Below are 114,863 nucleotides of genomic sequence, written 5' to 3'. Positions count from 1 at the left end.
GAGGAGCGGGAACTGCTGGTGGTCCTGGAGGACCGGGAGCGGATCGCCCGGGACCTGCACGACGTGGTGATCCAGCGGCTCTTCGCGATGGGACTCCAGTTGCAGACCGTGGCGCCGCTGGCCGCCCGGGCGGACGTACGGCAGCGGCTCAACGCCACCGTCGACGACCTCGACTCCACCATCCGGGACATCCGGCGGGCGATCTTCGAGCTGCGTACCCCGATGAGCGCGGCGCTGCGTACCGAGATCCGGGACCTGGTCGCCGGCACCGCCGAGGCGCTCGGATTCCGGCCTGGGCTGGAGATGATCGGCCCGGTGGACAGCGCCGTGCCGGACCAGATCCGTCCCGACCTGCTCGCGGTGCTCGGCGAGGCGCTCTCGAACACCGTCCGGCACGCCCGGGCGAGCCGGGTCACGGTCACCGTGGAGGTGCGCGACGGTGAACTGTGCGTGAGCGTCGCCGACGACGGGGTGGGTACGGACCCGGCACAGGCCCGGGGCGGCCTGGTCAACCTGCGCGAACGCGCCGAGCGCTACGACGGCAGCTTCGAGGTCGCCCGGACCGAGCCGACCGGTACCACCCTGCTGTGGCGGGTGCCGCTGCGCGACTGAGCGCGATGTTTGCCGCGTCGCCCCGGCACCGGGAGCAGATGCCTCCGCCGCGTCGGGGTCAGTGGCGTTCGCCGAGCAGCCGGGTGGCGAGCACCGCAGCCTGGGTGCGCCGTTCCAGACCGAGCTTGGCCAGCAGGCTGGAGACGTAGTTCTTCACGGTCTTCTCGGCCAGGAACATCTTGCCGGCGATCTCGCGGTTGGTCAGCCCCTCCGCGACGTACTCCAGGATCCGGCGCTCCTGCTCGGTAAGCGACTGGAACTCCCGAGGCTGTTCGACCCCGGTGCGGATCCTGTCGAGTACCCGGGCGGTGACCGCCGGGTCCAGCAGCGACTGGCCGGTGGCCACCCGGCGGACCGCGTCGACCAGGTCGGTGCCGCGGATCTGCTTCAGGACGTACCCGGCGGCGCCGGCCATGATCGCCGCGAAGAGTGCCTCGTCGTCCTCGTACGAGGTCAGGATCAGGCCCTTGATCGTGGAGTCGACGGCCCGGATGTCCCGGCACACGTCGATGCCGTTGCCGTCCGGCAACCGCGCGTCCAGGATCGCCACGTCCGGGCGGAGTGCCGGGATGCGGCGCGCCGCCTCCTGTGCCGAGCCGGACTCGCCGACCACCTCGATATCGCCGTCGCTCTGCAACAGCTCGGCAAGGCCGCGCCGTACCACCTCGTGGTCGTCGAGCAGGAAGACCCTAATCACCACTCCTTCCTACCCGGCGGACGCCGTGAGTGACAGGGCCGAAGGTCCTTAACCGCCGGGGGCGGAAGCGGGAACAGGGTCCCGGGGGCAGGGGACCTGCGGCCCTGCCGGCGCGCCCAGGTCGCGGCGCACGGTGGGGGAGAGCGCGAACGAGAGGAACTGCGATGAGCCCCAACCGGAGCGACGTGGTGACGTCCGCCGACGGAACAGCCGTACCCGCCGCCGAGGTCCGCGCCGCGTTCGCTGCGGCCGCCGGGTACGCGCTGCTGGCGCCCTCGGTCTTCAACACCCAGCCGTGGCGCTGGCGGATCGGCCCCAGCGCCGTACTGACGCTGCGGGCGGACCGCTCCCGGCAGGTGCACAGCGTCGACGAGGCACGACGGCTGCTGCTGGTCAGTTGCGGCGCCGCGCTGCACCACGCGCGGCTGGCGCTCGCCGTGGCCGGTTACCGCGCCGAGGTCGTGCGGTTCCCCGACGGTGCCGACCCGGACGTGCTGGCCAGGATCACGGTGACCGGGCGGCAGGAGCCGGATCCGGAGCTTTCCCGGCTGCACGCGGCCGGGGAGCGGCGCCGTACCGACCGTAGGGCCTTCGACGACCGCGTCGTGCCCGAGCCGACCCTGGGCCGGCTCCGCGAGTCCGTCGAGGCCGAGGGGGCATACCTGCATCTGGTCCGGGAGGACCAGATGCCGATGCTCTCCGTGGCGACCGCCAACGCGGCAGCCGCCGAACTCGACGATCCGGCGTACCGGGTCGAGTTGCGGCGCTGGACGAACCGCCCGGCGGGGAGCCGGGACGGCGTACCGGCCGCCTCGGCGGTCCACCCCGCTCCGCGCCGGGTGCCGATCCGGGAGCACGCGTTGGGTGGTACGCCCGGACTGGAGGCCGGTGGCGACCTGGACCGGGGCGCCGCCTACGTGATCCTGTTCGGCCGGAGCGACGCCGCTGGCGACCTGCTCACCGGCGGCGAGGCGCTCTCCGCCCTGTTGCTGACCGCCGTGGCGGAAGGGCTGGCCACGGCACCACTGAGCGACCCGATCGAGCTGGAATGGCCCCGCTGGCTGATGCGCAACCTGCTGGCCGAGGTCGGTGAGCCGTACGTGGTGGTCCGGCTGGGCTTCGTCGCCGACCCGAGCCCGCTGCCACCGGTGCTCCGGCGGGACCCGACCGACGTGATCGAGTACGCCGACTGAGGTCGGGTGGCACGGGCGAGGAGGAAGCAGGATGAGTCCGACGGACTACACACGCAGGGAACTGGACCTGGCTGTCGCCGCCGCTGCCCAGGCACCCGCGCCGGAGCGGAGCCAGCCGTGGCTGCGGCTGCACGACGGCGCCATCGACGTGCTGGTCACTCGACCCAGGGCGAGCGCACCCGGTGACCATGCCGGCTGGGCGGCGCGGATCGGCGGTGGGGCCGGGCTGTTCAACGTACGGCTGGCGTTGCGTTGGCTCGGGCGGCCCGCGCTCGTCCGGCTGCGTCCGTACCGTGACGAGCCGGATCTGCTGGCGCGGCTGCACCCCGGGCCGGCGCAGCCAGCCGATCCCATCGAGCGGGAGCTGTTCGCGGCGATGCCGTACTGCCGGGTCGACGCCGGACCGGTCGAACCGACGCCGGTACCGCCGGAGGTCCGGCGCCGGCTGATCGACGCCGCCCGGAGTGAACATGGCTGGCTGGAACTGATCGTCGGCCATGCCGCCGTGGCCGCGTTCACCGAGATCGAGGCGAGTGCCGGCCGGGTGCTGGACCGTGCTCGAACCGATACGGTCCGCTGGCGCAGCAGCGAGCCACCGGGCGACCTGCCTGGCGATCTGTCTGGTGATCTGACGGGCGAGGTCCCGGGTGACATCCCGGGCGGTTGGAACGGTCGATCCGGGGCGGGCGCGGGGCTGGGTCGGTCGGGCGCGGAGCCGGGCCAGGCGGGCGGGGAGCCGGGTCAGGAGCCGATGGTCGCCGTGTTGGGCGGTCCGGCGGACGGCCCTGGTGACCAGGTGCGGGCCGGGCAGGCGTTGCAGCGGGTCCTGCTGACCGCCGCGTCCGCCGGGCTGACGACCTGCCTACATACCCAGGTGATCGCGGTACCGGCCGCCCGCGAGCAGCTCCGGCTGGCGCTCGGGCGGTTCGGCAGACCGCAGATGGTGTTGCGGATCGGACACCGGCCGGTGCACAGGGTGCCGGTGGCGGTGGCGGCCCCGAACCGGACGGCCTGGGATTAAGGGTCCAAGGTCCCGGCGACGAACGGCCCGTCGGCCCTGCCCCTCCCGATGGTCGAGGGCGTCGAATAGAGGTAGCCGCGAGGGACAGCGCGGAAGACACGAGAGGACGTGACGACGATGACGGCGACCAGCAACCAGCCCGTCGCCCGCCAGACCGCTGCGGCGGCCAACCCGGTGGGTGCGGAGACCGGCGCCCAGCGGGCGGCCCGGTACGTTTTCGCCGGCATCCGGCTGGCCCTGGGCTGGATCTTCCTGTGGGCGTTCCTGGACAAGTTGTTCGGCTTCGGCTTCGCGACCGAGAGCAAGGCCGCCTGGGTCAACGGCGGCAGCCCCACCAAGGGCTTCCTGGCCTTCGGCGCGGAAGGACCGTTCAAGGGGTTCTACCAGGGCATCGCCGGCGCGGCCTGGGCCGACGCGCTGTTCATGGTCGGTCTGCTCGCCATCGGCGTCGCCCTGCTGGCCGGGATCGGCCTCCGGGTCGCCGCGGTGGCCGGCGGTCTGCTCTACGTGCTGATGTGGACGGTCGTGCTGCCTCCCGCGAACAACCCCTTCCTGGACGACCACCTGGTCAACGCCGCGCTGCTGGCCGGCCTGGCCCTGGTCAACGCCGGTGACACCTGGGGACTCGGCCGGGCCTGGGGGCGACTGCCGATCGTGCAGCAGCAGCCCTGGCTCAAGTGACACCAGCTCACCCCGCGGCGGGCATCACCTTCGGGTGGTGCCCGCCGCACTTTCGTACGGGTACGCCTCCTTGCCTGGCTGGCGGGGCCTGGCCAGCCAGGCTGCCCAGCAGCCGACAATATTTTTGTTCTTGACATATTGAGCTGTCGGTGTGAAGGTTGTCGGCAGGAGCAAGAGTGCGGACGGAGAGGACACCGACAATGCGCAGGCTGGTCGTGAGCACATTCCTGACCCTCGACGGGGTCATGCAGGCCCCGGGCGGCCCGGGCGAGGACGAGGACAACGGCTTCGCCCACGGTGGCTGGATGGTCAACTACTGGGACGACCAGGTGGCCGAGGCCATGACGGAACTGATGGACAAGCCGTTCGACCTCGTACTCGGGCGCAGGACCTACGACATCTTCGCCTCGTACTGGCCGCACGCCACCGAGGAGGAGGGTGCGGGGCCGCTCAACCGCGCCACCAAGTACGTCGCCTCCCGAGGCCGCCCGACGCTGAGCTGGGACAGGTCCGTGCTGATCGAGGGCGATCCGGCCGAGGGTGTCGCGGCACTCAAGCGGGAGGACGGACCCGAGTTGCAGGTGCACGGCAGCGGCGACCTGATCCAGACGCTGTTGCGGCACAACCTGGTCGACGAGTTCCGGCTCCTGGTCTTTCCGGTCGTCCTCGGCTCCGGCAAGCGGCTGTTCGCCGACGGCACAGTCCCGGCCGGGCTGAAGCTGGTGCGGAGCACCGTCTCGTCGAACGGGGTGGTGATCGGCAGGTACGAGCCGGCCGGCGAGGTCGTCGTCGGTTCGTTCGGGTCGGAGTGACCGGCAGGACTCACCGGTCGGGCCAGCTGTCCGGCCGTTGACTGACGCACGGGGGATGCACCGGCCGCTGCACGCTTCGAGCGGTCGGTGCGGGGAGGTGGCTGGCCGCCTCCCGGCGGTGGCCTACCCGGTGTGCCGGCGCACTATCCGGGTAGGCGGGCCCGGAAGCGGTACCGGCAGAGGGAGCGACCAATGAACCTGTCCCATCTTCCGCTGCGCGTCGCGATCGGCGCGTTCGTCCTGAACTCGGGCGTCTCCAAGTGGAATCTCGAGGGGGAGGGGGCGGCGGGCATGCACGGGATGGCATCCGGGGCGATCCCGCCGGTCAAGAAGGTCCCGCCGGACCAGTTCGCCCGGCTGCTGGCCGGCACCGAGGTGGCGCTCGGCGCCGCCCTGCTCCTTCCGGTCATCCCGTCCGCGCTGGTCGGGCTCGGCCTGCTCGGCTTCGGCGGCGGCCTGATGCGGCTCTACTGGGCCACGCCCGGCATGCACGAGCCCGGCAATCCCCGGCCGACCCAGCAGGGCGTGGCGATCGCCAAGGACAGTTGGCTGGTCGGGGCCGGTCTCACCCTGCTCCTCGACGACCTGCTCGGCCGGGCGGCCGGCAAGCGGCGCGGAGTGGGTCGACAGATTGCACGCCGGTGCGGCAGGCGTCGCGGCTGACCGCGCGACGGGTCGGGCCGGCGGCTGTTTCGCCCGGCCCACCCCGGGTAGGCCCGGAAGAAGACGATCGGCACCACCGGCGTCGTCACCCGGTGGCGTCCGGAAAAGTCCCGAAGCGGAGGAGGGCGACGCCATGGCCGGGATCATGATGCGCAGCCGCGCCTTCAACGACCACGACCGACTGCCGGACCGGTTCTCCCGGGACGGCGGCAACATCTCGCCACCGCTGGAGTGGTCCGTCGTGCCGGAGGAGGCGACCGAACTCGTCCTGCTGGTCGAGGACCGGGACGCCGGACGTACGCCGTTCCTGCACTGGCTGGTGACCGGGATCGAGGCCGCCTCCGGCGGTGTCGAGGAGGGCCAGACCCCGCCCGGCGGCCGGGCCTGGCGCAACGACTTCGGCACGGCCGGCTGGGGCGGCCCGCATCCGCCGGCTGACGACGACCCGCACCGGTACTTCTTCCGGCTCTACGCGGTGAACCGGCCGCTGGAACTGCCCGGCTCGCCACAGGTGTCGGACGTGCACGCCGCGGTGCGGAAACTGGAACTGGCCAGCGGCAACATGGTCGGCACCTTCGCCCGCTGACCGTCGGACGCCCGGCCAACCGCTCGGGTAGGCCGATCAGGCCGTGCCCGCTGACCGTCGGAAAACCGGCGGCGGTGCACCGGCGGCCGGGGTTGAATGCTCGACATGCCCCTGCCGCCCGGCTGGTCGGTGCGCCGGCCCCGCCTCGCCGACGTACCGGCGATCCTGGCCGTCGTGCACGCCAGCGACATCGCCGCGCTCGGCCATCCCGACTTCAGCGCCGACGACGTACGCGAGGTGTTGACCGCACCCGACCTCGACCCCGAGCGGGACAGTTGGCTCGCCATCGACCCGGAGGGCGAGGTGCGCGGCTGGTCCTATCTGGAGGATTCCCACCGGGGTCCACGGGCGACGGTCGAGGTCTACGTGCACCCGGAGCGAGGGCTGCCGGCCCAAATGCCGCTGCTGGAGATGCAACTTGCCCGCGCCGCCGAGCGCGCCGTCGAGTTCGGCCTCGCCGCGATGACGGTACGGGTGGTCGCGCTGCCCACCGAGGAACGCTGGATCGGGGTACTCCGGGACGCCGGCTTCGGGTTCGTCAAGCGGTACGCCCGGATGCGCCGGTCGCTGGCCGGGGTGGCCGCCGAGCCGCCGCCCCCACCCCCGGGTGTGCTGGTCCGGCCGGTCCGGTCCACCGACGACGCCGAGCTGCGCACCTTCCACCGGATCCTCGACTCGGCCTTCCGGGACACCCCTGACCACCAGCCGACCAGCTATGAGCAGTGGCGGGCTCAGGTGGCTGCCCTGCCCAGCGTCGCCTGGGACGAGTGGTTCGTCGCCGAGCTGGCCGGTGCGCCGGTCGGCGTCCTCCAGTCCGCCGACCAGGCCCTCGACCAGAACGAGGGCTGGGTGAAACAGCTGGCGGTGCTGCGGGAACACCGGCGGCGGGGCGTCGGGGCGGCGCTGCTCGCCCGGGCCTTCGCCTGCTACGCCGGCAAGGGCCGGGAGTACGCCGGGCTCGGCGTCGACCTGGCCAACCCGATCGGGCCGGTCCGGCTCTACCGGTCGGTGGGGATGACAGTGCTCTACGAGGGGGTCGTCTTCGAGCGGACCGTCCCGGCCAACGGGAAGTCGCTGCCAGCGGGAAGTTGACGCCAGCGGGAGGTTGATGCCGGCGGGAGGTTGATGCCGGCGGGGGATGGTCGGGTCGCTCAGGCGTCGACCAGATCGTCGTCGACCACCTCGGACCGGTCCAGCGAGCCGAGGACCCGGTAGTCGTACCAGTCGATCCCGATGGCGTCGACGCTCGCGTAGCAGCCGATCACCCGACCGGTGAAGCCGCCGGCCACCTCGGTGGAGAGGTAGCGCCCGTCGAGTTCGGCGAGGAGGATGAACTCGCCACCGGGCACCTCGTAGCCGAGCCGTACCACGTCCGGCTCCTGCCGGGGATGGTCCATGCCCGGCCCGGAGGACCAGGTCTCGACGCGCAGCACCACCGGGCCGGTCACCGGTCGGCTGCCGAGCCGCTGGCAGAGCGGTCCGATCCGGGCTCGCACCGAAACCTCGCCGTCGCCCAGCTCCACCGCGTAGTGGTGGGCCTCGTCGAGGCGTACCGCCAGGCCGCCCCGGCCCACCCCGGGGTCGACCAGGGCGCGCACCCTGACGTCGTGCTGCTCCTGCCGACGGCCCACGAAGGTCACCGTCGGCTCGTCCAGCGAACTGCCCCGGGACCGCAGGGTCAGCCAGCCGGGGCGCTCGATCAGCGAGACGTCCTCCGGCGGCCGGGTGCGGACGGAGATCCACCGGGGATGCAGCTCGGTGGTGTCGAAGTCGTCCCGCACCGGCGCGGCACCCACCGGCGCGGGGGACAGGGTGCGGGTACGCGGCACCGCGCCGACCGGCCCGACCACCGGCCAGCCGTCGGACCAGGTGACCGGGGCGAGGAAGGTCTCCCGGCCGAGTACGTGCCAGCCGGGTGTGCCGCCCCGGGCGCGTACCCCGAGGAAGACCAACCACCAGGAGCCGTCCGGGGCCTGCACCAGGTCACCGTGTCCGGTGTTCTGGATCGGGTGGTCGGTGCTGCGGTGGCTGAGGATCGGGTTGGCCGGGCAGGGTTCGAAGGGTCCGTCCGGAGCCGGCGCCCGGGCCACCGAGATGCCGTGCCCGCGTTCGGTGCCGCCCTCGGCGATCAGCAGATACCAGGTGCCGTCGACCTGGTAGAGGTGCGGCGCCTCCGGGGCCTGCGCGCCAGGGGTGCCGGACCAGATCCGTTTCGGCCGGCTCAGCACCGTGCCCCGGACCGGGTCGATCCGCAGTTGGTCGATGCCGGCGACCGTGCACCAACAGGTGCCGTCGTCGTCCCAGGCCAGGTCGGGGTCGATGCCGAGGACGTCGGGCAGGTGCACCGGCTCCGACCAGCGGCCGGCCGGATCCTCGGCGGTGACCAGCAGCGTCCCGCCGTGCGGGACGTTCGAGGTGATCAGCCAGAACCTGCCGTCGTGATGCCGCAGGGTGGGCGCGTAGACCCCGCCGGAGGAGGGGGTGCCGGGCGGCAGCACGAGTTGGCTGGGCCGGTCGAGGACGTTGCCGAGCTGGGTCCAGCTCACCAGGTCCCGGCTGTGGAAGATCGGCACGCCCGGGAAGTATTCGAAGCTCGAGCAGGCCAGGTAGTAGTCGTCGCCGACCCGGCAGATGCTCGGGTCCGGATGGAAGCCGGGGATCACCGGCTCGCCGGAGGTCGCCATCAGGACTCGATCCCGGCCAGGTCACCGGTCACCCGAGCCGGAGGGACCGTGGACGCGGCGAGACGGGGCATTGACGATCCTCTCCGGCGTAAACTTTCCGGAATTGTTCCGTAACTCGATCGGAACGTTATGGCCCACCGTGCGGTCAGTCAACCCCGGAACCTGCGGCAAAATACTGGGAGGGCGCGTGACCGACGCCGGTGCACCCTCGAAAGTGTTTCGGTCGTAGGCTGAACCCTCAACGAAGGAGCTGCCTCGTGACGGTCGACGAAGGACGCAGGATCACGATCACCGCCATCGCACAGGAGGCGGGCGTGTCGGTGCCGACGGTTTCCCGGGTGCTCAACGGCCGCAACGACGTGGCGCCGCAGACCCGGGAACGGGTGGAGGAACTCCTCCGCCGGCACGGCTACCGCCGACGGGCCACCCGACCGAGGGCCGGAGCGAGCCTGATCGACCTCATCTTCAACGACCTGGACAGCCCCTGGGCGGTCGAGATCATCCGTGGGGTGGAGGACGTCGCGCACGCCTCCGGCGTCGGCACGGTGGTCTCGGCGATCCACCGCCGCTCCACCTCGACCCGGCAGTGGCTGCAGAACCTGCGCACCCGGGCCACCGACGGGGTGATCCTGGTGGCCAGCGACCTCGCCCCGCCGGTGCACGCCGAGCTGCGCCGGCTCAACGTGCCGATGGTGCTCGTCGACCCCGCAGGTGTGCCCAACCTCGACATCCCCACCATCGGCGCCACGAACTGGGCCGGCGGGCTGCGCGCCACCGAGCACCTGCTCTCGCTCGGCCACCGCCGGATCGGCTTCATCGCCGGCCCGCCGCGCCTGCTCTGTAGCCGGGCCCGACTCGACGGCTACCGGGCCGCCCTGGACGCCGCCGGCATCCCGCTGCGCGACGAGCTGGTCATGCCGGGCGACTTCTACCACGAGTCCGGCTACTCAGGCGGTGCCGCGCTGCTCGACCTCGACGAGCCACCGACGGCGATCTTCGCCTCCAGCGACCAGATGGCGTTCGGGGCGTACGAGGCGGTCCGGCGGCGGGGCCTGCGGGTGCCCGACGACGTGAGCGTGGTCGGCTTCGACGACCTGCCCGAGGCGCGCTGGGCGTCGCCGCCGCTCACCACCGTGCGCCAGCCGCTGGCCGAGATGGGGTTGCTGGCGGCCAGGACGGTGCTCCGGCTGGCCGGCGGCGAGCCGCTGGACACGCCCAGGGTCGAACTCTCCACCGACCTGGTGGTACGGGACAGTTCGGCGCCGTACGCCCGCCGCTGACCCCGGCCCCGTCTCCGGAGCCGTCCACCTGACTTCCGGGAGATTTCCGGTAGCGGTGGAGGCGGTTCGGCCAGCTTTCCGGGCCGGTGTGGCACGTCTTCCGGGCCGGTGTGGCACGTCTTCCGGGCCGGTGTGGCACGTCTTCCGGGCCTGTGTGGCACGCCCTCCGGCCGTCCGGGGTCCCCTCGCGGGCGACCACGCGTTTTGCCCCGAACCGTGCCGCCTGCCGTACCGGCTGACCACCACCGCTGCGCTGGGTCGCGAGTCACTCCCGCACGGGAGCGGACCGGTTTGCCGGGTTAGAGATGATCCGGTGCGGGGTACCACCACCGCCGTAGCGACGCCCGGCCGGCGCGGCGGGGCGCTGACCCGAGGGAGCAACCCGATGAGACTCGACGACGACGACATCCGGACCACGGGCGGCGGCGGTGGGGAGGGTCCGGCCGACGGCGGAGCCAACCCGCTGGGCCGGGACGGTGGCGCGGACGGTGCCGCCGAAGGACCGGCCGACTCCGGAGCCACCCCCGGGCAGCACGACGGCGGCGCCGACGGCAGTGCCGAAGGTCCGGCCGACGGCGGCGCGACCCCGGGGCAGCACGACGGCGGCGCCGACGGCAGTGCCGAAGGTCCGGCCGACGGCGGCGCGACCCCGGGGCAGCACGACGGCGGGGCGGACGGTGCCGCCGAGGGGCCGGCCGACGCGGGCGCGACCCCCGGGCAGGACGACGGCGGCGCCGACAGCTCCGCCCGGTAGCACAGGACGATGACCGAGTACGACGGCTCGACCAGCACGGTCGCGGCACGGCGCCGGCCGACGGCTTCCCCGGTGGAGCCGCCCGACGCGCCGCCGGCGGGGACACCCCGACCAGCGGTGGTGACAGTCGCAGGGCCCGATTCGGCGACCGGGGCGGGCGGCGACGGTCGCCCGGCCCGGTCCACGGGCGCGGCGGCGCTCACCCACCCGGCCAGCGGATCGGCGCTCACCCGCTGCGTGTCGGTCGAGCCGGCGAAGTTCGCCGCCGCGTACTGGGGACGGGCCGCGCTGCTGTCCCGGGCCACCGAACTCGGCAACCCGGACGGCTTCCGGGACCTGCTCAGCCCGTACGACGCCGACGAGCTGCTCAGCCGGCGCGGACTGCGTACCCCGTTCCTGCGGGTGGCGAAGAACGGCCAGGTGCTGCCCAGCGGGCAGTACACCGGCGGTGGTGGTGCCGGGGCCGAGATCACCGACCAGGTGCTCGACGAACGGGTACTCGCGCTCTACGCCGACGGCGCCACCCTGGTACTCCAGGGACTGCACCGGACCTGGCCACCACTTATCGACTTCACCCGCGAGCTGAGCCGGGAACTCGGCCAGCCACTCCAGGTGAACGCCTACCTGACACCGCCGGGCAACCAGGGCTTCGCCACCCACTACGACACGCACGACGTCTTCGTGCTGCAGGTCGACGGGCACAAGCACTGGCAGATCCACGAGCCGGTCCTGCCCGACCCGCTGGAGCGGCAGCCGTGGGGCGGCCGGGCCGACGAGGTCGCGGCGGTCGCCGACGGCCCACCCGCGCTGGACGTGGTGCTGGGTCCCGGTGACGCGCTCTACCTGCCCCGGGGCTGGCTGCACAGCGCCCGGGCCCAGGACGAGAGCAGCCTGCACCTGACCGTCGGCGTCCGGGCACTCACCCGGTACGCGATGGTCGAGGCGCTGCTGGAACTCGCCGCCGAGGATCCGCGACTGCGCGCCACGCTGCCGTTCGGGATGGACGTGGCCGAGCCCGACCAGGTCGAGCCGGAGCTGACCGAGACCGTCGAGGCGCTGCGGGACTGGCTGCTGCGGGCCGACCCGGGCGACGTCGCCGCCCGGCTACGCGCCCGGGCCTGGCCGGCGGCCCGACCGGCGCCGATCCGGCCACTGGCCCAGGCGGCGGCGATCGCCGCGGTGGACGCCGGGACCCGGCTGCTGCCCCGGGGCGGCCTGCACTGGCGGTTGACGAGCCGGCCGGGCGACGGGGACGGCAACCCCGGTCGGGTCACGCTGTCCCTCTTCGACCGCACGGTGACCTTCCCCGCCCAGTGCGAGCCGGCACTGCGGGCGTTCCTCTCCGGCGAGGTGGAGCGGGTCGGCGACCTGCCGGGACTCGACGACGACGCCGACCGGATCGTGCTGGCCCGGCGGCTGCTCCGCGAGGCAGTCGCGGTACCGGTGTAAGGAAGGGCCCCCGCTTATCGCTTTTTGTATAAGCGGGGGCCCTTCCTTACACGTCAGCGGAGCAGGGCGAAGAGGGCGCCAGTGGTGATCAGGCCGGCGACCACGACCACCAGCGCGGAGCGTACGTCCAGGCCGGCGTGCCGCCGGTCGGCGAGTACCCGGGCCGGCGCCAGCCCGACGACCGGGCCGAGCAGCGTCACCAGCAGCCCGAGTACCGGCATGGCCACCGCCAGGTCGCCGCCGTACCGGTCGCCGACGGTCCGGGCGGCCAGCCCGAGGACGTACGCGGCGGTGGCGCCGAGCACCCCGAAGAGCGCCAGCAGTGGCCGGGTGGCGCTCGGCAGCTCGCCCGGTTTCCGGGCCCGGTCCAGCAACTCCCGGACCCCGTCGAGCAGCGCGTCGACGTCGGCAGGTACGCCGAGCCCGTTGCGCGGCACCGGTGGCTCGCCGACCCGCCGGTCCGCCGCCCCGAACTGCCCGCGCAGGATGCTCCACAGGTGGATCGACTCGGCCTCGGTGCGGTCCACCTCCTGCTGGGCGGCGGCCACCTCCGCCTCGGCCCGGCGTACCGCCTGCTCCGCGTCGCGTACCGCCCGCTCGGCGGCGGCGCACTGGCGCTCGTACCAGGCGTCGGCCTCGGCGCGCTCCGCCTCGGCCCGGCCGGTCAGCTCGGCGAGCCGCCGGATCGCCTGCGGGTAGCCGGCCTCCCGTTCCAGGTCGCCGCTCATCGGGACGGTCCGTAGGGGATGATCACTTGACCGGTCCGGTGCACCGAGCGGTCGAAGAAGAGCCCGCGCCACGGCCGGGGGTACCAGTCCGGGCCACCGCCCGCCCCGGGATAGAGCGAAGAGGTCAGCTCCCCGCCCTGTACGTCGAGCGCGACCCAGGCGCCGATCTGGTCGGTACGCGACGCCGGGCCGCCGAGATCCGCCCGCAGTCGGGCCACCCCCCGCCACCAGGCCAGCACGTGGGTACGCCGCTCCGGCCCGTTGTGCAGCACGTGCCGCAGGTGGTCCAGTCCGGAGCGCCGCCCGATGGTGGTGCCGAGCTGCCCGGCCGCCGCGTCGACGGCGTAGAGCAGCAGGTAGTGCGGCTCGCCCGGCGCACCCCCGGAGCCCAGCCCGTCGGCGGTTTCGGCCATCAGCTCGCCGATGTCCTCCTCGGAGTACCAGGCGGCGTCGGCGCCGAGCGCCTCGTAGAGCGACCGGGCGGCGGTGTCGGCGTCCGGGTCCAGGCAGGCGATGGAGAACCGCGCCGTACCGGGGCGGTGCTGGCGGCGCAGTGACCGGGCCGCCGCGTCCAGCACCGCACAGGCCTCGTCCACTCCGGTGCCCAGCACCGCCAGGTTCCGCCCGGGTGCCCGGGGCAGCCGCATCCCGGCCGAGCGCGACTGCACGTCGATGATCTCGCCGAGCAGCGCCACCGGTCCCCGGGCCCCGCCACCGGTCCGTTCCGGGCCACCGGGCCGGTCCGCACCGGCCGGCGCCGGTGTGCCGCCGTTCGGCGCTCCGCCCCGCTCCGGCCCGATCCCGTCGGGCCAGATCGCACCGCCGGCCGCCCGGTCCCGGACGGCTCCGACCGGGGTCGGTTCGCCCGGCGGCCGCAGCGCCACGAAATCCGGTGCCTCGTCGAGCCGGGGGATCGCGTCGCCGTCGAAGAGCCGGGCCGGTGCCGCGTCGGGCGGGCGCATCCGCCAGAGCCGGTGCTGTAGGTCGCTCCAGGTGCCCCAGTCGCTGGCCGCCGGGATCCGGGCCACCTGGTTGCCCTCGGACATCCCGGACTCGGCGTTGACGATCGCGTGGTGCCGGGGCAGCACCTGGGCGGCGTCGTTGCGCTCGGCCAGGATGCGCAGCGCCTTGGGCAGCGCGATCCGCAGGGTGAACTGGGCGACGAGCGCGGGCCGGCCCCAGAGCGCCTCGATGCCCCGGACGTCCTGCGAGGCCAGCACCAGGTGGATGCCCTGGGATCGGCCCCGCCGGGCCAGGTCCTCCAGCAGGTCGGCGGCCTCCCGGGCCACCGCGTCCCGACCGGCCAGCAGCATCTGGAACTCGTCCACCACCGCGACGATCCTCGGCCAGCGGCCGGTCGGGTCGACCGCGCGCAGCTCGGCCAGCTTGGTCACCTCGTGCCGCTTGGCGGCGTCCGCCCGGCGGCGCAGCTCCTCGGCGAGGAACCGCAGCAGGGCCAGCCCGAACTCCCGGTCGGTGTTGACGTTGATCCCGACCAGTCGCATGTGCGGCAGCCAACTCGGGTCGCGCCGGCCCTGGGCGAACCGGGCGAACGACACCCCCTCCTTGAAGTCGAGCAGATAGAACTCCAGCTCGTTGGGGGAGTACCGGGCGGCGAGCGAGCCGATCCAGGCGAAGATCAGGTTGGTCTTGCCGGTGCCGGAAGGGCCGCCGATCAGCGCGTGCGGCGGATAGTCGCCAAGGGTCAGCGTCACCGGCCGGCCCTGCGGACCGTCCCCGATCGGCGCGACCAGGCCGGCGGCCGAGTCCTCCCGCCACATCTGGTCGGCCGGCGGCAGCAGGTCGGTGAAGGGCGTCGGCGGCGGGCCGGCGTTGACCCGGGTCGCCACCTCCCGGCAGGTCTCGGTGACCAGGGCGGCCGGCGGAGCCGGGTCGGGGAGCACCGGCAGGTCGGGACAGGCGTCCAGCCAGGCGGTGCCGTCGTCGACCACCACCCGGTGCACGTCCGGCTCGCCGGGCAGCTCGATGCCGCGTACCACCAGGTGCACGCCGCAGGCGGCGCCGGTCCGGGCCACCCGGTCGAGTTGGCCCCGCTCGTGCCGGGAGAGTTCGTCGCCGCCGAGCAGCACCGCGACCCGCCACGGCTCGGGGCGCCGGCCGGTCGCCGCCGCCAGCTCGCGCAGTGAGGAGTACTCGCCGGCCAGCACCGTCTCGTTGATCCGGCGGATCTGATCGACGAGGTCGTCGAGAAGCCGGGCCAGGCCGCCCGGCCCGACGAAGGTGAGCAGCCCGGCGGTGGAGAGCGGGGCGAAGCCGGCCAGCCCGCCGCCGAGATGTTCCGGGTCGTAGCCGACCAGCCGGAGCGCGCCGGGATCGGCCCGCCCCAGGGCCCGGAGCAGCAGCGCCGCCACCACCGCGTCGCAGCCGTGCCGGTCGGTTCCGGAGAGGTGTACGTGACCGGCGTCGAGCAGCGGCACCAGTGCCGGTACGGGCACGCCGCCGTCGACCCGCACGGTGCCGATCCGCAGCGGTCCGGGTGCCTCGCCCCGGATTACCGGGGTCGGTTGCCAGCCCGCCCAGTCCGTACCGGCGGCACCTGGCGCCTCCCGGGCGGCTGCCTCGGCGGCCCGGCTGGCGAGTCGGCCGATCTCCGCCGCGTACCTGTCGGAGAGCTCGGCCACCCGGCGGTCCCGTTCCGCACCGACCCGGTCGGGTACCCGGGCGGCGGCGTCCCGGATCCGGCGCAACCGGTCCTGTGCGCCGCCGAGTTCGGTCCGCGCCGCCGTCAGCCGAGCCCGGGACGCGCCCAGGGCGTGCGACAGCATGGTGCGGACCCGGTCTACGAGCTGGGTCCGTAGATCAGGCATGGGTGTCCCGGGGTGCGCGAGTGGTGACGGGGCGCTTGTCGACGCCGAGGCGGCGCATCAGCAGTCCGGTGAGGACTCCGGCGGCGACCGCCGGGTCGGCCGGGTGCGGCTGGTCGACCGGTTCCTTCGGCGGCGGCATCCGGCAGAGGCGGCTGAGCAGGGTGTCGAGCACGCCCGGCGGAAGGTTCGGCACCAGGTCCTGCACCCCTGCGCTGACCTCGCGGCGCAGTCTCGGCAGGTCCGCCGCCCGGGGCGGGTGGCCGAGCAGCGCGGTGGCCAGGTCCCGCAGCATCGGCGGGGCGACCGAGGCGAGGCCCAGCCCGACGTTCGCCTCCACGGCGCGCAACTCGGTGTGCAGCCGGGTCCGGTCGCCGGAGCGGACGCCGCTGGTCACCCGGCGGAGCAGCTCCTCCGGATCGGTGATCTCCTGGTCCGGCTCGGGTGCCGGGGTGTCCCGCCGGTCGAAGAGTTCGGCGACCCGGACCGACCACCAGCCGCCGGTCGCGGCGGGACCGGCCCGCCGGACCGGCCCGGAGGAGTCCGTCGGGCCCCGGGCGCCCGGGCGCCCTTCCGGTCGCTGTGGGCCGGCGGCGGGCGGGCCGTCCCGGCCCAGCCCGATCGCGGCCAGGTACGTCGCGAACTGGTCCTGGGCGAGCCGCAGCGCGTGTCCGGCCGTCTCCAGGTGTTCGGTGGCGGCCGAGAGTTCGGGTACGCCCATCGGGTCGGCCGACTCCTGCCGAACCCAGCGCAGTCGCTCGGAGGCGAGTTTCAGGTGGTCGAGTGCCTTGATGACCAGCTCGACCGGCAGTTCGTCGGAGGCGGACCGGACCCGGGCGCCCAACTCCTCGATGATCGACATCCGCCGCTCTACAGTGTCGAGACGTAGAGCTGGGCGTGTTCGACGGCCGCGAGCGTCGCGGCGAGGCACTCCTCCAACTCCTGGGCGGCCTGCGACAGTGACGCCTGCGCGGCGTCGACAGTGGAGTGTCCACTTCCCTCCAGCGCGCCCGCCAGGGTCTGCTGGGCCTCGGCGAGCTTCTCGCTGGCAGCCTGCACCGCGGCCTGGCCGTCGCCGATCTGCTGCAGTGCGGCGTCGATGGCCGCTTTCAGCTCGGCGACACTCGCCACGGCGAAACCTCCTGGGGGCGGGAAGGCTCTAATTAGAGCTTATCCCGATCGGCGCTCTGCGGCGCCCTGGGCGTTTGCTGCCCGGCTGTCCGTTCCCAGGTGGCCCCGTCGAGGCGGCCCAACCGCCCCGCTTCCTCCCACTTTGTGTCACCGGACGATTACTCAGTCGGATCCCTGACAGTTGTCTGGCGGGCACCGGCAGACCCCGTCCAGCCCAGCAACTTCCAGGCTTCTCTGGGTCAGTCCTCCGGTGTCGGGTCCGGTGGGGTGGACAACCAGCGCGGTCCGCGTACCCGCGCACCGAGCGCGGTGACGCGGTCCCGCAGCGCCCGGTCGGCGGTGACCACCACGCAGCTCCGGCCGGCGCCCTCCGCACCGACCAGGCCGACGATTGCGTCGTCGCCGGAGCCCTCCGCCGCGACCACCCGGACGCCCTCGGCCGGCTCCACCCGGCGGGCCGCGCCCTCCACCACCAGCACCACCGCCACCGGCGGAGGCAGCCCGGGCAGACCCTCCCGGGCGATCGGCGCGAGCCGGTCCCGCAACCGTGCGGTCGCCCCGGCCCGGTCCCGCCACCAGCCGTCCGGGCGGGAGCCGACCACGTTGGCGGCGTCCACGACGAGGAGAGGTTCGACTGCCATCCGCCCAGCCTGCCACCACAGCCGTCCCATCCGTGGTCACACCCGTCCCACCCGTGGTCAGGGCGCGTTTGTCGGGCCTTCCGCCGGGTAGCCGAGGACGCCAGTGCCCGCGCCCGTGAGGGGGACATGAGATGACGCAGGGACCCGGCGACTTCGGCCCCGATCCGTGGGACGAGTTCCTCGCCCGCTACTTCGGCCGGGGAGAGAGCCGCCGGCAGGGGCAGCGGGTCGACATCACCCGGCTGATGACCGCGGACGCCCGGGAGATGCTGGCGGACGCGGCGCGCCGGGCGGCACAGGCGAACAGCAACGACCTGGACACCGACCATCTGCTCTGGGCCGCGCTGCAACGCGAACCCCTGCGGGACCTGCTCACCCGGGCCGGTGCCGACCCGGACGCGCTGCTCGGGGCGCTCGGCGGCGAGCAGCGGGTGGAACGGCCGGCCAAGCACGGCCAGGTGCCGTCGAACATGTCCCTCACCCCGGCGGCGAAGCGGGCGCTGCTCGACGCGCACCAGCTCTCCCGGGCGATGGGTGCCTCGTACATCGGGCCGGAGCACATCCTGATGGCCCTGCCGCTGAACCCCGAGTCACCTGCCGGCCGGATGCTGGCGGCGGGCCGGATCCAGCCGCAGTCGTTGCAGGCCGCCAGTGCCAGCGGCGGTGGGAACGGCGGCGCCAAGCCGGACCGGGGCACCCCGACTCTCGACCAGTACGGCCAGGACCTCACCGACCTGGCCCAGGCCGACGGGATCGATCCGGTGATCGGCCGGATGGCCGAGATCGAACAGGCGGTGGAGATCCTCTCCCGGCGTACCAAGAACAACCCGGTGCTGATCGGCGAGGCAGGAGTCGGCAAGACCGCCATCGTCGAGGGGCTCGCCGAGCGGATCTGCGACGGCGACGTGCCACAGACCCTGATCGGCAAGCGGGTGGTGCAACTCGACCTCGCCGGCCTGGTCGCCGGCACCCGTTACCGGGGCGACTTCGAGGAGCGGCTGAAGAAGGTCATCGACGAGATCCGGGCGCACGGCGACGAACTGATCATCTTCCTCGACGAGCTGCACAACCTGGTCGGCGCGGGCGGTGCCGGTGCCGAGGGCGGGATGGACGCCAGCAACATGCTCAAGCCGGCGCTGGCCCGCGGCGACATGCGGGTGATCGGCGCGACCACGCTCAACGAGTACCGCCGGCACATCGAGAAGGACGCCGCGCTGGCCCGGCGGTTCCAGCCGGTACTGGTGCCGGAGCCCAGTGTGGACGACACCGTCGCCATCCTGCGCGGGCTGCGGGACCGCTACGAGGCGCACCACCAGGTCCGGTTCACCGACGAGGCGCTTGTCGCCGCCGCCGAACTCTCCGACCGGTACGTCACCGACCGGTTCCTGCCGGACAAGGCCATCGACCTGATCGACCAGGCCGGTGCCCGGGTGCGGCTGCGTACCCGGACACCGGCCGGGGACGTACGGGAGCTGGAACGGGAACTGGAGGAGGTACGCCGGGAGAAGGACCAGGCGGTCGCCGACGAGCAGTACGAGCGCGCCTCCGAACTGCGCGACCGGCTGCACGACGTACGCGAGCGGCTGAACCGGGCGAACGGCAACGGTGACCAGCCGTCGGTGCCCGAGGTGGGGCCGCAGGAGATCGCCGAGGTGGTCTCCCGAGCCACCGGGATCCCGGTCAGCCAGCTCACCGAGGAGGAACGGGACCGGCTGCTCCGGCTGGAGGGGCACCTGCACGAGCGGGTGGTCGGCCAGGACGACGCGGTGAGCGCGGTAGCCGAGGCGGTACGGCGGTCCCGTGCCGGGCTGGCCGACCCGGACCGGCCGATGGGCAGCTTCCTCTTCCTCGGCCCGACCGGGGTCGGCAAGACCGAACTGGCCCGGGCGCTGGCCGAGGCACTCTTCGGCGAGCAGGACCGGATGGTCCGGCTGGACATGAGCGAGTTCCAGGAGCGGCACACGGTGAGCCGGCTGGTCGGCGCCCCGCCCGGGTACGTCGGTTACGAGGAGGCCGGGCAGCTCACCGAGGCGGTACGGCGTCGCCCGTACGCGGTGGTGCTGCTCGACGAGATCGAGAAGGCCCACCCGGACGTCTTCAACATCCTGTTGCAGGTACTCGACGACGGGCGGCTCACCGACAGCCAGGGCCGGACGGTGAACTTCCGGAACAGCGTACTGATCATGACCAGCAACCTCGGCTCCGAGCTGATCACCGGTACCCAGCGCAGCGTCGGCTTCGGCGGCGGCGCGGGAGGCGAGGCCGAGGAGGAGAACAGCGAGCTGCGGGACCGGTTGATGCGCCGGTTGCAGGAGCAGTTCCGCCCGGAGTTCCTGAACCGGATCGACGAGGTGATCATCTTTCGTCGCCTGGAGGCGCAGCAGCTCCGGCAGATCACCGAACTGCTGCTGGGCGAGACCCGGCGACGGCTGCGCGCCCAGGACATCGGGGTCGAGTTCACCACCGAGGGGGTGGACTGGATCGCCGAGCACGGCTACGAGCCGCAGTTCGGCGCCCGGCCGCTGCGCCGGACGATCCAGCGGGAGGTCGACAACCGGCTCTCCCGGATGCTGCTGGACGGGACCGTGGAGCCGGGGCAGCGGGTCACGGTGGGCGCCCGGGACGGTCAACTGACCTTCGACGTGTCGGCGGAGCGGCCCGGCGGGCGCAGCCCGGCCACCGCCACGCACGGCCGATGAGCCGGCGACCGGCCGGCGGTTCGCCCGGACCGCGGACCTACCGGGCCGGCGGGCCGGGCCGGAGACCGCGCCCGCTGGCCGGGAGCCTGGGGCCCGCGGGTGGCCACCGCGCCGGGGCCCCGATGACCGTGGACCCGGACCCACCGGTACGACCTGCCGGGCGGGGCCCGGGCCGAGAGGAGGGGAACGACGTGAGTCAACCCGAGGAGAACCGCGAGAAGAGCGCCAAGACCGACGCCGTACTGCGGCCACCCGCCGCCACCGGTCCGGCGCGTCCCCAGCCGCCCCGGGGGAGCCGCAACCGTACCGAGGAGGAACCGGACCGGTCCGCGTCGCCGTCGACGGAGGAGTCGTGATGGCCCGGCAGCAACGGGTGGAGCCGGAGGTGGAGCGGTTGTGGCAGGACTTCCACGACCGCGTCAACGTCAGCTCGGAACAGCTGCGCACCTGGCTGCTCACCCAGGGCTCCGGCGAGCAGGCGTTCGGCTCCGACCCGGATCTCGGGTTGCCGGAGCCCGGCCGGCAGATCCTCGCCATCCTGGGCAAGCGGAAGGTCGACCTGACCGACGGTGACATCCAGGTGATGCGGGAGACGGTCGACGAGATCCAGGACCTGATCGACACCCGACCCCCGGACGGCGCGACCGACGAACAGTGGCGGCGGGCCCTGCTCGACCTCGGCCACGACCCGCTGATCGAGCGGTAGCGCCCGGCACACCCGCTGACCGCCAGACCACGCCGTTCGCCGTCCAGGCGGCAGCGGCGTGGTCGTGCTGCAGGTCGGGCTACGCGCCGCCGATGGAGGGCACGTTCAGCCCGGCCGAGTCGGCCGCGTCGGTCCGCTGGGTACGCAGCGCCTCCTCCCGGGCCAGCAGCGCGGCGTACTCGGCGACGTCCTCGGGACTCGGCAGTGCCGGCACCCGGCGGAGGAACGCCTCGACGTCACGGGAGGCTGCGGTGTGCGCGGCGGCGGCCCGGCGTACGGTCTCCCGGTCGTCCTCGGGCGGGATCATGTCGGTCATGCCGGTACCGGTACCCGCTCCCGGCCGCTTCGCACCAGTGGCGTGGCGGTCGGCGGCGGTGGCCGGTACCGGTCGGGCCGTGCGCCGCCCGGCCCGGAACCGGACGGCGTACGGTGGCGGACGCCCAGCCGACCGGGGGTCAGTCCCGCCGGCCGGGACTCGACGGCTCGGTACCGGCGGTTCTGGATCGGCCAGGGCACCGTCAAGGTAACCGGCCGCCATCGACCGGGGGATATCCCGGCTGGCTCATACCGCGCCCGCCGGCGGGCCGGGTGCACCCTTCCGCCGGCCGCCGGCAACCTCGTAATCTTGGGCACCCGCTCGACTCGTGGATCCCGCGCACCGCACCGTCGCCAGGGTGTCGGTGATTGGCGGGGCGGTCTTCCCCTGGCTGGCCGGCGCCGTCGCTCAGCGGGTGGGCGTCTGGACCCTGCTGCCGTTCGCTCTGCTCCTGGCGGTCGGGCAGCTCCTGATCTGGTGGCGGCCCCCACCCGGGTCGGAGTCGAGGGGGCACCACCGGTCTGCACGTGATACCAGGGTGTCATCATGATGACACCCTGGTATCACGTCCACCGGGCACCTACGGCACCGTCAACCGCGCTCGACATCTCCACAGCAGCAACCCCGGTCGGCCGCGAGGATGGGTGGGTGGAGGACGATCTCCTCCTTGCCCGCCGGGCCGCGCTGGCCTCGGCCGGCTCGACCGGGAACGCAAGTCGGACGAGCACGTCTACCCGGCCGTGCTCAGGCGGCGGCCAGGTCCTGTGGGCCGAAGCTCGGGTTCCGGGCCAACCAGGCGAGGTAGTTCGGGTTACGGGACAGCGAGTCGGTGTAGGCGGCGATGGCGTGCCCGAGCACCCGGTCGGCGATGCCGGCCGCCGGTGCGTCCGGGTGCCAGCCGAGCAACAGCCGCCAGCGCAGCGGCGTGTGCGCCAGCGGGCGGGTGACCAGTCCGGAGACCGGCCGGAAGGTGGCCTGGGCGAGCGCGATCGCCTCGCCCGCCTCGACCAGGTCGATGCAGCTGCGGATGTCGGTCTCGTAGATCTTGGCCGGGGTGAAGCCGGCCCGGGCGCAGGCCGCCACGAAGCAGTCGGCGAAGCAGCCGTCACCGGGCGCCGCCGCCCAGCGCTCCCCGGCGAGCGCCGCCAGGTGCACCTCGTCGTCGGCGGCCAGCGGATGCGCCTCCGGCAACAGCACGAAGACGGCGTCCATCGCCACGGCCCGCCAGGTCAGCCCGAACTCCGCCGACGGTACGGCGTCGCCGCAGACCCCGGAGAGTACGAAGTCGAGCCGGCCGCTGAGCACCATCTGGGCCAGCTCGTCGACCGACCAGGAAGCGTGGGTGCTGATCTGCGCGTGCGGCTGGTCGGCGGCGAGCCGGTGCACCAGTCCACCGAGGATCGGACTGTTCACCCCGCCGAACCGGAACCGGGTCATCGTGGTGCCCGTACCGGCCAGCCGGGCGGCCTCGTCCTGCAACCCCTTCATGGCGGGCAGCAGTACCCGGGCCCGGGCCAGCACCAGCTCACCCAGCGCGGTCGGTCGGGCGCCGCGTCGGTCCCGCTCGAACAGCGGGCCGCCGAGAGTCCGCTCGATGCGCTGGAGCTGTGCGGTGAGCGCGGGTTGTGCCAGGCCCAGGGTGGAGGCCGCCTTCGTCACGCTGCCCGTCTCCGCGATCGCGCAGACCACCTTGAGGTGCCGCAGCTCCAGGTTCATAGCGTGACGGTAGGACCCGAAAGGGATTCACGGCTAGCCCTTTGACTAGTGAAAGATCCCCCAAAGGAAACCCAAACTGCATCCGAACGGACACCTAATTCTGACGGGCGGCCCAGAGCATGCCCCGTTCGGTGATCGTCCGGATCGGCGGCAGGGTCAGATCGTCGAGCTTGTGCCCGACCGTCGAGACGAAAACCCGGCCGGCGCCCCAGGATCTGGTCCAGACCGCAGGCAGGGTGACCGACCGGTCCCAGGGGGTACGCTCCGCCCCCGCCACCTCCGCGACCGGCTCCGGGTCGAAGGTCACCGTCGCGAGTACGTCGTTGAGCGGATCGGTGAGCACCCAGTACTTCTCGGTGTGCAGCCGTACCGTCCCGATGCCCCGGACGATCGGATGGTCGGCCCGCTCCGGGCACACCGTCAGCTCGTGGTCGAGGAAGCCCGGCGGATGGTGCACGAAGACCCCGCCGGTCAGCTGGTGGTACGCGTTGTGGTGGAAGGCGCCGACGATCCCGCCGTGCCAACCGGCGAACCCGGTACCGGCCCGGACCGCCGCGATCAGTCCGGCCGCCTGCTCGTCGCTCACCGTCCCGATCGACCAGCACTGCACCACCAGGTCGGCGGCGGCCATCCGTTCCGAATCGGCGTAGACGGCCAGGTCGTCGTGAACCTCCACGGTGAAGCCCGCCTCCCGGAGGAACGGGAGGAACAACTCCGTCGCGGCCACCGGGACGTGCCCCTCCCAGCCGCCCCGGACCACCAACGCGTTCCGCACCGCCCTGCCTCCGTCCACTCCACGCGACTCGGCCCGGCGCGGGAGTCCACGCCGGGCCGAGCCTGATCATGCCATCGCCGCCGGTGGTTCAGGTCGCCGCCGGCGGGGTCGCGGTGCTCGCCGGTGGCGCCAGATCCTCGACGTACGTCGGCCGGCCGCTCACCGCGTCGCGTACCTTGTCGACCACGCCGAGCGCGGGTTCGACCACCCGGTTCCACGGCGGTGTGGCCGGGGCGTCCGGGTGCGGCCGGGTCGGCGCGGCCTCCTCGGCGATCTCCACCCGGTTGCCGAGCCGGATCAGTTCCGCGTCGGTGGCCGCGGCCCGCAGCGCCGGGAAGATCTCCGTCGACGCCGTCGACGCGTGCCGGCGAAGCTGCCCGGTCACCTCGTCGGCGAGTTCGGCGAAGCGCGGCTCGGTCGGCGTGACCTGCGCGAGTTCCCGCAGCGTACGCAGCACGTCGGTGTCCGCCGCCAGCTCCCGGTCGGCCAGCGGGCCGCCGTCGGGCAGCGCGCTGCGCACCGTCGGGTAGAGGTACTGCTCCTCGCCGGAGAGATGCCGGGCGACGGTCGCGGTCAACACCTCGGCGACCTGGCTGCGCCGCTCCGGCGCGATCTCCTCGGTCAGCTCCCCGCAGAGTGCCACGATCTGGTCGTGCTCCTCGGCGAGCAGTTCCACCATGCTGCGCCCGGCGGGCCGGTAGTCCTCCTCGTCACCGGTCGGGGGCAGTGGCGGCAGTGGCACGCTCACGGTTGGCCTCCTCTGTCCAGGTCCGCCGATCCGGCCCATCCATCGACCGGCGCTGTTGGCGGACATCCGCAGGTACCCTGCGGTCCGCGCGGCGAAACCCGACACCGGGTGGGGGCGGGACGCGCGGCGCCGCCCGACTGGTATGAAGAACCGCATGACTAGCGAGTCCGCGTCCACCCACCCGAGCGCCGCCGACGAGGTCGTCGAACTCTGCCGGGACCTGCTCCGGATCGACAGCAGCAACACCGGTGACCCCGAGACCACCGTCGGGGAACGGGTCGCCGCGGAGTACGTGGCGGAGAAGCTCGCCGAGGTCGGTGTGGAGTCGCACCTGCGCGAGTCCGCGCCGGGCCGGACCAGCCTGGTCGCCCGGATCCCCGGTACCGACCCGGGCCGGGGCGCGCTGCTGGTGCACGGGCACCTGGACGTCGTACCGGCCGACGCGAGCGAGTGGTCGGTGCATCCGTTCTCCGGCGAGATCGCCGACGGCTACCTCTGGGGCCGGGGCGCCATCGACATGAAGGACTTCGACGCGATGGTCCTCGCCGTGGTGCGCGACTGGCAGCGCACGGGGATACGCCCACCCCGCGACCTGGTGCTCGCCTTCACCGCCGATGAGGAGGCCGGTGGCGATTACGGCGCGCACTTCCTGGTCGAACGCCACCCCGAACTGCTGGAGGGCGCCACCGAGGCGATCGGCGAGGTCGGCGGCTTCTCCTACACGGTCAGCCCCGACCTGCGGCTCTATCTCATCGAGACGGCCGAGAAGGGCATCGAGTGGCTGCGGCTGCACGCCCGGGGCCGCCCCGGGCACGGCTCGATGGTGCACGACGACAACGCGGTCACCGCGTTGGCCGAGGCGGTGGCCCGGGTCGGCCGGCACCGTTTCCCGATCGTGGTCACCCCGACCGTGCGGGCCTTCCTGGAGCAGGTCTCCGAGGCGCTCGGCATCGAACTCGACCCGGACGACCCGGAGCTGGCCATCGCCAAGCTGGGGCCGATCGCCAACCTGATCGGCGCCACGATCCGGAACACCGCCAACCCGACCCGACTGGCCGCCGGCTACAAGGACAACGTGATCCCCAGCCGGGCCAGCGCCACCATCGACTGCCGGAGCCTGCCCGGCCAGTCGGAGCTGCTGTTGGAGCAGTTGCGCGAGGTGATCGGGCCGGACATCGAGATCGAGCACGTCCAGCGGCAGCCGGCGCTGGAGACCAGCTTCGACGGCGACCTGGTGGACGCGATGGCGGCGGCGCTGCGGGCCGAGGACCCGGGTGCCCGGCCGGTGCCGTACATGCTCTCCGGCGGCACCGACGCCAAGGCGTTCGCCAAGCTCGGCATCCGCTGCTTCGGCTTCGCGCCGCTGCGGCTGCCGCCCGACCTGAACTTTTCCGCGCTCTTCCACGGCATCGACGAGCGGGTGCCGGTCGACGGGCTACAGTTCGGCGTGCGGGTGCTCGACCGGTTCCTCCGGCAGAGTTGACCACCGCCCGCCTGGCACATCCGGCGGCACTCGTCTACGGTTCCCCGGTTGATCCATCTACTTCCGGTTCCACCCAGTCCCGGTCCCGGTCCCGGTCGCGTCGGCGTGACGACTCCGCGCCCGCGCCGTGCTCGGCAGCCGGTGACATCGCAGCGAAGGGACAGGCCACACCATGACCGACCAGCACGCCGAGCTGGACGCCGCCCTGGAACGGGTCATCGAGACCGCCCGGGCGCACCTCGCCGCCGTCCGGGCCGCCGAGGGCCGGATCGACGACGATGCCGTCTGGCAGGCGTACGTCGAGCTCAACAACGCGTCGTACGAGTACGACGAGCAACTGCTCGACGCCTTCGGCGAGGTCACGCCGTGGGACGTGGAGGCGATCGACCCGGACGAGGCGGACGAGCGCTTCGGGGTGGGGCTGGGCGGTGCCGACGGCTCCGAGCCGAGCGACCCGCACCCGCTGGTCCTCTCCGTACGCCACCGGCGCGACTACCGGGTGCCGAGCGTCGCCGCCCTGCTCCGGGTGGCCCAGGCCGCCCGCCGGGCCGCCGTACCGGACGAGGAGGAGGCGCCGGCGGTCGAGGGTGTCGGCGAGGCGGTGCTGGAGCTGTTGCAGAGTGGGGACGGGTCGCTGGGCGCCCTCGACATCCCCGAGCTGGAGCCGCTGGACGGCGTGGTGATGGTCAGCGAGGTCTCGGTCCCGCTCGACCTGGAGTCCTTCGACGACGAGGACAGCAGCGGACCGTTCACGCCGGGGGCCGACGACCGGCTCGTCGGTCGGCTGGACGAGCACCCGTTCCTGTCGGACTCCGACGAGGAGACCGAGCGGGCCCGGTAGGACGGTTCAGTACGAGAGGCCCGGTTGCGACTGGTTGGCCACCCGACGGCGCAGCACCACCTGTCGGGTGCCGTCACGGAACAGTCGCACCCGGGCCAGCTCCCAGCCGGAGAACTCGGCCTGGATCGCCAGTTGCGCCATTGCGGTCTTCCGGTCGACATTCGGCGGTAACCGCAATGGCGCGTATTCGTAGTCCATGTCCTCTATCCTGCCCACGCTCCCGGGGCGGCACCAGCCCTTCCCCCGCCCGGTGGAGCGTGCGGTGTCCCGTTCCGGGCCCATCTGTTCGGTTCCGGGGTCAGCTGTCCCGTTCCGGGTAGCCGACCGGGACGGCCGAGACGTCGTCCAGGGCACGGGTGATCTCCAGTGGCAGCGTCATCCGCTCCACCTGGAGCGCGCCGAGCAGCTGACCCACGGTGCGGGCGCCGAGGATCGGGGCGACCACCCCGGGCCGGTCCCGGACCCAGGTCAGCGCCACCTCCAGCGGTGACACGCCGAGGCCACCGGCGGCGGTCGCCACCGCCTCCACGATGCTGGAGCAGCGCGGCTCCAGATAGCGGGCGACGAAGGGTTCGAAGTGCGCCGAGGCGGCCCGGGAGTCGGCCGGACGGCCGTGCCGGTACTTCCCGGTCAGCACCCCACGGCCAAGCGGTGACCAGGGCAGCACGCCGAGCCCCAGCTCCTCGCAGGCGGGCAGCAGCTCCCGCTCGATGCCGCGTTCGAGTAGCGAGTACTCCACCTGGGCGGCGACCACCGGCGCCCGGCCGGGGAACGCCGCCTGCCAGGTGGCGGCCCGGGCGGTCTGCCAGCCGGAGAAGTTGGAGACCCCGACGTAGCGCACCCGGCCGCTTGTCACCGCATGGTCCAAGGCGGCGAGCGTCTCCTCCAGCGGGGTGGCCGGATCGTGGCCGTGCACCTGCCACAGGTCGACGTGGTCGGTGCCGAGCCGGCGCAGCGAGGCGTCCAGGGTGCGCAGCAGGTGGCCCCGGGAGGTGTCCCGGCGGCGCCCGGGACCGGGCCGCAGCCCGGCCTTGGTGGCGATCAGCAGGTCGTCGCGGGGGACCAGGGTGCCGAGCAGCGAGCCGATCACCGCCTCGGCGTCACCGTCGCCGTAGACGTCGGCCGTGTCGACGATGTTGCCCCCGGCGTCCAGGTAACTCTTCAGTTGGGCGGCAGCGTCGTCCGCATCGGTGTCCCGACCCCAGGTCATGGTGCCGAGCGCGAGCCGGGAAACCGCCAGCCCGCTTCGGCCGAGCGGTCGCAGTTGCATGGTTGAACCTTATTCAGAACATCGCCCCGCCGATATCCTCGCTCCCGCCATCCCCGTGCGGGTCGTCCAGTACAAAAACGACGTCCAGGCACGGGTCCGGCATCGGCGGGTCAGCGGAGGGCGTCCGGGCGTCATTGCGTACCCTGATGCGACTTGCGCCACGGATGGGGGAGAAGAAGCAGTGCGACTCGGGCTCAGCCTCGGATACCAGACGGCGTGGAGCACTCCGGCGGACCATCTCGCCCTCACCCGGGAGGCGGACCGGCTCGGCTACTCGGTGGTCTGGGCGGCGGAGGCGTACGGCTCGGACTCGCCCAGCATGCTGGCCTGGCTGGCCGGGCAGACCGAGCGGATCGACGTCGGCTCGGCGGTGATGCAGATCCCGGCGCGCAGCCCGGCGGCGACCGCGATGACCGCCGCCACCATCGACGCGGTCTCCGGCGGCCGGTTCCGGCTCGGTCTCGGCGTCTCCGGCCCACAGGTCTCGGAGGGCTGGCACGGGGTGCGGTTCGCCAAGCCGCTGGCCCGGACCCGGGAGTACGTCGACATCGTCAAACTGGCCATCGCCCGCAAGCCGGTGGAGTACGACGGTGCGCACTACCGGCTGCCACTGCCGGACGGCCCCGGAAAGGCGCTCCGGCTCGGGTTCCATCCGCCGCGCGAGGAGATCCCGATCTACCTGGCCGCGGTGGGGCCGAAGAACCTCGAACTCGCCGGTGAGATCGCCGACGGCTGGCTGGCGATCTTCTTCGCCCCGGAGTTCGCCGCCGAGCAGCTCGGTGCGGTGGCGACCGGTCGGGCCAGGGCCGGCAGGGCACTCGCCGGCTTCGACGTGGTGCCGAGCGTGCCGGTGGTGATCGGTGACGACGTCGCCGCCTGCGCCGAGCTGGTCCGCTGGTACGCCGCGCTCTACGTCGGCGGGATGGGCAGCCGGGAGCAGAACTTCTACAACCAGCTCGCCACCCGGATGGGGTACGGCGACGCCGCCCGCGAGGTGCAGGACCTCTATCTGGCCAAGCGGCAGCGCGACGCCGCAGCGGCCGTACCACTCGAGTTCATCGACCGGACCTCCCTGCTCGGCCCGAAGGAGCGGATCGCCGACCGGATGCGCGAGTACGCCGCCGCCGGCGTCACCACCCTCTCGCTCACCCTCTTCGTCGCCGACGCGGAGAGCGGGATCGAGACCCTGCGTACCTGTGCCGAGGCGCTGGAACTCGCCGGGGTCGGCGAGTGAGCGGGCCGGGTCAGCACGGGCCGGCGGTGCGGCGGCGGGGTACCGGGACGAGCGGGGTGCGCGGGTGAGCTGGATCGAGGCAATCGTCCTGGGGATCGTCCAGGGCCTCACCGAGTTCCTGCCGGTCAGTTCCTCCGGCCATCTGCGGATCACCTCGGCGATCTTCTTCGACCAGGACGCCGGTGCGTCGTTCACCGCGGTCACCCAGCTCGGCACCGAGGCCGCCGTGCTCCTCTACTTCGCCAAGGACATCTGGCGGATCACCCGGGTCTGGGTGGTCGGGATCTGGGACTCCTCGGTCCGGTCGAGTCTCGACTACCGGATGGGCTGGTACGTCATCGTCGGCTCGATCCCGATCGGCATCTTCGGCCTCCTCTTCAAGGACCAGATCCGGACGGCGGCCCGGAACCTGTGGCTGGTCGCGACCACGTTGATCGTCTTCGCCTTCGTGCTCGCCTTCGCCGAGTACTGGGGCCGGCAGACCCGCCGGCTGGAGAACTTCACCATGCGCGACGGCATCGTGATGGGCTTCGCCCAGGCGATGGCGCTGATCCCCGGGGTGTCCCGGTCCGGCGGCACGCTGACCGCCGGGCTCTTCCTCAACCTGACCCGCGAGGCGGCGGCCCGGTACTCGTTCCTGCTGGCCATCCCGGCGGTGGTGATGTCCGGGATCTTCAGCCTGCCGGACGTCTTCGACACCTCGGGCGGCGGCTCGATCCCGACCCCGGCCCAGATGATCGTGGCCACGGTGATCGCCTTCGGCGTCGGTTACGCCGCCATCGCCTGGCTGCTGCGCTACGTCGCGCACCACACCCTCTACGTCTTCGTGCTCTACCGGGTGGCACTGGGCAGCCTGGTCCTGGCCCTGCTGCTGACCGGCACGATCAGCGCGACCTGACCGGCACGATCATCGTCACCTGACCGACCCGCACGTCCGGTCGACCTGGCGGCTCGCCGGGGCGGCCGGACGGCCGGAACGTAGGGTGTGGTCGTGGCGACCCTTCTGCTCCTCCGGCACGGCCGGACCACGGCTAACGCCGACGGCGGCCTGGCCGGACGGCAACCCGTGGAACTCGACGAGACCGGCCGGGCCCAGGCGACCGCGGTGGGCGGCCGGCTCCGGGCGATCCCGCTGGCGGCGGTGGTGACCAGCCCGCTGATCCGGTGCCGGCAGACGCTGGAGCTGGCGCTGCCGGACGCCGTACCGACGGTCGAGGAGGGGCTCGTCGAGTGCGACTACGGCGCCTGGCAGGGCCAGCCGTTGAAGAAGCTGGCCAAGGATCCACTGTGGCAGGTGGTGCAGCAGCACCCGAGCGCGGTCGTCTTCCCCGACGGGGAGTCGATGGCCGGGATGGCGGCCCGGGCGGTGGCGGCGGTACGCCAATGGGATGACCGGATCACCGCCGAGCACGGGCCGGAGGCGGTCTGGCTGGCGTGCAGCCACGGCGACGTGATCAAGGCGATCGTGGCGGACGCGATGGGCGTACACCTGGACCAGTTCCAGCGGATCGTGGCCGATCCTGGCTCGGTGACCGGGATCCGCTACACCCCTGTGCGCCCCTTCCTGCTGCGGCTCAACGACACCGGCGGTGATCTGACCAGCCTGGTTCCGCCGCGCCCCACCCGGCGCCGCCGCGCCCGCGCGGTCTCCTCGGACGCCGCGGTCGGCGGTGGGGTGGGCGTGGCCGGCGCCGGCTCGACCGGCCCCGAGGGGCGGCAGCGGTGACCGGGCGATGCCCCGCAGCGACCGGACCGGGGCGTACGGTGATTCGGGTCGGTGGGCTGCGCGCCGTGGTATCCGGCCGGATAGGGTCGTGGGTATGACCCACCAGGTGCACGCATTCGAGCCGCCCGAGCGGTTCGTCGCCGGAACTGTGGGTCCGCCGGGTGAGCGGACGTTCTTCCTCCAGGCGCGCGGCGGGGGCCGGCTGGTCAGCGTCGCCCTGGAGAAGGTCCAGGTCTCGCTGCTGGCCGAGAAGCTGGAGGAGCTGCTTACCGAGGCGCATCGGCGGTTCGGCGTCGAGCTGCCCGATCCGCCCCCGGTCACCTCGGACAACGAGCCGCTGGACACGCCGGTCGACGAGGAGTTCCGGGTCGGCACCCTCGGGCTCGCCTTCGACGTCGACACCGCGACGGTGGTGATCGAGGCGATCGCGGCCGGGGAGGCCGAGGCCGAGGTCGAACTCGGCGGCGGCGAAGAGGTCGAGGAGGACGACGAGGAGGAGCCGGACGACGACCTCGACCGGCTCCGGGTCCGGTTGACCCCGCAGGCGGCCCGCGAGTTCATCGAGCGGGCCCGCCGGGTGGTGGCGGCGGGTCGGCCGCCGTGCCCGCTCTGCGGCCAGCCGCTCGACCCGGCCGGCCACCTCTGTCCCCGACACAACGGCTACCACCGGTGACGGTCGCCGTGCTGCCGCCGGGACCGCCCCGGTGACCTCCTCCGAACTGCGACCCGTGCTGGACGAGAACGACGCGTTGCGCCTCCTGCAGGGGGGCGAGTTCGAGCTGGAGGGCCGGCTGGTCGACGCCTCCAACACGACCCTGCGGGGGTTCCTCACCCTGGACGGGGTCACCGCCCGCTGCGTCTACAAGCCGATCCGGGGCGAGCGGCCGCTCTGGGACTTCCCGGACGGGACCCTGGCCGGTCGGGAGGTCTCCGCGTACCTGCTCTCCCGGGCCACCGGGTGGGACCTGGTCCCGCCGACGGTCCTCCGGGACGGCCCGCTCGGCCCCGGCGCCTGCCAGCTCTGGATCGACGAGCCGGAGCAGGCCGAGCCGCTCGTCGGGTTCGTACCGGCGCCGAGCCTGCCGGACCGGTGGTTCCGGGTAGCGGCCGCCCGCGACGAGGACGGCGCCCCGTACGCCCTGGCGCACGCCGACGACCCCCGGCTGGCCCGGCTCGCCGTACTGGACGCGGTGATCAACAACGCGGACCGCAAGGGCGGGCACGTACTCGTCGGGCCGGACGACCGGATCTACGGTGTCGACCACGGTGTCTGCTTCCACGTCGAGGACAAGCTCCGCACCGTGCTCTGGGGCTGGGCGCACCGGGACCTGCCGCCGGACGCGCTGGAGATGCTGGCCGAGCTGTCCCGAGGGCTGGCCGGCCCGCTGGGGGAGAGCCTGGCGGAGCACCTGACCATCGGCGAACTCGCCGCGCTGGCCCGCCGGGTGGACCGGCTGCTGGCGACGGCCCGGTTCCCGGAGCCCTCCGAGGAGTGGCCGGCGATCCCTTGGCCGCCGATCTGAGCGCGCTCCGGCGCTGCCTGCCCCCGGTTTCCGAGCGGGCCGGGCGGGTCCTGTCGATCTGATCACCCCGGCCGCCGCGCCGGGGATTCCGGCCGGTCCGGCTGACTAGTCTGGTGACCATGGAAACCTGGATGGGTCACGAGATCCCACGGCTGCCGGGCAGGGGACCGGAGCTCGCGCTGTACGACTCGGCACGCCGGGGCGTGCACCCGACCAGCCCCTCCGGGCCGGCGACGATGTACGTCTGCGGGATCACCCCGTACGACGCGACCCATCTGGGGCATGCCGCGACGATGATCGCCTTCGACGTCGTTCAGCGGGTGTGGCGGGACGGTGGCCGTCAGGTCACCTACGTGCAGAACGTCACCGACATCGACGACCCGCTGCTGGAGCGGGCCGAGCGGGACGGCGAGGACTGGGTGGTCCTGGCGATGCGGGAGACCGCGCTGTTCCGGGAGGACATGGAGGCGCTGCGGATCATTCCGCCCGCCCACTACGTCGGTGCCGTCGAGTCGATCCCGGCGATCGCCGAGAAGGTCCGGGTGCTGCTCGACGACGGTGCCGCGTACCGGCTCGACGACGGCACCGGTGACGTCTACTTCGACATCGCGGCCGCGCCCCGGTTCGGCTACGAGTCGAACCTCTCCCGGCCGGAGATGCTCGGCTACTTCGCCGAGCGGGGCGGCGATCCGGACCGGGCCGGCAAGCGGGATCCGCTCGACCCGCTGCTCTGGCGCGGCGCCCGGGACGGCGAACCGGCCTGGGCGGGCGGCCCGCTCGGTCCCGGGCGGCCCGGCTGGCACATCGAGTGCGCGGTGATCGCGTTGGCGCTGCTCGGCGAGACCATCGACCTCCAGGGCGGCGGCAACGACCTGATCTTCCCGCATCACGAGTGTTCGGCGGCGCACGCCGAGCGGCTGACCGGGGCGGAGCCGTTCGCCCGACACTACGTCCACGCCGGGATGATCGGCCTGGACGGCGAGAAGATGTCGAAGTCGAAGGGGAACCTGGTCTTCGTCTCCCGGCTCCGGGCCGACCACGTGGACCCGATGGCGGTGCGGCTGGCACTGCTCGCCGGCCACTTCCGCAGCGACCGGGAGTGGACCGACGACCTGCTCAAGGACGGCACCTCGCGGCTGGCCCGGTGGCGGGAGGCCGCCGCGGCGCAGTCCGGGCCCGCCGGCCCGGAGCTGCTGGCCGGGGTACGCGAACGGCTCGCCGACGACCTGGACACGCCCGGCGCGCTGGCCCTGGTGGACAGCTGGGCCGATGCCGCGCTCGCCGGGACCGGTGCCGATCCGGCCGCCCCGGACCTGATGGCCGCCACCGTCGACGCGCTGCTCGGCATCAAACTCTGACGCACAACCGGTGATCGACCCGGCCGGGCGGGTCCTCGGGGCAGGGCCTCGGCCCGCAGCGCTTCAGCCGAGCACCAGTCCCGGGTCCGGGTCGGCCTCCGGCGCCGGGCCGGGGACCTGGTACTGCTCGGTCAGCGTGGTCATCGGGCCGGGCCAGGTCGCCTGGGCCACCTCGATCGGCCGGTGGCTGGCGTCGTAGGCGACGTGCAGCAGGTGCAGCACCGGGGTGTCCGGCCGGATCTGGAGGATCTCCGCCTCCTCGCGGCTCGGCTGCCGGGCGCTGATCTGGTCGGTCGCCGAGACGTAGCGGCGGCCGATCGCCTCCTCGGCCTCCTGGTAGAGCGGCCGGCCGTACGCCTCCATCCGCTCCAGGCTGGTGCCGGCGGCGTCGGCGGTACGGAACCAGGAGGCGCCGACCTCGACAGGCACCTCCTCGGTGCGGACGAGGTGTCGCCGGACGATCAGTTCGGTGCCGTCGGGTACCCCGAACGCGTCGGCCACCTCGGGCGGGGCGGGGGCCCGGCCGACCTGCACCAACTGTTGCCGGTACCGGGCGGCCAGGTCGGCGTGGTAGCCCCGGTGGCCGCCGTACCGGCCCCGGGAGAGCCGGTTGAGGCGGCGCCGGGTGCCCCGGACGTACGTCCCGGAGCCCGGCTTGGTGATCAGTACGCCCTCCACCCGGAGCTGGTCGATGGCGCGCTGCACGGTCTGCTTGGCCACCCCGAACATCTCGGCGATGGCCGGGATGGAGGGCAGCCGTTCACCGGCCGCCCAGTCACCCGCCCGGATCCTCGCCCGTAACTGGCCGGCGATCTGCCGGTGGGGGAACTCGGCCGCTCCGGGGTTGATCTGCACCGCTGCTCCGTTCCGAGTGGTCGTGCCCGGCCAGCTGGCCGTTTCCATCCAGGTGGTCATGCCCAGCAATAGCGCTAGGTTCCTAGGATGCCTTACGGGGTGTGCGCCGGGCAACCGAAACACGCCAGGAACCCGGCCCGACAAACACTGCCCAGGGGTGCGGGTGGTGCCGACCAGCAAACCGGCGTCCCGGTGCGAGATCCGGGTGGCGGCGGGCGGTCGAGAAACGCACGCGGTCCCTGGGGCCGGCCGGCTCAGCGACGGGAGCGTCGGTGGTCGGCAGCGGTCACCAGGGACCCGTGGTGGTCAACAGAAGCGGGCGGCGGTCACCAGGAGCCGGCGGTGGGGCCGGCGGAGCCGCCTCGGCGGCGCAGGTACTTTTCGAACTCCTGGGCGATCTCGTCACCGGTAAGCGGCTGGATGCCGGCGTCGCCGACCCGTTCCTCCAGCTCGCGGACGTACTCGCCGAGTTCGGCGTCCTGCTCGGCCGCGGTGCGGACCCGCTGCTCCCACTCGGCAGCCTCCTCGGCCAGCTCCGACATCGGGACGGGGAGGTCGAGCACCTCCTCGACCCGGTGCAGCAGGGCCAGCGTCGCCTTCGGGCAGGGCGGGTTGTTGGCGTAGTGCGGCACGTGCACCCAGAACGAGACGGCGTCGACCTCGGCCCGGGTGGCGGCGTCGTGCAGTACCCCGACGATCCCGGTCGGGCCGTCGTAGCGGGTCGGGGTGAGCTGGTAGCGCTCGGCAGCGTCCTTGTCCGAGGCGCTGCCGCTGATCGGCAGCGGCCGGGTGTACGGCACGTCGGCCAGCAGCGCGCCGAGCAGCACGATGCGGTTGATCTCCAGGCTGTGGCAGAGCTCCAGCACCTGCTCGCAGAAGGTGCGCCAGCGCATGCTCGGCTCGATGCCCCGGATCAGCACCACGTCCCGGTCCGTACCGTCCGGGCTGGCCCGCATGAACCGGGTGGTCGGCCACTCGACCCGGCGGGTCTCGCCGTCGGCCATCGTGATCGTCGGTCGGCTCACCTGGAAGTCGTAGAAGTCCTCGGGATCCAGCTCGGTGATCTGCCGCGCCTGCCAGACCTGTTCGAGGTGTTCGACCGCCGCGGTGGAGGCGTCGGCGGCGTCGTTCCAGCCCTCGAAGGCCGCGATCGCGACCGGCGAGCGCAGCTCGGGCAGCCCGTCGAACTCGGTCACGCCCTACCCCCAGCGTGCGTGCCACGGCCGAACCCGGCGGTCCGGAGCCGCGCGGTGGTGCCCCCGATGTGCCTGGTGCTGCCGTCCCTGTTGTCCCTCACGTCCGTCAGCCTACGTCCCTGACCCGGATGCAACACGCCGGCCGCGCCGGCTCGGCCCGCCGGGGGAGCGATCCGGCAGGTCGACCAGCATCGGACCGGCCCGGACAACCAGGACAGAAAGGGCGGTTGTCCGCCGGAACCGTACGTTCGGCAATGGTACGCCCACGACCGGTTGTCAGGGCCGTTCCGGACTAGCCTGGAGTCGTGCCGACTCCGCTGCGTGACGCCATCGGCGCCCGGGTACTGGTCGCCGACGGCGCGATGGGGACGATGTTGCAGGCCGCAGCGCTGACCCTTGACGACTTCGAGGGGCACGAGGGCTGCAACGAGATACTCAACGTGAGCAGGCCCGACGTCGTCCGATCAGTCCACGACGCGTACCTCGCCGCCGGGGCGGACTGTGTCGAGACAAACACCTTCGGGACGAACCTCTCCGCGCTGCGCGAGTACGGCATCGAGCACCGGATCACCGAACTGGCCGAGGCCGGCGCCCGACTGGCCCGGCAGGCCGCCGATGCGGCGGGTACCCCCGACCGGCCCCGGTACGTGCTCGGTGCGATGGGGCCGGGGACCAAGCTGCCGACCCTGGGCCACCTGGGCTACGCCGAGCTGCGCGACGCGTACCAGGCCAATGCGGCCGGGCTGGTCGCCGGTGGCGCGGACGGGCTGATCGTGGAAACCTGCCAGGACCTGCTCCAGGTCAGGGCGGCGGTCGTCGGGGCCCGCCGGGCGCTCGCCGAGGCGGGTCGGGAGCTGCCGGTGATCTGCCACGTCACCGTCGAGACCACCGGCACCATGCTGCTCGGCACCGAGATCGGCGCGGCGCTGACCGCGCTCGAGCCGCTCGGCATCGACCTGGTCGGGCTCAACTGCGCCACCGGGCCGGCCGAGATGACCGAGCACCTGCGCCACCTGTCCCGGCACGCCCGGATCCCGCTGTCGGTGATGCCGAACGCCGGGCTGCCCGAGCTGACCCCCGAGGGCGCCCGCTATCCGCTGACCCCGGAGGAGTTGGCGGAGGCGCTGGCCGGCTTCGTCGAGGACTACGGGCTGGCCCTGGTCGGCGGCTGCTGCGGTACCACCCCGGAGCACATCCGGGCGGTGCTGGACCGGCTCGGTGCCGCGGCGGTGTCGCCCCGGACGCCGGAACCGGAGCCGGGGGTGGCCAGCCTCTACCACCAGGTGCCGTTCGCCCAGGACGCCAGCGTGCTGATGGTCGGCGAGCGCACCAACGCCAACGGCTCCAAGGCGTTCCGGGAGGCGATGCTGGCCGAGGACTGGCAGGCGTGTGTCGAGATCGCCCGGAGCCAGGCCCGGGACGGGTCGCACCTGCTCGACCTCTGCGTCGACTACGTCGGCCGGGACGGCGTACGCGACATGCGGGAGATCGCCGGCCGGTTCGCCACCGCCTCCACCCTGCCGATCATGCTGGACTCGACCGAGCCGGCGGTGATCGAGGCCGGGCTGGAGATGCTCGGCGGCCGGTGCGTGGTCAACTCGGTGAACTTCGAGGACGGCGACGGCCCCGACTCCCGGTACGCCCGGGTGCTGCCGCTGGTCCGCGAGCACGGCGCCGCGGTGGTGGCGTTGACGATCGACGAGGAGGGCCAGGCCCGGACGGCCGAGTGGAAGGTGCGGGTCGCCTCCCGGCTGATCGACGACCTCACCGGCCGGTGGGGGATCGACCGCCGGGACATCCTGGTCGACTGCCTCACCTTTCCGGTCGCCACCGGCCAGGAGGAGACCCGCCGGGACGGCATCGAGACGATCGAGGCGATCCGGGAGATCGCCCGCCGCTATCCCGGGGTCAACTTCACGCTCGGCATCTCGAACGTCTCCTTCGGACTGAACCCGGCCGCCCGGCAGGTGCTCAACTCGGTCTTCCTGCACGAGTGCGTGCAGGCCGGGCTGACCAGCGCGATCGTGCACGCCAGCAAGATCCTGCCGATGGCCAGGATCCCGGACGAGCAGCGCGCGGCGGCGCTGGACCTGGTCTACGACCGGCGCCGGCCCGGCCACGACCCGGTGGCGCGGTTCATCGAACTCTTCGAGGGGGTGGACGCCGCCTCGGCCCGGGCCACCCGGGCCGAGGAACTCGCCGCGCTGCCGGTCGACGAACGGCTGAAGCGGCGGGTGATCGACGGTGAACGCAACGGCCTAGAAGCCGACCTCGACGAGGCGCTGACCGGCCGGCCGGCGCTGGCCATCGTCAACGACCTGCTGCTGGACGGGATGCGGGTGGTCGGTGAGCTGTTCGGCGCCGGCCAGATGCAGCTGCCCTTCGTACTCCAGTCGGCCGAGGTGATGAAGGCGGCGGTGGGTCACCTCGAACCGCACATGGAGAAGTCCGACGACGGCGGAAAGGGCCGGATCGTGCTCGCCACCGTCAAGGGCGACGTGCACGACATCGGCAAGAACCTGGTGGACATCATCCTGACCAACAACGGCTACGAGGTGGTCAACATCGGCATCAAGCAGCCGATCTCGGCGATCCTGGAGGCGGCCGAGGAGCACGCCGCCGACGCGGTCGGGATGTCCGGGCTGCTGGTGAAGAGCACAGTGGTGATGAAGGAGAACCTCGCCGAGATGGCGTCCCGGGGTGTCGCCGGGCGCTGGCCGGTACTGCTCGGCGGTGCGGCACTGACCCGCTCGTACGTCGAGGACGACCTCCGGTCGACGTACCCCGGCGAGGTGCACTACGCCCGTGACGCCTTCGAGGGACTGTCCCTGATGGACCGGCTGATGGCGGCGAAGCGTGGCGGCGCCCCGGTGGTGGACGCCGAGCGGGAGGCGGCGCTGGCCGCCCGGCGGGCCCGCCGGGACCGGCAGCGGACCGGGGTGGCGGCGGCGCTGCCGGACCTCTCCGACGACTCGGTCCGCTCCGACGTGGCGGTCGACGTCGAGGTGCCGGCGCCGCCGTTCTTCGGTACCCGGGTCGTCAAGGGCATCCCGCTGGCCGACTACGCCGCCCTGCTCGACGAGCGGGCCACCTTCGCCGGCCAGTGGGGGCTGCGCGGTGCGCGCGGCGGCTCCGGGCCGAGCTACGAGGAACTGGTGGAAACTGAGGGACGTCCCCGGTTGCGCTCCTGGCTGGACCGGCTCGCAGCCGACCGGGTACTGGAGGCGGCAGTCGTCTACGGCTACTTCCCGGCCTACTCCGACGGCAACGAGCTGGTGCTGCTCGACGAGCGCGGCGAGGGCGAGCGGGCCAGGTTCAGCTTTCCTCGGCAGCGGCAGGAGCGCCGGCTCTGCCTCGCCGACTTCTTCCGGCCCCGGGGCAAGCGGCTCGATGTCGTCGCCCTGCAACTGGTCACCGTGGGTCAGCCGGTCAGCGAGTACGCCGCGAAGCTCTTCGCCGCCGACGAGTACCGCGACTACCTGGAGGTGCACGGGTTGTCGGTGCAGCTCACCGAGGCACTCGCCGAGTACTGGCACCGCCGGATCCGGACCGAGCTGACCCTGCCCGACGGCCGTACGCTGGCCGACGACGACCCGGACGACCTCGCCGGGCTGCTGCGTACCGACTACCGGGGCTGCCGGTACGCGTTCGGTTATCCGGCCTGTCCCGACCTGGCGGACCGGGCGAAGCTTGTCGAGCTGCTCGGCGCGGAGCGGATCGGGGTGCAGCTCTCCGAGGGTTTCCAGCTCGTGCCGGAGCAGGCGACCGACGCGATCGTGGTGCACCACCCGGACGCCGGCTACTTCAACGCCCGATAGGGCGCCGGCTACTTCGACGCCAGCCGGGCGCCGGCTGCATCGACGCCAGGCCGCCGGCTGAGGCAGCCGCGCCGCCCGCTGGCCGGGCAGGGGTTTGACACCACGGCCACCCTGGGAAGTGTCCTGGCTCGTCGACCCCTGGGAGGCCACGATGCGCCCGTTGCGCCGTACCGGCCGGTTCTGGCGGCTGCTCGCGCTGATCGTGACGCTTGTCGTCGCGGGGGCCTGCTTCGTCGGCGGGACGGGCGGGGAGGAGCCGGCGGTACCAGGAGATCCGGGTACGTCCGACGGGGGCGGCACCAGCGAGGCCGACGGCACGATGAGCGTGGACGAGTTCCGGCGCGACATCACCGGCGCGGTACGGGTCGCCGAGGAGTACTGGACCGCGCAGTTCAAGGCGTCGGGGGAGCGGTTCCAGCCCATCCGCCGGGTCGTCGCCTACCAGCGGGAGGGCGAGATCGACTGCGCCGGTCAGGGACTGCCGCGCAACAACGCGGTCTACTGCTCGGCGGGGGACTTCATCGCGTACGACGTCAACTGGGCGGTCGCCGCCTTCCGGCAGGTAGGCGACGCGTTCCTGTTCTACCTGCTCGGGCACGAGTACGCGCATGGCGTGCAGGTGCGGCTCGGCATCCGCTACGAGTTCACCATCCAGCAGGAGTTGCAGGCCGACTGCATGGCCGGGGCGTACCTCGGTGACTCGGTGCGGTCCGGGGCGCTGACGATCGAGGACGGCGACCTCGACGAGCTGAGCCGGGGTCTGCAGGCGGTCGCCGACGACCCGGGACAGCCGTGGTTCGCCGAGGGGGCGCACGGTACCGCCGAGCAGCGTACCGACGCCTTCTTCGGCGGGTACGAGCGCTCGCTGGACGCCTGCGACCTCCGCTGAGCCGGACCGGGGGAGTGCCGGCCGCCGGGCCGTCGACCCTGGCCCCGGCCCGGCGGCGCGGGCTGAGGCATCCGCCACACTTCGGGGCCGAGATCGACGGATTGTCGGACGGCGTTGGCAGGATCGGACCCGGCAGCTCGCGTCCGATCCGGGAGGGCATCCTGAACAGCCAGCATCTCGCCGCGGTGCTCTTCGACATGGACGGCACGCTGCTGGACAGCGAGCGGTTGTGGGACATCGGGCTCCAGGAACTCGCCGAGCACTACGGCGGCACCCTCTCCGAGGCGGCCCGGCTTGCCATGGTCGGCACCGACATGACCGTCTCGATGGAGATCCTGCACAGCGACCTGGACCAGCGGTGGCGGGATCCGGCGGTCAGCGCCGCCTGGGTCGACCGCCGGGTCGGCGAGCTGTTCCTGACCGACCTGAAGTGGCGGCCCGGGGCGCTCGCCCTGGTCAGCGCGGTACGCGCCGCCTCGGTGCCGGCCGCGCTTGTCACCTCCACCCGGCGGGCGGTGGTGGAGATCGCGTTGGAGACCCTCGGTCGGGACACCTTCGACGTGGTGGTCTGCGGTGACGAGGTTGCCGCCACCAAGCCGGATCCCGAGCCGTACCTCACGGCGGCCCGGATGCTGGACGTGCCGATCTCCAGGTGCGTGGCGATCGAGGACTCGCCGACCGGGGTGGCGAGCGCGCTCGGTGCCGGAGCCGCCGTACTCGCCGTGCCGCACGCGGTGCCGATCGATCCGGCCGACGGCGTACGCCTGCTGGAGACGTTGACCGGCGTCGATCTGGACCTGCTCTCCGGTCTGCTCTCCCCGCTCGACCTGTCCCGCTGACCGCCGGCCGCGCGGCACGGAGGCGCCGGCCGACCCACCCGGGAGTGCCGGGCCGCGCCGCACCGGGCACCGGGCCGAGGACGATCCGGAACGTGGCCGGGGGCGGCGCCCGTCCCGACGCCGCCCCCGGCCCTGCCGCCCACCGCCACCCCCATGGCCGTGGGCCGGTCCGCTACTCGTGCGCGATCGCGCCGAGCACGTTCAACCTGGCGGCCCGGATCGACGGCAGTACCGCCGCGACCACCCCGACCACGGCCGCCAGGCCGAGGAAGATCCCCATCTCGGTCCACGGCAGCACCAGTTCGGTGATGCCGTCCTCGCGCAGCGCCTGGACCACTGCGGCGCCGAGGCCGGTGCCGACCGCCACCCCGAGCAGGGCACCGAAGACCGAGATCACCACCGCCTCGACGGTGATCATCCGCATGGTCTGACCCCTCCGCAGGCCGATCGCCCGCAGCAGGCCCAGCTCCCGGGTCCGCTCCAGCACCGACAGCGCCAGCGTGTTCACGATGCCGAGTACGGCGATCACGATCGCCAGCGCCAGCAGGATCTGGATCATCGTCAGCAGGCTGTCGAACTGGCTGGTCTGCTGCTCGATGAAGTCGGCCCGGTCCGCGACCGACACCTCGGGGCTGTCCGCCAGCAGCGTCTCGACCCGGGGCATCACCTGGTCCACCGAGGCACCCGGCGCCAGCTTGAGGTACGCCTGCGTCGGCTGCGGTACCGCGAAGTTGGCCGCCGCCGAGGCCGGGAGGACGAAGCCGCCGAACAACTCGGACTCGGCGTAGATGCCGCTGACCGTGTAGGTCCGGGCATCGCCCCGGGAGAGCTGCACCGGCAGCGTGTCACCGACCGAGAGGCCCCGTTCCTTCGCGGTCCCGGCGTCGACCAGGAGTTGGTCCGGGCCGAGTGAGTCGATGCTGCCGGCCGTCGGGGTGGCCCGGTAGATCTCCCGCAGCGCGGGGACACTGCTGGTCGCGGTGATCCAGCCCTGCTTGCCGTCGATCACCGCGCGATCGCCGTACAGGCCGGCGACCATTGCGACGCCGGGCAGCCCGGCGGCCTGGTCCAGCACCGCCGGATCGAAGCTCGGCGGTCGGGGGCCGGTCTGTGCCCCGGAGATGACCAGCTCCGCCCCGATGGTGTCCTCGGCCAGTGCCGTGATGCTGCTCTTGGCCGAGTCGAGGATCACCGTCACGCCGGTGACCAGGGCGATCCCGACCATCAGCGCGGCGGCGGTGATCGCGGTACGTCGGGGGTTGCGGCCCGAGTTGAGCCGGCCCAGCTTGCCCGGCACCGACCAGGAGAAGAGCCGGCCGAGCAGACTGACCACCGGACGGCTGATCAGCGGGGTCAGCAGGGCCACCCCGACGAAGCAGAGCAGCACGCCAGCGAGGATTGTCAGCAGGGTGTTCCCGCCGTTTCCGCTCAGGCCCAGCGCCAGCAGGGTGCCGCCGATCGCGGAGACCACCGCACCGGCGACCGAGATCTTCGTCAGCGGCCGGTCCGGCGTCGCCACGTCCTGCATGGCGGCCACCGGAGGGATCCGGGCGGCCCGCATCGCCGGGAGCACCGCCGCGATGACCGTGACGACGAGTCCGACCGCGAACGAGCTGATCACCGCGGCCGGCGGTACGCCCAACCCGGCCAGTTGCAGCCCACCGGCGGTCTGCCCGAAGACGTACGCCAGCAGCGCGCCGACGCCGATCCCGGCACCGAGCCCGAGTACCGAGGCGACCAGACCGATCACGACCGCCTCGACAAGCACCGAACCGATCACCTGACGGCGGCCCGCGCCGATCGCCCGGAGCAGCGCGAGTTCCTTGGTGCGCTGCGCGACGATGATCGAGAAGGTGTTCAGGATCAGGAAGATGCCGACGAAGAGGGCGACCCCGGCGAAGCCGAGCAGGATGTTGTTGAAGAAGGCGAGTCCCTCCTTCAGCCCGGCGGAGGCGTCCTCGGAGAGCTGTTCGCCGGTCTTGACCACGTAGCCGTCGCCGAGCGCGGCGGCGATGTCGTCGCGCAGTTTCGCCGGTTCGACCCCGTCGGCCGCCTTGACGCTCAGCTCGGAGAAGACGCCCGGCTGGCCGAGCATCAGTTCCTGGGCGACCCGCTCGGTGAACGCCACCTCCTGGGCGCCGCCGAGGCTGTCCCGGTCACCGCTGTAGCCGTAGATGCCGACCAGGGTGAACTCGCGCTTCGGTTGCAGGGTGAGCACCCCGACCCGGTCTCCGAGGGAGAGCTTGGCGGCCTTGGCGACCCCCGCGTTGACCGCGATCTCGTTGTCGGCGGTGGGGCCCCGGCCCTCGCGGAGTTGGACCTGTTCGCTCTCGCCGGTCCAGTTGGCGCCGAGCTGGGGTGCGCCGAGGGAGGTCAGCACCTTGCCGTTGCTGCCGATCACCCGCGCGCCGTCGGCCAGGGCCATACCGGTGGCGCTGGCCACCCCGGAGACCCCACGGACCTGCTCCAGGGCAGTTGCCGGGAAGGCGGCGGCGAGCGGCATGCCCTCCATCTCGCTGACGTCGATCTTCGGCTTGGCGGTGACGCCGACGTCGGTGCCGGCGTACGCGTCGCTGAAGACGGTGTCGAAGGAGCGGCCCAGGGTGTCGGTGAGGACGAAGGCGCCGGAGACGAACATCACGCCGAGCACGACGGCCAGGCCGGAGAGGACCAGCCGGACCTTGCGGGCGAGCAGGCTCTTCAGGGTGGCGCGCAGCATCAGAGCCCCGCCTCGGCGAGCCCGTCGAGCTTCTTCATGGTGTCGAGCACGGTCTCCGGGGTCGGTTCGATCAGCTCGGAGACGATCTGGCCGTCGGCGAGGAAGATCACCCGACCGGCGTAGGAGGCGGCCACCGGGTCGTGGGTGACCATCACGATGGTCTGCTCATATTCGGCGACGGAGCGGCGCAGGAAGCCGAGCACCTCGGCGCCGGCCCGGGAGTCGAGGTTGCCGGTCGGCTCGTCGGCGAAGATCACCTCGGGTCGGGAGGCGAGTGCCCGGGCGCAGGCGACCCGCTGTTGCTGCCCGCCGGAGAGTTGGGCCGGCCGGTGCCCCAGTCGGTCCCGCAGCCCCACCGTGTCGATGACGATGTCGAGCCATTCCTTGTCGGGTTTACGACCGGCGATCGAGAGCGGCAACAGGATGTTTTCCAGTGCGGTCAACGTGGGCAGCAGGTTGAACTGCTGGAAGATGAAACCGACCTTGTCGCGGCGCAGTTTTGTCAGACCCGCGTCGCCGAGCCCGGTCACCGCGGTGTCGCCGATATGGATCGTCCCCCGGGTCACCGAGTCGAGCCCGGCGAGGCAGTGCATGAGGGTGGACTTGCCGGATCCGGAGGGTCCCATGATGGCGGTGAACCGAGCCCGCTCGAATTCCGCATTCACCCCGCGCAGCGCGACGACCTGAGCCTCTCCGCTGCCGTACACCTTCCACACGTCGTTGGCCCGGGCGGCCATCTGGGCATCTCGGGCTAGCGTCGCGGTCACTTTCATCTCCCCCTAGAAATTCTTGGACCGGCCGGACCGCCTGGTCCCGGCCGGCAGCATCCATTGTCGGCGACCCGGGTCACCCGGGCGTCCGTCCCGCGGTGGACCTCGACGCGGAAAAACTGCTGCGGGTCGGCCCTGATTTACGAATCAGGGTTGCCCCTGACTGATAGGACCCCCGCCCTCGCCGATTTCCGTGCGTTGTCGGATCGGCCTGCAATCCGACGCCCGATTCCCTTTGCGGTGGATGCGTTGGTTGCGCCGGCTGTCGGCTTCCGGCCCGGATCGGGCCGTATCAGTCTGTCACCATTCGCTTGCGCTGTGCGTCGATCGTCGGAACACCTGCCAGCTGCGTTCCGGCGTCATCGCGGTCATGCCGCCCCCGTCGTCGTACCTGCGGAAAACGGTAGGCGGGGAAAGCCGGCGGTCCGTCGTGCGCCGGGATGGTCTTCGGGTACGACCCGAGCGCCCGGCCGCTCCTCCGAGCGGACGACTCCCACCCGGCGGTCGTACGCCGTCCGGGCGGCCCGGCCTACGTCTCCAGGGGGCGGTACCCGGCGTCTCCAGGGGGCGGTACCCGGGCTGCCCTCAGGCGCCGGGCCGGACCAGGCCGGTCTCGTAGGCCAGCACCACCGCCTGGACCCGGTCGCGCAGGCCGAGCTTGGTCAGCACGTGCCCGACGTGGGTCTTGATGGTCGTCTCGCTGACCGAGAGCACCCGCGCGATCTCCGCGTTGGAGAGCCCCCGGGCCACCTGGACCAGCACCTCCCGCTCCCGCTCGGTGAGCACCCCGATCGCCTTGGGCGGGGTGGCGTCCGGATCGGGCAGCGTCTCGGCGAACCTGTCCAGCAGCCGCTTCAGGATCCGGGGCGCCACCACCGCCTCACCGGCGGCGACGGTGCGGATGGCGGTGACCAGGTCCTCGGCGGGTACGTCCTTGGCCAGGAAGCCGCTCGCGCCGGCCCGGAGCGCGCCGACGACGTACTCGTCGAGGTCGAACGTGGTCAGGATGAGCACCCGGACCGGCAGTCGGGCGTCGATGATCGCCTTGGTGGCGGCGACCCCGTCCATCCGGGGCATCCGGATGTCCATCAGCACCACGTCGGGCAGCAGCCGCCGGGACAGGTCGACCGCCTCCAGGCCGTCGCCGGCCTCGCCGACGATGTCGAGGTCGTCCTCCGCGCCCAGCACCATCCGGAATCCGGTACGCAGCAGCGGCTGGTCGTCGGCGAGCAGCACCCGTACCGGCCGGTTGGAATCCCTACCGTCGCTCATGCCGCTCCCTCGTTGATCGGCGCACCCAGTTGCTCCATCGGCATCTTGGCGTACACCCGGTAGCCGCCGCCGGGACGGGGCCCGGTGCGCAGGGTTCCACCGTAGAGGGCCATCCGTTCCCGCATCCCCACCAGTCCGTGCCCCAGCCGGCCGCTCTCCGGGGCCGGCCCTCGGCCGGTGTCGGCGACCTCGACGATCAGCCAGTAGACCCCGAAGCTCAACCGGACCTGGGCGGTCGCCGCGCCGGCGTGCTTGAGGGTGTTGGTGAGCGCCTCCTGCACGATCCGGAACACCGTCAGGGACACCCCCGGATCCAGCGGGCCGGGTGTGCCGTCCACCCGCAGGGTCACCGGCAGCCCGGCCTCCCGGACCTGCTCCACCAGCGCCTCGATGCCGGCCAGTCCCGGCTGCGGGGAGAGTTCGGCGGCCGGCTCGGCGTCGGTACGCAGCACATCGAGCAGCCGGCGCAGTTCGCGCAGCGTCGTCCGGCTGGTCTCCTCGATGGTGCCCAGTGCGCCGTCGGTTGCCGCCGGATCCCGGGACAGCACCCGGCGCGCCCCGGTGGCCAGTACGCCCATCACGCTGACGTGGTGTGCGACGACGTCGTGCAGTTCCCGGGCGATCCGTCGGCGCTCGTCGGCGACCGCCTGGTCGGCGAGCGACCGCTGGTTCTCCTCGGCCACCCGGGCCCGCTCCTCCAGGGCCAGGATGCTGGCCCGCCGCGCCTGCACCGTACGGCCGACGAAGAAGCAGACCAGCGCGAGCAGTACCTGGGTGAAGACCTGGTACGCGGGGGAGGGCTCGGTGAGGTCGGGCGGCAGTGGCTTGGCGAGCGCGACGGCCGCGGCCGGTCCCCAGACCGCGGCGGCGGCCAGCGCCGCCTGGCGCAGCGGAAGCAGCGCGGCGGTGGTGTAGGTCAGCAGCACGAACGTGGCGGCGGCGGTGACCGGCTGCGCGCCGCTCAGAACCGAGCCGACGAAGATCGGCACGGCCAGCAGCACGGCCCACCAGGGAGCCACCCGGCGCAGGGTGATCGGTGCGGCGCAGAGGACGCTCCAGAACGCCCACCCGGGCCACCCCCACTGGGTGACTCCCGGCGGAGCGGTGCTGATCAGCACCATCTCCACTCCGACGGCGGTGAGGGCGAGCAGCCCGTCCCGGGCCAGCCATCCGCGCTGCCGGAGATCGGGCCGCAGGCGCCGCCAGTTCCCCCGGATCCGGCTGTTGGCCGGTCTCACGGGGGTGTCGGTAGGGGTCATGCTGGCGACGCTAGCCGCTGCACGGCGCGACAGGTCGTCGCCAGCGGCGACCCTGCGCTCCTCCTTCAGGAGGAGTCCCGCTCCTCCCGGAGGGAGCCGTCCCCGATCTCCGGCTCCGGCGCCGCGTCACCTGTCCGGCCCGGCCCGGTCGACTGGCTCGGCACCGCCGCTACGCCGAGTACGCCTTCCGGCGCGGGTTCCGCCCCCACTTGCGCGGTCGGGCCCGTCCCCGCCCGCGTCGTCGGTCCCGCCACCACTTGCGCTGTCAAACCTGCCGCCGCTTGTGCTGGCGGGCCGGCCGCCGCTTGTGTGGTCGGCACCGGAGCCGGAGCCGGGCGGGCGCCGGGTCGGGCCGGTGGCGGGATCGGAGCGCCCGGGTCGACCGACCCGGTCGACTCCGGAAACGGCGGGGGAGTGCCGCCGAAGGCCGGGCAGTGCGCCTGGTGGTTGCACCAGTCACAGAGCCGGCTCGGCTTCGGCCGGAAGTCGCGGGCCCGGGTCGCCTGCTCGATGGCCCGCCAGAGCGCCAGCACGGTGCGTTCGAACCGGACCAGCTCCTCGGCGTCGGGGGTGTAGTCACAGACCTCCGCGTCGCGCAGGTAGAGCAGGCGCAGCACCCTCGGCACCACACCCCGGGTGCGCCACAGCACCAGGGCGTAGAACTTGAGCTGGAACAGCGCCCGGGCCTCGAACGCCTCGCGGGGCGCGCCACCGGTCTTGTAGTCGACCACCCGCAGGGCGCCGTCGGGCGAGACGTCCAGCCGGTCGATGTAACCCCGGATCAGCAACTGGTCGTCCACCACCGTCGAGACCAGGCTCTCCCGCTCGGCCGGCTCCAACCGGCGCGGATCCTCGACCGTGAAGTAGCCGTCGAGCAACTCGCGGGCCGAGGCCAGGAACTCGGCAGGGCCGGCGAGGTCGCCAGCGGTGAAGATCTCGGCCAGCTCCGTCTGCTCGGTGACCAGCCGGTCCCACTGCGGCGCCACCAGGTCACCCGCGGCGGCCGGCGTGCGCTGCGGCGCCGGCAGGTCGAAGAGGCGTTCCAGCACCGCGTGCACCAGCGTGCCGCGGGCCTGTTCGACACTCGGCCGCTCCGGCAGGCGGTCGATGCTGCGGAACCGGTAGAGCAGGGGGCAGGTCTTGAAATCGGCCGCCCGGGACGGGGAGAGCGAGGCGGTGACCTGCGCCGCGGGCGGATCAGCGGCCGGGAGATCCGCCGGGCCGCCCGTGGCAGTCTGCGATGTCACCGTCTCCGCCGTCATGTCCGGAAGGCTATGCCACGGGTACGACCGAATCCGCCGGCACCCGGCCCGGCATGCGTACCGGCCCCGATGGTCCGCGGGCACCCCGGCCGAACCGGCGGGGTCACCCGGAGGGTTGTTCCGTAGCATCGGAGGAGATGGAGCGAAACTCGCGACCGCGACGCGGCGCGGACCGGCGGCCCGGCGTCACCGTCGGCCGGGTGTTCGGCGTGCCGGTCTACCTCAACCCCTCCATGCTGCTGCTGGTGGCTCTGATCACCCTCATGTACGGCGAGTTCGTCCGGCACCAGCTCGGGCTGTCGCAGCTCACCGGTTATCTCGTCGGGCTCGTCTTCGTGGTCCTGCTGCTCGGCTCGGTACTCCTGCACGAGCTGGGGCACGCGCTGACCGCCCGCCGGTACGGGATCGGGGTGCGCGGCATCACCCTCGAACTGCTCGGCGGCTACACCGAGATGGAGCGGGACGCCCCGACACCCCGGGTGGACCTGTTCGTCTCGCTCGCCGGGCCGGCGGTCTCGCTGGTACTCGGGCTGGTGGGTGTCGCCGCCACCCTCGCCCTGCCGGACGGCACCCTGGCCAACCAGTTCGCCTTCCAGTTGGCCGCCAGCAACGTGCTGGTCGGGCTCTTCAACATCCTGCCCGGGCTGCCGCTGGACGGCGGTCGGGCGTTGCGGGCCGCGGTCTGGGCCGTCACCCGGGACCGGCACCTGGCCACCGAGGTGGCCGGCTGGTCCGGCCGGGTCGTCGCGATCGGCACCGCCGTGGCCTTCGCCCTGCTGACCTGGCTGGTCGGGCTGCCGTTGCTGGGTCTCGCCCTGGTGCTGCTTGTCGCGTTCACCCTCTGGCAGGGCGCCGGTCAGACGATCCGGGCGGCCCGGATCAGCCGGCGGTTTCCCCTCATCGACCTGGCCCGGCTGGCCCGGCCGGTCTTCTCGGTGCCCAGCGGCACTCCGCTGGCCGAGGCGCAGCGGCGCGGGGCGGACGCCGGGCACGGCAGTTCGGTGCTCGGCGTGGCGGACTCCTCCGGCCGGCTGGTGGCGCTCGTCGACCGGACGGCAGCCGAGGCGGTACCGGCCGAGCGTCGGCCCTGGGTGGCGGTGGACACGGTGGCCCGGGGCGTGGACCGGGTACCCAGTCTCGCCGTCGGTCTCGGCGGGGAGCAGGTGGTGCACGCGGTGCAGGCCGACCCGGGCGCACAGTACCTGGTGACCTCAGGCGAAGATGTCGTCGGCGTACTGCATGTCGCCGACCTGGCGCAGCTCCTGGAGCCGAACCGAAAGATGACTCAGTGACCGCACAGCCCACCGCCGTCCCCGCCGCCCCGACCGCTCCGGTGCCGGCGCACCGAGGGCCGTTCCGCCCCGGTGACCGGGTCCAGCTCACCGATCCGAAGGGTCGGATGCACACCATCAAGCTGGAGCCGGGACGGTCGTTTCACACCCACCGAGGCGCGCTGGAACACGACGCCCTGATCGGGTTGCCGGACGGGAGCGTGGTCACCTCGACCGGCGGTACCGCCTACCTGGCGCTGCGTCCGCTGCTCGCGGACTACGTGCTCTCCATGCCGCGCGGTGCGCAGGTGATCTATCCCAAGGACTCCGCCCAGATCGTGGCGATGGGCGACATCTTCCCCGGCGCGAAGGTCCTGGAGGCCGGTGTCGGGTCCGGCGCGCTGACGTGTTCGCTGCTCAGGGCCATCGGCGTCGAGGGCGAACTACATTCCTACGAACTGCGCGAGGACTTTTCCGAGATCGCCCGCCGAAATGTGGAATCCTTCTTCGGTGGACCGCATCCAGCCTGGAATCTCCGGGTGGGCGACGTGGCAGACTGCCAGGAGTCCGGTTTCGACCGGATCATCCTTGACCTCCTCACCCCCTGGGAGGCGCTCGACATGGTCGAACGTGCGCTGGTCCCGGGCGGGGTCTTCATCGGCTACGTCGCCACCACGCCCCAACTCTCCGAACTCGTCGAGGCGCTTCGTGAGCGGGGCGGTTTCACCGAGCCGCGGGCCTGGGAGTCGCTGGTCCGGGACTGGCACGCGGACGGGCTCGCGGTGCGCCCGGACCACCGCATGATCGCGCACACCGCGTTCCTGGTGTCGAGCCGGCGGCTGGCGCCCGGGGTGACCGCCCCGCCGCGCCGGCGCAAGCCCAGCAAGGGCGCCGAGGCGTACGCGCAGCGCCGCCAGGCGCGACAGGAGGCCGAGACAACCTCCGGGAGGGTCGGGGAATGATCCGTCCCGCCGGAGTCGACGCATCAGCGGGCGTGCCGAGCACGGCGAGGAGACGGCATGACTGAGCGCAGCGGGCGGGTCGGCCAGCTCGGTCCGGACGAGTCGCGTGCCGGCACGGGGCGCGGCGGTGCTCCGGAGGGTCCGACCCGGATGCGGATCGGAGTGCCGGGATGAGTGGCCGGAACGAGGCGACGGCGTGAGCCGGCCGGCATTCGGTGGGGGGACCTGCCGGCCGTGTTCCCCGACTGGTCGCCGTACCGCGACCTGGAGTCGGCCGCCCGGGCGTACCTGCGCGACCCGGACGTCGCGATGGAGGCGCTGACCGGGGTGCTGAACGGCGCCTCGGTGCTCGGCTTCACCCTGGAGCGCTTCGTCAACGAGGTGAACGGGGTCTGGCAGGAGGTCGCGATCTGCGACGGCAGCCGGTTGATTCTCTGGCACGGCGAGGACGTACCACCCGACGACGGTCCGGCCGGCTCCATGACGTCGTCGTTGCGGGTGGTGCCGGTCTCCACGGTGAGCGAGGTGGGCTGCCGGCGGCGGTTGAGCCGTACCCCGACCGGCCAGATCCGGGTCGACAGCATCGACGTCTACCTGCTGCTCAGCTCGCTGGACGAGGGCGTGCCCGGCGACGAGGCGCAGGTACCGCCCCGGCACGACGCGCTGCGGTTCGGCAAGACGCTCGACGACGGTGGCGCGGGGCAGATCGCTCGGCTGGAGGAGTTCGCCCGACTGGTCGCCTCGGTGGTCGGCCGTCCCACTCTGTGAACATCGGCGCGGTGAGGAATGTCCCCGTCATCGGTGGCGCGAAACCTCCGGCCGGGCCCGGAATCACTTGTCAGCCGCGGTTTCCGTACGCATCGCACAGCCCTGCGACGCCGCCGTCGAGGTGCCGGCGGGCGGGCCGGGATGCCGTCGGCGAACAGCCGTACCGGCCCGCCGGTCGGTCGACGAAGTGATCAAGCTTCGGCGACGAGGGTGTTGCGTGGAACCGAATCAGCGTCATAGCGGTTAGTGTTAGGGCAGAACGTTCAAGCCCCCGGGGAGGTGGGACGTGGCACGCAGCGACGACGCGGACTCGCGCGCCGCACGGTGGGAGAAGGAGGCCCACGATCTCTCCACCCAGGTCGCGTTTCTTCAAGAGGAACTCGCTCTGGTGCGGCGCAAGTTGACCGAAAGCCCTCGACACGTCCGGCAGCTTGAGGAACGGCTGGCGGCGACACAGGCGCAGCTGGCTCGACTCACGGAGAACAACGAGCGGCTCGTGAACACCCTCAAGGAGGCACGCGCCCAGATCGTCACCCTCAAGGAGGAGATTGACCGGCTGGCGCAACCGCCGAGCGGTTATGGTGTCTTCCTGGCCAAGCACGACGACGGCACGGTCGATGTCTTCACCGGCGGTCGCAAGCTCCGGGTGGCGGTGTCACCCTCGCTCGACGTGGCAGAGCTGCGCCGTGGGCAGGAGGTCCTGCTCAACGACGCGCTCAACATCGTCGACGCGTTCGGTTACGAGCGGGTCGGCGAGGTCGTCATGCTCAAGGAGATCCTGGACAGCCCCTCCGGCGGTGCCGGGGACCGGGCACTCGTGATCTCCCACGCCGACGAGGAACGCATCGTCCACCTCGCGGAGACGCTCATCGGCGCGCCGCTGCGGGCCGGTGACTCGCTCATGATCGAACCCCGCTCGGCGTACGCGTACGAGCGGATTCCGAAGAGCGAGGTCGAGGAACTGGTCCTGGAGGAGGTGCCGGACGTCGACTACGGCGACATCGGCGGTCTGCAGGCTCAGATCGAGCAGATCCGGGACGCCGTCGAGTTGCCGTTCCTGCACGCCGACCTCTTCCGGGAGCACCAGCTCCGGCCGCCGAAGGGCATCCTGCTCTACGGCCCGCCCGGCTGCGGCAAGACGCTCATCGCCAAGGCGGTGGCGAACTCGCTGGCAAAGAAGATCGCCGAGCGCCGGGGCGAGGAGAAGCACACCAGCTTCTTCCTCAACATCAAGGGCCCGGAGCTGCTCAACAAGTACGTCGGCGAGACCGAGCGGCACATCCGGCTCATCTTCCAGCGGGCTCGGGAGAAGGCCGGCGAGGGCACGCCGGTCATCGTCTTCTTCGACGAGATGGACTCGGTTTTCCGGACCCGGGGCTCCGGCGTCTCCTCCGACGTGGAGAACACAATCGTTCCGCAGCTGCTCAGCGAGATCGACGGTGTCGAGGGCCTGGAGAACGTGATCGTGATCGGTGCCTCCAACCGGGAGGACATGATCGATCCGGCAATCCTCCGCCCGGGCCGGCTGGACGTGAAGATCAAGATCGAGCGGCCGGACGCCGAGGCGGCCAAGGACATCTTCTCCAAGTACATCCTCACCGGGCTGCCGCTGCACCCGGACGACCTGGCCGAGCATGGCAACGACCCGCAGTCCACGGTCGCGGCCATGATCGAGGCAGTCGTGCTGCGGATGTACTCGGAGACCGAGGAGAACCGCTTCCTCGAGGTCACCTACGCCAACGGCGACAAGGAAGTCCTCTACTTCAAGGACTTCAACTCCGGCGCGATGATCCAGAACATCGTCGACCGGGGCAAGAAGATGGCGATCAAGGAGTTCCTCTCCTCCGGGCGCAAGGGGCTGCGCCTGCAGCACCTGCTCGACGCCTGCGTCGACGAGTTCCGGGAGAACGAGGACCTGCCCAACACCACGAACCCCGACGACTGGGCCCGGATCTCCGGCAAGAAGGGGGAGCGGATCGTCTACATCCGTACCCTCGTCTCCGGTGGCAAGGGCGCGGAGGCCGGCCGGTCCATCGAGACCGCGAGCAACACCGGCCAGTACCTGTAACACCACGACCGGCATCGGTGGGCGCCGCGTTTCGCGGCGCCCACCGTGCTGTCCGGGACCTGGCACGACGACTCGCCGCTCCGACCCTTGGCCGAATCGGGCGAAGAAGCGGCGAAGGCGTACCGTGGCCGTGTCGACACACCGGGCGAACAATCCGGCGACGGCGCGGACTAGGCTCAATAACATGGGTAGGCGGAGCGAGGCGGCGGCATGAGTGTACGGCGGATCATGGGCACCGAGGTGGAGTACGGCATCTCCGTGCCCGGACAGGCCGGAGCCAACCCGATGGTGACCTCATCGCAGGTGGTGAACGCCTACGGTGCCCGCCCGGAGCTGGCCCGGGGCGGCCGGGCCCGGTGGGACTACGAGGAGGAGTCCCCGCTGCGGGACGCCCGTGGCTTCACCTACTCGGGGGCCGCCTACGACCCGGCGGAGGCGCTTGCCGACGAGGATCTCGGGCTGGCCAACGTGATACTGACCAACGGGGCCCGGCTCTATGTCGACCACGCCCACCCGGAGTACTCGACTCCCGAGGTGACCAACCCGATGGACCTGGTCCGTTGGGACAAGGCGGGCGAGCGGGTGATGGCCGAGGCGTCCCGGCGGGCCGCCACCATCCCGGGTACCCACCCGATCCACCTCTACAAGAACAACACCGACAACAAGGGTGCCAGCTACGGCGCGCACGAGAACTACCTGATGCGCCGGCAGACCCCGTTCGCCGACATCGTGGCGTACCTGACGCCGTTCTTCGTGAGCCGGCAGGTCGTCTGCGGCGCCGGCCGGGTCGGGATCGGGCAGGACGGTTCGCAGCCCGGCTTCCAGATCTCCCAGCGGGCGGACTTCTTCGAGGTCGAGGTCGGCCTGGAGACGACGCTCAAGCGGCCGATCATCAACACCCGGGACGAGCCGCACGCGGACGCCGACAAGTACCGCCGGTTGCACGTGATCATCGGTGACGCCAACCTGTCGGAGATCTCCACCTACCTCAAGGTCGGCACCACGGCGTTGGTGCTCACCATGATCGAGGAGAAGGTGCTCAGTCCCGACCTGGCCATCGCCGACCCGGTGGGCGAGCTGAAGGCGGTCAGCCACGACCCGTCGCTCACGCACCGGATGCGGCTGCGCGACGGGCGCCGGCTGACCGCGCTCGACCTCCAGTGGGCGTACCTCGAACGGGCGCGTTCCTTTGTGGAGGACCGGTACGGCGACGACGTCGACTCCGACACCATCGACGTCCTCGACCGCTGGGAGGGCGTACTCGACCGACTCGGCCGCGATCCGATGCTCTGTGCCGGCGAGCTGGACTGGGTGGCGAAACTGCGGCTGCTGGAGGGCTACCGGGAGCGGGAGAAGCTCGGCTGGGCCTCGCACAAGCTGCAACTTGTCGACCTGCAGTACTCCGACGTACGCCCGGAGAAGGGCCTCTACCACCGGCTGGTGAGCCGGGGTTCGATGGCGACGCTGCTGCCCGAGGAGCTGACCCGCTCGGCGATGACGGAGCCGCCCGAGGACACCCGTGCCTACTTCCGGGGCCGCTGCCTCGCCCAGTACGCCTCCGAGGTGGTGGCGGCGAGCTGGGACTCGGTCATCTTCGACGTCGGACGGGAATCCCTGGTGCGGGTTCCGATGATGGAGCCGGAACGGGGCACCCGCAAGCACGTCGGGGCGTTGTTCGACAGGTGCGCGAGCGCGAAGGACCTGCTGGAGACGATCACCGGTGGCTGACCCCGGGCGGGTGCCGGCGGCAGCGGCGGTGGCGGATGATTCGTCGCCCGTCCGAGGTAAGTTTTCCCCAGGCGATCGTGGAGGAGGCAGCAGAGATGGCTACCCGTGACACCGGCGGTCAGTCACAGTCCGGCAAGGCGCGCCGTGACGAGGAGGTCGACGAGGTCGCGACCGAGGCGAACCCGGAGGTCGCCGAGCGGCACGCGGAGATCACCGAGGACGTCGACGACCTGCTGGACGAGATCGACTCGGTGCTCGAGGAGAACGCCGAGGAGTTCGTCCGGGGCTACGTCCAGAAGGGCGGACAGTAGCCGTACCCGGGCCGGGTCGGGCGTGGTTCGCCACGCCGAACCCGGCGCGGTGCGCGACGGCGGGCCGTGCCGACCGGGCCGGCGCGACGGCCGACCGTGGAGTCGTCGAGTCGGGCCCGGATTCCGGTGGCGCCCGTCGACCCCGGCCGGCGCTGTCGGGAGTGACGCAACACGGCGACGACGATCATCGCACCGGACAGATCCGGGGGATACTCTGCTTCAACCGCAACGGTGGCCTCGCCCGGTTCCCGCGCTGACGCGGGGGATCCGGGCGACGTGATGAGAGAGCTGAGAGGGAGCACGTGGCAGCGGCTTTTGATCCAACCGGGCGTCTACCAGACGTGTTCCTCAACGTGGGGACGTCCTCGTTCACCCAGTTCCTGAGCACGGCGGCTCCCGACCTGCTGCCCGGTCGCCGACCGCTGCCACCCGGGTCCGCCGGTGACCTCGTTCCGCACGCCACCACGATCGTCGCGCTCTCCACCGCGGACGGGGTGGTGATGGCCGGCGACCGGCGCGGCACCATGGGCAACCTGATCTCCAGTCGGGACATCCGCAAGGTGCACCCGGCCGACGAATACTCGCTGGTCGGCTTCGCCGGCACGGCGGGCATCGCGCTGGAGATGGTGCGGCTGTTCCAGGTGGAGCTGGAGCACTACGAGAAGATCGAGGGAGCGATGCTCTCCCTCGACGGCAAGGCCAACCGGCTGGCGGCGATGATCCGCGGCAACCTCGGCGCCGCGATGCAGGGGCTCGCGGTGATCCCGCTCTTCGCCGGCTTCGACCTGGCGGCCACCGACCCGGCCAGGGCCGGCCGGATCTTCAGCTTCGACGTGGCCGGCGGCCCCTACGAGGAGACCGGCTACGACGGCATCGGCTCCGGCTCGCTCTTTGCCAAGGCTGCCCTCAAGAAGCGGTACCGCCCCGGGCTGAGCACCCCCGACGCCATCCGGATCGCCGTCGAGGCGCTCTACGACGCCGCCGACGACGACAGTGCCACGGGTGGTCCCGACCTGAGCCGCCGCATCTATCCGGTGGTGATGACGGCGACCGCGGAGGGCACCAACCGGCTCTCCGACGCCGAGGCGGCCGAGATCGCCGAAGCGGTGGTCGCCGCCCGGATGGAGAACCCGGGCGGCTGACCGCCCCGCACCACAGACAACCCGCCGTCGTCAGCAGAACCGGTTAGGAGAACCGCCGCCGTGGCCATGCAGTTCTACGCCTCACCCGAGCAGATCATGCGCGACCGCTCGGAGCTGGCCCGCAAGGGCATCGCGCGCGGTCGGAGCGCCGTGACGCTCAGCTACTCCGGCGGGGTGCTCTTCGTGGCGGAGAACCTCTCCAGCGCCCTGCACAAGGTCAGTGAGATCTACGACCGGGTCGCCTTCGCGGCGGTCGGCCGGTACAACGAGTTCGAGAACCTGCGCCGCGCGGGAGTCCGGATGGCGGACGCGATCGGGCTCAGCTTCGATCGGCGGGACGTGACCGGCCGGGCGCTGGCGAACGCGTACGCGCAGACCCTCGGGGCGATCTTCACCGAGCAGTCCAAGCCGTTCGAGGTGGAGATCTGCGTCGCCGAGGTGGGCAGCACGCCGGAGGCGGACGAACTCTACCGGATCACCTACGACGGCTCGGTCAACGACGAGCCCGGCCGGATGACGATGGGCGGGCAGGCGGAGGCGCTCACCGGGGTGCTGCGGGAGGCACACCAGCCGGACATGTCGCTGGAGGCGGCGATCCAGCTGGCGGTCCGGGCGCTGGGCAGTGTCGGCGGCGAGGGCGGGGCACCCCGGACCATCGCCGCCAGCCAGCTCGAGGTGGCGATCCTGGACCGGCGGCGGGTCGGGCGTACCTTCCGGCGGATCACCGGTGCCGCCCTCGTCGCACTGCTCGACGGGGCGCCGGTCAAGGCCGACGGCGGTGAGGCTCCGCCGGCCGAGCCGAAGGCACCGGCTCCCGGCCCGGACAAGCCGGCCGAGTCCGCCGGCTCGGCGGACCTGGAGGGCAAGGGGAAGCGGACCGGCGGCAAGTCGGGTAACAGCGGTGAGAAGCCGTCGAGCAACGGCGGCGAGAAGCCGGCGTAGCCGCGCCGGCCATCGCGACCCGGAGCCGAGCTGGTCCGACCGGTCACGTCGCCGGTCGGACCCACACCTTGCCGGTCAGCCCGGTCACGTCGACGGGCTGACCGACACCTCGCCGGTCAGCCCGGCCATGTTGCCGGTCGGACCGGTCACGTCGCCGGGACGGAGCGGGCGGCAGCGCCAGCCTGGCTCGGCGCAGCCGGCAGGCGAGCGGTGCGCAGCGTTCCGTCCGGTCCCAGCGCGTCGGCGAGCATCGCCCGCCAGTCCGCCATCGGCGCCAACCCGGCCCGGCTCCATCCCGCGTGCCCGAGCACGCTGTAGCCGGGCCGGCGGGCCGGGCGGGGATACCGGTCGCTGCTGGTGGGACGGATCCGGCCCGGATCGAGCCCGACCCGGGCGAAGACCTCGCGGGCCAGGCCGTACCAGGTGGTCCGGCCGCTCGCGGTGCCGTGGTAGGTGCCGGCCGGTGCGGCACCCCGGTCCGCGGCGGCGCCGAGGTCGGCCAGCCGCTCCGCGAGCGCGTACGACCAGGTGGGCTGGCCGAACTGGTCGTCGACCACGTCGAGGTACCGGCGTTGGGCTGCCAGCCGGAGCATCGTGGCGACGAAGTTGGGGCCGTGTGCGCCGTACAGCCACGCGGTGCGTACCAGGTATCCGCTCTGTGGGAGCAACCGGGCGACGGCGAGTTCACCGGCGAGCTTGCTGCGCCCGTACGCGTTGACCGGGGCGGTCGGGGCGTCCTCCGGGTACGGCCGGTCGGCGTCGCCGGCGAAGACGTAGTCGGTGGAGACGTGCAGCAGCCGGGCACCGACCTCGGCACACGCCGCTGCCAGGTTCGCCACAGCGTTGCCGTTGACGGCGGTGGCCGCCGCCTCCCGCTGCTCCGCACCGTCCACGTCGGTCCAGGCCGCCGCGTTGATCACGATGCGGTGCCCGGCGACCGCCGCGCGGACCGCTGCCGGGTCGGTCAGGTCGACCTCGGCCCGGGTGGCGGCGGTGACCGGCCCGTGTCGCCGAGCGGTGAGCACCGCCACCAGGTCCCGGCCGAGCATCCCGCCCGCCCCGGTCACCAGCCAAGTCGGCGGGTCACCGTTCCGTTCGCCGTCCGGCGGGTCGGCGTGTCGCTGGGCGGTCACCGGGGGGCCGGCCCGGGACGCCCGATCTCCTCGCCGTCGCGTAGCGCCTTGAGCGGCTCCCACCAGGCCCGGTTCTCCCGGTACCAGGTGACCGTCTCGGCGAGCCCGCGGTCGAGGTCGACGCTGGGGGCGTACCCGAGTTCTTCACTGATCTTGGTGATGTCCAGCGAGTAGCGGCGGTCGTGCCCCATCCGGTCGGCGACCGGCCGGACCCGGTCCCAGCCGGCGCCGCAGGCGGCGAGCAGCCGGCCGGTCAGCTCCCGGTTGGTCAACTCGGTGCCGCCGCCGATGTGGTAGACCTCGCCGGGCCGCCCCTTGTCCTGCACCAGGGCGACACCGACGCAGTGGTCGTGCACGTGCAGCCAGTCCCGGACGTTGCCGCCGTCGCCGTAGAGCGGGACGGTGCCGCCGTCGAGCAGGTTGGTGACGAAGAGCGGGATCACCTTCTCCGGGAACTGGTACGGCCCGTAGTTGTTCGAGCAGCGGGTCAGCACCACGTCCATCCCGTAGGTGCGGTGGTAGGCGAGGGCGAGCAGGTCGGAGCCGGCCTTGGCGGCCGAGTACGGCGAGTTCGGCGCGAGCGGGGTGGCCTCGGTCCAGGATCCCTGCTCGATCGAGCCGTAGACCTCGTCGGTGGAGACGTGCACGAACCGGCCGGTTCGGTGCCGCAGTGCCGCCTCCAGCAGGGTCTGCGTGCCGAGCACGTTGGTGGTGACGAACGGGGCGGACCGGTGGATGGAACGGTCGACGTGGGACTCGGCGGCGAAGTGCACCACCACGTCGTGCCCGGCCATCGTCTCGTCGACCACGGCCGGGTCGCAGATGTCGCCGACCACCACCCGCAGTCGGGGATCGTCGCGTACCGGGTCGAGGTTGGCGAGGTTGCCGGAATAGGTCAACTTGTCCAGCACCGTCACGGCGCTCGGTGCGAGTCGGGGACCGGTGCCAGCCAGCAGCATACGTACGTATTCAGAACCGATGAATCCTGCTCCACCGGTCACGAGGATCCTCATGAATTGGAAAGTCTACGCGTCGGCCGGCGACTCCGGCCCGAGGTGTTTTGTCGGCGAGCCGACTCTGTCGACCGCCGTCCGCCGGTAACCTGCGCCAATGCGCGGAATCCTGCTGGCGGGCGGCACCGGCTCGCGGCTGTGGCCGATCACCCAGGCCGTGTCCAAGCAACTCATGCCGATATTCGACAAGCCGATGATCTATTATCCGCTCTCCACTCTGGTCATGGCGGGTATACGGGAAATCCTCATCATCACCACTCCCGGCGACCAGGATCAGTTTCGGAAACTACTTGGTGACGGCTCCCAGTGGGGCCTCCGGTTGGAGTACGTCGCACAGCCGAGTCCGGACGGAATCGCGCAGGCGTTCCTTCTCGGCGAGGAGTTCCTGGCAGGTGATTCGGTCGCACTGATTCTCGGTGACAACATCTTCTACGGTGCCGGACTGGGCCGGAGCCTGGCCCTCAATGGTGACCCGGACGGCGGACGGATCTTCGCCTACCCCGTCGCAAACACACACGGTTACGGCATCGTCGAGTTCGATCAGGACGGCACCGCGTTGTCGATCGAGGAAAAGCCGGAGAAGCCGAAGTCCAGATATGCCGTCCCCGGGCTCTACTTCTATGCCAAGGACGTGGTGGAGATCGCCCGCGGGCTGGTGCCGAGTGACCGTGGGGAGTTGGAGATCACCGCGGTGAACCAGGCCTACCTGGCGGCGGGGCGCCTCCAGGTGACGGCCCTGGACCGGGGCACTGCCTGGCTCGACACCGGCACCTTCACCTCACTCATGCAGGCCGGCGAGTTCGTCCGGGTGATCGAGGAACGGCAGGGGTTGAAGGTCGGCTGCATCGAGGAGGTGGTGTGGCGCAGCGGACTCATCAGCGACGACCACCTGCGAGAACTGGCGCAACCGCTCAGCCGGAGCGGGTACGGCGAGTACCTCTTCTCGATCCTGGAGGACCCGGGCCGGTAGCGTGCCGGCGGTTGTCCTCCCGGATCGGCCCGGTGGCCCCGGGCAGCTGTCCCAGAACCTACGTCGGTGGAAGTGACCAACCAGGGCTCCGGGCGACTAATCTCCAAGCATGGAGCGGCGAATCTTCGGCCTTGAAACCGAGTACGGTGTCACCTGCACCTACCGCGGCCAACGGCGGCTGTCCCCGGACGAGGTCGCCCGTTACCTCTTCCGCCGGGTGGTCTCCTGGGGGCGCTCGAGCAACGTGTTCCTGCGCAACGGTGCCCGGCTCTACCTCGACGTCGGGTCCCACCCCGAGTACGCCACCCCGGAGTGCGACTCGGTCTCCGACCTGGTGGCGCACGACCGGGCCGGCGAGCGGATCCTGGAGGGTCTGCTGGTCGACGCGGAGAAGCGGCTGCACGACGAGGGCATCGCGGGCGAGATCTACCTGTTCAAGAACAACACCGACTCGGCCGGCAACTCGTACGGCTGCCACGAGAACTACCTGGTCTCCCGGCACGGCGAGTTCGGCCGGCTGGCCGACGTGCTGATCCCGTTCCTGGTCACCCGGCAGCTCATCTGCGGTGCCGGCAAGGTGTTGCAGACCCCGCGCGGCGCCGTCTACTGCCTCTCCCAGCGCGCCGAGCACATCTGGGAGGGCGTCTCCTCGGCCACCACCCGCAGCCGGCCGATCATCAACACCCGGGACGAGCCGCACGCCGACGCCGAGCGCTACCGGCGGCTGCACGTCATCGTCGGCGACTCCAACATGAACGAGGTCACCACGCTGCTCAAGGTCGGCAGCGCGGACATCGTGCTGCGGATGATCGAGGCCGGGGTGGTGATGCGCGACCTGTCGCTGGAAAACCCGATCCGGGCGATCCGGGAGGTGTCGCACGACATCACCGGCCGGCGCAAGGTCCGACTCGCCTCCAACAAGGAGATCAGCGCGCTGGAGATCCAGCAGGAATACCTGGCCAAGGCGACCGAGTTCGTCGAGCGGCGCGGTGGGGACCAGACCGCGAAGCGGGTGGTCGAACTCTGGGGCCGGGTGCTGCGCGCGGTCGAGACCGGTGACCTGGACCCGGTCTCCCGGGAGATCGACTGGGTGACCAAGCTCCAGCTCATCGAGCGGTACCAGCGCAAGAACGACCTGCCGCTGTCGCATCCCCGGATCGCCCAGATGGACCTCGCGTACCACGACCTGCGCCGGGGACGTGGCCTCTACGGGCTGCTGGAGCGGCGCAAGCAGGTGGACCGGATCGCCACCGACCCGGAGATCTTCGAGGCGAAGGAGACCCCGCCGCAGACCACCCGGGCCCGGCTGCGCGGCGAGTTCATCCGGCACGCCCAGGAGAAGCGCCGGGACTTCACCGTCGACTGGGTGCACCTCAAGCTGAACGACCAGGCCCAGCGCACGGTGCTCTGCAAGGACCCGTTCCGGGCGTACGACGAGCGGGTCGAGCGGCTGATCGCGAGCATGTGAGGTCGGGCCGCTACGCTGACCTCGCTATGACGCATCCAGAGGGTCGTGACGACGACGAGCACCGCCGCCCCGAAACGATCCGGCAGAACCGGGTCGAGCGGCGGCGGACGAAGATCCGGGAGGAGATCGAGCGCAACCGGCGGGGCGAGTACACCGTCCCGACCTGGGTGCTCACCCTCGTGCTCGTGCTGGTCGTGGCGGGCTGGCTGGCGCTGGTCTTCCTTAGCTGATTCCGTCGGGGTCTTCCTGAGCTGATTCCCGTCGGGGTCAGGGCCTTCGGCCGACCCGGTGCGGCCCTCGGCGCGGGTGCCGGATCAGCGCAGGCCGGCGGCGTGTCGCCCGGCGGCGGCCGCGGCCAGGAAGTAGGCGTGCTCCTCGGCCAGCCCCCGGCCCATCGTCGAAAGCGGCACCGGGCTGGCCCGCAGCGCCTCGTCGAGCCCGTGCACAGGTACCCGGACGATCCGGTGCCGCTGCGCCAGCGCGGCCACCGCCGGTTCGACGAGCGCGGCCAGTTCCGCCGGCAACTCGGCCGGGAGCACCAGATCGGCGGGGGCCAGCGCGACCCGGCCGTACGCGGTCACGCTGTGGTGCGACAGCCCCCGGTGCCGGTCCCGCGGGTCGGCGCCGGAGATCCGCAGCGAGCCCACGGCCCGCCCGCCCAGCGTGGCGACCGCGTTGACCGCCTCGCCGACCGCGACCCCGGAGAAACCCCATCGGGTACCGGTGCCGAGGTTGCCCGGCCCCTGCGCCACCACCGCCACGTCGGCTTGCAGCACGTACCGGGCGGCGAGCAGCCCGCTGTGCAGGTTCGTCGCCTCCAGGTCACCGCCGAAGGCCTGCCCGACGGTGACCGTGCCGGCGAGCGTGGCGCGCAGGCCGTGCAGGATGCGGGAGAACCAGGCCGGCAGCGCGCCGCCGTCGGTCATCAGGTACGCGATCCGCGCCTCGGGTGCGTCGGCCCGGATCCCCGCCACGATCGCCGGCAGTGCGGAGTGCAGGTCGGCGGTGACCACCGGCAGCCCGCCGAGGTCGTCGGCGTCGGCCAGTGCCGCCCGGTGCGGGGAGGCCTCCTCGTCGACGCCGAGCAGGATCGGTTGCAGCGGCGTGTAACGGGCCTTCACCAGGTGCCCGGCGTCGCGGGTGTCGACCGTCTCCGGCGGGTCCGCCGGCAGCCGGTCCGGCAGCGCCACCACCAGGGCGTACCCGCCGGTGCCGAGCCCCATCAACAGCGCGCCGACGTTGAGCAGCACCCGGTCGCCCGGCTCGGGGGTGCCGACCAGTTCCGGGTACGCCAGGGCGCGTACCGGGGCCCCGTCGGCCTGCCGGACGTCGAGTTCGACGGCGCCGTGCCAGCTACGCCGGACCGCCGTCACCGTCCCGGACCGCCATCGCACCATGGCCGGCAGGGTAACCGGCTACGGCGTGCCGCTCCGGGGCGGGTCGAGGTAGACGTACCAGGCGGAACGGCTGCCGCGCGGGGTACCCGGTTCGTGATCCGACACTGCTAGCGTCTGTGTCGTGTCGCGGACCCGTACCGAACGCCTGGTCAACCTGGTGATCTGTCTGCTCTCCACCCGACGGTTCCTGACCGCCGCGCAGATCGCCGGGACCGTGCCCGGCTACGAGCATGATCCGGACGACCCACGTGACCACGAGGCCTTCCAGCGCAAGTTCGAGCGGGACAAGGCCGAGCTGCGTGAGCTGGGCGTACCGCTGGAAACCGGCACGGCCAGCGCCTTCGACGCCGAGCCGGGCTACCGGATCGCGCGCCGGGAGTACGCGCTGCCGGAGATTCCGCTGGAGCCCGACGAGGCGGCGGCGGTGGGCATCGCCGCCCGGCTCTGGCGGCACGCCGGGTTGGCCGCGGCGGCCTCCTCCGGGCTGGCGAAGCTGCGTGCCGCAGGTGTCGACGTCGACCCGCAGGCCACCCTCGGGGTGGAGCCGGTGGTCACCGTCGACCCGGCGTTCGGGCCGCTGACGGCGGCGGCCCGGGAGCGCCGCACGGTCGGCTTCGACTACCGGGTGCCCGACGGCGACGCCCCGACCAGCCGCCGGCTGCAGCCCTGGGGCGTGGTCTGCTGGCGGGCCCGGTGGTATGTGGTCGGCCACGACCTCGACCGCGACGCGACCCGCTGTTTCCGGCTCTCCCGGATCGTCGGCGGGGCCGTGCGGACGATCGGCGGGCCGGGGGCCTTCTCCCCGCCGGTCGGCGTCGACCTGATCAGCCACGTCGCGAAGTGGTTCGGTCCGGTGGAGCGTTCCGGCCGGGCCACCGTGCTGGTGGCACCGGGCCGGGCGGCGGGACTGCGTCGGTGGGCCCGACAGGTGACGAGCGGACCGGACGGAGACCGGCTGGTGCTGCCGTACGCCGACGCCGAGTCGCTCGCCGCTAGGCTCGTCGGCTACGGTCCCGATGTCCGGGTGCTCGAACCGCCGGAGGTCCGGGACGCCGTGATCCAGCGCCTCAAGGAGATCACCGCCCGGCACGACGAGATGGCGACCGCCCGGGCGTCGGGGTAACGCTGGGGCGGCCGGGGTCGGGGGCCCCGGAGACTGACCAGAGGGGGGAGCCGGCGTGACTCGTCCGGCGCAACGGTCCGGTGGCGGGACGCGGACCTCGGCCGACCGGCTGGCCCGGCTGCTGAACCTGGTGCCGTACCTGCTGGCGCGACCGGGGATCGAGCTGTCCGAGGCGGCAGCCGACCTCGGGGTGACCGAGCGGCAGCTGCGGGAGGACCTGGAACTGCTCTGGGTCTGCGGCCTGCCCGGGTACGGGCCGGGCGACCTGATCGACATGGCCTTCGACGGTGACCGGGTCACCATCACCTACGACGCCGGGATCGACCGGCCGCTGCGGCTCACCCCGGACGAGGCGCTGGCGCTGGTGGTCGCGCTGCGGATGCTCGCCGAGACCCCCGGGATGGCCAACCGGGACGCGATCGAACGCGCCCTCGCCAAGATCGAGAGTGCGGCCGGCGAACTCGCCGACGCTCCCGTCGCGGTGCGGATGCCGGGCGACAGCGACCGGGTCGCGGCACTGCACGGCGCGGTGCAGCGGGGCCGGGCGCTCCGGATCACCTACTACGCCGCGACCCGGGACGAGACGACCGACCGCACCGTCGACCCGATCCGGGTGCTGACGGTCGGCGGCCTGGCCTACCTGGAGGCGTGGTGCCGGCGGGCGGAGTCGATGCGGCTGTTCCGGGCCGACCGGATCGACGCGCTCGTCGAGCTGGACGAGGCGGCCGCACCGCCGCCGCAGGCCCGGCTGCACGACCTGAGCAGCGGGATCTTCCGTCCCGACCCGGACCTGCCGCTGGTGACCCTGCGGGTCGGCCGGTCCAGCCGGTGGATCACCGAGTACTACCCGTGCGAGCGGGTCGAGCCGGACCCGGGTGACGCCGACCGGGCCGGCCGGGAGTGGCTGGTCGCGCTGCGGGTCACCGACCTCGACTGGGCCCGGCGGTTCGTGCTCGGGCTCGGGCCGGACGTCACGGTGGTCGCCCCGACCGAACTCGCCGACCAGGTACGCGAGCGGGCCGCCGCCGCGCTCGACGCGTACGCCACCCTGCCACCGGACGGCGCGTCGGCGCCCGGCTCGGGGCAGGACGTCGTACTGGACCCCGGCGCCAGTCCGGCGGCAACTGCCGGAAGCCACTAGGCTGGCCGACGTGGTGAAGTGGATCGTGCTCGCGTCCGTACTCGTCGGGCTCCTGGTGCTGGGGCTGGCGGTCCGTCGGGTGCTGACCCGGCTGCCCCGGCTTCAGCGGGCCGCGCAGGGTCTGCAACGCCGCCAGGAGCAGGCCGAGGAGCTGCAGCAGGTGGCGCTGGCGGTGCAGGGTCGGGCCGAGGCCATGCAGCAGCAGGTCGAGACGCTCCAGCAGCGGCTCGTGCTGATCCGCGCCAAGCGCGGCGCCGAGGAATAGCCGCGGCGCACCTGCGGCGGCGAGGAACAGCCCTGGTCAGAGCCGTCGATCTTGTAGTTGACGGATGCCCCGCGTTGGCCGAGACTTCACCAGCCGGCCGCAAAGTCACCAGCCTTGCGGGTGGCACTCCTTCCCGACGCACGTACGATGGGCCAGGACACACCCTTCGCCGGACAAAACATCGAACTGGAGCTTCCATGGGCGTCCTCAAGCCGTGGCACATCTTCGTACTCGTGGCCGTGCTGGTCCTGCTGTTCGGCGCGAAGCGGCTTCCGGACGCGGCCCGGTCGCTCGGTCGTTCGCTGCGGATCATCAAGGCCGAGACGAAGAGCCTCGCCGACGACGACAAGGATCTGGCCGAGAAGGCAGACGCGCAGGCGGGGCGGCAGCCGCTGCCGGGTGACACCGTGCACCCGACCACCGTGCACCCGACCAGCGTGCACCAGCCTGGCTACCAGCCGCCCGCGGCGCCGGTCAACGACCCGGTGCAGCGCGTCCGCGACAACTGACCGGGGCCCGTACCCGTGGCCTTCGCCCTGCTGCGCCGGCGCGGTCCGAGCAACTTCGAGCGAGCCGCCGACGGCTCGATGACGCTCATCGAGCACATCCGGGAGCTGCGTAACCGGCTCTTCAAGGCATCCCTGGGCATCGTGGTCGGCTTCGGCCTCGGCATCTGGTTGGCGCAGGACGTCCGGCACCTGCTCCAGCAGCCGTACTGCGAGCTCGAAGGTTCGACCGTGGACGGCAAGTGCCAGTTCGCCCAGCTCGGTCCTGCCGACGTGCTCCTGCTCGATCTCAAGATCGCACTCTGGGTCGGGTTGATCGTCGCCGCACCGGTCTGGCTCTACCAGCTCTGGGCGTTCATCGCCCCCGGGCTGCACCGGCACGAACGCAAGTACGCCTACATCTTCACCGCGCTCGCCGCCCCGCTTTTCGCGGCCGGTGCCGTACTGGCGTTCTTCGTGGTCGCCAAGGGACTCGAGTTCCTGGTCGGGCTGGCCGGCGAGGACGTCACGAACACCCTGGAGATCACCCGGTACATCTCCTTCGTCACGAACATGATCCTGATGTTCGGGGTCGCGTTCGAGTTCCCGCTCATCGTCCTGATGCTCAACTTCGTCGGGCTGGTGAGCGGCCGGAAGATGCTCGGCTGGTGGCGGATCGCCGTCTTCGTCTTCTTCCTCTTCGCGGCGATCGTCACGCCCACCCCCGACCCGTTCGGGATGACCGCGCTGGCCATCTGCCTCTGCGCGCTCTACTTCGCCGCGGTCGGGGTGGCGGTGCTCAACGACCGACGCCGGGGACGCGGCAAGGAGGTCTACGCCGGGCTGGACGACGACGAGGTCTCGCCGTTGAACCTGGACCCGGAGCCGGTCACCCCTGGTGAGCGCGTCGACGCGGTGGCACCCGTCTCCGCACCGGATCCGGTCGCGGCGCCGCAACCGATCGACCGGCGCTACGACGACATGACCTGAGTCCGGCGCAGCTGTCGCGGGCGGCACGGCGGGCGGTACCGTGCTCGCCGTGACCGCCGACGATCAACTCTCCGGGCCCGGTTCCGTCGACGGGCTGGCCGATGGCCACCTGGCGGTGCTGGCGAACCCGACCGCCGGGCGGGGCCGGTTCCGCAGGCTGCTGCCGGCCGTACTCGACCGGCTCGGCACGGTGGGCCGGCCGGTCCGGCTGCTGGAGGCGGGCAGCGCCGCGCAGGCGAGCGCGGCCTGCCAGGCCGCGGTGGCGGACGGCGCCGCCGCGCTGGTGACGGTCGGCGGCGACGGCACGGTCCACCTGGCGCTCCAGGCGGTCGCCGGTACCGGTGTCGCCTTCGGTCCGGTTCCGGCCGGCACCGGCAACGACTTCGCGGTCGGCACCGGGTACCCGGCCCATCCGCTCGGCGCCGTGGAGGTGATCGCCGCGGCGGTCGCCGCCGGCCGGACCCACCCGGCGGACCTGGCCCGGATGACCGGCCCGGACGGCGCCGTGCGGTGGTACGGCGCCGTGCTGGCGGCCGGCTTCGACGCCCTCGTCAACGAGCGAGCCAACCGGATGTCCTGGCCGCGCGGACCGCGCCGCTACGACCTCGCCATCCTGGTCGAGCTGGCCCGGCTCCGGCCCCGCCGCTACCTGCTCCGGCTGGACGGGGAGCACCGGGAACTGGACGGGGTACTGGTGGCCGTCGGCAACTGCCCGAGTTACGGCGGAGGGATGCGGATCTGCCCGACGGCCGACCCGACCGACGGGCTGCTCGACGTGGTCTACGCCGGCCCGGTCAGCCGGACGACGCTGACCCGGATCAAGCCCCGGGTCTACCGGGGCACCCACCTGGCGCATCCGATGGTGCACACCCAGCGGGCCCGTACGGTCGAACTCGTCGCCGACGACATCGTCGGGTACGCCGACGGTGAACGGGCACTGCCGCTTCCGGTGACCGTGACCGCGGTCCCCGGCGCCGTACGCCTGCTGCGCTGATCCGCCGCATGCGGTTTGCGAGGACGAGGATCGGTCAGCGTCACCCCACGTCCGTCGACGGCGACGGTGGCACGCAGGGTCACGGCGGCGATGCCAGGTCAGCGGCCGTTCGGCACCGCCAGGTCGACGGCGGCGGTCAGCCCGTTGACCTGCCCCGGCTCGGCGGGCGGCAGCACCAGCACGGCGCAGCCGGCGCGCACCGCCCCGGCGTCGGCGGGGGTGTCCCCGACCATCAGGCTCCGCTCCGGGTCGACGCCGAGCAGGCCACAGGCCCGGTAGAAGATCGCCGGGTCGGGTTTGCAGCGCCCCACCTCGTAGGAGAGCACGAACGCGTCGACCAGGTCGGTCAGCTCCCAGGCGTCGAAGATCGGCCGGAGGTCGAATCCGATGTTGCTCACCACCGCCACCGGCACCTTGGCCGCGCGCAGTGACCGCAGCGTCGCCACGGTGTCGGCGTAGAGCAGCCAGCCGTCCGGCACCAGCAGGCGGTCGTAGAGGGCCTCGGCGAGGCCGTCCACGCCGCTGTCGACCGTCTCGGCAAGTCCCACGTAGGCGGCCCGGTGCGCGGGGCCGTAGAGGTCGCGTTCCGCCCACACCTCGGCCAGGTGTGGCGGGACCCGGACCGGCAGCGGTCCACCGGCCCGGCCGGCGGTGACCAGGCGGTCGGCGAGCGCTGTCGCCCGGGCGCGGTCCAGCGTCGTCCCGCAGGCGGTGGCGGCGGCACGTACCCAGGCAACCGGCTCCTCCACCTGGGCGAGGGTGCCGTGGAAGTCGAAGAGCACCGCGTCCACCGGACGGCGCGGTGGCGCCCCGGGGACGGGCTCGGCGGTTCCGCTCGACGTACGAGGCTTGGGCGGTTCGGCATGATCCGGCACGTCGTGCACCCTACCGACCGGCTCTTCGGGGCCTGCTCTACGGCCTGCCGGCGTGCGACCACCCGGTACGCACTAATCTTGGATTCATGTCGAGCCCCGCCGAGCGGTACGCCGCGGCGCGCCGCCGGGCCGCGCAGGCCAGCAGGTTTCCCGCGCTTGACGAGTTCGCCCAGCAACTGGGGTTCGATCTCGACGACTTCCAGCGGGAGGCGTGCCAGGCGCTGGAGCGGGGCAGCGGTGTCCTGGTCTGCGCCCCGACCGGCGCCGGCAAGACCGTCGTCGGCGAGTTCGCCGTGCACCTGGCGCTGAGCGCCGACGCCGGGGCCGAGCCGGGTGGACCGCCCCGGAAGTGCTTCTACACGACGCCGATCAAGGCGCTGTCGAACCAGAAGTACCACGACCTGGTGGACCGGTACGGCTCCGACCGGGTCGGGCTGCTGACCGGGGACAACGCGATCAACGGCGACGCGCCGGTGGTGGTGATGACCACCGAGGTGCTGCGCAACATGCTCTACGCGGGCTCGTCGAGCCTGGCCGGGCTGGCGTACGTGGTGATGGACGAGGTGCACTACCTCGCCGACCGGTTCCGGGGCGGGGTCTGGGAAGAGGTGATCATCCACCTGCCGGAGTCGGTGACCCTGGTCTCGCTCTCCGCCACCGTCTCCAACGCGGAGGAGTTCGCCGACTGGCTGATCACCGTACGCGGTGAGACCGAGGTGGTGGTCAGCGAGCACCGCCCGGTGCCGCTCTGGCAGCACATGCTGGTCAACCGGCGGATGTTCGACCTGTTCCACGACGCCGACGCGGCCCGCAAGCACGACGTGCACCCGGAACTGCTCCGTTACACCCGGGAGATGCTGCGCCGCCTCGAACTCGGCGACGGCCGTACCCACGGGCCGGGGTGGGGGCGTGGCGGGCCCCGGGGACCCCGCTGGCGCGGACCGCTGCGGGCCGACATCGTCGAGCGGCTCGACCGCGAGGGGCTGCTGCCGGCGATCCTGTTCATCTTCAGCCGGGCCGGCTGCGACGCCGCCGTCGCGCAGTGCCTGGCCGCCGGGCTGCGGCTGACCAGCCCGGACGAGCGGGCCGAGATCCGCGAGGTGGTGGAGAGCCGGATCACCAGCGTCCCCGGCGAGGACCTGGCCGTGCTCGGCTACTGGGAGTGGCTCGACGGCCTCGAGCGAGGTCTCGCCGCCCACCACGCCGGGATGCTGCCGGCGTTCAAGGAGGTGGTCGAGGAGCTGTTCGTGCGCGGGCTGGTGAAGGCGGTCTTCGCCACCGAGACGCTGGCGCTGGGCATCAACATGCCGGCCCGGTGCGTCGTGCTGGAACGGCTGGTGAAGTTCAACGGCGAGGCGCACGTCGACCTGACGCCGGGGGAGTACACCCAGCTCACCGGCCGGGCCGGGCGGCGGGGCATCGACGTCGAGGGGCACGCCGTCGTGGTCTGGTCGCCGGAGGTCGACCCCCGGCACGTGGCCGGGCTCGCCTCGACGCGTACGTATCCGCTGCGGTCGAGCTTCCGGCCGTCGTACAACATGGCTGTCAACCTGGTCGGGTCGGTGGGTGCGGCGCCGGCCCGGGAGCTGCTGGAGTCGTCGTTCGCGCAGTTCCAGGCGGACCGCTCGGTGGTCGGCCTGGCCCGGCAGGTGCAGCGCAACGTCGAGACCATCGAGGCGTACGGCGCGGAGGTGCGCTGCCACCACGGCGACTTCGACGAGTACTTCGGGCTGCGGTTGGCGATCGCCGACCGGGAGCAGGCGCTGGCCCGGCAGGGGCAGTCGCAGCGCCGGGCGGCGACCCTGGCCGCGCTGGAGCGGCTGCGGGTCGGTGACGTGATCCGGGTGCCGTCGGGCCGGCGGGCCGGGCTGGCGGTGGTGCTCGATCCCGGCGTCGGTGGGTTCGGCGAACCCCGCCCGCTGGTGCTGACCCAGGACCGTTGGGCCGGCCGGATCACCCCCGGCGACTTCACCACCCCGGCCGAGGTGCTGACCCGGATCCGGGTGCCCAAGCACTTCAACCACCGCTCTCCGGCGGCCCGCCGGGACCTGGCGGCGGCGGTCAGCGGGACCGGGCTGGACCGGCACGTCAGGCGCGGCAACCGGTCCCGGGGCGGTGCCGGCGAGGACGAGCGACTCAGCCAGCTCCGTGCCGAGCTGCGGCGGCACCCCTGCCACGCCTGCCCGGACCGGGAGGAGCACGCCCGCTGGGCGGAGCGCCGCCGCAGGCTGGAGCGGGACACCGCCGAGCTGCGGCAGCGGGTCTCCGGGCGTACCGGATCACTCACCCGGACCTTCGACCGGGTCTGCGGCATCCTCACCGCCCGTGGCTACCTCTCGGAGTCCGGCGAGGTCACCGACGCGGGCCGGATGCTGGGCCGGATCTGGACCGAGGCGGACCTGCTGGTGGCGGAGTGCCTGCGGCGCGGGGTCTGGGACGGGCTCTCCCCGGCCGAGCTGGCCGCCGCGGTCTCGGTGGTGGTCTACGAGGCGCGCCGGGACACCGACGAGCGGGCCTCGGTGCCCCGGGGACCGGTGTCGGACGCGGTGGGCGAGACGACGAAGATCTGGGCGGAGCTGGAGTCCGACGAGGCGGCCCGAGGGCTGGAGGTGACCCGGGAGCCCGATCTCGGCTTCGTCTGGCCGGTGTACCGGTGGGCCCGGGGCGAGGCGCTGGCGAAGGTACTGGCCAGCGGCCACAACCTGGACGGCGACATGCCGGCGGGTGACTTCGTCCGGTGGGCTCGGCAGGTGGTGGACCTGCTCGGGCAGGTCGCGGACTCGGCGGGTGCCTCGGTGGAGTTGCGCGGCACGGCGCGGCAGGCGATGGCGACGATCAATCGGGGCGTGCTCGCCTACCACGGCGCGACCTGACGGGGCGATCGAACCGGGCTCGGCTGTTCAGTCAGCCGGCGTCTTCCGTCAGGTCAACCGCTGCTCCTCCGGTGATGATCTTTACGGTCACCCTCTACTGATCTTTACGGGCACCCTGCCCACGGCCCGTCGGCGGGCAGAAGCGCCCGAATGCACCGTTGTGGCTGGTCGGACGGCACGTGATCATCATCCGCGGGCGCGGAACCGCCGTGCGACGGCGCGAGGAGATCACCGGCATGGGCAGCATCGACCACTTTCAGTACGGCTGGGTCACGCCCGCACTGAGCTACGGGCTCTCCGTGCTCGGCTCGTTCCTGGGGCTGCTCTGTGCGGTACGGGTCCGGGAGGCACGGACGACCGGCCGTCGGATCTGGTGGCTGCTCCTCGCCGCCTGGGCGATCGGCGGTACGGCGATCTGGACCATGCACTTCACCGCGATGCTCGGATTCAGCGTGGCCGGCACCCAGATCCGGTACGACGTCACGATGACCGTGGTCAGTGCCCTGGTCGCGGTCCTGACCGTCGGGATCGGGCTGGTCGTCGCGGTCTTCGCCGGGCGGGTCTCCTGGCCCCGGATCCTGCTCGGCGGGCTGTTCGCCGGGCTCGGCGTGGCCAGCATGCACTACATGGGCATGTCGGCGATGCGGATGCGCGGCCGGATGGACTACGAGATGTCCCTGGTGGCGGCGTCGGTGCTGATCGCGGTGATCGCAGCCACGGCGGCACTCTGGCTGGCGGTCAACGTCCAGGGCACCCGGGCGGTGACCATCGCCGCCTTCGTGATGGGCTTCGCGGTCAGCGGTATGCACTACACCGGGATGGCGGCGATGTCGGTGCACCCCCAGCCGTCCGCACCGGCACCGACCGGCGCCAGCGGTGCCACCCTGCTGCTGCCGATCATGCTGATCGTGATCTTCGTGGCCTTCGTGCTCTTCTACGCCCTGCTCGCCACCCCCACCGAGTCGGATCGGGCCGCCTCGGCGTACCTGGCCGACCGGGCGGCCGAGCGGCTCGAGGCGGAGCGGGCCGCCGAACGGCGCAACCAGGAGCGGGCCGCAGAGCGCCCCGGCCCGACGGACGGCCCCGGCCGACGCTTCCAGCCCCGCCAGCCCTTCTGAATCTCGCGGGCGGGCGCGTCAGGCGGGTACGGCGTTGCCGGCGAGCGCGTCGACGAGTCGACGGCACGGACCGGCGAGGTTCCACCCTTCGGCGAGCCCGAGCAGCCGGTCGGCGTCGACCGGTGCCGCCGGCAGGGTGGGGTCCAGCGGCGGTAGCGGCACGTCCAGGGCCACCCGGACCACCTTCGGCGCGACGGCCAGGTAGTCCCGGGCCGCGTTGAGCTTGGTCCGCAACCCGGGCGCGAAGCCGGAGGACGGGTCGTCGAGGGCGGCGAGGATGCCGTCCAGACTGCCGTACCTGTCGACGAGCCGGGCGGCGGTCTTCTCGCCGACACCGGCCACCCCGGGCAGGCCGTCGCTGGGGTCGCCCCGCAGCGCGGCGAAGTCGGCGTAGCCGGCGGCCGGTACGCCGTACTTGGCCCGGACAGCGGCGTCGTCGCAGTCCTCGAGTTTCGCCACGCCCCGGCCGCAGTAGAGCAGCCGCACCGGCCGGCTGTCGTCGATGAGCTGGAAGAGGTCCCGGTCGCCGGAGGCCACCTCCACCGGTGCCGGCGCGGTGGCGGCAAGCGTGCCGAGTACGTCGTCCGCCTCGTAGCCGTCCACCCCGATCGCCGGGATGCCGATCGCGGCCAGCAGTTCGAGGATCAGCGGCACCTGTGGGGAGAGGGTGTCCGGCACCACCTCGCCACCCTCCGGCGCCACCCGGTGCGCCTTGTACGACGGCAGCAGCTCCACCCGCCAGGCCGGGCGCCAGTCGTAGTCCAGGGCGCAGACCAGCCGGTCGGGCCGACGGGTCCGGATCAGTGTCGCCAGCATGTCCAGGAAGCCCCGGACGGCGTTGACCGGGCTGCCGTCCGGCGCCTTGGCGGCCGACTCCGGGATGCCGAAGTAGGCCCGGAAGTAGAGGCTCGGTGCGTCGATCAGGAGCAGGGGGCGGCTGTCGTTCACCTGGACAGCCTGGCACAGCACGCCGCCCGACCCGGCCGTGGGCCCTGGCGCGGCGGGTCGGCGGCGCCGCTCAGACCCGGTCGAGGGTGCGGGGCCGGATCGACCTGTCGCAAACGTCGACGCGGGAGCCTGCGGCGAGATTCGCGATCTTCGAGGCGCCACGTCGAACGAAACGTCGACCGGATGCGGCAGAACCCGAACAGCGTTCGTGCTGTGCCGGCTGTAGTCTGAGCCCCTGCTGGTGCCTCGGACCGCCCGTGAACGCCGACCGGGCATGCCCTGCACAGTGGACACGGGGAGCGGTGATGGGCGACAAGATCGGTCGGTTCCGTAGCGAGGCGGGTCGGAGAACCTACGCACGCGCCTATGACGAGGCGATGGCGACGCTTCCGACACCGTCGGAGACGCTCGACCTGCCCACGTCGCTCGGCATCGTTCGGTCCTACCGTTGGGTGGGCAGCGATCCCGGTCTCACGCCTGTCGTGCTCATTCCGGGGCGGAGTTCCGGCGTCCCGATGTGGGCCGAGATCCTGCCCGACCTTCTGGCGACCGGACGCACACTCGTCGCGATGGACGCCGTCGGCGATGCGGGTCTGTCGGTGCAGACCGCACCGATACGAACCTTCGCGGAACAGGCGACCTGGGTCGACGAGGCGCTCGACCGGATGGGCATCGACCGGGCGCACACCGTGGGGCACTCCTTCGGCGGTGCTACGGCAGCCGTACATGCTCTGCACCATCCGGTCCGGGTCGCGACCCTCAGCCTCGTCGAGCCGGTGTTCGTGCTGCGCTGGCCACCGGCATCCACGTTCTTCTGGGCGACGGTGTCGATGCTCTCCCTGCCGAAGAGCTGGCGAGAGCGTGCCCTGGCAAGGATCGGCGGGGTGAGTGTCGAGGAGGTTCGCGCAGAGTCTCCGGTCGGCACCATGATCTCGGTCGGCGCCCAGGAGTTCCGGGCTGCCCTGCCGAATCCGCGGCCGCTGACCGACGACCAGCTCGCACGCCTCAGGATGCCGATCTATGTCGCGATCGCCGGTGACCAGTCGCTGGCGGGTGGTGAGCGGGCCGCCGCCCGAGCGCGGCAGCTTCCCGACGCCACCGTCGAGATCTGGCCCAACACCACGCACTCCCTGCCCATGCAGGTCCACGAGGCGCTCGCGCACCGCCTGAGCGGCATCTGGGACAGGCAACCACAGCCGGGCACAACGATGGACGAATCGCGCCCGCCAATCTGAGCCGATGGCGTTGCCTTTCCAGGAGGTGACGCCGCGCAGCCGGGGAGGGTGCCGCCGGGAGACGGCTTCGGTATCGTCCCCGGGGTCGATGTCACCCGAACGACCGTTAAGCTAATCAGGTGTGTGACGAAGACCTCTATCCGCCGGACCGGTTGGCAGCGGCCCAGAAGGCCGTTGCCGAGGCCGGCCTGGACGCCCTGCTCATCCCGCCGGGCTCCGACCTGCGCTATCTGACCGGCTATCACGCGCACGCCCTCGAACGGCTCACCTGCCTGGTGCTGCCGGTGACCGGTGAGCCCACCCTCGTCGTACCGACGCTGGAACGGCCGGCGGCCGAGGCGTCACCGGCGCCACGCACGGGGGTACGAATCGTGGACCACCCGGACGGCACCGACCCGTACCCGTTGGTGGTGCGGGCCCTCGGCGGGCCCGTCGGTGCGGTCGGGCTCGGCGACCGGATGTGGGCCGAGCAGGTGCTCGCGCTGCGCGACGCGCTCCCCGGCACCACCCAGCGGCTCGCCGGTGAGGTGTTGCGGCGGTTGCGGCTGCGCAAGTCGCCGGCCGAGGTGGCGGCGCTGCGGGAGGCCGGCGCCGCGATCGACGCGGTACACGCCCGGATGGCCGAGTGGCTCCGCCCCGGCCGGACCGAGGCACAGGTCGTCGCCGACATCTCGGTCGCGATCCGGGAGGCCGGACACGCCACCGCCGATTTCGCGATCGTCGCCGCCGGGCCGAACGGGGCAAGCCCGCACCACGGCACCTCCGACCGGGTGATCGAGGTCGGCGAGCCGGTGGTCGTCGACATCGGCGGGACGATGCCGTCCGGCTACTGCTCCGACTCGACCCGCTGCTACGTCGTCGGCAGCCCACCGCCGGACTTCACCGACTACTACCAGGTGCTGCACGCGGCCCAGCAGGCGGCGGTCGGGGCGGTACGGCCCGGGGTCAGCGCGGCGGCCGTCGACTCGGTGGCTCGCGAGGTCATCGCCGACGCCGGCTACGGTGCCGCCTTCCTGCACCGCACCGGGCACGGGATCGGGCTGGACGGACACGAGGACCCGTATCTGGTCGCCGGCAACGAGCTGCCGCTGGAACCGGGGATGACGTTCTCGATCGAGCCGGGCATCTATCTGGCCGGCCGGCACGGCGCCCGGATCGAGGACATCGTGGTCTGTACTCCGGACGGGGTGGAGCGGCTCAACACCGTTGCACGGGAGTTGGTGCTGCTGTGACCGGGCCAGCGCTGCCCAGCGGAGCTGCCGACCGGCGCCACGAGCGAGCTGCCGACCAGCGCCGCGCCACCGGCCGGGCACCCCGGACGGCTCAGGCACACCAGACACACCAGGCGTGCCGTCTCATCGACGAGCGGAGTGGGAGAGCCCGATGACCGTCGACCGGATCCTGCCCACCGACGAGGCGTACGAGTTGCTCGAACTCGTCACCGAACTCGCCGACCGGGAACTCGCGCCCCGGGTGGCCGACTTCGAACAGCGTGGCGAGTTCCCGCGCGAGCTGCTGCGTACCCTCGGCCGGGCCGGACTGCTCGGTCTGCCGTACCCGGAGGAGCACGGCGGCGCGGCGCAGCCGTACGAGGTCTACCTCCAGGTGCTGGAGATCCTGGCCAGCCGCTGGTTGGCGGTGGCCGAGGCGGTGAGCGTGCACACCCTCTCCTGCTATCCGGTGGCGACCTACGGCGGCGAGCAGGTACGCAAACTGCTGCCGGACATGATCGGCGGCGAGCTGCTGGGGGCGTACTGCCTCTCCGAGCCGCAGGGTGGTTCGGACGCGGCAGCGCTCACCACCCGGGCCAGCCGGGACGGCGACGACTACCTCGTCTCCGGTACCAAGGCCTGGATCACGCACGCGGCCAACGCCGACTTCTACAACATCTTCTGCCGCACCGGCGGACCGGGTGCCGGCGGCATCTCCTGCCTGCTCGCCGACGCCGGCACCGCCGGGATCGTCCCGCAGTCCCCGGAGCGCACCATGGGGCTGCGCTCCTCGCCGGTGGCGCAGATCGCCTTCGACGGCGCCCGGGTGCCAGCCGACCGGCTGGTCGGTGCCGAGGGGGAGGGGTTCCGGATCGCACTGTCGGCGCTGGACAGTGGCCGGCTGGGCATCGCCGCCTGCGCCGTCGGGCTGGCCCAGGCCGCGCTCGACTACGCGGTGGACTACGCCCGGCAGCGGGAGCAGTTCGGCCAGCCGATCATCGACTTCCAGGGGCTGGGTTTCCTCCTGGCCGACCTGGCGACCCAGGTGTCGGCGGCCCGGGCGCTGACCCTGGCCGCGGCCCGGCTGCGGGACGCCGGACGGCCGTACTCGACCGAGGCGGCCAAGGCGAAGCTCTTCGCCACCGACACGGCGATGCGGGTCACCACCGACGCGGTGCAGGTGCTCGGCGGTGCCGGCTACGTGGCTGACCATCCGGTCGAGCGCTACATGCGGGAGGCGAAGGTGTTGCAGATCGTCGAGGGGACCAACCAGATCCAACGCCTGGTGATCGCCCGCTCCCTCGCCCGCTGACTTGCCCGGCGCCGCCGACCGTCCGGTCGCCCGCTGACTGCTCGTTCGCCCGCTGACCGGGACCGTCGCCCCTGCCCACCGCTGCCGCCCCGAGCGCCGGTGGGCGGGGGCGGCGGGTGGTCGTCACGGGTCGCGTGCCGCTCGACCTGACAACGCGCGGCGGGGACGCGGCCGGTTCGGCGTCGTCCCGAGCGCTTATTGCGGGTAGGTTGCACGCCGTGGAGGAGACCGATCGGGCCATCGTGGCGGCTCTGGCCGCCGACGGCCGGCTGTCGTACACGGATCTGGCCGAGCGGGTCGGACTGTCGGTGTCCGCGGTGCACCAGCGGGTCCGCCGGCTGGAGCAGCGCGGCGTGATCAAGGGGTACGCGGCGCGGATCGCGTTCGAGGCGATCGACCTGCCGTTGAGCGCGTTCGTGGCGATCCGCCCGCTGGATCCGTCGCAGCCGGACGACGCGCCCGACCGGCTGGCCCACCTGCCGGAGATCGACTCGTGCTACTCGGTGGCGGGGGAGGACTTCTACCTGCTGCTGGTCCGGGTGGCCAGTCCGGTGGATCTGGAGCGGGTACTCCAGGAGATCCGTACCGCCGCGAACGTCACCACCAGGACCACGGTGGTGCTCTCGATCCCGTACGAGAGCCGTCCGCCGAAGCTGCCGGTTGGGTCGAAGCCGCCGGTGGAGCCGAGGTTCAGTGCGGAGCCGGGGACGGCCCGGCTGCGGACGCTGCCGCCCGACCCGACGAGTTCCAGCGCAGGATGACCGGGCGGCCGTGCTCGTAGCCGAGCGTGGAGACGGTGCCGGTGTCCAGGCGCAGCAGCCCGCCACCGCTGGGCGGTAGCCCGATCCAGCGTGCCCCGGCCACCCGCAGGCTGTGCCCGTGCGCCACCAGGGCCACGTCACCGGCGTCGAGCAGTGCGGTCGCCCTGGCGAGTACCCGATCGAGCCGGTTGCCGACCCGCTCCGGGGACTCACCGCCGGGGCAGCCGTCGGTCCAGAGCAGCCAGTCCGGACGTTCCCGCCGGATCTCGTCACCGGTCTGACCCTCGTACTCCCCGTAGTTCCACTCGCTGAGGTCCTCGTCGACCTCCGTGACGCGCAGGCCGGCGAGTTCGGCGGTGCGCAGCGCCCGTCGCCGGGGACTGGAGAGTACGGCGGCGAAGTGCCGTCCGCCGAGTTCGGTGGCCACCTCGCGGGCCTGGCGTTCGCCCCTCGGGGTGAGGTCGAGGTCGGTGTGGGAGGTGTGCCGGTGGGCGGCGCTCCAGGCGGTCTCGCCGTGGCGGATGAGGATGATCTCGGCCATCTCTCCAGTCAACCATCCCAGCCGCCCGATCCCCTCAGACTAGTGTCCTAGGATGCCTTACGGGATGTGTGCCACCGGGCAAGGCCGGACCCGAGAAGACGCCGAGGGGCAAGGGCCCTTCGGGTTTGTCGAGATTTCTGGCTTCTGGGGCGATTAGGTAGGTTTCACGGCTGGTCTGTCGGGCAACTCAGCTATCGGCCAGCCGCGCGAGCGGAGCCATCGAGGTGAGGAGTGCGACATGAGTGCCATGGACAAGATGCGCCACAAGGCCGAGGAGTTGAAGGGCGCCGCCAAGGAACGAATGGGCGACCGCACCGACAACGAGCAGATGCGCGGCGAGGGCGCCTCCGAGCAGATGCGGGCCAAGGCGAAGCAGGCCGGCTCCAACGCCAAGGAAGCCGGCCGCAACGCCAAGGACACGTTCGACCGTTGACGGGTCGTCCGACCTCAGTGATCGGTCTGAGTGCCGTGCCGGGCCCACCAGGCCCGGCCGGCCTCGGGCAGGGTGTCGATCGGGTCGTAGTACGCGTACCGCCGGTCCAACGCCGCGATATCGTCCGACTCGATCGACGTACGGTAGTTCTTGGTCCAGTACGAGATGCCGCGTTCGCGGTCGTACTCGGTGACCATGTGCACCCAGCGCTTGCCGACGAACGGCACGTCGCAGACGATCCGTGGAGTGGCGTAGCCGGGCAGGTAGCCCATCATGTCGTGCTGGAGCCGCTGGGCGTGCCAGACCGGCACCCGCCAGTGTTCGGCGTTCGGGATCATGTCGCACATGTAGAAGTAGTACGGCAGGATTCCCGCTTCCCCCTGGAGCGTGAAGCAGAGGTCGAGCAGGTCGGCGGCGGTCGCGTTGACGCCGCGCATCAGTACGCCCTGGTTGCGTACGTCGCGGACGCCGACCTCCAGTGCCGTCTGGGCGGCCCGGGCGACCAGCGGGGTGAGCGACTGGACGTGGTTGACGTGGGTGTGGATGGCGAGGTTGACGCCGCGCCGGGCGGCGGTCCGGGCGACCCGTTCGAGTCCCTCCACCACCTCCGGCTGGAGCCAGTGCTGGGGGAGTCCGGCGAGTGCCTTCGTGGCGAGCCGGATGTCCCGGATGGTCTCGATCTCCAGTAGCCGCATCAGGTACGACTCGAGGTTTCGCCACGGCACGTTGGCGACGTCGCCGCCGGAGACCACCACGTCGCGGACGCCGGGATGGGCGCGCAGGTACGCGATGTGCGCGTCGTACCGGTCGACGGGCTTGAGGCGCAGCCGGAGCTTGTCGACGGTGGGGGTGGAGTTGCCGACGAGGTCCATCCGGGTGCAGTGCCCGCAGTACTGGGGGCAGGTGGAGAGCAGTTCGGCGAGGACCTTGGTCGGGTAGCGGTGGGTGAGGCCCTCGGCTACCCACATGTCGTGTTCGTGCAGCGAGTCGCGGGTGGCGTACGGGTGGGAGGGCCAGTCGGTGCGCCGGTCGGTGGCGAGCGGCAGCATGTAGCGGCGGATCGGGTCGGCCCGGAAGGTGTCGGTGCTGATCGGTCCGTCCGGCACCATCGTGTTGAGCATCTGCGGTGGCACCAGCATCGACATGGTGGCCTGGGTGGCCTGGTCGGTGGTGAGGTCGGCGTAGCAGTCGTCGTCGACGGTGTCGCCGAGTACGGCGCGGAGCTGCTTGACGTTCTTGACGCAGTTGGCGCGCTGCCACTGGGCGGATTCCCACTGTTCCCGGGTGACCTGGCGCCAGCCCGGGAAGCGGGTCCAGTCGGGTTCGACGAGGGTGCGGCGGCGGTATTCGTAGGGCTGGCCGGCGCGTGGTGCCTCGGTCGGCGCCGGGCCGCTGGGGTTGCGGGGGGCGAGCACGGCGGTTGCCGGTTCGACCTGGGTCATGGCGCCTCCTCCAGTTTCGGGTGCCGGTCGGCTTCGGCCGGGTGGCCTCGATCTCGAACGCTACTGGAAGATTTCCCGTCTAGGAAATATCCTGCCGTAAGTTTTCCTGTCTCCGGCAGCCCTAAAGGATCCCTGAAGCGCTGACGGGTCCTTGACGGATCTGACGGATCGCCGACAGGGAGTGACGCGGCGATGCCCGCTGGGGGCGTCTGAGTGATGGCCCGCTGGAGGCGGCGGTCGGGAGGAGGAGGCGGTGTGAAGGCGACATCGGAAGGTGCGGCGGTCACCTCGGCGGTCGGGCTGCGCCGGGTACTCGAACCGTCCGGGGTGCTGCCGCAGGCGGCGTACCGGCTCGATGCCCGCAGTGAGATCGCCGCCGACGAGGTCCGGGTCCGGGTCGAACGGCTGAACCTGGACGCGGCGAGCTTCCGGCAGTTGTCGGAGAAGCACGGCGGGGACGGAGGGGCGGTCCGGGCCGAGGTGCTGGAGATCATCCGTACCCGGGGCAAGATGCACAACCCGGTCACGGGTTCCGGCGGGATGCTTGTCGGCACGGTCGACGAGGTGGGTCCGGAGTCACCGTTGCCGGTCAAGCCGGGCGACCGGGTGGCGACGCTGGTCTCGCTGACCCTGACCCCGCTGGTCGTCACCGACGACCTCGCCGGCTGGGACGGCCGCTCCGAGCAGGTGCCGTGTGCGGGGTACGCGATCCTGTTCGCCCGCTCGATCGTGGCGGTACTCCCGGACGACCTCGATCCCCGGCTGAGCCTGGCGGTCTTCGACGTCTGCGGCGCGCCGGCGCTTACCGCCCGGACGGTGCGCGGCCATTCGGCGCCCCGGGTGGCGGTGCTCGGCGGGGCGGGCAAGAGCGGTTCGCTGGCCCTGGCCGCCGCCCGGCAGGCCGGGGCCGCCCGGACCGTCGGCGTGGTGCCGGTACCCACCGAGCGAGACCGGCTGGTCGCCGCCGGGCTCGCCGACGAGGTGGTGCTGGCCGATGCCCGGGATCCGGTGGCGTTGGCGGCGGCGGTGACGGGTGCGCTGGGTGGGCCGGCGGACGTCACGGTGGTCTGTGTCGACGTGCCGGGTTGCGAGCACGGGGCGATCCTGGCCACCGCCGACGGCGGGACGGTGATCTTCTTCTCGATGGCGACGAGTTTCGCCTCGGCGGCGCTCGGTGCGGAGGGGCTGGCGGCGGACGTGACGATGCTGATCGGCAACGGTTACCTGCCGGGGCATGCCGAGTACGCGCTGTCGTTGCTGCGTACGGTGCCCGGAGTGCGGGCGCTGTTCACGGACCGGCTCGCGGCAGACTGATGCCATGACGAACCCCTCGACTCTCTACCGTGGCGGCCGGTTGTACTGTCCGGCCGATCCGCGGGCGACCGCGCTGCTGGTCCGGGACGGCCGGATCGACTGGCTGGGTGTCGACGCCGACGCTCCGGCCGCCGACCGGGTGGTGGAGTTGGACGGCGCGCTGGTGACCCCCGCGTTCGTGGACGCGCACGTGCACGCCACCGACACCGGGTTGGCGCTGTCCGGGCTGGACCTGTCCGGGGCGCGGTCGGCGGCGGAGGTCTGTGCGGCGGTGGCCGGGTTCGCGGCGGGGCTGCCGGCCGACGCGGTGGTGTTGGGGCACGGCTGGGACGAGTCGGGCTGGTCGGACCGGCGGGTGCCGGCGGCGGCGGAGTTGGATCGGGCGGCCGGTGGCCGGCGGGTGTACCTGTCCCAGGCGTCGATCCATTCGGCGCTCTGCTCGTCGGCGCTGCTGGCGGCGGTGCCGGAGGTGGCCGGGGTGCCGGGGTACGACGCGTCGGGCTGGTTGCGCCGGGATGCCCACCACGTGGTGCGGGAGTTGGCGTTGGGTTCGGTGACCGAGGCGCAGCGGCGGGCGGCGCAGCGGGTGGCGTTGCGTCGGGCGGCGTCGTTGGGGATCGCGGCGGTGCACGAGTGTGGTGGGCCGGAGATCTCCAGCGAGGCGGACTTCACCGCCGTGCTGGCACTGTCCGGTGTCGACGGTCCGGAGGTGTACGGCTACTGGGGCGAGCTGATGGGGGCGGAGCGGGCCCGCCAGCTCGGTGCGGTGGGTGCCGGTGGTGACCTGTTCGCCGACGGTGCGCTGGGTGCGCGTACGGCGTACCTGTCGGTGCCGTACGACGACGGTGAGCCGGGGGCGTGCGGGCACGGCTATCTGACTGCGGAGCAGGTTCGGGATCATCTGTTGGACTGTGCGGCGCACGGGGTGCAGGGCGGTTTCCACGCGATCGGGGACGCGGCGGTCGACACGGTGCTCTCCGGGTTCGCGGGTGCGGCGCAGGTGCTCGGGGTGGAGCGGTTGCGGGCGGCCCGGCACCGCGTCGAGCATGCCGAGATCATGAACAAGCGGTTGATCGCCGGTTTCGTCGAGTACGGGATCGTGGCGAGCATGCAGCCGGCGTTCGACCGGTTGTGGGGTGGCGAGGAGCGGATGTACGCGTCGCGGTTGGGTGTGCGGCGGTCGCTGGAGTCGAATCCGATGGGTGCGATGCACGGGGTGGGGGTGACGCTGGCGTTCGGTTCGGATTCGCCGGTGACGCCGCTCGATCCGTGGGGTTCGGTGCGGGCGGCGGTGGCGCATTTCAATCCGGCGCAGCGGTTGAGTGTGCGGGCGGCGTTCGCGGCGCACACCCGGGGTGGTTGGCGGGCGGTGCCGGCGGGTGCGGGTGGCCGGGATCCACGGTTGACCGAGGGGGTGCTGGTGCCGGGGGCGGCGGCCACGTTCGCGGTCTGGTCGACGCCGGCCGGGGTGGACGGTGGCTTGCCGGTGTTGGTGTCGGCGAATCCGGAGGAGCGGGGGCCGGAGGATCCGACGCCGTTGCCGTCGTGTCGGTGGACGGTGCTACGCGGTGCGGTGATCTACGACGGGGAGGACGCGTCGTGACGGGATGGTGGGGGTCGGGCGATGACGTCGGGTAGCGGGTCGGGCGGCAAGCTGGCGTTGGATCCGGTGCTGGTGGGTCGGGCCCGGGAGTTGGCCCGGCTGGCGGGGCAGCCGGTGGTGGAGTTGGCCCGTGGCCACACGACGGTGTCGGTGGAGCGGGCGGTGTTGCGGCTGGCCGGGGTGACGGGTGCGGATCCGGATGGGATTCCGTGGGTGAACCGGCTGGTCGACGCGGTGGTCGCGGAGGTGGGGCTGGCGCACGGGGTGGCGTTGCCGGTGTTCGACGCGCTGCGCCGGGAGTTGGGTGCGGCGCCGCCGGCTCGGGATGTCGGGGCGGCGGTGACGTTGCTGGCGCAGAAGGCGGCGGCCGGGTCGGTGCGGTTCGAGGTGCCGTCGGGGCGGGCGGCGGGGTCGGCCCGGGCGGCGGCGCGGCGGGCGGTCGGCGTCGGGTTGCGCCGGATCGACCGCCGTCGGGCGGAGCGGGATCGGATGGTACGTCGGCACGGCGATCCGGCGCAGCGGCCGTGGATCTATCTGATCGTGGCGACGGGTGACATCTACGAGGACATTCCGCAGGCGCAGGCGGCGGCGCGGGCGGGTGCGGACGTGATCGCGGTGATCCGGTCGACGGGGCAGTCGTTGCTGGACTATGTGCCGGAGGGGGCGACCCGGGAGGGTTTCGCGGGTACGTACGCGACGCAGGAGAACTTCCGGCTGATGCGGGCGGCGCTGGATGAGTCGTCGAGGGAGTTGGGCCGGTACGTCCGGTTGACCAACTACGCGTCCGGGTTGTGCATGCCGGAGATGGCGGTGCTGGCCGGCCTGGAGCGGCTGGACATGATGCTCAACGACTCGATGTACGGGATCCTGTTCCGGGACATCAATCCGGTGCGTACCTTCGTGGACCAGCGGTTCTCCCGGCAGGTGCACGCCCGGGCGGGGATCATCATCAACACGGGTGAGGACAACTACCTGACGACGGCGGACGCGGTCGACGAGGCGCACACGGTGACGGTGTCGCAGCTGCTCAACGAGTATTTCGCGCACGAGGCGGGGCTGCCGGACGCGCAGTTGGGGCTGGGGCACGCGTTCGAGATCGATCCGGATCTGCCGGAGTCGTTCCGGTTGGAGTTGGCGCACGCGCTGCTGGCCCGGGAGTTGTTTCCGGATGCGCCGTTGAAGTGGATGCCGCCGACCCGGCACATGACCGGGGACGTGTTCCGGGGCAACCTGCTGGACGGGTTCTTCAACCTGGTGGGGACGATGACCGGTCAGGGGATCCTGCTGGTCGGGATGATGACCGAGGCGGTGGTGACGCCGTGGTTGTCGGATCGGGACATCGCCCTGCGCAACGTCCGGTACGTCCTAGGCGCGGCTGGCGGGTTGCACGAGGATTTCGTGCCGGCGCCGGGTGGGTTCATCCAGCGGCGGGCGGCGACGGTGCTGGGTGAGGCGGTGTCGTTGCTGGAGCGGATCGTCGACGGCGGGTTGTTGCCGGCGATCGCGGACGGCACGTTCGGGATCACGAAGCGGCCGGCGGACCGGGGTCGTGGCCTGGCCGGGGTGGCGGCGCACGCCGACGACTACTACAACCCGGCGACCGAGTTGCTGGAGGCGGGCTCGTGAGCGCCGGTCCGGTGGTGCGGCCGTACGGGGACGCGACTGGTGACGGGATGGTGCAGGTGTCGTTCACCCTGCCGGTGCCGCACGACAAGCGGGCCGAGGGGGCGGCGCTGCAACTGGCGGCGAAGATGGGGCTGGATCCGGCGATGCTCGTGCACAGCCGGCAGGTGGGTGACGGCTTCACCTTCTTCGTCGTCTACGGCCGGGTGAACCATCTGGTGGACCTGTCGGCGGTGCGGGTGGTGGAGCGGGACTATCCGTTGTTGTCGGCGAAGGAGGTCAACGCGCTGATCCGGCGGCGGCTGCGGCGCAAGTTGTCGGTGGTGGGTGCGTGCATCGGCACCGACGCGCACACGGTCGGGATCGACGCGATCCTGAACGTGAAGGGGATCGCCGGGGAGAAGGGCCTGGAGTACTACCGGGAGTTGCGGGTGACGAACCTGGGTGCCCAGGTGAGTGTGCCGGAGCTGGTGGCGGCGGCTCGGGCGGAGCGGGCGGACGCGGTGTTGGTGTCGCAGGTGGTGACGCAGCGGGATGCGCACCTGCACAACACCCGGGAGATGTCGGCGGCGTTCCGGGAGGCGATGCCGGCGGGTCGGCGGCCGCTGCTGGTGGTCGGTGGTCCGCGGTTCGACGAGTTGATGGCCGGGGAGTTGGGGGTGGACCGGATCTTCGGCCGGGGGACGACGCCGGGCGAGGTGGCGAGTTATCTGGTGCATCGGCTGGTGGTGGGCGCCGGCCCGGCTGGGCGGGACGGTGCGGCGGCCGGGGTGACGGCGGCAGCGGGAGATGCGGCACGAGGTGATCGGGATCGGTCAGCGGGCCGGGGATCGGAAGGGGTGCACGGATGACGGCAGGGGACGGGGCGACGGATCCGCGGCTGGGGCTGACGGTGCTGCACCGCCGGTACGTGCCGTACTCGCACGCGCACTACGCCGGGAACCTGGTCGACGGGGCGTACGCGTTGGGGTTGTTCGGTGACGTGGCGACCGAGGTATGCATCCGGACCGACGGTGACGAGGGGTTGTTCGCCGGTTACGCCGACGTCCGGTTCCAGGCGCCGATCCGGGCCGGCGACGTGCTGGAGGTGTCGGCGACGGTGACCCGGGTCGGCAGTCGCAGCCGCACCTGCGAGTTCGAGTGCCGGGTGGTGTGTCGGGGGCGGCCGGACCGGGGCGGGTCGGCGGCCGAGGTGCTCGATCCGCCGCTGGTGGCGGTGACCGCGGTCGGCACGGTGGTGGTGCCGGCCGGTGCCGCCGAGCCGGTGCCGACGGCCGACGGCGGGCCCCGGTAGCGGTGCCGTCGTACGCGGTCTGCGCCGACGTCGGTTCCACCTGGACGAAGGTGGCGGTGGTGGACCTGGCCGACGGCACGTTGCTGGCCTCGGCGTCGGGTCGGACCACTGTCGGCACCGACGTGTTGCACGGCCTGGACGCGGCGGTGGCCGAGGCGACGGCCGGGCTGTCCGGTGTCCGCTCCGCACCCTGGTTCGTCTGCTCGTCCGCCGGTGGTGGGCTGCGGCTGGCGGTGCTCGGCTACGAGGAGCTGGTCACGGCCCGGGCCGGGCAGCAGGTCGGGTTGTCGGCCGGGGCCCGGGTGGTGCACGTGGGTGCCGGCCGGCTCGACGGGGCCGGGTTGGTGGCGTTGCGGGCCGCCCGGCCGGACGTGGTGTTGCTGGTCGGCGGGACCGACGGCGGTGACGCGGAGGTGTTGACCGCGAACGCGCGGCGGCTGGCCCGGGCCCGGTGGCGGGTGCCGGTGGTGGTTGCCGGGAACGCGGTGGCGGCTCCGGAGGCCCGGGAGGTGCTGGCCGGGCGGGGGGTGCCGGTGACGGTGGCGGCCAACGTGCTGCCGTCGATCGGGGTACTGGCGGCGGGGCCGGCCCGGGCGGCGATCCGGGAGGTGTTCCTGCGGCACGTGATCGGCGGGAAGCGGCTCTCCCGGGGTCCCCGGTTCGCCCGGCTGGTCCGGGCGGCGACCCCGGACGCGGTGTTGACCGGGGTGGAGTCGCTCGCCGACGCGCTGGGCGGGGATCTGCTGGTGGTCGACGTCGGCGGGGCGACCACCGACGTGTATTCGGTGCTGGTGCCGGACGAGCGGGCCGGTGGGCCGGGGCGACCGGCGGCGGGGACGCTGTGGCGGTCCCGGACCGTCGAGGGGGATCTGGGGGTGCGGTGGAGCGCGCCGGGGGTGGTGCGGGCGGCGGTGGCCGAGCGGCTGCTGTCCCCGGACGAGGAGGGGCCGTTGACGGCGGTGGCGGCGACGCTGGCGGCCGAACCGGGCCGGTTGGTGGTAGGTGCACCGGAGCGGGTGGCGGAGCGGCGGATCGCGGCGCTGGCCGCCGTGGTGGCGGTACGCCGGCATGCCCGGGGCGGTGGGGTGTCGGGGCAGCCGGGGCGGGACCTGCGGGACGTGCGGCTGCTGGTCGGCTCCGGTGGGGTGCTGCGGCATGCCGGGCCGGTGGACGGGGCGGGGCTGCTCGGCGGGGTGTCGACCGACCATGCCGGTGGTTGGGCGCTGCCCCGGGCGGCTCGTACGGTGGTCGACGCCAGGTACGTGCTGGCGGCGGCGGGGCTGTTGGCGCAGCCGCATCCGGCGGCCGCGGTCGGGCTGCTACGCCGGCACCTGCTGTCCGGCTGAGCCGGCGGGATGAGCCGGGGACCCGGGCGCGGCGGCTGGCCGGCCGGGCGGTGTCCGGCGGGGGAACGGGAGACGAACCGGCGGTGCTGCGGCGTGCCGGATCCGACACGCCGCATCGAACGGCACGACTGGCCGGGGGGCGGTTGACAGTGCCCGGGGGTGACCACGTACCGTCTTTGAGTCCTACAACGGGAAGTGGCTGTTGTTCGCTTCGTCCCTTCGTCCGCTGGCCGAGCGGCATGTGTTCGTGTCGTCGCAACGGCCAGGTCCAGCGGGCGGGGGTCGGCGGGGCGGCGCGAACCGGCTGCGGTTACCGGTGTTCGGGCAGGGTTTTGCGGGCGGCCAGTAGACAACGGCCCGACGGGAACAGCCAGTTCACGTCCGGTCGGTCCGAAGGTCGTGTCGCGGTGCCCTACCACACCGGCCGGGGAGGGCCTGGGAGCATCGGGGCGTGGCCTGTCGGCCGCGCCCCGATTTTCGTCCAGCCCTCATGTTTCGGGCCGCTTCCGAACGTCGTTCTCCCGGCTTGGCGTCGTCGTTCTCCCGGCCTGGCGGAGGACCGTGGCGAGCACGGCTGTGGTCCGGGGCGGCCGGGCCGGTAGCCTTCCGCGGGTGGGTCGCACCGGCGTCGGGGCCGGTGGCGTTCGAGAAGACGTGAGGCGCGCGTGACAGTGGTGACGGCCGAGCCGCCGGAGACTGCCGAGGGTGGGGACCGGCCCGCCGAGCCGGCCGCGGCACCCCTGCCGATGTGGTTGGCGCTGCCGGCCGCGGTCGGTGCCGGGCTGGTGCTGCTGCTGGCGTTCCCGCCGTACGGGGTGTGGTGGCTGGCGCCGGTCGGGGTGGCGCTGCTGTCGGTGGCCGTACACCGGCGCCGGTTGCGGGCCGGGTTCGGCCTCGGCACCCTGGCCGGGCTGGCGCTGTTCCTGCCGATGCTGAGCTGGACGAACCTCTACACCGGCAACGTGCCGTGGCTGCTGTTGTCCGGGTTGCAGGCGGCCTATCTGGGGCTGCTGGGGTTGGCGTTGGCGTTCACCGGTCCGCTGGTGGACCGGTTCCGCTGGTCGTGGCCGCTGGTCACCGGGGTGCTGTGGGTGGCGCAGGAGGCGCTGCGGGACCGTACGCCGTTCGGCGGGTTCCCGTGGGGGCGGCTCGGGTTCAGCCAGGGTGACTCGCCGACGTTGCGGCTGGCCGCGTACGGCGGTGCCCCGCTGGTCACCTTCGTGGTGGCGGTGGCCGGCGGGCTGCTGGTGGTGGCGGTGTGGCGGCCGTGGCGGGCGTTGCCGGCGGCCGGGTGGCTGCGCGGGGCCGGCTTCGTCGCCGGGGCGGCGGCGCTGCTCGCGGGTGGGCTGCTGGTGCCGCTGGCCGGGGTCGGTTCCGACACCGCCCAGGTGGCGATCGTGCAGGGCAACGTGCCGCGGATGGGGCTCGACTTCAACGCCCAGCGGCAGGCGGTGCTGGACAACCACGTCGAGGCCACCATCGAGCTGGGCCGCCAGGTCGCGGCCGGCGAGGCGGAGCAGCCCGATCTGGTGGTCTGGCCGGAGAACTCCAGCGATGTCGACCCGACCCGCAACCCGTCGGCGGGGCGGCGGATCTCGGAGGCGGCGGACGCGGTCGGGGCGCCGATCCTGGTCGGCGCGGTGCTGCTCGGCCCGGGCGAGGGGCAGGTGCGCAACGCGGGGCTGGTGTGGTTGCCGGGTACCGGCCAGGACACCTCGCAGATGTACATCAAGCGGCATCCGGTGCCGTTCGCCGAGTACGTGCCGTTGCGGGACATCGCCCGGCTGGTCAGCAAGGAGGTGGACCGGGTACGCAACGACTTCGTCGCCGGTACCGAGCCGGGGGTGCTGCGGGTCGGCGGGGTGACGCTCGGTGACGTGATCTGTTTCGAGGTCGCTTACGACGAGGTGGTGCGGGACACCGTGACCGGTGGGGCGCAGGTGCTGGTGGTGCAGACCAACAACGCCACGTTCAACGTCGCGGAGGCCGAGCAGCAGTTGGCGATGGTGCGGCTGCGGGCGGTGGAGCACGGCCGGGAGGCGTTGATGGCCTCGACGGTAGGTGTTTCCGGGTTCGTCGGGGCCGACGGGCGGGTAACCGGGGCGACCGGGTTCAACACCAGGGCGGTGGTGACCCGGCAGATGCACCTCGGGGAGACCCGTACGGTCGCCACCCGGGTCGGCCTCTGGCCGGAGGTGGCGCTGCTGGCCATGGCTGCCGCGGCGCTCGCCGCCGCGATGCTGACCCGTCGGCGTCCGCTTCCCGGGGTCGGTACGGCGACGGCCGGCGACCCGGCGGATGCGGAGGAGCGGTGAATGAGTCGACGGGGGAGCACGGGGGCGGCTATCCGGGGGTGGGCCGGGTGCTGGTGGTGGTGCCCACCTACAACGAGGCCGACAACATCGGGGTGATCGTCGACCGGGTGCACCGGGCGGTGCCGTCGGTGGAGATCCTGGTCGTCGACGACAACAGCCCGGACGGGACCGGGGAGATCGCGGATCGGATGGCGCGGGCCGACTCCCGGGTGCACGTGCTGCACCGGCCCGGTAAGCAGGGGCTGGGTGCGGCGTACGTGGCGGGGTTCACCCTCGCGGCCGAGCAGGGCTACGACGCCGTGGTGGAGATGGACGCCGACGGTTCGCACGCCCCGGAGGAACTGCCCCGGCTGCTGGACGCGGCCCGGGACGCGGACGTGGTGATCGGGTCCCGCTGGACGTCGGGCGGTCAGGTGGTGAACTGGCCGTGGCACCGGCAGCTGCTGTCCCGGGGCGGCAACCTCTACACCCGGGTGGCGTTGGGGATGCCGCTGTCGGACGCCACCGGCGGTTTCCGGGTGTACCGGGTGCCGGCGCTGGCCCGCCTCGACCTCGACTCGGTCGCCTCGCAGGGGTACTCGTTCCAGGTGGAGCTCTCCTGGCGGGCGCACCGGGCCGGGCTGCGTACGGTGGAGGTGCCGATCACGTTCGCCGAGCGGGAGCGGGGGGCGAGCAAGATGAGTCCCGTGATCATCGGCGAGGCGTTGTGGCGGGTCACGCTCTGGTCGGTGGGGGACCGGGGACCGGTGTCGGGTCGGGGGGCGCGCCGGGACGGTACCGGGGATCATCGGCTGCGCTGGCCGTGACCGGGGGCGTGTCATGCTGGACGTACGGGCGTTGTGGGTCCGACTTCCGGATGGGGTGAGATGCGCCGAGGGCTGAGGTTCGTACCGCTGGCACTGCTGCTGACCGGGATCGTGGAGGTCGCGGTCTTCGTGCTGCTCGGGCGGTGGATCGGATACGGCTGGGCGATCCTGCTGGTGCTCGCCGCCTCGCTGCTGGGGCTGGCCCTGTTGCGCCGGGAGGGGATGCGGGCCTGGCGGGGGCTGCGGGCCGCTGTCGAGGCTGGCCGGCCGCCTGGTCGGGAGGTCAGCGACGGGCTGGTCGGGCTGCTCGCAGGGCTGCTGCTGGCGATTCCCGGGCTGCTCACCGGGGTGACCGGGTTGCTGTTGATGATGCCGGTGCTGCGTCAACTGGTGCGGGGGCAGGTGCAGCGGGTGGCCGAGCGGCGGGTCTCCGCCCAGGTCGCCGGGGACCTGTTCGGGCCGCGTCGGGTCCGGGTCCGGCGGGGCCAGCCGCGCCCGGACGGTGCCGGGCCGGGGCCCGCCGAGAGTACGCCGACGCCGCCGCCGGTCGCCCCGGGTGGGGCGATCGAGGGCGAGATCGTGGAGCCGCGCCGGCCCTGACCCGTCGCCCCGCCGTGGCGAGGGCGGGGTCACCGGCCGCCAAGGAAGTCGTCCGCAGACGGAAACCGCCCCCACGGTGTGACCGTGGGGGCGGTTGAGTGTGCTGTTGTTGCGCCGGTCAGGCCCGGCCGCGCCGGGTCCGGACCTCTTCGAGCCGCTCGGCGAGGATGCTCTCCAGTTCGGCGATCGAGCGGCGCTCCAGCAGCATGTCCCAGTGGGTACGTGGCGGCTTGGCCTTCTTCTGCTCCGGCTCGCTGCCGTCGACCAGCCGGGCGACGCTGCCGTCGAACTTGCATTCCCAGGTCATCGGCACTTCGGCATCGACGGCGAAGGGCACCTCGAACTGGTGGCCCTTGGCGCAGAGGTACTCTCGGGTCTGTCGCGGGGCAAGCTCGGTGTTGCGGTCGGACTCGTAGCTGACTGCTCCCAGACGGCTCCCGCGCAGCATGCGCTCGCCCATGATCGGCTTTCCCCTCGGTCGTGATGCTGGTTCTTATCGGTGTAACGACAGGTGCCGGGTGGGCGATTCCCGCCGCCGGCAGAAACGTACAAGTGGTCAAACGCTCCGAGCGTAGCCGGATCTCCGCGCAGGTGATCGGGATCACCGCTGCCGGTGCTGGTTTGCCGGGATATGTCGCCTTGCTCCGATCGGCCGGTCCGGCTGGACCGCAGCGGCGACGGTTACCGACGGTCACGGCTCGGGTGCTGGCCCTGCGGGTTGGGCTGCGGCGGCTACCGGGCGGCCCGTCGAGGTGTCGGCGGCGGCCCGGGCGCTGAGTCCGGCCAGCGCGGCGGCGAGGTCGCTGACCTGGGTGGAGAGCTGGGCAGCCCGCTCCCGGGCGGCGTCCCGGTCGGCTTGCGCCGCTGACAGGCGTACCGTCAGCGCGTCGAGCCGGGCCTCGGCGGTGGCGGCGGCGTCCCGGGCGGCCCGCAGGTCGGCGCGGGTCCGTTCCAGGTCGGCCGCTGCGGTGGCGGCGGTGGCGCGGGCCTCGACGGCGTCGGTCGCCGCCCGTTCGGCCTCGGCGCGGAACCGGGCCGCCTCCTCGGCCGCCCGTTCGGCGGCGGTCCGGGCCTCGGTGGCCGCGGCCCGGAAGCGTTCCGCCTGGCCGAGCGCTTCGGCGGCCGACCTGGTCGCCCGCTCCGACTCGGTCCGGGCCGAGTCACGGTCCCGGGTCGCCTCGGCCAGTTCCCGGGTCAGTTCGGCAAGCCGTCGTCGGTCGGCGTCGGCCTCGGTGCGCACCGCCCGCAGCTCCCGGCGGGCCGCGTCGCGGTCCTGCTCGGCCTGGGTACGCAGCGCGGTGGCGGCGCTGGCGGCCTGCTGGGCGGCGTCCCGGGCGGCGAGCGCGGCGGTGGCCTCGGCGCGGGCCCGCTCGGCGGTCTGCGCGGCCTGCTCCTGTTCGGCCCGGGCGGCGGCCCGTTCGGCGACCGCGGTGCTGGCCGCCTGCTGGGCCTGGTGCAGGGTGACCGCCGCCGTCTCGGCGTCCCGGCGCGCCTCGTCCCGTTCGGTCTGCGCCGCCGCGATCTGGCTGGCCGCCTCGGCCCGCACCTCGGCGAGCCGGCGTTCCACCCCGGCGGGGGAGAGTTCGGCGTGCAGTGCCTCGGCGAGCGCCTCGGTGACCTGGTCGAGCCGGTCGACGACCTCCCAGGTGCGGGCCACCTGGCCGGCCAGCCCCGGTGCGTTGCGGTGCCGCATCCGCTGGTTGCGGGAGGCCCGCTGGCAGGCGCCGTCGTTGTCGCGGCAGTACCGGAACGGCCGGCCCGCCGCCGCCCGCTGCGGTACGGGGCGTCCACAGTGGGCACAGGGCCGGGTTTCGGCCGGCGGCTGCGGGGTGTGGGTCTGCTCGTCCATCGCCGGGGAAGTCTAGTGCGGTCGGACGGCGGCGCAGCGTGCCGTCACGACAGCCGGCGCCCCGGGGCGGCGGGTCAGCGTCGCCGGGGATGCGCGGCGAAGAACTCCCAGATCAGCTCGGTAGCCATGATCCCGACGTCCGGCGCCGCGATGTCGCCGGTCCGCACCCCGGGCCAGGAATGTCCCATCTCGGTCAACACGTAGACCTCGACGTCGCTGCCATCGGCGCACCGTGCCCGGGCCAGCGAGATCGACTGGGCGGGTGGGGCCGGTGCCGGCCGCACCGGGCGGCACCGCAGCCGTTCCTGCCAGGACCGAATCCCGGATGTGAAGTCGTCGGCGTACCCGTCCCGCCCGCCGATGAACGTGATCACCGAGACCGGGCTCTTGGGCGCGTAGTCGGCCGCGGCCGCCCGCTCGCCGATGAACCCGCCGCTGACCACGCCGATCGCGGCGAACCGTCCGGTGGCCTCCACCGCGGCTCGGAAGCTCAGGTCGCCGCCGTTGGAGATGCCGGTCAGGTAGACCCGGTCCGGGTCGACCCGCCAGGTGCCGACCAGATGCTCGGTCAGCGCCGCCAGGAAGCCGACGTCATCCGCCGTGCCGCAGCAGATCAGCGCGTTGAAGCCGCGGTTGACGCCGTCCGGGTAGGCGACCAGGAAGTTGTCCCGTGCGGCCACCTCGTCCAGGCCGATCAGCCGGCTCAGGCCCTGGCCGCTGCCGGGGTACTGGTGCAGGGCGATCACCAGCGGCGTCGGCTGGTCCGAGCGGTAGCCCGGCGGTGCGTGTACCCGGTATCTGCGGGTGGCCCCGCCATGGTCCAGCGTCAACTCGTGCTGCCCCGGCCCCGGCACCGCCCCGGCGGACGGACTGGCCGACGGGCTGGTGGTTGCCGGCTCGCCGCCTCCGCACGCAGCGGCTCCGGCCAGCAGAGCCAACGACACGAACCCCGCTGCCACCCGTCGCATTTTCGGCGCCCTCCTGTGATCGGGCACCCATCCTCGGATTGGGTCTGCATCGGGTCAAGCCTCCGTATACGCCCAAATGGCGTCTACAACGGCACCGGTTCCGGTGCTGCCGCCGACGCCGGTAAATGCGGTGCCCGACCCGACGGCAGCGGCGATACTGGCCGTCGGCCCGGGCCCGGTGCGACATCCCGGTAAGCAGATCCTGGGCCGGTAACGGTGAAGGAGATCGATGAGCGGGCAGCACCCCGACTGGTGGCTCGACGAGCTGGCACACGCCGGACCGGAGCACCTCGACCCGGCGTACGTCGACGGGTACGACCGCAAGGCCGGACACGATCCGCAGGCCGACCTGGAGCTGTTGCGCCAGCATGGGCTGGACGCCGACACGACCCTGGTCGACCTCGGCGCCGGTACCGGTCGGGTCGCCCTGGCCGCCGCACCGCTGTGCCGGCGGGTGGTGGCGGTGGACGTCTCGGCGGCGATGCTGGCCGGGTTGCGGGCCGGCGCCGAGCGGGCCGGGCTGGACAACGTCGAGGTGGTCCGCGCCGGATTCCTCAGCTACACCCACCAGGGACCGCCGGCCGACATCGTCTACAGCCGGCACGCGCTGCACCAGCTACCGGACTTCTGGAAGGCGGTCGCGCTGACCCGGATCGCCGGGCTGCTGCGCCCGGGCGGGGTCCTGCTGCTGCGTGACCTGGTCTACAGCTTCGAGCCGACGCAGGTGGCGGAGCAGTTCGAGACCTGGCTGGCCGGGGCGGCCGAGTCGACCGCCGACGGCTGGACCCGGCAGGAGTACGCCACGCACATCCGCACCGAGCACAGCACCTTCAGTTGGCTGCTCGAACCGATGCTGGTCAGGGCCGGCTTCCGGATCGTCGAGTCGACGGCGAGCCGCGACCCGGCCACCTACGCCAGCTACGTCTGCGTCCGCACCTGACCCGCCCTCCCGGCGGTTGCCGAGCCTGACGCCCCGGCGGTTGCCGATCCGGTGTCCGGGTCACCCGGTGCCGGCGGGCGGATCGGTCGGGTTGTCGCCGGAAGCGGCCGGCGTGGTGCCGAAGAGCAGCCCGAGGTGGGCGTCGAGGGCGGCGACGGCCTCGGCACCGGAGTAGTGCCCGCCGAGGACGTGGATGCCGAGCCCGTCGACCATGGCCAGCAGGGCGGTGGCCGCCTGTGTCGGGTCGACGCGGGCGGCCGTACGGCTGGTCTCCTGCACGGCCCGGATCTGGTCGGCGAGGAAGCTCCGCATCTGGCCGGAACTGTCGCGCAGCCCTTCGGCGATCGCCGGTTTCACCGCGGCGTAGGCGAGGAAGGCGAGGGTGACGTGCCCCTCCAGCCGTCGCGGTTCGTCCAGCGGCAGGATCTGGACCATCAGCGTCCGGACGAGTTCGGCGGGGGAGAGGACCCGGCCGGCGGCGGTCGCCTCGGCGGTGATCCGCTGCTGCGCGTCCCGCATCACCATGTCGAGGGCGAAGGTCATCATCTCGTCCTTGGTGCGGAAGTAGTGCTGCACCATGCCGGTGGAGACCCCCGCCTCGGCCGCCACGTGCCGGAGGCTTACCGCCTCCAGCCCCTGGGTGGCGGCGAGTCGCATCAGGGCGTCGGCCAGCTGCCGGCGGCGGGCGACGTGGTCGGCTCTCCTGGGCACCCGATCACTGTACTGGCACCGCACCGCTTTACATTGCAGTCGTATTGGCATGCCGTCGGCGAGGAGATTACATTGCGGTCGTATTGAAAAGGTGGGGAGGAGCCCGGGATGCAGCTGATCACGTTGGCCGAGACGTCTGCCGGCATGGTGGAACTGGTCGGTGGCAAGGCCGCCGGGCTCGGCGAGCTGATCAAACTCGGGGAGCGGGTGCCGGACGGGTTCTGTCTCACCACCGCCGCCCACGAACGGGGCGTCATCCCCGAGTCGGAGGTGGCGGCGGCGTACCGGGCACTCGGCGGCGGGCCGGTCGCGGTCCGGTCCAGCGCCACCGCCGAGGACCTGCCGCACGCGAGCTTCGCCGGCCAACAGGAGACCTTCCTCGGCGTCACCGGCCTCGACGCGCTGCACGACGCCATCGCCAAGTGCTGGAGTTCGCTGCACGGCGAGCGGGCCGTCGCCTACCGGGAGGCCAACGACATCGACGGGCGTACCGTCCGGATGGCGGTGGTGGTGCAGCGCATGGTCGACCCCGCGGTCGCCGGAGTGCTGTTCACCGCCAACCCGCTCACCGGCTCCCGCACCGAGATGGTGGTCGACGCCGCCCCCGGGCTCGGCAGCGCCGTGGTCGACGGCACCGCCCCGGCCGACCACCACGTCCTCGACGGCAGCCGCTACGACGCCCACGGCTGCCTCAGCTCCGACCAGCTCGCCGAGTTGCACCGGGCCGGCGAGCGGATCCAGGCGCACTTCGGCGTACCGCAGGACATCGAGTGGGCGATCGACGCCGACGGCACGCTGTGGCTGCTCCAGTCCCGGCCGATCACCACGCTCTTTCCGCTGCCGCCGCCGACGGACCGGCCGCAGCCCCGGATCTACCTGGAGTTCGGGCACGTGCAGGGAATGCTCCGCCCGGTCACCCCGATGGGAATGTCGGCGTTGCGGGTGCTCCTGGTCGGCATGCTCAACTCGTTCGGCATCAGGGCCGAGATCGTCGACATCGGCGGACGCCTCTACGGCGACCTGACCGACCTGGTCCGCGACCCGAGGACCCGCAGCCGGCTGGTGAAGCTGATGTCGGTGGACTTCGGTCCGCGCGCCCAGGCGGTGGTCGAGCAGATCCTCACCGACCCCCGGTTCGCGCCCGCGCCCGTCCGCCGGTCCGGCTCGGGCGGCGGGCTCGGCCCGGCGCTGCGCACCGCACCCCGGGCGGTCGCCGGGATCGTGGCCGCGCTGGCCCGGCCCGAAGCGGCCCGGCGCCGGCTCTTCGCCGAGATCGACCAGCTCCGGCAGCGGGCCGCAGCCGCAGCCGGAGGGCTGGACACCGCCACCGAACGGCTCGACCACGTCGAGGCGCAGGACCACAGCACCCGGTACGACCGGATCGTCTGGCCGATCGTCGCCGGCATCCTCGCCACCGCCCTGCCGCCCGGACTGCTCAAGGGGATCGCCAGCCAGGCCGAGATCCACACCGTGCTCGGCGGCATGCCGCACAACGTCACGATCGAGATGGACCTGGCGCTGTGGCGGCTCGCCCAGCGGGCCCACCCGCACCGCGACCTGCTCCTGACCACACCGCCGGAGGAACTCGCCGCCCGCTACCTCGCCGGCACCCTGCCGGAGATCGGACTGTCGGCGTTCCTCGACGCGTACGGGCACCGGGCCGCCGCCGAGGTCGACCTCGGGGTACCCCGCTGGGCCGAGGACCCGACCCCGGTCTTCGCCTCGATCGCGAACTACCTGCGGGTCACCGATCCCGAGCAGGCTCCCGACCGGCGGTTCGCCCGGGCGGCAGCCGAAGCCGAGGCGCGACTCGCCGAACTCGTCGTACGGGCCCGGCGCCGTCGACCCGTCCGGGGCCGGATCGCCGGGTTCCTGCTGCGCCGGGCTCGGATGCTGGCCGGGCTGCGCGAGTCGGGCAAGTTCGCCGGGCTGTATCCGCTGCGGGAGAGCCGCCGGCAACTGTTGCTCGTCGGCGCGGAACTGGCCGACGGTGGGCTGCTGGAGCACGCCGACGACATCATGTTCCTCACCCTCGCCGAGGCACGGGTCGCCGTACGCGACGCGGTGGACCAGCGGGATCTGGTCGCCGACCGGCGGGCGACGTACCGGCGGGAGTTGCGCCGTCGGCACGTACCGGTCGCGGTGCTCTCCGACGGTACCGACGTGGAGGCGGTACTCGCCCCGGCCACCGCCGCCCCCGGCGCGTTGCGCGGCGTCGGAGCGGCCCCGGGCACGGTCACCGGCCCGGCCCGGGTGGTGCACGATCCGGCGACCGCGCATGTGGAGCCCGGCGAGATCCTCGTCGCCCCGACCACCGATCCCGGCTGGACGCCGCTGTTCCTGACCGCCGGGGGACTGGTGACCGAGACCGGCGCACCGATGGCGCACGGCCCGACGGTGGCCCGCGAGTACGGCATCCCCGCCGTCATCTGCGTCCTCGGCGCCACGGCTACGATCAGAACCGGTCACATGATCACCGTCGACGGTGCCGCCGGCACGGTGACGGTGGACCGGGAACGGTAGGCGATCGGCAGTCCACCCGGCGGCCCGGGAGGACCACGCCTCGGCGAACCCCACGTCCCGTGAGGTCGCCGTCCGGCACGTACCGGCTCGGAGGCCGGATGGGAGGGGTCGACTGTGGACGACCAGCCGACAACCGTGGACGGCCAGTCGCAGTCGGAAACCGTGAACGGCCGGCCGACGGCCCTGCGTCGGCCGTGGTGGCGGCGGTGGGGAGTCGACGGGCGCGGCCGGTCGACCTGGCGACGGGGTCGGCTGCTCGCGGCGCTGGCGCTGGTGGTCTGCCTCCTGCTGGCCGGTCACGCCCTGCTGCCCAACCGGATCGGTCGGCTGGGCAGCCTGGTGGAGACCTTCCTGCCGTGGCTCGGTGTCGCCGTGCCGGTGCTGCTGGTGCTGGCCGTGGTGCGCCGTTCGGCCACCGCGCTGGTCGCGCTGCTGTTGCCCGGCACCGTCTGGCTCGGACTCTTCGGCCCGGCGCTCCTGAGTGGGGCCACGGCCGGCGCGGCAACCACGGGCGGGACTGCGGCCGGCGCGGCAACGTCGGGCGGGGACATCACTGTGGTCCAGCACAACGTCAGCGACACCAACCCGGATCCGGCGGGCACCGCCGAGGCATTGGCCCGGGACCGACCGGACCTGATCGGGATGCAGGAACTGACCGAGCCGGCGCTGTCGACGTATGCGGCGGTGCTGGGCCGGGACTATCCGTACCGTTCGGTGCACGGCACGGTCGGGCTCTGGTCGCGGCATCCGCTGGTGGACGACCGGCCGCTGGACATCAGGCCGGCCGCGTTCGGCCCGGACTGGAACCGGGGACTGCGGGCCACCGTACGGCTGCCCGGCGGCGACGTCGCCGTCTACGTGGCGCACCTGCCGTCGGTACGCCTCGGCGTGCCCGACGGGTTCGGCACCGCCCCACGCGACGAGAGTGCCCGGCTGCTGGCCGGCGCGATCGGCGCCGAACCACTGGCGACGGTGATCCTGCTCGGCGACCTCAACAGCACCGTGCACGACCGGGGACTGGCACCGGTCCGGGATCTGCTGCCGTCGACCGGCACGGCCTTCCCGTTCAGTTGGCCGACGGTGCTGCCGGTCGCCCGGATCGATCAGGTGATGGCCCGCTCGGCGACCGTCACGGAGCTGTGGTCGCTGCCGGCCACCGGCAGCGACCACCTGCCGATCGCCGCCCGCCTCGACAGGTGAGGGACGGTGCGCCCGGTCGGGTCGGGTCGGGTCGGGCCGGTGACGGTCGCGGGGACCGGCGATGCAAAGGTCAGTCTCCGGCGGAGTAGCCGGCAACGAGTTCGGCGCCGATCCGGGCGAGTTCGTCCCGGACCGACTGTGGTTCGAGCACCTCGACCAGGGCGCCCCAGCCGGCCAGGTGGCGGGCGATGTCCAACGGGGTGGGCGCGCCGAGCCGGACCCGGGCCAGCCCATCGGCCCGCTCGCCGTCGGGACTGCAGTGCCGGCCGAACTGGTCGCGCAGCACCGGCAGGTAGCGGGGCTCGACGAGTACCGTCGCCCAGGTCCGCGACCGGCGTTGCTCCACCTCACCGACCACCGTCCGCCAGGCGGCGTCGAGGGTGAAGTCGTCCGGGCGTTCGGCGGGCTGCTCGGTCGGCTCCGCTTCGACGATCCGGTCGACCCGGAAGGTCCGCTGCCCGCGCTCGGTGCCGGCGAGCAGATACCAGACGTCGTCCTTGTCGACGAGTCCCCACGGGTCGACCAGGCGTTCGGTGGGTTTCCGGTCCCCGCCGACGTAGCGCAGCCGGACCTTGCGGCGGCGGATCACGGCTGCCTGGAGCAGATCGACCAGTTCCGGGCGAGGCCGGTCCCGGCCGCTCCACCGGGTCGAGTCGACGATCGTGGCGCTCGCCGCCGCCTCCGCCTCGGCCCGGAAGGTCTGCGGCAGTGCCCGGACGAGCTTGCGCAGCGCGGCGCGGGCCTCGTCGGAGGCGGCTGCGGCCGGACCGACGAGCAGGAACAGCGCCCGCGCCTCCGGTGCGGAGAGCCCGGTGAGGTCGGTGCGGGCCCCACCGACCAGCGACCAGCCGCCGTTGCGGCCGGGCTGCGGATAGACGGGTACGCCGGCAGCGCCCAGCGCCGCCAGGTCACGGCGGGCGGTGGCGACGGATATCTCCAACTCCTCGGCCAGTTCGGCGGCGGTCACCCGGCCTCGGGACTGCATCAGCAGGAGGACGGCGACGAGACGGTCGGCACGCATCCCCGCAGTCTGCCGGGAAAAGTGCTCAATTGGTGAGCACTTCAGGTCGGAGGATGGAATCAACACCCGATCGGAAGGAAAGAAACCATGTTGCGTGGCCTCACCACCGTCAGCTTCTTCGCCGACGACCTCCCCGCCGCCCAAGACTGGTACGCGAAACTGCTCGGCACCGAGGCGTACTTCGTGCGCCCGGTCGAAGGGCCCCCGGCGTACGTCGAGTTCCGCTTCGGCGACTACCAGCACGAACTCGGCATCATCGACAGCCGGTACTCCCCGCACGGCCGCTCCGAGCGAATCGGCGGCACGGTCGTCTACTGGTACGTCGACGACGTGCAGGCCAGCCTCGACCACCTGCTGTCGCTCGGCGCCACGCTGCACGAGAAGCCGGTCGTTCGCGGCCCCGGATATGTCACCGCGTCGGTCGTCGACCCGTTCGGCAACATCCTCGGCGTGATGGAGAACGAGCACTACCTGGAGGTTCTCCGCTCGCGGACGCCAGCCGGCGACCCGGATGAGCGGGCCGACGACTCGGAGAAGCGGTCCGGCGAGCGGTGACGGCGGCACGGTGACTGAGCCGGCCGGGTCCGGCGAATGCCGTCGGACCCGGCGGAGGCCGACCGGCTCAGTCCACGCAGCCGCGGTTGGTGGGTGCTGTCACGTCCGCCGGGCGGTTTCCGAGCATGCGCCGGGTCAGCTGCTCTGCGGTGGAGGGACCGGTCTGTGCCCGTCGAGCGCCGCGATCAGAATCGCCTCCGCCTCGCCGCCGGGCAGGATCAGGTAGTCCACGGATAGCCGCCGAGATCCATGGCCACAGCCTAGATCTCACATAGGCCAGGCCAAGATCATGGGCGGCGGGCGCTTCCTGGCACCCTCAGCGACTCGACGGCGGCGGGCCGGTCAGCAGTGCGCGCCAGCGGTCGGCCGACTCGATCGTGTCCAGGCTGACCCGCTCCAGGAAGGCGCCCGCCCTGGCCAGTCGCTGCCCCACCGGGGTGTCCAGCCCAGCCCACTCCGCCGCCGCCGTCGCGGCCCGCGCCGCTTCGAGGGTGTGTCGAGTACCGATCACGACCGAGTTGTACCAGAGCTCGTCGTCGACCACGTAGACGTCACGACGCCCCTGCGGATCGCGCTCGCGCCTGGCGTAGCCGTGTTGGACGAGGTAGTTCACGGCCACCGAGACGGAGGCGGGGCTGACCTTCAACCGGCGGGTCAGCTCGGCGGCGGTACGTCTGCCGTCCTCGGCGAGCAGCAGGTCCATGTGTACCAGCGCCGTCATCCTGGGCAACCCGGTCCGGACCGCCAGTTCGATTATCTCCGCTCCCGCCGTCCCGAACGGTGCTCCGGCCGAGCGCGGATGCTCCGGTGTGCCACGCCGGGCCCGCTGGGCGGTCGCCCGATGCGCCTGCTGTGGCCGGTAGCTGGCGGGGCCGCCGTTGCGACCGACCTCCCGACTGACCGTCGAGGTGGGCCGGTCGAGTCGCCTCGCGATCTCGGCGTAGGAGAGCCCGTCGGCGAGTCCGGCCGCGATGCGCTGACGCTCCCGTTCGGTCAACCGTCCTCCCGGCATGCCGCCAGTATTGCCTTCGCCGACATTCATTGCAACGCTCCGTTGCATTCGACCTCAGCGTGATTGCATCAATTTACCGTTGTCTAGCAGGGAAAACGTCGTTCGCAAATTGACGATTTTGCTGAACGCAACGTAGCTTTCATCTATCACCGAACACGTACTGTCGCGAGATGAGGAATGGTCATGGGGCAGTCTCCGTACGCCGTCACGACGATGCCGACGGCCCGCCAACCCGGCTGCCCCTTCGACCCGCCGGCAGAGCTGGTCGAGGCCCGCCGGCACGGCCCGATCAGCCGCTACACCTTCCCCGGCGGCAAGCCCGGCTGGCTTATCACCGGATACGAGCTGGTCAGGTCGGTTCTCGCCGACCCCCGGTTCAGCTCACGCAAGGAACTCATGCTCCATCCGACAATCGACTACGGGGACATCCAGATCCCCCCGGCGCCGCCAGGCGAGTTCCTGCTGATGGACGAGCCCCAGCACAGCCGCTACCGCAAACCGCTGATGGGCAGGTTCACCGTACGGCGGATGCGCCTGCTCACCGAGCGCGTCGAGCAGATCACCGCCGAGCACCTGGACGCCATGGAGAAGGCCGGGCCGCCGACGGATCTGGTGGCCGCGTTCGCCAGACCCATCCCGGCCATCATGATCTGTGAACTGCTCGGGGTGCCGTACCAGGATCGGGGATCCTTCCAGGAGCAGGTCGACTCGTTCATGAACGGGGAGACGAGCGACGAGGAGCTGATCGCCGCCTACACCGCCACCCAGGGCTACCTCGCCGGCCTGGTGGCCGCCAAGCGCGCCAACCCCACCGACGACCTGCTCAGCGACCTCACCGACAGCGACCTGACCGACGAGGAGCTGCGGGGGATCGCCCTGCTCCTGCTGGCAGCCGGGCTCGACACCACCGCGAACATGCTGTCCCTGGGCACCTTCGCGCTGCTGAGCAACCCGGAGCAGCTCGCCGCGCTGCGCGCCGATCCCGCGCTCGCCGACCGGGCCGTGGAGGAACTGCTGCGGTACCTCACCGTCGCCAAGACGTTCATGCGGACGGCACTGGAGGACGTGGAGGTGGGCGGCGAGGTCGTCCGGGCCGGTTCTCCGGTGATCCTGTCGTACCACACGGCAAACCGTGACCCCGCGCGTTTCACCGAGCCGGACGTGCTCGACCTGGGCCGGCAGGAGGGTGGGCACCTGGCCTTCGGACACGGCATCCACCAGTGCCTGGGTCAGCAGTTGGCCCGGGTCGAGATGCGGGTCGCGTTTCCCGCGCTGGTCAACCGGTTCCGCACGCTGCGCCTCGCCGTACCGCCCGAAAAGGTCGCCCTGCGCCCGGAGACCGCGGACATCTACGGAGTGAAGAGCCTCCCGGTCACCTGGGACGCGTGACCGATGAGGATCACGGTGGACACCGAACGCTGCATCGGCTCCGGCATGTGCGTGTTGACGGCCGACGAGGTCTTCGACCAGGGCGAGTACGACGGCAAGGTGGTCGTACTGCGATCCGAGCCGCCCGCGCGGACCTGGCGGTCGGTACGCGAGGCGGTCGGGCTGTGCCCTGCCGCGGCGATCGCCCTGTCGGATGACCGCCGAGCCTGACAGGGTGACCCGTGGCTAGGCGTAGAAGGTGACCAGGTCGAGGCCCTTACCTTCGGTGTAGGACAGCCACTGGAACAGCGCGTACGCCGGAGTCATGAACTCGGCCGGCAGGCTGGTGTTCGGGGCGTCGGCCAGAAACTCGGCCGGAGCGGCCAGGTCGGCGTTGAGCCGATGCCGATCTGGCCCCGGATCTTCTCGATATCAACCGCATATGCGGTGATCCCGTAACTCATGCGCGGAATGCTAACGGCGACTCACGACACATCAGCGATCACCACAGTCGACGGCTGTCCCGCAAGGGCGCTGGCCGGGCGGTCGGATGCCCCGCCCGGCCACACTCTTCCTAGTCTCCGGCCATCACCACGAAGGTGAATCCGGCGCTCGTCGTACGGTGCAGCGGAATGTCGCACTTGACCCGGCGCAGTACCTCGCTCCGGCTGAGGCCGAGTCCCTGCGCGATGAGCCGTTCCGGGCGTACCGGTATCGGATCCTCGAAGATGACCTCCACCTGGATCGGCCACGCCTCGTCGAGCCGGGTCGACGGGATGTCCAGCCGCCAGGCTCCCGTCCAGTCCAATCGGAAGCGGTTGCGTCGGGCCAGTAGCGGATCCAACAACCGGCCCGCCACAAGTGCCGGATCGTTCACCCGGTACCCGCGCAGCTCGGCCGGGTCGAAGGACCTGACCGGCCTTCGTTCGTACACGGTGATCTTGCTCGTCCGATCGCAGGACACGCAGCGGACCAGCAGCCACACGTCGAGCAGCTTGCCGTTGGCGTTGACGCGGAACCTGCCCTGGCCGGTGGTGGCCGACCTCGACGGGCAGTCCGGGCACCGCACCGACAGCAGCGGCAGCCTGGTCCGGCGAACGACCCAGGGCAGCACGATATGAGGTTGTGAAGACATGATCTCTCGACCTGATTTCTCAAGACCTGACAGAGGCCGATTGCGCGCGGCCTCAAGCGCTGTATGACCGGGCGCACAGGGGCAGCCCGGCAGAACCGACGGGACCGTCGGCTACAGGTGAGCGGAAGAAGATGTCAGGTCTAGAGAGCAGGCGGGGTCACGCGATCTTGTCCTCAGTCCTCTGGGCGACGGGTCGTAGGCAACATACGGGTACGCCAGGAAAGGCTCAACCGGTTTCCAGGCCGGCACTGCCGTCCCGGGCGCCCGTGGGCCGTTACCGTGGTCGAGCCGGCCTCAGTCGGCTGGCGGGAGCCGGTAGACGGAGACATGGGACCGGGAGTCGGCGGTGAACTCCGAACCGGTCCAGTCCGCGTGCCTGGACTCCAACTCGAAGCCGGCCAACTGTGCCATCAGGTCCAGCTCGGCCGGCCAGATGTAGCGGTGCGGGCTGCGGAACACCCGGGCGTCCCCACCCTCGCCGAAGCGGAAGTGGTGCGAAACCACCTGTTGCCGCAGGAGGTCGTAGGTGTCCAGACCGATGTAGCCAGGGTGGGTCGCGAAGACCACCGCCTGCTGGCCGGGTGGGAGTTTGCGCAGCTCAGGTACCCAGAGTTCGATGACGAACCGACCACCGGGCAGCAGGTGGCGGGCGGCGTTGTGGAAGCACGCGACCTGTTCGGCCTGGGTCAGCAGATTCGAGATGGTGTTGTAGACGAGGTAGACGAGGGTGTGCCGCTGGCCGGTGGAGGCGGTGGCCATGTCGCCGACGACGACCGGAATGCGCCGCTCGTCGGCCTTGGCCCGCAGGCGGTCGACCATCGGACGGGACAGCTCGATGCCGCTGACCGGCACGCCACGTTCGCGAAGCGGGACGGCGACCCGCCCGGTTCCGATGGCGAACTCCAGCGCCGGCCCGGCACCGGCAAGTTCGGCGAGCCGGTCCACGGTGGGTCCGAGAACCTCGGGAGCGAACATCCCGGTGCCCGGGCTGTCGTAGCTCTCGGCGGCCTCGGCGTCCCAGATCTCGTCCTGTCGCATGTGGCCAACAATCTCCACCGGCCAGCGCAACTGTCCAACGAATTTGGGGTTCAGTGACCGGCAGGGGAGGGTCAGGTTGCTCGGGCTGGCTTGCTCTGGGGCGAACGTTCGGCGATGAACACGAACTCCCGACCCGGGCGATCGGGTGCCTCCCGCACGTCGAGGACTCGGTAGCCGTTGGCGGCCAGGCTCGATTCGACCTCGTCGCGGGTCCGGAAACGGAGGGTTGAGTCAGAAGTGACGACCTCACCATTGGTCAGGAACCGGTAGACGTACCGGAAGGAGACGAAGGGAAGGCTGATGTCGGTGACCTCAAGGCGGCGTTCCACCGGTCCGATGCCGGGGATGTCGAGGGTGACTGGATCGATGTCCGCCGCCCACTCCGCCCAGGCGCGACGTTCGGGGCGTCTGGTTTCGAACACGAGATAGCCGTTCGGGCGAAGGGTGGCGTGGATGCCCTGGAGGGTCTGCGCCCAGTCGTTGTCGGTGAGGAAGACCTGAGCCACGTTTCCGGTCATCGTCGCCAGGTCGGCATCGAGCGCCGGCAGCGCCGTGACGTCGCCGTGAATCCACCGGATCCGCTCCGCCTGAGCTTTCAGCTTCGCGACCCTCAGTGATGCCTCGGCCGGGTCGACGCCCACGACCTGGTAGCCCCGTTCAGCGAGCAGGACCGCCAGAGATCCCGTCCCACAACCGACGTCAAGCACGAGGCTCGTGGCCAACTCGTCGGCGATGGCGAGATAGGCGGCCAGGTCGTCGCGGTCTCCATCGAAAGCGTCGTAGACACGTGCGAGGAGGGGGTGGGCAAAAATCGCGTCGGGCATCCGGGGACCATATCCACCGATGCCCCACCGGGTACCTTCACTCATCGAAGCTGTACCTGAACTCGCCACTCTCGATGCGGTCGATGAGTTGGCTGACATCGCCAGCCTGCCGTATCCCGGTCTCCCACCCGGCGCTGGTGATGTCGAGGAGCAGCACCGGCGCGGGATCCTCTCGCAGATCCAGCACCAGCTGCTCACGGGAACCGTTACCACCGATAATCGCGATGCCGGGGTGTGCCTCGGTGGCCTCATCCCACGCCTCGTGTAGTTCGAGCATCTCGCGTGGGGTGTTGAGCCACACATAACTTTCGCTGGTCAGCCATCCTCGCCGGAACCAGGACTCGCCTTGCAGGTAGCCTCGCCAGGCTCGTGGCAGTGGCCGGTCAAGGGCCCGCTCGGCGTCAGCGAACTCGGCGTCAGCGACCGGGCCCCGGTAGTCGGCCTCCTCCATGATGGCGCCGATGACGTGGGCGTTGAGCTCGGCAACCTCGCTCGCCGAAATCCGATACTCGACCTCATCGCGACGGGCACCCTGGACCACCTCGAACCGATCCAGGAATCGCCGAGGGACGTCGAAGTGGACCACGTATCCCACACCCTCGGCGAGCACGGTCCGCTCGCGACAGGTCCGCACGGCGAGGTGCCGATCAGGTACGCAAGAGAAGATCGGCTGATCCGGTAGCCGAGACGGCCAAGCGCACCATCCTGATGACGCAACCGCGTCGAGCTCGTCCTGCCCGACGGACCGCCACAAGGTGACCGTGCCCGGGTCGTCGATCGACCGCGCCGCACTGAGCGTGGTAGCGCCCTGATCCTGGCCGGTCATGCCGCCATTCTCATGCCGGCGGTTCCGTCCGGCCGTCACGGGGCCCGGAACCGCCACGGATCCACTGTGCTCCGCATCGGCTGGGCAACTTTCGGACCAGCCAGCAGGCGGCCATTACCGTATTGCCATTACCGATAATCCAGTAATCACCAACTTCCTGGGCTGCGGGAACCTCGCGACGGGGGTACATCATAATGACAGTTCTTGGCCGTAAGGGCTTGGAATGGTGTAAGTGGGGCCGGTGAAGCCGGTCCGGCAGCAGGGCTCGCCCTGGAGTTCGGCGGCGCCGCGACCCTTGGCGGCGAGCTGGGCCAGCCCGGAGTGGCGCAGCCGTGGCCGGCGGGGCGTCCGGCGCTGCGACGGACCGGCGCACCTTGCGCTGCATCGGCCGTTCGGTCGTCTGTCGCTGACGATCGGCCAATTCCATGGGCATGTGTCCATTGACGGCAGCTACGAAGTACGGGTGACCAACGAGATAACCGTTCCCCTGCTGCCCTGCGCGTCCATCGACGACATCGTCGCCTTCTACGAGGTGCTCGGTTTCCACACCACCTACAAGCAGCGCAAACCCAACCCGGCCGCGGGGTTGCAACGTGAGGATCTACATCTGCAGTTCTTCGAGATCCCGGGGTTCGATCCGGCGCAGTCCTACGGTTCGTGCATCGTGCTGACCTCGGACACGGGGCAGCTGTACCGGGCTTTCGCGGCGGGAATGCGCGCCGCGTACGGCAAGGTCCTGGTCTCCGGGACGCCGCGGATGACCCGGCCCCGGCCCCGGAAGAACGCCGACGGGCTGAGCGGCTTCAGCGTCATCGATCCAGGCGGCAACTGGATCCGTGTCTTCCAGAACGCTCCGGCCTCCAGTGCGCCGACGCAGACCGGGCGGCTGGGCAAGGCGATGGCGAACGCCGTCGTGCAGTCCGACTCCAGAGGGGACGCCCGACAGGCGGCTCGGATTCTTGACAGTGCACTGGCCCATCCCGAGCCAGACGACGACCCGGTCGCGTTGGTGGAGGTGCTCGTGTACCGCGCTGAGGTGGCGATGGTCCTGAACGATCCGGCCACGGCGGCCGAGATGCTGGCCCGCGTCGACCGTGTCGCTCTGAGCGCGGACGAAGCCACCCGGGCTGCCGCCGCGCACGAGGCCGCTACCGACCTTGCGGCGGCGCTGTCCTAGCTGCCGCAATTCGGCCGCCGCCGTGTCCTGGCTCAAGGCCTCAGCCAGGGCACGGCGTCGGCCGAGACGAGAGCAGGCACTCGCAGACCAGCCGGGACAGCAGCCTCGGCGAGTCGTCGGAACCGCCGCCCGAGGACCGTCACCAAACGGAACGGAACGGCATGCTACGGGCCGGATCAGACCACGATCAGCCCTCAGCTCTTACCGTCATCTCTGGTCTGGAGACCACGGCCGGAGCCGTAGCTGGCACGGCCCTCGGCAACATCGCGGGCCTGCCGTTCGCGCCACCGCTGCTGCGCGTCGCTGTTGCACCGCCGGCAGACCTTTCGGTAGCGGCCGGTGCGGGGGTCGAGTTCACGGTCATGGCCATTGTGGCACCGAGGCTGCTGCTTGCGGTCACGACAGTTCTCGGCCCGGCTGACCTGACGCAGGTGGGTTGGTTCTATACAGTCCGGCACCCCGCAGACGTGGTCGACATCCAGCTCGGGATCGTGGTCGCCGACGAAGACGACGTACGCGGCGATGTGTGCCCAGGCCCGACCCGCGACCTTCTGGTGCACGCCCCGCCGGCTGCCGTAGCCGCGGATGACGAGGCAGCCGTCCTCGGTGCGTACCGAGCGGTCGAGCAGGTAGGTCCGGAGGGTCTCCTCGGTGAAGTGCCGGGACAGGCCCCTGATCTGGGAGAGCACGTCGGGAGACTAGCGGGCAGCTCCGACGCCGTCGTGCCGGGCGCGCCTCGACACGTTTCCACAGCCGACCTGAGAGTCTTTCTCGCATGCGGTCTTCCGAAGTCGTGCCGCGCAGGTCGAGCAGCCCGGCGCTGGCAACCGCCGGGCCCGCCGACTTCACCGAGGCCTGGCTGCACAACCGGCGGCTGTCGGAACACACCCGCGAGGCGTACCGGCGGGACGTCGCCGGCTGGCTGCGCTGGTGCGCCGGCCGAGACCTGGACCCGCTGCGGGCCACCTTTCTCGACGTCAACGCGTACGCCCGGGAGTTGGAGGCGACGCTGGGCATGCGCAGTGGCCGCCCGCTCACCCCGGCCACCGTCGCCCGCCGCCTCTCCGCGCTTTCCAGCTGGTACGAGTTCCTGGTCAGGCTGCACGCCGTCGACGCCAATCCGGTGGCCGCCGCCGACCGGCCACGGGTCGACCGGGACCACTCGGCGACCATCGGGCTGAGCCCCGACGAGGTCGACGCGCTGCTGGCCGCCGCCGAGGCCGACACCGGACCGACCGCCATCCGGAACCGGGCCACCATCGCCCTGCTCGCCGACCTGGGACTGCGGGTCGGCGAGCTGATCTCGCTGGACCTGACCGACCTGGGTACCGAGCGCGGGCATCGCAGCATCCGCTTCGTCGGCAAGGGTGGCAAGGTGCGTCGCCGTGCCCTCACCCCGGCCACCGCCTACGCCGTGGACGCCTATCTGGCCGCCCGGGCCGCCGCCCAGGGGCGCACCGTGCCGGAGTTGACCGGTCCACTGCTGGTCACCGCGACCGGTGCCCGGCTGAATCGGAACACGGTGTTCCGACTGGTCCGCCGACTCGCCCGGGCGGCGGGCATTCACTCCTGGGCGAGGCTGTCACCGCACTCGCTGCGGCACGCCTTCGCCACCACGGCCCGGGCCGAAGGAGTGTCCCTTGAGGACGTACAGGATGCGATGGGACATGCGGACCCGCGTACCACCCGCCGCTACGACCGGGACCGGCACAACCTCGACCGCGATCCCGCGTACGTCCTCTGGGCGGCCCGGGCCCGGCGACGGGGGAGCGGGAGTGGCGGGGCGGCCCCCTCCTGAGCACCGGTGCCTCGCACGTCGTCTCCGCGATCGATAGGTTGCTCCCGTGGAACAGCACAATCAGCTCCGGCTCGCCTCGTCGTTCGGTGCGGCGGCGACCGCCTACGCCGACCATCGCCCGGACTACGCGCGGGCGGCGGTGCGCTGGGCGCTCGACCCGGCGCCCGGCCCGCGGGTCCTCGATCTCGGCGCCGGCACCGGAAAGCTCACCGCCACGCTCGTCGAGCTGGACGCCGACGTCGCCGCGGTCGAGCCCGACCCGGCGATGCTGGCCGAGCTGCACCGGGCACTGCCGGATGTTCGTGCACTGTCGGGCAGCGCCGAGGCGATACCGTTGCCGGACGCGTCCGTCGACGCCGTACTGGCCGGCAACGCCATGCACTGGTTCGACATGGCCGTCGCCGGGCCGGAGATCGCCCGGGTACTGGCGCCTGGCGGAATCCTGGCCGGACTGTGGAACGTCGTGGACGACCGGGTCGACTGGGTCGCCGGGTTGGCGCGGGTCAGCGGAAGCGCGGCCATCGGCCCCCGTGACACGCCCGCCAGTTGGCGCGCCGAGACCGCCGAGGCGTACCTTCCGAAGACCGGCGGGGATGCCCGGTTCGGCTCGGCGGAGCAGGTCGAGTTCCCGCACGGGCAGCGCCGTACCGCCGACTCCCTCGTCGCGACCCTCGCCACCAGGGCCGGGATGTTGGTCATGCCGGAGCGGGACCGGCAGGCCACCTGCGACCGGATCCGGGCTTTTCTCGCCAGCCGGCCGGAGACCGCCGACGGCGAGTTCACCCTGCCGATGCTGACCTGCGTGCTGCGCGCCCGACGCCTGTGAAGCCGCCCCGGCGGCCGGACACGGCGTCCTCGGGTGCGAGCCCCACCGAGCGGCTGGGCGTACGCGTCACGCGGACCGACCGCGACGGTCGCGGAGCGCTCGTCGTCCACCTTCGCCGAACCGACACCTGACAGCTCGCCTGCTGCCGGTCGAGACCGGACGTTCGCGCGAGCACGGCAACGATTCCAAGCATCTGCTTGACATCGCGTGGAGTGTGCAGGAGATTCCAAGCATGTCCTTGGAATCGGGTTCCCGGCAGCGCGTCGTCCGTGACCCCCTCGTGCTGCGGGCGCTCGCGCACCCACTCCGGCTCCGGATGCACGCCCTCGTCGGTCGCGAGGGCTCCATCACGGCCGCCGAGGCCGCCCGGCAGCTCGGCATCAGCCAGGCGCTCGCCTCGCACCACCTTCGCCAACTCGCCAAGTACGGCTTCGTCGAGCACGCCGACGCCGGAGACAACCGCGAGCGGCCGTGGCGGATCACCGCCGCCTCGTACCGGTTCGAGGTGCCGGAAGGGTCCTCCGAGGCGTGGGAGTCACTCGGCCTGCTCGACCGGTACCTCGTCGACGAGGCCGCCGCGCAGCTCGCGGACTGGCAGCGGCGGCGCACCGCCGAGGATGCCGGCTGGGCCGAGCAGGTAGGCGTCTCGCAGAGCCTGCTCTATCTCACCATCGAGGAACTGACCGAACTCAGACGCGCCTGGGACGAGCTGGTGACCCCGCTGGCGCGGCGGCGACCGCTCGGAGAAGCCGACAAACGACCCGCGGACGCCGTACCCGTGAATCTGACGCTCGTCGTCACACCGCTGCCCGCGACGCCGTCGGGCGGCTGAGGTGCGACGGCTCTGGCGAATCGTCGCGGCCAACCCCGACCTGCGGCTGCTGCTCGGGGCGAACCTGATCTCGCTGACCGGTGACTGGATCCTGCGTACCGGGCTCGCCTACCAGGTCTACGTCCTGACCGGATCCACCCTTGCCGCCGCCGGCTCGGTGCTTGCCTCGCTGCTTCCGCAGATCATGCTCGGATCGGTTGCCGGCGTCTACGCCGACCGGTGGGACCGCCGGCGCACGATGGTGGCGGCGAATCTGCTGATGCTGGTCGCCCTGTTGCCGCTGCTGGCGGTGCGGCACGCCGATCAGGTCTGGCTGGTCTATCTGGTGATCGCGGTACGGAGCTGCCTTGCACCGTTCTTCACCGCTGCCGAGGCGGCGCTCGTGCCGACGCTGGTGCCGCCCGACCACCTCGTCACGGTCAACTCGCTAAACGCCCAGGTCAGAGACGTGGCGCGACTGGTCGGGGCCGCGGCTGGCGGGGTGATCGTCGGGTTCGGCGGCATCACGGTGCTGAGCCTTGTCAACATGCTGACGTTCGCGCTCGCCGCCGGGCTGATCTGGCGGATCCGTGCCCGGCCCGGGTCCGTCGCCACGATGCGACCGCGCCTGCTGCGGCAGTGGACCGAGGGGATCCGGGTCGCGCTCTCCCGCCGTACCCTGCGGGTCTTCCTGGTCTTCACCGCCGTCACCGGCGTCGGCGAGGCCATCATGGGCACCCTGATGGCGCCGTTCGTGCACGACGTGCTCGGCGGCAGTGCCCGCGCCTTCGGCCTGATCATGGCGGCCCAGGCGGTCGGCGGCATCGTCGGTGGACTCGTCGCGACACTGGTGGCGCACCGCTTCACCGCACGGAAGCTCTTCGGCTGGGGTGCGGTGCTCTTCGGCGCTCTGGACCTGGTGCTGTTCCTGTATCCGTTGGCGGTCCCGGCGCTGTGGCCCGCGCCGCTGCTGATCGCGATCGTCGGGCTGCCGGCCGCGTTCATGGCGGCGGGCGGCACGACGATCTTCCAGAACGCGACGGACGACGGCCATCGGGGACGGGTGTTCGGCGCGACCACCGCGGTGAATGGCGCGGCGATGCTGCTCGGCACGGTCGCGGCGGGCACCCTCGGCGACCGACTCGGCATCCTGCCGGTCATCGCCACCCAGGGCGTCGTCTACTGCCTGGCCGGTACGGTCGTGCTGCTCGCCCTCCCCAGACCCGCACCGGTACGGCCCGAACTCGCGCCCGCCGTCCCGGCCTGAGTACGCCGCCCTGCACCTCGGCCCGGCACCTCCGCCTCGTCCGCGCGGGCTTCACCAGCCGTTCCGGGGACCGTCGGCGGGGCCGAGCAGGTGGGCGTTGATCGCCACCACGAGAGGGGCCAGTTCGCTGATCTCGACGACCTCGACTCCGCCCTCGCGCAG

General features: G+C 72.2%; 105 protein-coding genes and 3 pseudogenes (2 of these 108 running past the window's edge). 69 read left to right on the top strand and 39 right to left on the bottom strand.

What is annotated here, in order from left to right:
• On the top strand, window positions 1-612 hold the 3' portion of the coding sequence (locus CLT71_RS05195; RefSeq protein WP_101366098.1) for a GAF domain-containing protein. The gene continues 1,113 nt to the left of window position 1, outside the view; 612 of the gene's 1,725 nt are visible here — the last part of the coding sequence; its start codon lies beyond the left edge, outside the window; the stop codon is at window positions 610-612.
• Window positions 613-670: 58 nt separating this feature from the next.
• On the opposite strand, the gene CLT71_RS05190 is transcribed toward CLT71_RS05195, so the two are convergent.
• Window positions 671-1,309 carry a response regulator transcription factor gene (locus CLT71_RS05190; protein ID WP_101371158.1) on the bottom strand — a complete coding sequence of 213 codons (639 nt, stop codon included), beginning with the start codon at window positions 1,307-1,309 and terminating at the stop codon, window positions 671-673.
• 164 nt (window positions 1,310-1,473) lie between these two features.
• Between CLT71_RS05190 and CLT71_RS05185 the strand changes: the two genes are divergently transcribed.
• The 7 genes from CLT71_RS05185 (at window position 1,474) to CLT71_RS05150 (ending at window position 7,357) form a co-directional block, all read left to right on the top strand.
• Window positions 1,474-2,502, top strand: a complete 1,029-nt coding sequence (locus CLT71_RS05185) for a nitroreductase family protein (protein ID WP_486483063.1) — start codon at window positions 1,474-1,476, stop codon at window positions 2,500-2,502.
• A gap of 31 nt (window positions 2,503-2,533) precedes the next feature.
• Window positions 2,534-3,523, top strand: a complete 990-nt coding sequence (locus tag CLT71_RS36905) for a nitroreductase family protein (RefSeq protein ID WP_158242176.1) — start codon at window positions 2,534-2,536, stop codon at window positions 3,521-3,523.
• Between the two features lie 108 nt (window positions 3,524-3,631).
• A complete protein-coding gene (locus tag CLT71_RS05170) occupies window positions 3,632-4,204 on the top strand; it encodes a hypothetical protein (protein WP_199187512.1) in 573 nt (190 codons plus the stop codon).
• Between the two features lie 200 nt (window positions 4,205-4,404).
• Window positions 4,405-5,016 (top strand): dihydrofolate reductase family protein, encoded by a 612-nt coding sequence (locus CLT71_RS05165; protein WP_101366095.1) that lies wholly within the window; start codon window positions 4,405-4,407, stop codon window positions 5,014-5,016.
• Between the two features lie 192 nt (window positions 5,017-5,208).
• Window positions 5,209-5,679: a DoxX family protein gene (locus CLT71_RS05160; RefSeq protein ID WP_101366094.1), complete on the top strand. Its 471-nt coding sequence runs from the start codon at window positions 5,209-5,211 to the stop codon at window positions 5,677-5,679.
• Between the two features lie 133 nt (window positions 5,680-5,812).
• Window positions 5,813-6,265, top strand: a complete 453-nt coding sequence (locus CLT71_RS05155; RefSeq protein ID WP_101366093.1) for a YbhB/YbcL family Raf kinase inhibitor-like protein — start codon at window positions 5,813-5,815, stop codon at window positions 6,263-6,265.
• A gap of 105 nt (window positions 6,266-6,370) precedes the next feature.
• Complete coding sequence (locus tag CLT71_RS05150; protein WP_101371156.1) at window positions 6,371-7,357, top strand: GNAT family N-acetyltransferase; 987 nt, start codon at window positions 6,371-6,373, stop codon at window positions 7,355-7,357.
• Between the two features lie 59 nt (window positions 7,358-7,416).
• Here CLT71_RS05150 and CLT71_RS05145 read toward each other — a convergent pair whose 3' ends face one another.
• Entirely contained in the window at window positions 7,417-8,949 is a 1,533-nt protein-coding gene (locus CLT71_RS05145) for a glycoside hydrolase family 43 protein (protein ID WP_101366092.1), read from the bottom strand.
• A 257-nt stretch (window positions 8,950-9,206) separates the two neighbouring features.
• On the opposite strand from CLT71_RS05145, the gene CLT71_RS05140 reads away from it, so the two are divergent.
• The 3 genes and pseudogenes from CLT71_RS05140 (at window position 9,207) to CLT71_RS05130 (ending at window position 12,432) form a co-directional block, all read left to right on the top strand.
• Window positions 9,207-10,229 (top strand): LacI family DNA-binding transcriptional regulator, encoded by a 1,023-nt coding sequence (locus CLT71_RS05140; protein WP_101366091.1) that lies wholly within the window; start codon window positions 9,207-9,209, stop codon window positions 10,227-10,229.
• A 385-nt stretch (window positions 10,230-10,614) separates the two neighbouring features.
• Window positions 10,615-10,914 (top strand): annotated as a pseudogene (locus tag CLT71_RS05135) (hypothetical protein); the annotation flags it as partial.
• A 78-nt stretch (window positions 10,915-10,992) separates the two neighbouring features.
• Window positions 10,993-12,432, top strand: coding sequence for a JmjC domain-containing protein (locus tag CLT71_RS05130; RefSeq protein WP_101366090.1), 1,440 nt, complete (start codon window positions 10,993-10,995; stop codon window positions 12,430-12,432).
• A 53-nt stretch (window positions 12,433-12,485) separates the two neighbouring features.
• Here the strand turns inward: CLT71_RS05130 and CLT71_RS05125 are convergent, their stop codons facing one another.
• From CLT71_RS05125 to CLT71_RS05100, 5 genes are all read right to left on the bottom strand, one after another.
• Window positions 12,486-13,160 carry a hypothetical protein gene (locus CLT71_RS05125; protein ID WP_101366089.1) on the bottom strand — a complete coding sequence of 225 codons (675 nt, stop codon included), beginning with the start codon at window positions 13,158-13,160 and terminating at the stop codon, window positions 12,486-12,488.
• Window positions 13,157-15,988: an FtsK/SpoIIIE domain-containing protein gene (locus CLT71_RS05115; protein ID WP_486483062.1), complete on the bottom strand. Its 2,832-nt coding sequence runs from the start codon at window positions 15,986-15,988 to the stop codon at window positions 13,157-13,159. The genes CLT71_RS05125 and CLT71_RS05115 overlap by 4 nt, the downstream gene beginning before the upstream one ends.
• Window positions 15,981-16,847, bottom strand: a complete 867-nt coding sequence (locus CLT71_RS05110) for a hypothetical protein (RefSeq protein WP_101366088.1) — start codon at window positions 16,845-16,847, stop codon at window positions 15,981-15,983. The genes CLT71_RS05115 and CLT71_RS05110 overlap by 8 nt, the downstream gene beginning before the upstream one ends.
• An 8-nt stretch (window positions 16,848-16,855) precedes the next feature.
• Window positions 16,856-17,116 carry a hypothetical protein gene (locus CLT71_RS05105; RefSeq protein WP_101366087.1) on the bottom strand — a complete coding sequence of 87 codons (261 nt, stop codon included), beginning with the start codon at window positions 17,114-17,116 and terminating at the stop codon, window positions 16,856-16,858.
• A 239-nt stretch (window positions 17,117-17,355) separates the two neighbouring features.
• Window positions 17,356-17,757 (bottom strand): PIN domain-containing protein, encoded by a 402-nt coding sequence (locus CLT71_RS05100; RefSeq protein WP_101366086.1) that lies wholly within the window; start codon window positions 17,755-17,757, stop codon window positions 17,356-17,358.
• A gap of 131 nt (window positions 17,758-17,888) precedes the next feature.
• Between CLT71_RS05100 and CLT71_RS05095 the strand changes: the two genes are divergently transcribed.
• From CLT71_RS05095 to CLT71_RS05090, 3 genes are all read left to right on the top strand, one after another.
• The gene (locus CLT71_RS05095) at window positions 17,889-20,456 is read left to right on the top strand and encodes an ATP-dependent Clp protease ATP-binding subunit (protein ID WP_101366085.1); all 2,568 of its coding nucleotides are present in this window, start codon (window positions 17,889-17,891) and stop codon (window positions 20,454-20,456) included.
• Between the two features lie 191 nt (window positions 20,457-20,647).
• Window positions 20,648-20,812, top strand: coding sequence for a hypothetical protein (locus CLT71_RS36900; RefSeq protein WP_158242175.1), 165 nt, complete (start codon window positions 20,648-20,650; stop codon window positions 20,810-20,812).
• Window positions 20,812-21,162, top strand: coding sequence for a DUF3140 domain-containing protein (locus CLT71_RS05090; RefSeq protein ID WP_101366084.1), 351 nt, complete (start codon window positions 20,812-20,814; stop codon window positions 21,160-21,162). The genes CLT71_RS36900 and CLT71_RS05090 overlap by 1 nt, the downstream gene beginning before the upstream one ends.
• Window positions 21,163-21,241: 79 nt before the next feature.
• Here CLT71_RS05090 and CLT71_RS05085 read toward each other — a convergent pair whose 3' ends face one another.
• From CLT71_RS05085 to CLT71_RS05060, 4 genes are all read right to left on the bottom strand, one after another.
• Window positions 21,242-21,478: a hypothetical protein gene (locus CLT71_RS05085; protein ID WP_101366083.1), complete on the bottom strand. Its 237-nt coding sequence runs from the start codon at window positions 21,476-21,478 to the stop codon at window positions 21,242-21,244.
• Between the two features lie 744 nt (window positions 21,479-22,222).
• Window positions 22,223-23,194 carry a LysR family transcriptional regulator gene (locus CLT71_RS05070; protein WP_101366080.1) on the bottom strand — a complete coding sequence of 324 codons (972 nt, stop codon included), beginning with the start codon at window positions 23,192-23,194 and terminating at the stop codon, window positions 22,223-22,225.
• Between the two features lie 94 nt (window positions 23,195-23,288).
• Window positions 23,289-23,969 (bottom strand): ThuA domain-containing protein, encoded by a 681-nt coding sequence (locus CLT71_RS05065; protein ID WP_101366079.1) that lies wholly within the window; start codon window positions 23,967-23,969, stop codon window positions 23,289-23,291.
• A gap of 88 nt (window positions 23,970-24,057) precedes the next feature.
• Window positions 24,058-24,717: a hemerythrin domain-containing protein gene (locus CLT71_RS05060; protein WP_101366078.1), complete on the bottom strand. Its 660-nt coding sequence runs from the start codon at window positions 24,715-24,717 to the stop codon at window positions 24,058-24,060.
• A 154-nt stretch (window positions 24,718-24,871) separates the two neighbouring features.
• On the opposite strand from CLT71_RS05060, the gene CLT71_RS05055 reads away from it, so the two are divergent.
• Together CLT71_RS05055 and CLT71_RS05050 are read left to right on the top strand one after the other, a co-directional pair.
• Window positions 24,872-26,200, top strand: coding sequence for a M20/M25/M40 family metallo-hydrolase (locus CLT71_RS05055; protein WP_101371154.1), 1,329 nt, complete (start codon window positions 24,872-24,874; stop codon window positions 26,198-26,200).
• A gap of 172 nt (window positions 26,201-26,372) precedes the next feature.
• A complete protein-coding gene (locus CLT71_RS05050; protein ID WP_101366077.1) occupies window positions 26,373-27,041 on the top strand; it encodes a hypothetical protein in 669 nt (222 codons plus the stop codon).
• A gap of 6 nt (window positions 27,042-27,047) precedes the next feature.
• On the opposite strand, the gene CLT71_RS05045 is transcribed toward CLT71_RS05050, so the two are convergent.
• Together CLT71_RS05045 and CLT71_RS05040 are read right to left on the bottom strand one after the other, a co-directional pair.
• Window positions 27,048-27,239 carry a DUF5703 family protein gene (locus CLT71_RS05045; protein WP_101366076.1) on the bottom strand — a complete coding sequence of 64 codons (192 nt, stop codon included), beginning with the start codon at window positions 27,237-27,239 and terminating at the stop codon, window positions 27,048-27,050.
• A gap of 100 nt (window positions 27,240-27,339) precedes the next feature.
• Window positions 27,340-28,311, bottom strand: a complete 972-nt coding sequence (locus CLT71_RS05040; RefSeq protein ID WP_101366075.1) for an aldo/keto reductase — start codon at window positions 28,309-28,311, stop codon at window positions 27,340-27,342.
• Between the two features lie 181 nt (window positions 28,312-28,492).
• Here CLT71_RS05040 and CLT71_RS05035 point away from each other — a divergent pair, with 181 nt between their 5' ends.
• From CLT71_RS05035 to mshC, 6 genes are all read left to right on the top strand, one after another.
• A complete protein-coding gene (locus tag CLT71_RS05035) occupies window positions 28,493-29,545 on the top strand; it encodes an LLM class F420-dependent oxidoreductase (RefSeq protein ID WP_101366074.1) in 1,053 nt (350 codons plus the stop codon).
• A 64-nt stretch (window positions 29,546-29,609) separates the two neighbouring features.
• Complete coding sequence (locus CLT71_RS05030) at window positions 29,610-30,443, top strand: undecaprenyl-diphosphate phosphatase (RefSeq protein WP_101371153.1); 834 nt, start codon at window positions 29,610-29,612, stop codon at window positions 30,441-30,443.
• A 93-nt stretch (window positions 30,444-30,536) separates the two neighbouring features.
• The gene (locus tag CLT71_RS05025) at window positions 30,537-31,271 is read left to right on the top strand and encodes an MSMEG_4193 family putative phosphomutase (protein ID WP_101371152.1); all 735 of its coding nucleotides are present in this window, start codon (window positions 30,537-30,539) and stop codon (window positions 31,269-31,271) included.
• A gap of 94 nt (window positions 31,272-31,365) precedes the next feature.
• Complete coding sequence (locus CLT71_RS05020) at window positions 31,366-31,944, top strand: DUF3090 domain-containing protein (protein ID WP_101366073.1); 579 nt, start codon at window positions 31,366-31,368, stop codon at window positions 31,942-31,944.
• Between the two features lie 31 nt (window positions 31,945-31,975).
• Window positions 31,976-32,794, top strand: coding sequence for an SCO1664 family protein (locus CLT71_RS05015; protein ID WP_101366072.1), 819 nt, complete (start codon window positions 31,976-31,978; stop codon window positions 32,792-32,794).
• A gap of 119 nt (window positions 32,795-32,913) precedes the next feature.
• Window positions 32,914-34,152 carry a cysteine--1-D-myo-inosityl 2-amino-2-deoxy-alpha-D-glucopyranoside ligase gene (mshC, locus tag CLT71_RS05010; RefSeq protein WP_101366071.1) on the top strand — a complete coding sequence of 413 codons (1,239 nt, stop codon included), beginning with the start codon at window positions 32,914-32,916 and terminating at the stop codon, window positions 34,150-34,152.
• A 63-nt stretch (window positions 34,153-34,215) separates the two neighbouring features.
• On the opposite strand, the gene CLT71_RS05005 is transcribed toward mshC, so the two are convergent.
• The gene (locus tag CLT71_RS05005) at window positions 34,216-35,007 is read right to left on the bottom strand and encodes a GntR family transcriptional regulator (RefSeq protein ID WP_101371151.1); all 792 of its coding nucleotides are present in this window, start codon (window positions 35,005-35,007) and stop codon (window positions 34,216-34,218) included.
• Window positions 35,008-35,333: 326 nt separating this feature from the next.
• Complete coding sequence (locus CLT71_RS05000) at window positions 35,334-36,203, bottom strand: PAC2 family protein (RefSeq protein WP_101366070.1); 870 nt, start codon at window positions 36,201-36,203, stop codon at window positions 35,334-35,336.
• Window positions 36,204-36,508: 305 nt separating this feature from the next.
• Here CLT71_RS05000 and metH point away from each other — a divergent pair, with 305 nt between their 5' ends.
• From metH to CLT71_RS04985, 3 genes are all read left to right on the top strand, one after another.
• Entirely contained in the window at window positions 36,509-40,021 is a 3,513-nt protein-coding gene (gene metH / locus CLT71_RS04995) for a methionine synthase (protein WP_199187511.1), read from the top strand.
• Window positions 40,022-40,172: 151 nt separating this feature from the next.
• On the top strand, window positions 40,173-40,910 hold the full coding sequence (locus tag CLT71_RS04990; RefSeq protein WP_101371149.1) for a neutral zinc metallopeptidase: 738 nt from the start codon (window positions 40,173-40,175) through the stop codon (window positions 40,908-40,910).
• Window positions 40,911-41,095: 185 nt separating this feature from the next.
• Complete coding sequence (locus CLT71_RS04985; RefSeq protein ID WP_101371148.1) at window positions 41,096-41,749, top strand: HAD family hydrolase; 654 nt, start codon at window positions 41,096-41,098, stop codon at window positions 41,747-41,749.
• A gap of 172 nt (window positions 41,750-41,921) precedes the next feature.
• Here the strand turns inward: CLT71_RS04985 and CLT71_RS04980 are convergent, their stop codons facing one another.
• The 5 genes and pseudogenes from CLT71_RS04980 to CLT71_RS04960 form a co-directional block, all read right to left on the bottom strand.
• Entirely contained in the window at window positions 41,922-44,468 is a 2,547-nt protein-coding gene (locus CLT71_RS04980; protein ID WP_101366069.1) for an FtsX-like permease family protein, read from the bottom strand.
• On the bottom strand, window positions 44,468-45,235 hold the full coding sequence (locus CLT71_RS04975) for an ABC transporter ATP-binding protein (protein ID WP_101371147.1): 768 nt from the start codon (window positions 45,233-45,235) through the stop codon (window positions 44,468-44,470). The genes CLT71_RS04980 and CLT71_RS04975 overlap by 1 nt, the downstream gene beginning before the upstream one ends.
• 588 nt (window positions 45,236-45,823) lie before the next feature.
• Window positions 45,824-46,510 (bottom strand): response regulator transcription factor, encoded by a 687-nt coding sequence (locus CLT71_RS04970; protein WP_101366068.1) that lies wholly within the window; start codon window positions 46,508-46,510, stop codon window positions 45,824-45,826.
• Complete coding sequence (locus tag CLT71_RS04965) at window positions 46,507-47,769, bottom strand: sensor histidine kinase (RefSeq protein WP_101366067.1); 1,263 nt, start codon at window positions 47,767-47,769, stop codon at window positions 46,507-46,509. The genes CLT71_RS04970 and CLT71_RS04965 overlap by 4 nt, the downstream gene beginning before the upstream one ends.
• Before the next feature lie 350 nt (window positions 47,770-48,119).
• Window positions 48,120-49,031 (bottom strand): annotated as a pseudogene (locus CLT71_RS04960) (RecB family exonuclease); the annotation flags it as partial.
• 137 nt (window positions 49,032-49,168) lie between these two features.
• Here CLT71_RS04960 and CLT71_RS04955 point away from each other — a divergent pair.
• The 8 genes from CLT71_RS04955 (at window position 49,169) to prcA (ending at window position 58,223) form a co-directional block, all read left to right on the top strand.
• Window positions 49,169-50,323 carry a site-2 protease family protein gene (locus CLT71_RS04955; RefSeq protein ID WP_101366066.1) on the top strand — a complete coding sequence of 385 codons (1,155 nt, stop codon included), beginning with the start codon at window positions 49,169-49,171 and terminating at the stop codon, window positions 50,321-50,323.
• Entirely contained in the window at window positions 50,320-51,264 is a 945-nt protein-coding gene (locus CLT71_RS04950; protein ID WP_101366065.1) for a tRNA (adenine-N1)-methyltransferase, read from the top strand. Before CLT71_RS04955 ends, CLT71_RS04950 begins: the two co-directional genes overlap by 4 nt.
• A 174-nt stretch (window positions 51,265-51,438) precedes the next feature.
• Window positions 51,439-52,032: a hypothetical protein gene (locus tag CLT71_RS04945; RefSeq protein WP_486483061.1), complete on the top strand. Its 594-nt coding sequence runs from the start codon at window positions 51,439-51,441 to the stop codon at window positions 52,030-52,032.
• Between the two features lie 286 nt (window positions 52,033-52,318).
• Window positions 52,319-54,100: a proteasome ATPase gene (gene arc / locus CLT71_RS04940; RefSeq protein ID WP_101366064.1), complete on the top strand. Its 1,782-nt coding sequence runs from the start codon at window positions 52,319-52,321 to the stop codon at window positions 54,098-54,100.
• 210 nt (window positions 54,101-54,310) lie between these two features.
• Complete coding sequence (gene dop / locus CLT71_RS04935) at window positions 54,311-55,828, top strand: depupylase/deamidase Dop (protein ID WP_101366063.1); 1,518 nt, start codon at window positions 54,311-54,313, stop codon at window positions 55,826-55,828.
• A gap of 95 nt (window positions 55,829-55,923) precedes the next feature.
• The gene (locus CLT71_RS04930; protein ID WP_101366062.1) at window positions 55,924-56,139 is read left to right on the top strand and encodes a ubiquitin-like protein Pup; all 216 of its coding nucleotides are present in this window, start codon (window positions 55,924-55,926) and stop codon (window positions 56,137-56,139) included.
• 302 nt (window positions 56,140-56,441) lie between these two features.
• A complete protein-coding gene (prcB, locus tag CLT71_RS04925) occupies window positions 56,442-57,281 on the top strand; it encodes a proteasome subunit beta (RefSeq protein ID WP_101366061.1) in 840 nt (279 codons plus the stop codon).
• A gap of 60 nt (window positions 57,282-57,341) precedes the next feature.
• Window positions 57,342-58,223, top strand: coding sequence for a proteasome subunit alpha (gene prcA / locus CLT71_RS04920; RefSeq protein WP_101366060.1), 882 nt, complete (start codon window positions 57,342-57,344; stop codon window positions 58,221-58,223).
• Window positions 58,224-58,369: 146 nt separating this feature from the next.
• Here the strand turns inward: prcA and rfbD are convergent, their stop codons facing one another.
• Together rfbD and rfbB are read right to left on the bottom strand one after the other, a co-directional pair.
• On the bottom strand, window positions 58,370-59,290 hold the full coding sequence (gene rfbD / locus CLT71_RS04915; RefSeq protein WP_486483651.1) for a dTDP-4-dehydrorhamnose reductase: 921 nt from the start codon (window positions 59,288-59,290) through the stop codon (window positions 58,370-58,372).
• A gap of 62 nt (window positions 59,291-59,352) precedes the next feature.
• Entirely contained in the window at window positions 59,353-60,369 is a 1,017-nt protein-coding gene (gene rfbB, locus CLT71_RS04910) for a dTDP-glucose 4,6-dehydratase (RefSeq protein ID WP_101366059.1), read from the bottom strand.
• Between the two features lie 97 nt (window positions 60,370-60,466).
• Between rfbB and rfbA the strand changes: the two genes are divergently transcribed.
• The 3 genes from rfbA (at window position 60,467) to CLT71_RS04895 (ending at window position 63,037) form a co-directional block, all read left to right on the top strand.
• Window positions 60,467-61,339, top strand: coding sequence for a glucose-1-phosphate thymidylyltransferase RfbA (gene rfbA / locus CLT71_RS04905; RefSeq protein WP_101366058.1), 873 nt, complete (start codon window positions 60,467-60,469; stop codon window positions 61,337-61,339).
• 109 nt (window positions 61,340-61,448) lie between these two features.
• Entirely contained in the window at window positions 61,449-62,807 is a 1,359-nt protein-coding gene (gene pafA, locus CLT71_RS04900; protein ID WP_101366057.1) for a Pup--protein ligase, read from the top strand.
• 26 nt (window positions 62,808-62,833) lie between these two features.
• Window positions 62,834-63,037 (top strand): hypothetical protein, encoded by a 204-nt coding sequence (locus tag CLT71_RS04895; protein ID WP_101366056.1) that lies wholly within the window; start codon window positions 62,834-62,836, stop codon window positions 63,035-63,037.
• An 84-nt stretch (window positions 63,038-63,121) separates the two neighbouring features.
• On the opposite strand, the gene CLT71_RS04890 is transcribed toward CLT71_RS04895, so the two are convergent.
• On the bottom strand, window positions 63,122-64,204 hold the full coding sequence (locus CLT71_RS04890) for a DUF3866 family protein (protein ID WP_101366055.1): 1,083 nt from the start codon (window positions 64,202-64,204) through the stop codon (window positions 63,122-63,124).
• 121 nt (window positions 64,205-64,325) lie between these two features.
• Here CLT71_RS04890 and CLT71_RS04885 point away from each other — a divergent pair, with 121 nt between their 5' ends.
• The 6 genes from CLT71_RS04885 (at window position 64,326) to CLT71_RS04860 (ending at window position 69,202) form a co-directional block, all read left to right on the top strand.
• Window positions 64,326-65,327 carry a WYL domain-containing protein gene (locus tag CLT71_RS04885; protein WP_101366054.1) on the top strand — a complete coding sequence of 334 codons (1,002 nt, stop codon included), beginning with the start codon at window positions 64,326-64,328 and terminating at the stop codon, window positions 65,325-65,327.
• Between the two features lie 55 nt (window positions 65,328-65,382).
• Window positions 65,383-66,468: a helix-turn-helix transcriptional regulator gene (locus CLT71_RS04880; protein ID WP_101366053.1), complete on the top strand. Its 1,086-nt coding sequence runs from the start codon at window positions 65,383-65,385 to the stop codon at window positions 66,466-66,468.
• Window positions 66,469-66,478: 10 nt separating this feature from the next.
• The gene (locus tag CLT71_RS04875; protein ID WP_101366052.1) at window positions 66,479-66,733 is read left to right on the top strand and encodes a hypothetical protein; all 255 of its coding nucleotides are present in this window, start codon (window positions 66,479-66,481) and stop codon (window positions 66,731-66,733) included.
• A 197-nt stretch (window positions 66,734-66,930) separates the two neighbouring features.
• Window positions 66,931-67,242, top strand: coding sequence for a Sec-independent protein translocase subunit TatA (gene tatA / locus CLT71_RS04870; RefSeq protein ID WP_101366051.1), 312 nt, complete (start codon window positions 66,931-66,933; stop codon window positions 67,240-67,242).
• 15 nt (window positions 67,243-67,257) lie between these two features.
• Complete coding sequence (gene tatC / locus CLT71_RS04865; RefSeq protein ID WP_101366050.1) at window positions 67,258-68,208, top strand: twin-arginine translocase subunit TatC; 951 nt, start codon at window positions 67,258-67,260, stop codon at window positions 68,206-68,208.
• Between the two features lie 49 nt (window positions 68,209-68,257).
• On the top strand, window positions 68,258-69,202 hold the full coding sequence (locus tag CLT71_RS04860; protein WP_486483060.1) for a diacylglycerol kinase family protein: 945 nt from the start codon (window positions 68,258-68,260) through the stop codon (window positions 69,200-69,202).
• Window positions 69,203-69,300: 98 nt separating this feature from the next.
• Here CLT71_RS04860 and CLT71_RS04855 read toward each other — a convergent pair whose 3' ends face one another.
• On the bottom strand, window positions 69,301-70,077 hold the full coding sequence (locus CLT71_RS04855) for an HAD family hydrolase (protein WP_486483059.1): 777 nt from the start codon (window positions 70,075-70,077) through the stop codon (window positions 69,301-69,303).
• A gap of 86 nt (window positions 70,078-70,163) precedes the next feature.
• Between CLT71_RS04855 and CLT71_RS04850 the strand changes: the two genes are divergently transcribed.
• Together CLT71_RS04850 and CLT71_RS04845 are read left to right on the top strand one after the other, a co-directional pair.
• Window positions 70,164-72,950, top strand: a complete 2,787-nt coding sequence (locus tag CLT71_RS04850; protein WP_101366047.1) for a DEAD/DEAH box helicase — start codon at window positions 70,164-70,166, stop codon at window positions 72,948-72,950.
• A 209-nt stretch (window positions 72,951-73,159) separates the two neighbouring features.
• Window positions 73,160-74,068, top strand: a complete 909-nt coding sequence (locus tag CLT71_RS04845; protein WP_486483058.1) for an MHYT domain-containing protein — start codon at window positions 73,160-73,162, stop codon at window positions 74,066-74,068.
• A gap of 18 nt (window positions 74,069-74,086) precedes the next feature.
• Here the strand turns inward: CLT71_RS04845 and CLT71_RS04840 are convergent, their stop codons facing one another.
• On the bottom strand, window positions 74,087-75,016 hold the full coding sequence (locus CLT71_RS04840; RefSeq protein WP_101366046.1) for a 5'-3' exonuclease: 930 nt from the start codon (window positions 75,014-75,016) through the stop codon (window positions 74,087-74,089).
• Window positions 75,017-75,321: 305 nt separating this feature from the next.
• On the opposite strand from CLT71_RS04840, the gene CLT71_RS04835 reads away from it, so the two are divergent.
• The 4 genes from CLT71_RS04835 (at window position 75,322) to CLT71_RS04820 (ending at window position 79,535) form a co-directional block, all read left to right on the top strand.
• Window positions 75,322-76,251, top strand: coding sequence for an alpha/beta hydrolase (locus CLT71_RS04835; RefSeq protein WP_101366045.1), 930 nt, complete (start codon window positions 75,322-75,324; stop codon window positions 76,249-76,251).
• Window positions 76,252-76,370: 119 nt separating this feature from the next.
• Entirely contained in the window at window positions 76,371-77,483 is a 1,113-nt protein-coding gene (locus CLT71_RS04830) for a M24 family metallopeptidase (protein ID WP_101366044.1), read from the top strand.
• Window positions 77,484-77,634: 151 nt separating this feature from the next.
• The gene (locus tag CLT71_RS04825; RefSeq protein ID WP_101366043.1) at window positions 77,635-78,774 is read left to right on the top strand and encodes an acyl-CoA dehydrogenase family protein; all 1,140 of its coding nucleotides are present in this window, start codon (window positions 77,635-77,637) and stop codon (window positions 78,772-78,774) included.
• A gap of 218 nt (window positions 78,775-78,992) precedes the next feature.
• Complete coding sequence (locus CLT71_RS04820) at window positions 78,993-79,535, top strand: Lrp/AsnC family transcriptional regulator (protein WP_101366042.1); 543 nt, start codon at window positions 78,993-78,995, stop codon at window positions 79,533-79,535.
• Here CLT71_RS04820 and CLT71_RS04815 read toward each other — a convergent pair.
• A complete protein-coding gene (locus CLT71_RS04815) occupies window positions 79,465-80,076 on the bottom strand; it encodes a histidine phosphatase family protein (RefSeq protein WP_101366041.1) in 612 nt (203 codons plus the stop codon). The genes CLT71_RS04820 and CLT71_RS04815 overlap by 71 nt on opposite strands.
• A 238-nt stretch (window positions 80,077-80,314) precedes the next feature.
• On the opposite strand from CLT71_RS04815, the gene CLT71_RS04810 reads away from it, so the two are divergent.
• On the top strand, window positions 80,315-80,509 hold the full coding sequence (locus CLT71_RS04810; protein ID WP_101366040.1) for a CsbD family protein: 195 nt from the start codon (window positions 80,315-80,317) through the stop codon (window positions 80,507-80,509).
• A gap of 14 nt (window positions 80,510-80,523) precedes the next feature.
• Here the strand turns inward: CLT71_RS04810 and CLT71_RS04805 are convergent, their stop codons facing one another.
• Window positions 80,524-81,951, bottom strand: coding sequence for a lysine 2,3-aminomutase (locus tag CLT71_RS04805; RefSeq protein ID WP_101366039.1), 1,428 nt, complete (start codon window positions 81,949-81,951; stop codon window positions 80,524-80,526).
• Window positions 81,952-82,206: 255 nt separating this feature from the next.
• Between CLT71_RS04805 and kdd the strand changes: the two genes are divergently transcribed.
• From kdd to CLT71_RS04760, 9 genes and pseudogenes are all read left to right on the top strand, one after another.
• Window positions 82,207-83,265, top strand: coding sequence for an MDR/zinc-dependent alcohol dehydrogenase-like family protein (kdd, locus tag CLT71_RS04800; protein WP_486483057.1), 1,059 nt, complete (start codon window positions 82,207-82,209; stop codon window positions 83,263-83,265).
• Between the two features lie 4 nt (window positions 83,266-83,269).
• Window positions 83,270-84,868: an amidohydrolase gene (locus tag CLT71_RS04795; RefSeq protein WP_101366038.1), complete on the top strand. Its 1,599-nt coding sequence runs from the start codon at window positions 83,270-83,272 to the stop codon at window positions 84,866-84,868.
• A gap of 21 nt (window positions 84,869-84,889) precedes the next feature.
• A complete protein-coding gene (gene kamD / locus CLT71_RS04790; protein ID WP_101366037.1) occupies window positions 84,890-86,494 on the top strand; it encodes a lysine 5,6-aminomutase subunit alpha in 1,605 nt (534 codons plus the stop codon).
• Window positions 86,491-87,219: pseudogene (gene kamE, locus CLT71_RS04785) on the top strand (lysine 5,6-aminomutase subunit beta); the annotation flags it as partial. The gene kamD and the pseudogene kamE, both read left to right, overlap by 4 nt.
• 119 nt (window positions 87,220-87,338) lie before the next feature.
• Window positions 87,339-87,785: a 3-aminobutyryl-CoA ammonia lyase gene (gene kal / locus CLT71_RS04780; RefSeq protein WP_101366036.1), complete on the top strand. Its 447-nt coding sequence runs from the start codon at window positions 87,339-87,341 to the stop codon at window positions 87,783-87,785.
• Window positions 87,786-87,787: 2 nt separating this feature from the next.
• The gene (locus CLT71_RS04775; protein WP_101366035.1) at window positions 87,788-89,131 is read left to right on the top strand and encodes a glutamate mutase L; all 1,344 of its coding nucleotides are present in this window, start codon (window positions 87,788-87,790) and stop codon (window positions 89,129-89,131) included.
• Between the two features lie 746 nt (window positions 89,132-89,877).
• Window positions 89,878-91,446 carry an apolipoprotein N-acyltransferase gene (gene lnt / locus CLT71_RS04770; RefSeq protein ID WP_101371142.1) on the top strand — a complete coding sequence of 523 codons (1,569 nt, stop codon included), beginning with the start codon at window positions 89,878-89,880 and terminating at the stop codon, window positions 91,444-91,446.
• Window positions 91,443-92,252 (top strand): polyprenol monophosphomannose synthase, encoded by an 810-nt coding sequence (locus CLT71_RS04765; RefSeq protein ID WP_486483056.1) that lies wholly within the window; start codon window positions 91,443-91,445, stop codon window positions 92,250-92,252. The genes lnt and CLT71_RS04765 overlap by 4 nt, the downstream gene beginning before the upstream one ends.
• A gap of 60 nt (window positions 92,253-92,312) precedes the next feature.
• Window positions 92,313-92,852 (top strand): FxsA family protein, encoded by a 540-nt coding sequence (locus tag CLT71_RS04760; protein ID WP_101366033.1) that lies wholly within the window; start codon window positions 92,313-92,315, stop codon window positions 92,850-92,852.
• Between the two features lie 118 nt (window positions 92,853-92,970).
• Here CLT71_RS04760 and CLT71_RS04755 read toward each other — a convergent pair whose 3' ends face one another.
• From CLT71_RS04755 to CLT71_RS04745, 3 genes are all read right to left on the bottom strand, one after another.
• Window positions 92,971-93,312 (bottom strand): RNA polymerase-binding protein RbpA, encoded by a 342-nt coding sequence (locus CLT71_RS04755; protein WP_101366032.1) that lies wholly within the window; start codon window positions 93,310-93,312, stop codon window positions 92,971-92,973.
• A 231-nt stretch (window positions 93,313-93,543) separates the two neighbouring features.
• Entirely contained in the window at window positions 93,544-94,701 is a 1,158-nt protein-coding gene (locus tag CLT71_RS04750; protein WP_101366031.1) for a hypothetical protein, read from the bottom strand.
• Between the two features lie 74 nt (window positions 94,702-94,775).
• Window positions 94,776-95,660 carry a CE1 family esterase gene (locus CLT71_RS04745; protein WP_486483055.1) on the bottom strand — a complete coding sequence of 295 codons (885 nt, stop codon included), beginning with the start codon at window positions 95,658-95,660 and terminating at the stop codon, window positions 94,776-94,778.
• Between the two features lie 238 nt (window positions 95,661-95,898).
• Here CLT71_RS04745 and CLT71_RS04740 point away from each other — a divergent pair, with 238 nt between their 5' ends.
• Window positions 95,899-96,609, top strand: coding sequence for a class I SAM-dependent methyltransferase (locus tag CLT71_RS04740; protein WP_101366030.1), 711 nt, complete (start codon window positions 95,899-95,901; stop codon window positions 96,607-96,609).
• Window positions 96,610-96,669: 60 nt separating this feature from the next.
• Here CLT71_RS04740 and CLT71_RS04735 read toward each other — a convergent pair whose 3' ends face one another.
• The gene (locus CLT71_RS04735) at window positions 96,670-97,320 is read right to left on the bottom strand and encodes a TetR family transcriptional regulator C-terminal domain-containing protein (RefSeq protein WP_101366029.1); all 651 of its coding nucleotides are present in this window, start codon (window positions 97,318-97,320) and stop codon (window positions 96,670-96,672) included.
• Between the two features lie 108 nt (window positions 97,321-97,428).
• Here CLT71_RS04735 and CLT71_RS04730 point away from each other — a divergent pair, with 108 nt between their 5' ends.
• Window positions 97,429-99,843 carry a PEP/pyruvate-binding domain-containing protein gene (locus tag CLT71_RS04730; protein WP_101366028.1) on the top strand — a complete coding sequence of 805 codons (2,415 nt, stop codon included), beginning with the start codon at window positions 97,429-97,431 and terminating at the stop codon, window positions 99,841-99,843.
• A gap of 183 nt (window positions 99,844-100,026) precedes the next feature.
• Window positions 100,027-101,043 (top strand): endonuclease/exonuclease/phosphatase family protein, encoded by a 1,017-nt coding sequence (locus tag CLT71_RS04725; protein WP_486483650.1) that lies wholly within the window; start codon window positions 100,027-100,029, stop codon window positions 101,041-101,043.
• 70 nt (window positions 101,044-101,113) lie between these two features.
• Here CLT71_RS04725 and CLT71_RS04720 read toward each other — a convergent pair whose 3' ends face one another.
• Window positions 101,114-102,064, bottom strand: coding sequence for a WYL domain-containing protein (locus CLT71_RS04720; protein ID WP_101366027.1), 951 nt, complete (start codon window positions 102,062-102,064; stop codon window positions 101,114-101,116).
• Between the two features lie 87 nt (window positions 102,065-102,151).
• Between CLT71_RS04720 and CLT71_RS04715 the strand changes: the two genes are divergently transcribed.
• Window positions 102,152-102,619 (top strand): VOC family protein, encoded by a 468-nt coding sequence (locus CLT71_RS04715; RefSeq protein ID WP_101366026.1) that lies wholly within the window; start codon window positions 102,152-102,154, stop codon window positions 102,617-102,619.
• 316 nt (window positions 102,620-102,935) lie between these two features.
• Here the strand turns inward: CLT71_RS04715 and CLT71_RS04710 are convergent, their stop codons facing one another.
• The gene (locus CLT71_RS04710) at window positions 102,936-103,616 is read right to left on the bottom strand and encodes a GbsR/MarR family transcriptional regulator (protein WP_486483054.1); all 681 of its coding nucleotides are present in this window, start codon (window positions 103,614-103,616) and stop codon (window positions 102,936-102,938) included.
• Between the two features lie 198 nt (window positions 103,617-103,814).
• Between CLT71_RS04710 and CLT71_RS04705 the strand changes: the two genes are divergently transcribed.
• Window positions 103,815-105,020 carry a cytochrome P450 gene (locus tag CLT71_RS04705; RefSeq protein ID WP_101371139.1) on the top strand — a complete coding sequence of 402 codons (1,206 nt, stop codon included), beginning with the start codon at window positions 103,815-103,817 and terminating at the stop codon, window positions 105,018-105,020.
• Window positions 105,021-105,023: 3 nt separating this feature from the next.
• Window positions 105,024-105,230 (top strand): ferredoxin, encoded by a 207-nt coding sequence (locus CLT71_RS04700; RefSeq protein WP_101366024.1) that lies wholly within the window; start codon window positions 105,024-105,026, stop codon window positions 105,228-105,230.
• A gap of 343 nt (window positions 105,231-105,573) precedes the next feature.
• Here the strand turns inward: CLT71_RS04700 and CLT71_RS04695 are convergent, their stop codons facing one another.
• From CLT71_RS04695 to CLT71_RS37370, 4 genes are all read right to left on the bottom strand, one after another.
• Window positions 105,574-106,113, bottom strand: coding sequence for a DUF1062 domain-containing protein (locus CLT71_RS04695; protein ID WP_486483053.1), 540 nt, complete (start codon window positions 106,111-106,113; stop codon window positions 105,574-105,576).
• A gap of 315 nt (window positions 106,114-106,428) precedes the next feature.
• The gene (locus CLT71_RS04690; RefSeq protein WP_101366022.1) at window positions 106,429-107,172 is read right to left on the bottom strand and encodes a class I SAM-dependent methyltransferase; all 744 of its coding nucleotides are present in this window, start codon (window positions 107,170-107,172) and stop codon (window positions 106,429-106,431) included.
• Between the two features lie 71 nt (window positions 107,173-107,243).
• The gene (locus CLT71_RS04685) at window positions 107,244-107,996 is read right to left on the bottom strand and encodes a class I SAM-dependent methyltransferase (protein WP_101366021.1); all 753 of its coding nucleotides are present in this window, start codon (window positions 107,994-107,996) and stop codon (window positions 107,244-107,246) included.
• Between the two features lie 37 nt (window positions 107,997-108,033).
• Window positions 108,034-108,822 carry an SMI1/KNR4 family protein gene (locus CLT71_RS37370; protein WP_199187509.1) on the bottom strand — a complete coding sequence of 263 codons (789 nt, stop codon included), beginning with the start codon at window positions 108,820-108,822 and terminating at the stop codon, window positions 108,034-108,036.
• A 463-nt stretch (window positions 108,823-109,285) separates the two neighbouring features.
• Here CLT71_RS37370 and CLT71_RS04675 point away from each other — a divergent pair, with 463 nt between their 5' ends.
• Window positions 109,286-109,999: a VOC family protein gene (locus CLT71_RS04675; protein ID WP_101371138.1), complete on the top strand. Its 714-nt coding sequence runs from the start codon at window positions 109,286-109,288 to the stop codon at window positions 109,997-109,999.
• 194 nt (window positions 110,000-110,193) lie between these two features.
• On the opposite strand, the gene CLT71_RS04670 is transcribed toward CLT71_RS04675, so the two are convergent.
• Window positions 110,194-110,688, bottom strand: coding sequence for an HNH endonuclease (locus tag CLT71_RS04670; RefSeq protein WP_101366020.1), 495 nt, complete (start codon window positions 110,686-110,688; stop codon window positions 110,194-110,196).
• An 86-nt stretch (window positions 110,689-110,774) separates the two neighbouring features.
• Between CLT71_RS04670 and CLT71_RS04665 the strand changes: the two genes are divergently transcribed.
• From CLT71_RS04665 to CLT71_RS04650, 4 genes are all read left to right on the top strand, one after another.
• The gene (locus CLT71_RS04665; RefSeq protein ID WP_101366019.1) at window positions 110,775-111,797 is read left to right on the top strand and encodes a tyrosine-type recombinase/integrase; all 1,023 of its coding nucleotides are present in this window, start codon (window positions 110,775-110,777) and stop codon (window positions 111,795-111,797) included.
• 46 nt (window positions 111,798-111,843) lie between these two features.
• Window positions 111,844-112,623: a class I SAM-dependent methyltransferase gene (locus tag CLT71_RS04660; protein WP_101366018.1), complete on the top strand. Its 780-nt coding sequence runs from the start codon at window positions 111,844-111,846 to the stop codon at window positions 112,621-112,623.
• 232 nt (window positions 112,624-112,855) lie between these two features.
• Window positions 112,856-113,455, top strand: a complete 600-nt coding sequence (locus CLT71_RS04655; protein WP_101366017.1) for a helix-turn-helix domain-containing protein — start codon at window positions 112,856-112,858, stop codon at window positions 113,453-113,455.
• A gap of 1 nt (window position 113,456) precedes the next feature.
• Window positions 113,457-114,701, top strand: a complete 1,245-nt coding sequence (locus tag CLT71_RS04650) for an MFS transporter (protein ID WP_101366016.1) — start codon at window positions 113,457-113,459, stop codon at window positions 114,699-114,701.
• Window positions 114,702-114,752: 51 nt separating this feature from the next.
• On the opposite strand, the gene CLT71_RS04645 is transcribed toward CLT71_RS04650, so the two are convergent.
• On the bottom strand, window positions 114,753-114,863 hold the final stretch of the coding sequence (locus CLT71_RS04645) for a deaminase (protein ID WP_101366015.1). Its footprint extends 399 nt past the window's final position; the window shows 111 of its 510 coding nt (coding positions 400-510); the start codon falls outside the window, past its right edge; it ends in the stop codon at window positions 114,753-114,755.

Source organism: Plantactinospora sp. CNZ320 (genome assembly GCF_002846275.1).
Note: the sequence above shows the minus strand (reverse complement) of the source record. Positions and strands in the feature narration are given on the sequence as shown.

Coding starts and splice junctions, on each gene's coding strand:
- CLT71_RS05155 (WP_101366093.1), top strand. CDS start 5,813: ATGGCCGGGATCATGATGCGCAGCCGCGCCTTCAACGACCACGACCGA.
- CLT71_RS04970 (WP_101366068.1), bottom strand. CDS start 46,510: ATGAGCGACGGTAGGGATTCCAACCGGCCGGTACGGGTGCTGCTCGCC.
- CLT71_RS36905 (WP_158242176.1), top strand. CDS start 2,534: ATGAGTCCGACGGACTACACACGCAGGGAACTGGACCTGGCTGTCGCC.
- CLT71_RS04750 (WP_101366031.1), bottom strand. CDS start 94,701: ATGGACGAGCAGACCCACACCCCGCAGCCGCCGGCCGAAACCCGGCCC.
- CLT71_RS04810 (WP_101366040.1), top strand. CDS start 80,315: ATGAGTGCCATGGACAAGATGCGCCACAAGGCCGAGGAGTTGAAGGGC.
- CLT71_RS04990 (WP_101371149.1), top strand. CDS start 40,173: ATGCGCCCGTTGCGCCGTACCGGCCGGTTCTGGCGGCTGCTCGCGCTG.
- CLT71_RS04705 (WP_101371139.1), top strand. CDS start 103,815: ATGGGGCAGTCTCCGTACGCCGTCACGACGATGCCGACGGCCCGCCAA.
- tatA (WP_101366051.1), top strand. CDS start 66,931: ATGGGCGTCCTCAAGCCGTGGCACATCTTCGTACTCGTGGCCGTGCTG.
- CLT71_RS04955 (WP_101366066.1), top strand. CDS start 49,169: ATGGAGCGAAACTCGCGACCGCGACGCGGCGCGGACCGGCGGCCCGGC.
- CLT71_RS05130 (WP_101366090.1), top strand. CDS start 10,993: ATGACCGAGTACGACGGCTCGACCAGCACGGTCGCGGCACGGCGCCGG.
- CLT71_RS04690 (WP_101366022.1), bottom strand. CDS start 107,172: ATGCGACAGGACGAGATCTGGGACGCCGAGGCCGCCGAGAGCTACGAC.
- CLT71_RS04890 (WP_101366055.1), bottom strand. CDS start 64,204: ATGGTGCGATGGCGGTCCGGGACGGTGACGGCGGTCCGGCGTAGCTGG.
- CLT71_RS04850 (WP_101366047.1), top strand. CDS start 70,164: ATGTCGAGCCCCGCCGAGCGGTACGCCGCGGCGCGCCGCCGGGCCGCG.
- CLT71_RS05090 (WP_101366084.1), top strand. CDS start 20,812: ATGGCCCGGCAGCAACGGGTGGAGCCGGAGGTGGAGCGGTTGTGGCAG.
- CLT71_RS05125 (WP_101366089.1), bottom strand. CDS start 13,160: ATGAGCGGCGACCTGGAACGGGAGGCCGGCTACCCGCAGGCGATCCGG.
- CLT71_RS04795 (WP_101366038.1), top strand. CDS start 83,270: ATGACGAACCCCTCGACTCTCTACCGTGGCGGCCGGTTGTACTGTCCG.
- CLT71_RS04665 (WP_101366019.1), top strand. CDS start 110,775: ATGCGGTCTTCCGAAGTCGTGCCGCGCAGGTCGAGCAGCCCGGCGCTG.
- rfbA (WP_101366058.1), top strand. CDS start 60,467: ATGCGCGGAATCCTGCTGGCGGGCGGCACCGGCTCGCGGCTGTGGCCG.
- kamD (WP_101366037.1), top strand. CDS start 84,890: ATGACGTCGGGTAGCGGGTCGGGCGGCAAGCTGGCGTTGGATCCGGTG.
- CLT71_RS04655 (WP_101366017.1), top strand. CDS start 112,856: ATGTCCTTGGAATCGGGTTCCCGGCAGCGCGTCGTCCGTGACCCCCTC.
- CLT71_RS04685 (WP_101366021.1), bottom strand. CDS start 107,996: ATGCCCGACGCGATTTTTGCCCACCCCCTCCTCGCACGTGTCTACGAC.
- kal (WP_101366036.1), top strand. CDS start 87,339: ATGACGGCAGGGGACGGGGCGACGGATCCGCGGCTGGGGCTGACGGTG.
- CLT71_RS05050 (WP_101366077.1), top strand. CDS start 26,373: ATGACCGACCAGCACGCCGAGCTGGACGCCGCCCTGGAACGGGTCATC.
- CLT71_RS05085 (WP_101366083.1), bottom strand. CDS start 21,478: ATGACCGACATGATCCCGCCCGAGGACGACCGGGAGACCGTACGCCGG.
- CLT71_RS04805 (WP_101366039.1), bottom strand. CDS start 81,951: ATGACCCAGGTCGAACCGGCAACCGCCGTGCTCGCCCCCCGCAACCCC.
- CLT71_RS04760 (WP_101366033.1), top strand. CDS start 92,313: ATGCGCCGAGGGCTGAGGTTCGTACCGCTGGCACTGCTGCTGACCGGG.
- CLT71_RS04720 (WP_101366027.1), bottom strand. CDS start 102,064: ATGCGTGCCGACCGTCTCGTCGCCGTCCTCCTGCTGATGCAGTCCCGA.
- lnt (WP_101371142.1), top strand. CDS start 89,878: ATGTGGTTGGCGCTGCCGGCCGCGGTCGGTGCCGGGCTGGTGCTGCTG.
- CLT71_RS04740 (WP_101366030.1), top strand. CDS start 95,899: ATGAGCGGGCAGCACCCCGACTGGTGGCTCGACGAGCTGGCACACGCC.
- dop (WP_101366063.1), top strand. CDS start 54,311: ATGAGTGTACGGCGGATCATGGGCACCGAGGTGGAGTACGGCATCTCC.
- CLT71_RS04755 (WP_101366032.1), bottom strand. CDS start 93,312: ATGGGCGAGCGCATGCTGCGCGGGAGCCGTCTGGGAGCAGTCAGCTAC.
- CLT71_RS05020 (WP_101366073.1), top strand. CDS start 31,366: ATGACCCACCAGGTGCACGCATTCGAGCCGCCCGAGCGGTTCGTCGCC.
- rfbB (WP_101366059.1), bottom strand. CDS start 60,369: ATGAGGATCCTCGTGACCGGTGGAGCAGGATTCATCGGTTCTGAATAC.
- CLT71_RS05070 (WP_101366080.1), bottom strand. CDS start 23,194: ATGAACCTGGAGCTGCGGCACCTCAAGGTGGTCTGCGCGATCGCGGAG.
- CLT71_RS04815 (WP_101366041.1), bottom strand. CDS start 80,076: ATGGCCGAGATCATCCTCATCCGCCACGGCGAGACCGCCTGGAGCGCC.
- CLT71_RS05115 (WP_486483062.1), bottom strand. CDS start 15,988: ATGCCTGATCTACGGACCCAGCTCGTAGACCGGGTCCGCACCATGCTG.
- CLT71_RS04965 (WP_101366067.1), bottom strand. CDS start 47,769: ATGACCCCTACCGACACCCCCGTGAGACCGGCCAACAGCCGGATCCGG.
- CLT71_RS05165 (WP_101366095.1), top strand. CDS start 4,405: ATGCGCAGGCTGGTCGTGAGCACATTCCTGACCCTCGACGGGGTCATG.
- CLT71_RS04700 (WP_101366024.1), top strand. CDS start 105,024: ATGAGGATCACGGTGGACACCGAACGCTGCATCGGCTCCGGCATGTGC.
- CLT71_RS05185 (WP_486483063.1), top strand. CDS start 1,474: ATGAGCCCCAACCGGAGCGACGTGGTGACGTCCGCCGACGGAACAGCC.
- CLT71_RS04980 (WP_101366069.1), bottom strand. CDS start 44,468: ATGCTGCGCGCCACCCTGAAGAGCCTGCTCGCCCGCAAGGTCCGGCTG.
- CLT71_RS05160 (WP_101366094.1), top strand. CDS start 5,209: ATGAACCTGTCCCATCTTCCGCTGCGCGTCGCGATCGGCGCGTTCGTC.
- CLT71_RS04730 (WP_101366028.1), top strand. CDS start 97,429: ATGCAGCTGATCACGTTGGCCGAGACGTCTGCCGGCATGGTGGAACTG.
- CLT71_RS05100 (WP_101366086.1), bottom strand. CDS start 17,757: ATGGCAGTCGAACCTCTCCTCGTCGTGGACGCCGCCAACGTGGTCGGC.
- pafA (WP_101366057.1), top strand. CDS start 61,449: ATGGAGCGGCGAATCTTCGGCCTTGAAACCGAGTACGGTGTCACCTGC.
- CLT71_RS37370 (WP_199187509.1), bottom strand. CDS start 108,822: ATGACCGGCCAGGATCAGGGCGCTACCACGCTCAGTGCGGCGCGGTCG.
- CLT71_RS04930 (WP_101366062.1), top strand. CDS start 55,924: ATGGCTACCCGTGACACCGGCGGTCAGTCACAGTCCGGCAAGGCGCGC.
- CLT71_RS05055 (WP_101371154.1), top strand. CDS start 24,872: ATGACTAGCGAGTCCGCGTCCACCCACCCGAGCGCCGCCGACGAGGTC.
- CLT71_RS05145 (WP_101366092.1), bottom strand. CDS start 8,949: ATGGCGACCTCCGGCGAGCCGGTGATCCCCGGCTTCCATCCGGACCCG.
- CLT71_RS05095 (WP_101366085.1), top strand. CDS start 17,889: ATGACGCAGGGACCCGGCGACTTCGGCCCCGATCCGTGGGACGAGTTC.
- CLT71_RS05150 (WP_101371156.1), top strand. CDS start 6,371: ATGCCCCTGCCGCCCGGCTGGTCGGTGCGCCGGCCCCGCCTCGCCGAC.
- CLT71_RS05040 (WP_101366075.1), bottom strand. CDS start 28,311: ATGCAACTGCGACCGCTCGGCCGAAGCGGGCTGGCGGTTTCCCGGCTC.
- CLT71_RS05110 (WP_101366088.1), bottom strand. CDS start 16,847: ATGTCGATCATCGAGGAGTTGGGCGCCCGGGTCCGGTCCGCCTCCGAC.
- CLT71_RS04715 (WP_101366026.1), top strand. CDS start 102,152: ATGTTGCGTGGCCTCACCACCGTCAGCTTCTTCGCCGACGACCTCCCC.
- CLT71_RS04825 (WP_101366043.1), top strand. CDS start 77,635: ATGACCGTCGACCGGATCCTGCCCACCGACGAGGCGTACGAGTTGCTC.
- CLT71_RS05045 (WP_101366076.1), bottom strand. CDS start 27,239: ATGGACTACGAATACGCGCCATTGCGGTTACCGCCGAATGTCGACCGG.
- CLT71_RS04895 (WP_101366056.1), top strand. CDS start 62,834: ATGACGCATCCAGAGGGTCGTGACGACGACGAGCACCGCCGCCCCGAA.
- mshC (WP_101366071.1), top strand. CDS start 32,914: ATGGAAACCTGGATGGGTCACGAGATCCCACGGCTGCCGGGCAGGGGA.
- CLT71_RS04835 (WP_101366045.1), top strand. CDS start 75,322: ATGGGCGACAAGATCGGTCGGTTCCGTAGCGAGGCGGGTCGGAGAACC.